The following is a 115,343-nucleotide window of genomic DNA, read 5'->3' as shown; positions in this document are numbered from 1 at the left end:
CACTGAAATATCACGAACATATTCGTTATAGTATGATTTTAATACTGAGCACTTACGCATACATCCACATTACAAGAGAGATAGATACTAGATTATATATAGCAAATAGTAATGCTCAATCAAAAACATTGTAACTAGATATTATTGACTTTCTTTTTATAAAAAAACACACACTAGTAGTGTGTGTTTTTATTAATGATAATCAAAACCTTTCTTGTAATTAGGCGTTATTTTTTTCAAACATTAGCATAAAGTCAACTAACGCTTGTACACCTTCAAGTGGCATCGCATTATAAATAGAGGCACGCATACCACCTACAACACGATGACCTTTTAATGCTTTTAACCCTGCCATTTCTGCTTGGTCTAAAAAGGCATTATCAAGTTCAGGATTTTTCAATTGGAATGGCACATTCATCACTGAGCGGTTATCGGCATGGATGTCATTAATATAGAAATCAGAATGATCGATAAAATCATACAATAATTTTGCTTTTGCTAAATTACGCTGCTCCATTGCAGCAACACCACCAACACCTTTAAGCCATTTAAACACTTCACCAGCTAAATACCATGCAAAGGTAGGTGGAGTATTAAACATCGACTCTTTATCAACTAAAACTGTATAGTCTAAAATACTCGGTACTATTGATTTTGCTTTACCTAATAAGTCATCACGCACAATAACAATCGTTAATCCCGCTGGGCCGATATTTTTTTGAGCGCCCGCATAAATCACACCATATTTAGACACATCAATCTGACGTGATAAAATAGTGGAAGACATATCAGCGACAATAGGTTTATCTGTAATAGGTAAGTCACGGATTTCAATGCCATCAATGGTTTCATTAGGACAAAAGTGCACAAAGGCTGCATCTTCTGAAAGCGTCCACTCACTGGCAGGTAAAATAGCCTTTTTACCGTCTTTAACGTACGTAATATCAACACTGTTTGGTTGGCAATATTTCGATGCTTCTTCAATAGCACTGTGTGCCCAAAAGCCACCATCCATATAATCGGCAGTTACAGCATCGCCCAATAAATTGAGAGGAACAGCAGCAAACTGACCTCGCGCACCACCATGACAAAACAGCACATGGTAATTAGCGGGTATATTTAGTAAATCACGTAAATCCTGTTCTGACTGAGCGGCAACCGCAAGAAATTCTTTACTACGATGGCTTATTTCCATAACGGAAGTGCCTAAACCCTGCCAATTGATAAATTCTTGCTGGGCTTGCGCCATCACATCAGCGGGGATCATTGCCGGTCCGGCACAAAAATTATAAACCTTATCCATAATGTTATACTTGCTCCTGCTCGAGTTACAAAATAAAAAGTGACTACTTCATAAAGCTAATAACACCATGCGTGATACTGCTTTTAGCGTTACAAAACAGACATTAACAATAAATCTCAACATTGTGATAGAGATCATTTATTTATTTTTACACCTTTATTGTGCAACTTTAAAGGTTTAATTCAAGATTCCTTAGCTTACAAATATTAATATAAAAAAACGCAGCTTAATGGCTGCGTTTTATTTAGAATAAAGCACTATAAGGCTTATTCTTGCTCGGTTGAATCACCTGATTCTGCGTCTGTTGCTGATTGTTCTGTATTTGCAACAGCTTCACCATCAACTAATTCTGCATCTTCAATTAATTCTACTTCAGCAGGCTCATCAATACGTTGTAGGCCAACAACTTTTTCGTCTTCGGCAGTACGAATAAGCGTCACACCTTGAGTATTACGACCAACACGGCTAACTTCAGCAACACGAGTACGAACCAGTGTGCCACCGTTGGTGATCATCATAAACTCATCGCCGTCTTCAGCTTGAACAGCACCAACTACGCTACCATTACGCTCAGAGACTTTAATTGATACCACACCTTGCGTTGCACGGCTTTTCGCCGGGTACTCTGCAAGCTCAGTACGCTTACCGTAACCATTTTCAGTTACTGTAAGAATATCGCCTTCATTGTGTGGAACAATTAACGAGACAACTTTATCGCCTTCAGCAAGTTTGATACCACGAACACCAGCTGCTGTACGACCCATGCCACGAACACCGCCTTTCGCGTTGCCTTCAGCATCAATCACAGGGCTTTCGTAGAAACGAACCACTTTACCAAATGCTGAGAACAGCATGATATCGCAATCGCCGTCAGTTACGTCAACACCGATCAATGAATCGCCTTCACGTAGATTAACCGCAATAATACCGGCACTACGAGGACGACTGAAGTCAGTTAATGGTGTTTTCTTAACAGTACCATCAGCTGTTGCCATGAAGACAAATTTATCTTCAGTGTATTCACGTACAGGAAGAATAGCGGTAATACGCTCATTTTCTTCAAGCGGTAGAATATTCACAATTGGCTTACCACGTGCAGTACGGCTTGCTAATGGTAATTGGTATACCTTCAGCCAGTACATACGACCGCGGCTAGAGAAACATAGAATCGTGTCATGGGTATTAGCAACCAACAAACGTTCAATGAAGTCTTCTTCCTTCATGCGCGTTGCTGCTTTACCTTTACCGCCACGACGTTGTGCTTCGTAGTCGCTCAAAACTTGGTACTTAACATAACCTTCGTGAGAAAGCGTAACAACAACGTCTTCTTTAGTGATCAGATCTTCTAAATCGATATCATTACTTGCTGCTGTGATTTCAGTACGACGTTCATCGTTGAACTGTTCTTTCACTAGCTCTAATTCTTCACGGATCACTTCCATCAAACGCTCAGAGCTTGATAGAATGAACATTAGCTCAGCGATTTCTTCAAGAAGTTGCTTATATTCTTCAAGAATTTTACCGTGCTCAAGACCAGTTAACTTATGTAAGCGCAAGTCAAGAATAGCTTGTGCTTGTTGCTCAGTTAAATAGTATTGATTGTCACGGATACCAAACTGCTCTTCTAGCCAATCAGGACGCGCAGCATCAGTACCGGCACGCTCAAGCATTGCTGCAACGTTACCTAACTGCCAACCACGAGCAACTAAAGCTGCTTTAGCTTCTGCTGGTGTATTTGTTTGACGAATTAATTCAATGATTTCATCGATATTTGCTAGTGCAAGAGCAAGACCTTCAAGAATATGAGCACGATCACGCGCTTTGCGCAATTCGTAAATAGTACGACGAGTCACCACTTCACGACGGTGATTAACGAAGCACTTAATCATTTCTTTTAGGTTAAAGATCTTAGGTTGGCCATTATCAAGCGCAACCATGTTGATACCAAATGTAGTTTGTAATTGAGTTTGAGCATAAAGATTGTTTAGAACAACTTCACCAACCGCATCACGCTTACATTCGATAACAATACGCATGCCGTCTTTATCCGACTCATCACGTAGTGCACTGATACCTTCAACTTTCTTATCTTTAACAAGCTCGGCAATTTTTTCAATTAAGCGTGCTTTGTTAACTTGGTATGGAATCTCATGAACAATAATGGTTTCGCGACCATTCTTTTCAGTTTCGATTTCAGCTTTGGCACGCATGTAAACTTTACCGCGACCAGTATGATAAGCGTCAACGATACCTTTACGGCCATTGATCATTGCAGCTGTTGGGAAGTCTGGGCCTGGAATATATTCCATTAGCTGATCAATAGTGATGCTCTCATCATTGATGTACGCTAAACAGCCGTTAATCACTTCGCCAAGGTTATGGGGTGGTATATTCGTTGCCATACCTACCGCAATACCAGAAGAACCGTTCACCAATAGGTTCGGGATCTTTGTTGGTAAAACTGCTGGTATTTGCTCAGTTCCATCATAGTTAGGAACGTAGTCAACCGTTTCTTTGTCTAAATCAGCCAATAATTCATGGGCAATTTTAGACATACGGACTTCGGTATAACGCATCGCAGCGGCAGAGTCGCCATCGATTGAACCGAAGTTACCTTGACCATCTACGAGCATGTAACGAAGTGAGAACGGCTGCGCCATACGAACAATAGTATCGTATACAGCACTATCACCGTGTGGGTGATACTTACCGATAACATCACCTACCACACGGGCAGATTTCTTATATGCTTTATTCCAGTCATTGCCTAGCACATTCATCGCGAATAAAACGCGGCGGTGCACAGGCTTAAGGCCATCACGCACATCAGGAAGAGCACGACCAACGATAACTGACATCGCATAGTCGAGATAAGAGCTTTTCAGCTCCTCTTCAATATTTATGGGCGTGATCTCTTTTGCAAGATCGCTCATGGAGCCAATATCCCTCAGGTAATTTCTGTCGTATTTTTATACGTGCAAGGTGCAATAATATAGCATATTTCAGCCTAAATAGACCACCTTTCACGACTTATGTTATGAGTAATTTAGCGGAATTTAAAGAAAACAGAAACAAACATCGTCACATCTGTGGATTAACCGCACTCCACTGTTTATTTATTGTTCATTATACTGACCACCTAAACTACTCTCTTTAACCTACAGAGTGTGTAACCATTTGTAAAAATAAGAGGTAACACAGTTTTATAGGTGAAATGGCTTAAAATTAACAAAATAAAATCAAAAAAGCGACATTTGACCATTTATCAATCATCATAATTGAACACACTATATAAACTATTTGCTATTGCGGTAACGGATATATTTTCACAATAGCGAATACATTGATGTTTAAAATAACCTCTACGTTAAATTAAACATTCCAGACTTATTAATGCATAAACTTACTGAGGACAAAGTAATGGATGCAGCTATTAACATGATTGGTCTATCAATCATTATTGGTAAATATATCTTAATGCTCATTCTTGCTATTACCACTTTGTTTGGTGGTATGTTCACGCCAGAATTTATTCCAACTACAATAAATAGTTTTAATGAGTAATACTTCATTTCGCCAAGTAGCATAATTGTACTTGGCGACCATATAATTTTGTTATTATCAATATCCTCTTCTCAATCAGCATTTATGACAGTTATCCTTTGCAACTAGCGCTTTATTTCGCATAATAGTGAGTATCAATTAAGGAAAATGGCCCCACAAACATGACCAAATCACGCAATGTTGACCTTGCAGAAATCGAAAAATTTGAACAAATAGCCTCACGCTGGTGGGATCTAGAAGGCGAATTTAAACCACTTCATCAAATTAATCCGTTACGCTTAAATTACATCATTGATAATGCTAATGGCTTATTTGGCAAAAAAGTACTTGATGTTGGTTGTGGTGGTGGCATTTTAGCCGAAAGCATGGCAATTGAAGGAGCGCATGTTACAGGCCTTGATATGGGAAAAGAGCCGCTAATGGTGGCAAAACTACATGCTTTAGAGACCGGTACGAAACTTGATTATGTTCAATCAACAGCGGAAGAACATGCAGAACATCACCATGAAACTTACGATGTTGTAACATGTATGGAAATGCTAGAGCATGTTCCAGATCCTGCATCGGTGATTGCTTCATGTGCCAAAATGGTTAAACCTGGTGGCCATGTATTCTTCTCAACATTGAATCGTAATATTAAATCGTATTTATTTGCCATCGTTGGTGCTGAATATGTCATGAAGTTAGTCCCCAAAGGAACACATGACCATCAAAAATTCATTCGTCCATCCGAATTAATTGCCATGATTGATCGCACACCACTGCAAGATCGTCACATTATTGGACTTCACTACAATCCGCTCACCAACAGCTATAGTCTGGGTAATAACGTTGATGTGAATTATATCGTTCATACCATCAAACCATTGTAGTCAACCTAAAACGAATATTGAAGGAGATGACTTTATCTCCTTTAGCAACATACTGCTAACAAACTCAAATCTATTTCACATTTTTAAATCAAAAAAAACCAGTAAGATCAAGGGCTATTAACACTTTCTTTAGTTAAAAAACCACCATTTACTTAGCTCAAATTCGCGACAAAAAAGCAATAAAAATAAATTTTATTTATCTAAAAAAATAACTCAAAAAGCATTGATTTTTACTATCTATTTGATGCTATTCGCTACATCAGTGAGTTGGTACTAACTTTTTATTGAAATCCCCATGTTATCCACAGCTGGTCAAAAAATACCATCTTGCAAAACCACGCATTCACCACTATCTTGTAAACACTTTCGCTAAAGACCCCAACATATAGTGTTTTAGCTAAATAACAGTATTTATAATAAAGATCACATTCTTTGCTAATCTAATAGATAAAGTGCAAAAAAATATCATCCGCAAGGAAAACTGGGAAAATAACAAAAAATGACTCAACAACTAACAGTTACTAAGCGCGACGGTCGTAAAGAACTTATCGATCTCGACAAGATTCACCGTGTTATAGATTGGGCTGCTGAAGGCCTAGAAAATGTATCGGTCTCTCAAGTCGAACTAAAGTCACACATCCAGTTTTATGACGGTATTCGTACTGATGATATTCACGAAACTATCATCAAAGCGGCAGCTGATCTTATTTCAGAAGAAACGCCTGATTACCAATATCTTGCAGCTCGATTGGCAATTTTCCATCTTCGTAAAAAAGCCTATGGTCAATTTGAGCCACCTACGCTATTTAGCCATGTTACAAATTTAGTAGCTAAAGGTAAGTATGATAGCCACTTACTAGACGATTACACTGAAGAAGAATTTGCAGTGATGGATACCTTTATCGATCACTGGCGCGACATGAATTTCTCTTATGCTGCGGTTAAGCAACTTGAAGGTAAATACCTTGTTCAAAACCGTGTATCAGGTGAAATCTTTGAGAGCGCACAATTTCTTTACTTATTAATTGCTGCAGCACTATTTAATAAATACCCAAAAGAAACACGTCTCGATTACATCAAACGTTTTTATGATGCATCTTCGACGTTCAAAATTTCACTACCAACGCCGATCATGTCAGGAGTACGTACACCTACACGTCAATTCAGCTCATGTGTATTGATCGAATGTGATGATAGCCTTGATTCAATCAACGCAACAGCAAGCTCAATTGTACGTTATGTTTCACAACGCGCAGGTATTGGTATCAACGCTGGTCGAATCCGTGCATTAGGTTCTGAAATTCGTGGTGGTGAAGCTTTCCATACTGGTTGTATTCCATTCTATAAATACTTCCAAACAGCGGTTAAATGTTGTTCTCAAGGCGGTGTTCGTGGTGGCGCAGCAACATTATTCTACCCTATTTGGCACCGCGAAGTTGAGTCACTACTGGTGCTTAAAAACAACCGTGGTGTAGAAGAAAACCGTGTTCGTCATATGGATTACGGTGTACAAATTAACAAATTAATGTACACCCGCTTAATCAAAGGTCAGAACATCTCATTGTTCTCTCCATCTGATGTTCCAGGGTTATATGATGCATTTTTTGCCGATCAGGTAGAATTTGAACGTCTATATAACTTGTATGAGCAAGATGAAAGCATTAAGAAACAATCGATTAAAGCGATTGAACTATTCTCATTGCTAATGCAAGAGCGAGCTTCTACTGGTCGTATCTACATTCAAAACGTTGACCACTGTAATACCCACAGTCCGTTTGATCCGGCTGTTGCACCGATTCGTCAATCAAACTTATGTCTTGAGATTGCGCTACCAACCAAGCCATTACGAAATGTTGAAGATGAAGACGGTGAAATAGCATTATGTACGTTATCTGCATTTAACTTAGGTGCAATTGATACGTTAGATGATTTAGAAGAACTTGCTGAGCTAACAGTGCGTGCACTTGATGCATTATTAGATTACCAAGATTACCCATTACCTGCTGCACGTCGTTCGACCATGAACCGTCGTACATTAGGTGTTGGTGTTATCAACTTTGCTTATTACCTTGCTAAACATGGTGTGCGTTATTCTGATGGAAGTGCAAATAACCTTACTCACGAAGCTTTTGAAGCAATTCAATACTACTTATTGAAAGCATCAGTTAATTTGGCAAAAGAACAAGGCCCATGTCCGTTATTTAACGAGACAACCTATGCTCAAGGTATTTTACCAATCGATACTTACAAAAAAGATATCGATAATATTTGCAGTGCTGAATTGCATTACGATTGGGAAACCTTACGCGAAGAAATTAAAACACACGGTCTACGTAACTCAACATTATCAGCATTGATGCCATCAGAAACATCATCGCAAATCTCAAATGCGACCAATGGTATTGAGCCACCACGTGGATACGTTTCCGTTAAGGCATCAAAAGATGGTATCCTCAAGCAAGTTGTTCCTGAGTTTGCTAAATACAAAGACAACTACGAGTTACTTTGGAATATTGGCAGCAACGATGGCTACCTACAACTTGTTGGCATTATGCAGAAATTTATTGATCAGGCTATCTCGGCAAATACTAACTACGATCCGAGCAAGCAAGTTGGTGGCAGAGTTCCAATGAAGCTGTTACTAAAAGATCTGCTTAATGCTTATAAGTTAGGTGTTAAGACACTGTACTACCATAACACTCGAGATGGCGCATCTGATAGCCAAAGCGACCTGAGTGGCGATGATTGTACGAGTTGTAAAATTTAAGCATTCAAAAGGGAGTCTTATGGCTCCCTTGTGATTTGAGGATATCATGGCCTATAGTACTTTTTGTCAAACTAGCAACGACCAACTTAAAGAACCAATGTTTTTTGGTCAATCAGTCAATGTTGCCCGTTATGACCAACAAAAATTTGAAATTTTCGAAAAATTGATTGAAAAGCAATTAAGCTTTTTTTGGCGTCCAGAAGAAGTGGATGTCTCTGGTGATCGCATTGATTACAATAACTTGCCAGATCATGAAAAGCATATTTTTATCAGTAATTTAAAATATCAAACTTTACTTGATTCAATTCAAGGCCGTAGTCCAAACGTAGCATTATTGCCTATCGTTTCACTACCAGAATTAGAAACATGGATTGAAACATGGTCGTTTTCAGAAACGATCCATTCACGCTCTTATACGCACATTATTCGTAATATCGTTAATAACCCATCACTTATTTTCGATGATATTGTCCGTAATGAACACATCATTAAGCGTGCAGGTGACATCTCTAAATACTATGATGATTTAATCACAGCAACCAATGACTATCATCGTTATGGTGAAGGACAACACTCTGCTGATGGCATTGCTTTCACTGTTGATTTACATGACATCAAAAAGAAACTGTACTTATGCCTAATGTCAGTCAATGCATTAGAAGCGATTCGTTTCTATGTTAGCTTTGCTTGTTCGTTTGCTTTTGCTGAGCGTGAGCTAATGGAAGGCAATGCTAAAATTATCAAGCTAATTGCACGTGATGAAGCATTACATTTAACGGGAACTCAACATATGTTGAATCTGTTACGTAATGGCCATGATGATCCACAAATGGCGCTTATTGCAGCAGAATGTGAAGAAGAATGTTTCAGTATCTTTAAAGCGGCGGCTGAGCAAGAAAAAGAATGGGCAGAATACCTATTTAAAGATGGTTCAATGATTGGTCTCAACAAAGAAATATTATGCCAATATGTTGAATATATTACTAACTTGCGCATGGTTGCTGTCGGCCTACGTCCTGCTTATGATGGTGCAAATCAAAACCCAATTCCATGGATCAACTCATGGTTATCATCAGATAATGTTCAAGTTGCTCCTCAAGAAGCTGAAATCAGTTCATACCTTGTTGGTCAAATCGACAATGATATTAGTGCTGATGATCTTGGTGATTTTGAATTGTGAGTCAACTAACCTTTACGGTTAATGGTATTAAGGTTTATGGCAATCGCCATGAACCTTTATTAACCCAACTAGAGAAAGCTGGCATTAAGCCAGAATATCAATGTCGCAATGGCATCTGTGGCGCTTGTCGATGTAAACTTATCTCAGGATCAGTTACTCAACAAGATGCACTCGCTTTTATTGCACCAAATGAAATATTAAGCTGTTGTTCTATTCCACAACAAAATATTAAAGTTCATTTTGATTATCAACTCAATACTGAACACCAAGCTACTAAAACTAAAATAGCTCTTTAGTGCTATCTGATTATTTCAATCAAGATCAACAATAAAGAGCTAATATGTTTGTCTGTTAGCGGTCTAACTACTTCACACACATCACGTGATAAACACCATCTTCAACTTCAGTACCTTCCGTTTCATGCTCAAAACCAGGGAATTCTTTATCCCAAACCTCTAAGCTATGTAAATACCCAATTTGAGGACTATTTGCATCACCAAAATTCTCACCAGACATCAGCATCGGAATACCTGGTGGGTAAGGAATAACAGCATTAGCTGCAATACGGCCTTGTAGTTTATTCGATGGCACCATCTCTACATTATCAGCCACAATAGCTTCAAATGCAGCACGAGGAGTAATGTCAGCCTTTGGTAGGGTTGAATAAGCAGCATTTAACATTTCAGATGGCGTATGGGTTTTCAGGTAACTAAACATCTTATCACCTAAGTCTTTCAAACCTAGATCACCATACACATGAGGATGGCTTGCCGCTAAATCAGGTAGAACCGACCTCAATGGGGTATTATTATCATAATGGGTTTTAAAACTGAGCAAGGTATTAACTAACGTTGCCCACTTACCCTTGGTTATTCCCATTGAGAATAAGAACATCACTTGGAAGTCTGTGGTACGGGTTGGAACAATACCAAAACGAGTAAGATATTGAGTCACTAATGCAGCAGGGACACCAGTATCAAGTAACTTACCGTTATCACCCATACCTGGCGCTAAAATACTGACCTTAATTGGATCGAGCATACACCAATCTTTAGGGATATCATCAAAACCATGCCATTTATCACCAGGTTTCATGACCCAAAAATCTTGATTAGTCGCTAATAACTCAGCAGGCGCATCTTCAAATGCATATTCAATCCCAGTATCAGGATCAACAATAGACTCCGCATTCCATGGTTTAAAGAACCAATCACCATCCGCAACAAACTCACGGTGTAAGCGCCCCATCGCTTGACGATAATCGACCGCTTCTTTGATTACTTCATTGGTTAATGACTCACCACGGTTACCCGCCATTTGTGACACTGCAATATCATTTGATACACTGATTGCATATAAAGGTGAGGTAGTTGCATGCATCATATACGACTGATTAAAGCGCTCAAAGTTAATATGATCTTTACCATTACGGACATGAATCCATGATGCTTGAGAAAGTGCATTTAATAATTTATGGGTTGAATGGGTGGCAAATACTGTTGGCCCATCATCAGGAGTATCTTGTGGCTCACCACGCATTGCAAAGTGATCAGTATAAATAGGATTAAAACGAGCATAGCCATACCAAGCTTCATCAAAGTGAATACGATTGCTACTTTCACTTAAAATCTCTTGAGCACGTTTAGCGTTATAACATAAGCCATCATAAGTACAGTTTGTTACCACTGCATAAGTTGCCTGCCCGCCCGCTTGAGCTTTTGTTAGTTCACTACTTTCTGCTGATTTTTTTAACCCTTCTGGCGACATTTGATCTGGATAAATCGGCCCGATAATACCGTAACGATTACGGGTTGGAACCATATAAACAGGCAATGCCCCGGTTAACATTAATCCCTGCTCTATCGATTTATGACAATTTCGGTCACAAATAGCGAGGTTGTTTTCTCTCATACAAATTTGCATGATGGTACGATTAGCCCCTGAAGTACCGGTTACTAATGAATAGGATCTATCAGCACCAAACACTTTCGCGGCATAATCTTCACTTTCACCAAAGGCGCCAGTATGATCAAGTAATGAACCTAAAGAACCACGCTCAATCCCCATATCAGAGCGAAAGAGTCCTTCACCGTAATAATTATAGAAGCGTTGACCTTCTGGTGTTTTTAGAAAGCCCACTCCACCTTGGTGTCCTGGCGCTGCCCATGAATACTCATGCACACTATCATATTTCATCATTGCATTAGCAAGTGGCGGTAATAGTTGATCTCGATAACGTTGCATCGCTGCAATTGCGCGACCAGCCATAAAATCAGAGGTATCTTCTAAAATCCATGCAAACTCACTCACTAATGACATTAACTGACGATCAACGGTTAGGGTCATTTTTTACGTTCTGCGAGTAAAAAAACAGGCACGCCTTGTTGGCGTTGATTCAATTTATCAATTAGAGAAAAGAACATATCATTCTCTTCTTGTTGTTGACCCGTCATACTGGAGGTCAACATAAAGCAGTCAATCGCCATATTAACATTGAGCATTGAGTAGCAATCATCATAAGTAGATGCTTTGACGACAATAATTGATTCATCTTCAAATTGCTCAACTAATCGGTCAATAGCATTTGCAACTACTCCCGTAGCTTGAGAGTTATCAAAAATTAATACTCTCATATGTTTACCATAATTCAACATATACAATCCTTTAATATCAGACTAATAATTAATATTTCGCTTATTACGATACAACTCACGATGACACTTTATTATTAATAGCTTCACGGCTAGCAATAAACCCATAGAAGAAATAACCGACCAATGTAATAATAGCGCCATAAAATACCGCTTCCTCACCGGTAGAATATGCACCATAAATACTATATAACACGGCAATTGAACCAATAAATATACCGTTGTTATATTCTTTCTTACTAACGTTACTTTGTCTCATAATTATTCCGAGAGCAGTTAACGCTAATACATAAGGCACCATATTAATAAATACAGCTAAGTTTACTAATACATTAAATTGTTTTAATAACGTTGGAGAAATAGTCATTACTGCAAGTAGTAATTCAAAAGCTAACATGATCATCATGCCTTTAAATGGCGCATCATATTTATTTACATCACCAAAAACTTTGGGAAATAAACGCATATCAGCGGCAACTTTTGATACCTGAGCATTGGTAAATTGCCACCCAAGTAGCGACCCCACACAAGCCATAATCGCCATTGCAGTAATAATTTCCCCTACTAATGGGCTAAACATTTGTGCAAACACCAGCCCAAATGGCGAATCAGATTTTGCTAAAATATCGTTCGGAATAATGCCTTGAATAACTGTAGTGGAAGCAATATACGTTGCAGCAGAGAAGATAGTGGCTAACATACAAGCTAAAGGAACATTTCGTTTAGGGTTTTCAACTGTACCTGAGTTAGCACCCGCCGACTCAATGCCTAAAAATGCCCATAATGTTAATGCCATTCCAGAATAAATTGCGCTGCCAACTGATATATCATGGGGATTCCATGCTTCTTCAAAAATTTTCGAATCAAACCAAAACCAACCAATAATCGATAATCCAAGTACTGGAATTATAATACCCCACACAGTAATTGTGGATATTTGTCCGGTTATTTTGGCGCCTTTCACGTTGGCGAACATAGTAATAATTAGGATAGCAATAACGCCAACAAAGGTATGAATTGGCGTTTCTTTTAACCACGGAATAAAATATTCTAAATAACCGACACATGAAACAGAAATAGCTACAGCACTAATAACAAGACACACATAATAAGTATAAGAGGCAATAAAAAAACTGGATTTACCATGTGCTTTTTCAGCATAGGCGGACATACCACCATCGTCACTACAATACATGCCACATTTAGCAAATGCATAAGCGATAGCCAATGCACCTATTGCGGTAACACCCCATGCAAGTAATGCTATTCCTCCTGTTGCAGCTAAACTGGAGGGTAATAATATTATTCCTGAACCCATCATATTAACGGTAACTATGGTCGTTAACCCCATTAGTCCCATTTTGTTACTGTTTCCACTCATAACATAAACTACCTTATTAATTATTTTAATAACGATAATATTCCGATAAAATTATTTATCACTGTCGTATATCGAAACAAGTATAATTTAAAATTTTAATGTCGGTTTATTTGTTAATGATATATTTGAATGTTTAATTTCACATATGGAAAAAATAAACTTTTTTTTGCGCATTTTAAATATATAAACTATGTCACTACTTTTTTATTTATCATTCAAAGACTAATAAGCAAAAAAGCGTAAAAAAGAAAAATCTTTATTACGCTTGTGCTTATTTGTTATTGAAAATTTATTTTATTTTAAACGTCGCAATCGTGTTAGCATTATTATCTTTGACACTTAATATATCATTATTAATACTATAACTTGCAAATTCAGGTAATGCAGCTAGGAATGCTTGTTCTAATTCCATTCCTTCCATACACATTTTACGTGTTGATGCCGCTTGCCCTACTGTCAACGTTGATGACGTTTTCGCGGTTAATGTACCATGGAAATTATTACAGCCAGAAAAACCACTCACTGTATTTGTTGTTGTATCAAACTGAATAAAAGCATTATTACCACCAGCACCAGGTTGTACAGTTTGACCAGATAATGTCACTAATTGCCATTGTGGGCCTGCAAGTGTTGGTTGATCCGCTTGCGGTGTTGTGTTTTGAGCTGGTGCAACGCGATCTAGTTTAACTTCTAATGGCTGTTTTGCATCAACGGAAAATGGATCCATTGTTGCCGTTGAAGTCATAATTAATTTATTGTCGACCTTCACTGTTGCACGCACATTATAGCGGTGATTTGCTTTTATTTTATTTGCGTCATAATTTAACGTAACAGGATAAGGTGGTGCACCGGCAATATCCATTGATTCAGTACTCAATGTGACAGAGGGTGCATCTGCAAGAGATACATCTTCAAGCGCAACATTCAGCACCGCACCAGGTGGCAACATACGGCGATCTAAATAGATAACACTGATTTCTAATGGTTTCATATTGACTTGCTCTGCTTTAACGACTGCAGCTGGTTGCTGAGGTGCCTTTACTGTTGCTTCATTATCATTACAAGCTTGTAGCATTAGCGCCGATAAAATTACTGATGTCGCTAATACTACTTTTTTTAATTTAAAAGCCATTATTTTTCCTTAAATTTACATATGCTTATTTGCAGAAATTTGGTTATTTATTGCTGAGAAACTCATCATTGGGATTAGCACATTTTCAATCGTACTAGCAATGATTAGCTATCAATTTAATTGAATACTATCATTTATTTCCGCAATAATACAGCATTCAAAATAACAAAAAAAAGCCATCGATACTGTGGCTGGAAACGTTTTTAATTATAGAGTCTCAGTTGCGATACGATCTAATGATTCATAACAACCAAAGACTTCTTTATCTTGTAAATGGCGGCGTAACATATCAAACATAACCGTTGCTATAATCCAACGTCGATTATAATTGTTGTATTGACGTTTAAAAACCAACTGCTGACACCAGCAACCATCAGGCGTTGTAAGACCCAGCATAAAGCTACCGTCAGTGGATGACGGCCCGGTTGTTAGGGTATAAGTTGCTGGCGCATGTAAATGTAATCGTTGAGCGCGTAATGCAATTAATGTTGATAATTCTTCCGCTTCAGCATGATCATCTATGTTATCGGCCATAACCTCACTAACAGCAAGTTTTGTGCTCAATGCTGGTACATCTTGAAGCCAATTAATCGCAAACCCACCAGAACTTTGTTCTGATAATGCTAACGACGCCTGTTGAGGTAATAAACTCGCAATCGTCTCGAGTAACGGACCCCCTTCACCAACGATATTGTCTCCAAGTAACGCTGTCATTTGTGATAACAGCGCAGTTACTTGTATGCCATTTTGAGGAGCAAATAACTTAATTTCAATAAAAGGCAACGATGAGCGATAGCCCAAGCTATATCCATCTGGCAATATCAATACTTGAAAAAGATCACTGATGCTAGACTCTGACAATCCATAAGTATAAAGACGATGGCAAACCTTGCTATCTACCACATTAAACATAGTCTGTAGCCGCGGTAATATCTGATCCTTTACCATGACCTTAAACTCACTTGGTACTCCTGGTGTAAAAAACAGCCATGCTCGATTTAATTGCATCATAAAACCGCAAGCTGTACCGACAGGATTATCAATTAATTTAGCACCTTCAGGTAGCATTGCCTGTTTAAGGTTCGCATCAGGCATTACTCGCCCGAGTTGCTGATATTTCGTTGTCATTTCAGCAACCCAAGCGTCGGACTGTTCAAGTCCAACATTAGCTGCCATTGCTGCAGATGCAGCTGTCAAATCGTCCGATGTTGGTCCTAAACCACCATTTACGATCACAATATCAGCACTTAAACTACACATCTCAATTTCTTTCGCCAATGCTTCATAATCATCACCCACCGTCACTCGGCGTGTCATTGCAAAACCTTGCTCGAAAAACAATGCTGATAACCATGCAGCATTTGTATCTGCAATATCACCATACAGTACTTCTTCACCAGTACTGATCATCACTATATTAAGCATGGTTGTTATTCCCTATAAAAACTTGATTATTAAATACAGTTTATGCCTAACCTGAAATCATAGATAGAATATTATGCATTGACTTTATTATCGATTATTTATCATTCAATAACCACAACCTGTAAGTAAAAGTTTACACAATAAAGATAAGTTGACAGTTATACGCTCTATGGTTAATGTAGCCGCTAACAGCAACGCTGAAACCTTGTTAATTTGTTATTTTATCTAGTCAAGAGAGATTTAAAGTGCGAAATATTCATCCTAATACTGCCTATCGATAGCCACAGTGGCTCAATCTAGGTGTAAACATTTTAAAACACTTCATCTCGATTATGCCGCTGTGGCCTGCTTTTATATATAGGGAGCGACCACAGGTGTATTTATACCCCCTCCCACGTACATTTTTTTCCTCAGGGAGTGACATAATCATGTCTTTAAATAAAACATTCGGCAGTATGCTGATCATTGCAGGCACCACCATTGGTGCAGGTATGCTAGCCCTTCCTCTTGCATCAGCAGGATTAGGCTTTGCAACTGCAACAATCATCATGATCGCTATTTGGGCATTAATGACCTACACCGCATTATTAATGCTGGAAGTTCATCAACACGCGGATCCCTCTTCAACTTTAAACACCTTGGCATATCAATTATTAGGTCGTAAGGGTCAAACTATCGCAACATTAGCGATGTTCTTCTTGTTTTACGCATTATGCGCTGCTTACATTGCAGGCGGTGGAAGCCAATTAAGTGAAAAAATCTCCACTTGGACAGGAACAACAATTGCGCCTCAAATAGGGGCTGTTATTTTTACGGTTGCTATAGCTAGTGTGGTATCAATCGGCACGCACAGTGTTGATATGGTTAATCGTATTCTTTTCACAGCAAAAGTAGTAGCGCTTGCGGTTATGCTTGGATTATTACTACCACATGTTCAGGGACAACATTTGGTTGAAATGCCGATCGAAAAAGGATTAATTCTGTCTGCATTGCCAGTAATTTTCACATCATTTGGTTTTCATGGCAGTATTCCTTCCATTGTTCGATACATAGGAATTGATATTAAGGCCTTGAGAAAAATCATGATCTTTGGTTCTGCATTACCATTAATGGTGTACATTTTATGGCAATTAGCTAGCCAAGGCATTATGGGACAACCACAATTAATAGCTAACACGACATTAGGCGCATTCATTGGTAGTTTAAGTCAATTACTGCATAATCCTATGGTCGGTCAGTCGGTCTCTATTTTTGCAGATCTTGCATTAGCGACTTCATTCCTTGGTGTGAGCTTAGGACTATTTGATTTTCTGGCTGATACCCTTAATCGTGGTAACCATCTAGCAGGTCGTGGACAAACGGCTTTAATTACATTTTTACCGCCGCTCGCTTTTGCTGTGTTTTACCCACAAGGGTTTATTATGGCACTCGGTTATGCCGCTATTTCATTAGTTATTTTAGCAATATTCTTACCAGTCGCGATGGTTAGAGCACAACGTAAGACTGTTAAGAATCAGTCAGCTTATGTAGTAAAAGGCGGCTCGCTGGCTTTAGGTATTGTCACTATTATCGGCATAATTATTATTGCTGCACAGTTATTACAAATGATTGGAATAATACCCGCTGTCGGTTAATGGTTTAATAATATCGTCATATAAAAATGCGGCTATAGATAGCCGCATTTTTATTCACAACCACGGTTAAATATCCGTCAATTAAATGTAAGAACGTGAACTAATATCACTTAGTTATCATTAATGTATGTTTAACCTGTATTATTTCCGCTATCCTCACTTAAATTAACACCTTAATAAAAAGAAAGAAGTTGGAGATGGATCCTTTCTCACCTCTACATTATCTTCAAAATCCAATTTGGGTCTTTGATGTTGATAATAAAAAAATCCTATGGGCAAATGATAAATCACTCCCTTTGTGGGAAGCTGCATCGATTGATGAGCTCTTAGAACGTGATTTAGGTCAAGATATGTCAGCTGCAGCTGGTGCAACACTATTAGAATACCAACATGCCTTTAAATCAAACAAAACCATTAAAACTTGGTGGCGTTTCAATCCCAAAAAGATCACTAAAAACATGCTGTGTTTATTTTCAGGGATCCCGCTTGATGATGGCCGTATCGCAATGTTGGTTGAGGTGATTGCAGATGAATCATCGCTACGCCGTGATCTTGCGTTTTCTGACTGTTCAAATTTAGCACTTCTTTTTAATGATGTTGGTCGTTTTATCAGCGCTAACGATGCTTTTGCAAGTCACTTCAGTAATAAATTAAGCGACCTTTCGGAGTTCATTGGCGATACTGACATTGCCAAAAAATGGCTCGAGGATGCAAAAAAAAATAATCACTTCAAGTGCAGTCGCTTATGTTGGACGGGACAACGTCATCATTGGTTTGATATTGAAGCTAAATGGCTAAGCGATAATTCACAGTTATTACTGCAACTGGTTAATGTCACTAAAGATAAAGAAAAGCTCAATCAAGAAAAATACAATGCTGATCATGATTATCTAACCGGACTAATGAATCGTCGCGGTGTATCTGCTGCACTAAAAGCGAGTCATCATCACTTATCACACTATAGCCTACTGTTTCTTGACCTTGACGGGTTTAAACTTGTTAACGATTCTTATGGCCATGCCGCAGGAGATAAATTACTGCGTGCTGTTGCAATACGACTGTTAAATATTGTCAAAGACAGAGGACTCGTGGCACGCTTTGGTGGTGATGAGTTTATTATTCAAATCGAGAAGCGTAATTATACCACTCTCGCTTATTTTGCTAATCAAATAATAGAAACATTAAATCGACCATTTCATATTAAAGATATTGGTGAACTTTCAATTAGCTGTAGTATAGGTACATCCAACTATCCTGATGACGCCAATAATTTTGATACTCTCGTCACTCAAGCAGATATGGCAATGCACCGCGCAAAACAGCGAGGCCGTAATTGTTATTATCCTTTTTTACAAGAAATGGCAGATGCGTTATATCGTAAAATGACCCTGCGTCACCATTTATCTCAAGCAATTGAAAATAATGATTTTGAGTTATATTACCAACCTATTATTGACTTAAATACACAACAACTAAAAGGTTTTGAAGCACTGATCCGTTGGTACGATGAATCATTAGGTCAAGTTTCACCGGCTGAATTTATTCCATTAGCAGAAGAAACGGGACAAATTGTGCCGCTAGGATTATGGATTTTACACAGCGCTTGCCAGCAATTAGCCTATTGGACTCAGCATTATCAGCAGCCTTTTATTATCAGTATCAATTTATCACGCGCACAATTGCAACCGACTTTAGCGCAAACTATTGAGCAGATGATCTTTCAATATAATATAAACCCATCATTACTTGCATTAGAAATCACAGAATCAGCCATGCTCCAAGATTACTGTGAAACCAAACCGTGTTTAGATGCGCTTGCAGCGATGGGAATTGAGTTATATTTAGATGATTTTGGTACTGGCTATTCATCCCTATCACAGTTACATGATCTACCAATCAGTACGGTTAAACTTGATCAAAGTTTTGTGCAAGGTGAACATACAAGCAGCAAAGTTATTATTGAAGCGACAAAAGCCATTTGCGAGAAATTGAACTTAAAAATTGTGGCTGAGGGCGTTGAAACACGTGCACAACTTGATTATATCAACCAATGTGGTTTTGATTATTGTCAGGGATATTTCTTTAGTAAACCCATGCCCGTTGATGAACTTGAGCAGAAATATTTTCACCCTAAATTAATTAATATATTGGCTTAAATTAGTCATTAAATACTTTCCCTATCACCTAGTGATAGGGAATCGTTCATGGTTAAGTTACAAATCACCACGCTCCGCATGAATTAATACATTACGCGGAGTGATTGGCTTATCACAAAAAGAGCCGATCACGACGTTATAACCTTGCTCCTCCAGAAAACATGCACGATCAAGTACTAGCCACATTTCCAATGGCCGACGAAATAATTGTCGAACAAGCTCCATTCTTTCAGTAATAGCAAACCGCTGTTCACCTTGACGCTGCCAATACTCAAAATCAATATTTAAAGGTAAATCAAGGCCTTTTTTTGCAGCAGCCCACTGACAAAACGCTTCAAAACCCTGTGTAAGTAAGGCTTTTTGTACATTTGGCACCGCTAGATAAGTATCAGTTTGGTTGAGCTCTCTTTGTAATAAATCAAACCCTAACCGAAAACTCACTTCCACAAATCGTAGTTGTCTTACGCGATTACCCGCCGTAACCGTTTCTTGTAACGGCAGCCGTAAATCATGTTTCGATAACACTAATGCACTTGTTTTTGCTGCTGTAGACATAGGTTGATAATGCGATTGCCGAATTAAATGGTAACAGCAAGGTGAAATGCTCACTGCGGCCCCTTTTTTAGCCGCTACACGTTGCAATAATGAAACATGTAAATCTCCACAAGCATGCAAGGCAACTGCATGTTGCTGTTGAACAATCGCGGTATTACTCTCAATACTAAACGCATCTGCATGAACAAAATTAATGTCTAACTGTAATTGTTTTGCAGCTTGCTCACCATCAACACATAATTGCTGTTGCCACTCAAGACTCGTAACTGGTTGCTGATGGGATGCAGCGAGCACACGTCCAAGGTAGCCTTTACCAGCACACCACTCTAGCCATGGTAAACCTAGTCGCGGTAACACTTCATTAAAAGCGGTAATTTGTTGCCACTTTCGCCCCGGAATACCACTATCAAAACCTTGTGGTACCGAACGCTCAGTTCGCACTAACGGTGATACTTCAGCTGCAATTTGGGTTAACTGTTCAGCATCTTTAATCCATGGCAGTAATGCTGTTGTTAATGCATGAATATCCTGACTTAATAATTGTAATTGGCTGTCATCAATACTCATTAGCCATTGACAAAATTGTGGGTTTTGCTGCCAAACAAATCCACGCTCAGCAAAAGGCATAAACTGCCAAAATTGGCAATTGCTCACCAACAATGCATCAAGACGATGAAAAAGCTCAACGTAGTTAGACATAAACAACCATTTACTCACCAAAAAATTGGAGGCTAGTGTATACCAAGCTCACGTATGAGGCATTAACCAAATAAAAAAACCGCTATCACTAGCGGTTTATGTTGTGTTTACAATAATATTTGCGGTTATCTAATCGGTAAATCCATTGAGGCAAACATCTCGTTTATTTCTGCGGAATTTTTTAATCCAATCGCTTGGTCAACCACATTACGCGTAAGATGCGGTGCAAAACGCTCCATAAAATCATACATATAAGAGCGTAAGAATGTACCTTTCTTAAAGCCTATCATTGTCGTACTTGATGCGAAAATATGGCTTGCATCAATCGCGACTAAATCATGATCAGCATCAGTATCGATTGCCATACTTGCAATAACACCAACCCCAATTCCTAAACGCACGTAAGTTTTAATCACATCAGCATCTGTCGCAGTAAAAACAATCCTTGGCGTTAAACCTGAACGATTAAAGGCACTATCCAACTCAGAACGTCCGGTGAAACCAAACACATAAGTGACTAATGAATATGCGGCTAAATCATGAATAGTGATCATTTCTTTCGCCGCAAGCGGGTGATCTTTGCGTACCACAATGGAACGATTCCAATAATAACAAGGCAACATAATCATATCTTGGTATAGATGTAATGCTTCAGTTGCTATTGCAAAATCAGAACTACCTTTACCGACAGCATCTGCAATTTGCGCTGGCGTTCCTTGATGCATGTGCAGTGAAACTTTAGGAAAACGATGTGTAAAACCTTGAATAACTTGCGGCAGTGCATAACGCACTTGTGTATGGGTCGTCGCAATATTCAACGTTCCCATTTCAGGGTGAGTGTGCTCACCAGCAACCGCTTTAATGCTCTCAACGCGCGATAAAATATCTCGCGAGATACGCACTATCTCTTCACCTGCAGAGGTTACTTTGGTTAAATGTTTACCACTACGTTCAAAAATTTGAATGCCGAGTTCATCTTCCAATAACCGCACTTGTTTACTAATACCAGGTTGAGAGGTATACAAACTCTCTGCCGTTGATGACACATTAAGGTTATGATTTACGACCTCAACGATATAGCGTAATTGTTGTAATTTCATGGTCTCGCCCAATCAATAATCCGTTACCTTTCACACTGTTCCATAAACTCATCCACTGATTTTTATGTCAAAGCATGATCGTGCAACCATGTAATAAATATTTTATATATTGAATTAGCCCCGTTTCATAGTTTTTATTTACTTTTAGTCATAAAAAATACCATTCAACCACCGTATAAGTATAAGAGCATGTACTAATTACGCACTAGCATTAGAGACTTAGTCATATTAAATAGAAACTAATAAAGGGAATAAATAAGAATGTCTGTAATCTACGCTGTTATCTTAGCTTTTAATTCTCTTAAAATAGCATCACATTCGTGTTGTAATTCTGCATCTTGAAGTAACACCAGAACAAAAACAAAGCATTTGATCTAAAAAGCCACATCTTTCTCTACAACGTTATTAAGTTAGCATTTTTTACTAACAAACTACCACTAAACAACGAGATAGTGTATCTTCCTTAGTTATATATTAACCATAAAAGATAGTAAAATTTTATGAGTGTCCCTCTTGTTATTGGTTTAATCAGTCTTCTACTCATTTTAATTATTGGTTACAGCGTAATCATCCAATATCGCCAGCGACTAGAAAGTGCAAAACAACAAGAACTGGCTAAACAAGTTGCTATCATTGATGCAACTGAAGAGCTCATAAGTAATGCCAGTCACTTACCTTACAGTAAAGAATTATTAGTCTGCCTTAATAAACGTATTCTTTATGCGCTAGAAAGCATTGCTGAAATAAATACTAAAGATAGAACATTAAAACAACGTATTCAGCATGTTAGCGAACAATTAACGTATTTAGAAACCCATTTTGATCAAACTAATGTGGTGCAGTTTCAAGTGCCGAACTCCGATCGACAAGCGATTGGCATGTTACAATTAGTTAAGCGCTTAAAAAGCGTTTTAAAAGGTGAGCATGGTAAAGGCCGTATCGCAACCCAAGCTTATGTGCAAGAAAATACCCGTCTCGATAATATGCAATTGCGCATCAATATTGAAAATGTGGTTAAACGTGCAAATGATGCACGCTTAAAGCGCCAATTTGGTACCGCTAAGCAACTGCTCAAAAAAGGTATTGATGTTTTATCATCGCGCAATGATAGCTACGCCACTAAAGCTCTGCAAAAACTACAATATATGTTGAATGAGATCGACAATAATATGAGCGTAAGTAGCGAACAAGAACGCCAACAGTTACTTGATAAAGATAACGATGAATTAGATGTATTATTCCAACCAAAGCGGAAATGGTGATCTGATTCGCTTTGGCTTAAAATAAGCCAACGACAAAGGTCGCAATTGCGACCTTTTTTTATGCCTTCAATAACAATAAAAAGAACATCTTATGGATAATACTCAGCAAATGATTAATACGCTGCTTAAACCGATTAATCAGTTTCTTCAATGTGAAACCCCTGATGGCTGGATTGAAGAAGCCCGTCAACCAGAAAATCTCACTGCATTATTAGTCGATCACTGTAATTGCGAGTTAAAGGCTAGCCAAACTGCGATGTTTATGGTGCGTAAATACGCCGTTGATAAAGCCAGTGGTGCAGCATTGATGGCATGGGCGAAACCTTATGAAGATTTTGTTTACGGCGGAAATGAGCGTTCAGCCACTGATTTTCACAGTAAGAAAAATGGTTTACTGGCCCCATTAACACCACGCAGTGATTTTGCTCATGGATCAGAGCTAATAGATAAAATGGTGCGGTTAATTAAAGAAGAATTCCATCATTTTGAGCAGGTACTTGAGATCATGGATAAACGTGATATTGCTTACCATAATCTTCATGCTGGACGTTATGCTAAAGGCTTAATGAAAGCGGTTCGCACCCATGAGCCTGCAACCTTAATTGATAAGCTTATTGTTGGTGCCTATATTGAAGCACGTTCTTGTGAACGATTCGCTAAACTTGCACCTTATTTAGATCCAGAGCTAAGAAAATTCTATATTTCATTATTGCGTTCAGAAGCGCGTCATTATCAAGACTATCTAACACTTGCAGAAAAGATTGCGGGTAAAAATATTGCTGATCGTATTCGTATTATTGGTGAGAAAGAAGCAGAGTTAATTCTAGCGCCCGATGATACTTTCCGTTTCCACAGTGGAGTTCCTGTTATGGCTGTTTGTAGTGCTTAAACCAAACATTAACTCACGCTACAACAGCGATTAAAAAACAAAAAACCGCCCAATTAGGCGGTTTTTTTAAATCTAACAAAAGAGGCTATTACTCTTCTTCAGTTGATTTTTCTTTTTTCGGTTTCTTACGCTTGTCGGTAATTTCCCACTTGCCGTCCACAAATAGACCAGTCCAGCCTGTTGGCTTTCCGTCTACTTCTGAGCGCACGTAATTCTCTTTGGTTTTACGAGAAAAACGAATAACTGTTGGTAACCCATCAGGGTCAGCAACTGGCGCATCGGTTAAATATAAGAACTTAGGCGATAAACGTTCTTTAAAGCGAACCAACTCCTCCACTAATGGCGCACGTGTTTCACGCGACTTAGGGAAAGTACTCGCTGCCATGAACAAGCCAGAAGCACCATCACGTAATACAAAGTACGCATTAGTGTCTTGTGTACATGGAATTTCTGGTAAATGTACTGGATCTTCTTTTGGTGGCGCAACTTCGCCATTCTTGAGGATCTTACGAGTGTTCTTACACTCTTCGTTAGTACAACCCATGTACTTACCAAAACGACCGTTTTTGAGTTCCATATCAGAACCACACTTATCGCATTCAATCAGTGGGCCTTCGTAGCCTTTAAGCTTGAACTCACCTTTTTCGACAATGTAACCATCACAACTTGGGTTATTACCACAAACATGCAGTTTACGATCTTGGTCAATTAAGTAAGCATCCATTGCTGTACTACAAATAGGACAACGTTTCTTGGCACGTAATGCTGCCGTTTCAACATCTTCCTCAAGTACATTAACAATGCCTTCTTCACTGCCTAAGTTAATCGTCGTTTTACAGCGCTCTTTTGGCGGTAAGGCATAACCTGAACAGCCTAAGAACACGCCTGTCGATGCGGTACGAATACCCATCGGACGAGAACATGTTGGACATTGAATGTCAGTCAGTACGATATTGTTAGGTTGCATACCGCCTTCTGATTCATCTAACTCAGCTTTTTTAAGCTCAGCAGTAAAATCAGAGAAGAACTCATCCAGTACCTTCTTCCAGTTTTTCTCACCTTCAGCGATTTTATCAAGATTACCTTCCATACGGGCAGTAAAATCAAAATCCATCAGGTCAGGAAAACTGTTATCTAGACGGTCAGAAACAATCTCACCCATCTTTTCAGCATAAAAACGACGCTGATCAACACGTACATAACCACGATCTTGAATGGTTGAAATAATCGACGCATACGTTGATGGACGACCAATGCCACGCTTTTCAAGTTCTTTAACCAATGCAGCTTCTGTAAAGCGTGCTGGCGGCTTAGTAAAGTGTTGTTTAGGCTCAAGCTGCTCTAACTTCAGTACGTCACCTACGTTAACTTCAGGTAATGTTGTATCTTCATTTTTACCTGATGGGCGCTGTACTAATGTCCAACCTGCAAAACGTAATGTACGGCCTTTCGCTTTCAGCAAGAAATCACCTGCCTTAACGTTGATCGTACTTGAGTCATATTTTGCTGGCATCATTTGACAAGACACAAATTGACGCCAAATTAAGTCATACAACTTAACCGCATCTTGATCCATGCCTTCTAAATTTTCAGCTTTTACTTCTACGTTTGAAGGACGAATCGCTTCGTGCGCTTCTTGGGCATTTTTCTTACTGCCATACACATTGGCATTTTCAGGTAAATACTCATTACCATACTCATTACCAATCAGCTCACGTGCCGCTTCAACCGCTTCTTTTGAAAGGTTGGTTGAGTCAGTACGCATGTAAGTAATATAACCGGCTTCATATAAGCGCTGTGCAAGGCCCATGGTGCGTTTAACACCATAACCTAGACGTGTACTTGCCGCTTGCTGTAATGTCGAGGTGATATAAGGCGCAGATGGCTTACTGCTGGTTGGGCGATCTTCTCGCTCAATCACTTCATACGCTGCTTTTTCAAGTAGCGCATGCGCTGCCATCGTATCGACTTTATTTTCAGGACGGAATGATTTACCCGCCTGTTGTGCGACCATTAACCGTAGTGCATTTTTGCCTACCGTTAGTGTGTCCGCATGAATATCCCAAAATTCTTCAGGATCAAACGCATTGATTTCATGCTCGCGCTCAACAATCAGCTTTACTGCTACTGATTGGACTCGACCCGCAGATAGCCCGCGTGCCACTTTTTTCCACAATAGTGGCGATACCATGAAGCCAACAACACGATCGAGGAATCGACGTGCTTGTTGTGCATTCACACCATCAATATTCAATTCACCAGGCTGTTCAAATGCTTGTTGAATAGCATTTTTGGTGATTTCGTTAAATACAACTCGTTTGTAGCGTGATTCATCGCCGCCGATGATCTCACGAAGGTGCCACGCAATGGCTTCTCCTTCGCGGTCCAAATCCGTTGCGAGGTAAACAAAGTCAGCATCTTCTGCTAATTTTTGAAGTTCACTAACGACTTTTTCTTTGCCAGGAAGTATTTCGTAATGCGCATTCCAATCATCATAGGGATCAACACCCATCTTGCTGATTAACGCTTTACGATCTTTCTTCTTTTTAATCGCCGCTTTCTCTTCAACACTCAACCCTTTAGTCGATGTTGCTGCCGCTTTTTTGCCGCCACTGCGGGCGCCCGTTGGCAAATCACGTACGTGACCAACGCTTGATTTTACAATGAAATCCTTACCCAAGTACTTATTGATTGTTTTCGCCTTGGCTGGGGACTCCACGATAACGAGAGATTTACCCATAATGACCCTATTACGTCCTCGTGCTCGCTAATACTAAAAATATAAATAACTGCTTAGCTAATCATTAGCGCCACAACATTCGACCAATCTCATTAAGTCACTAATCGAAAAATCTAAGAGCAGTGAATTAATATGATGAGTTCCAATTTGATAATGATACATATTTGCAATTAATTATTGCACTTCATTTACGTAAAATACTCTTTACATATTGGGCTAGAAAACAAGAAGGTCAACTGCTTTTTAATTTATTTCGTCTATTTGGTTGCAGCTTCCGCAATTGTTATTAACTTGTAAATATGTTCTAAGCTTAATTTAATCCATTTACAACGTACTGATTATCAAGGTGATAAAATCATAATTTACCTTATAGGACAATCACTTTGATGGTTTATCGCTACTGTAATAACATAAAACTACGTTATCATTACCATCTATATAGAAGCATTTTATCCGTTTTAGTAAATTTTCTTGCATCTAATCACAATATCACTTTTTTTAATGCTAATTAATGTTGGAATCTGAATAGATATTAACCAACTGACAATCCTGTTATTTGTTTTCTGACACCAACTTACTTAGACTGTTATTATTTTACTATTGATGAGTATTAATCATGGCTAATAAAGTTGAAATTTCGATCAATGAGCTATTAATGATCGCCAACCAAATCATTCAAGATCACAAAGATTATATTGAAGGTATGCGCGCAACATCTGTAACAGAAAAAGACGGCGTATTGATCTTTAAAGGTGAATATTTCCTTGATGAAGACGGCTTACCAACCGCTAAAACAACGGCTGTCTTTAATATGTTCAAATTCCTTGCTCATAAATTATCGCCAGAATTTACCCTTAGTACACTACTGGTTTAAATCAAAAAAACCCGCAATGATTGCGGGTTTTTTCTTAGTCCATTAGCGATAGTTACATAAAAGGACGCTGACCACGTGCAACCCACTTCATGAGTAATGTATCAGCAGCTTCACTTGATGCCCCTGATAACTTTTCAATCAACTTCTTGCGACGTACATATTTAACTTGCAGCACTTCACGTGCCTTACACGCTTCAGTGATCAAATCATCACTGGTGCTAATCTGATCCACTAAGCCTAATTCAAGTGCTTGTTGACCAAACCAATGCTCACCCGTTGCTACTCTATTAAGATCCAGTTCTGGACGATGAACAGCAATAAATTGTTTAAATAAGCCGTGAGTTTCTTCAATTTCTTCTTTGAATTTTTCACGGGCTTTATCGGAGTTTTCACCAAACATTGTTAAGGTACGTTTAAACTCACCTGCAGTAATTTGTTCAAACTCAATATCGTTTTTCTTCAATACCTTACTGAAATTTGGTAACTGTGCAATCACACCAATTGAGCCCACAATAGCAAACGGAGCAGAGACGATTTTATCAGCTACACACGCCATCATATAACCACCACTTGCTGCAACTTTATCAACCGCAATCGTTAGTGTAATACCCGCCGCTTTTAAGCGATCAAGTTGTGATGATGCTAAACCGTATGCATGTACCATACCGCCGCCCGTTTCTAAGCGTAATAGTACTTCATCACCTTCAATAGCAATGGCTAAGATAGCACTAATCTCTTGGCGTAACGATGACACTTCACGCGCATCAATACTGCCATGAAAATCAATCACAAATAAACGTGGCTCACGCGTTGTGGTTAAATTGCCATTTTTTACAGCTTGTTTTATTTCATTTTGACGCGCTTTATCATGTTCTTTATCTAATTTTTTATCTGCCTTATCACGTGCTTTTAGTAACGCTTTATCAAATAAATGTGATTCTAACTGCTCAACGGTCTCTTTATATTGCTCAGTTAAATCAATCACCTCAAGTTCACCTTTTTGTGAACCATGACGACCATTTAATGCTTTTGCCAACACCAACACGCCAACAATCGCAATAACGACTGTTGCAATTTTGGCGAAAAACAAACCATACTCAAACAAAAATTCCAATATTTAACCCTCTATTTGGCAACTAAAAGCGCCATAACTTATTGTAACTATGTTATTACTATCGTCGCTATGACTTCAATTTATTACGAAAATAAATCAAGCTCACCGTCACGATTTTCAAATAAATGTACGTTCTCTCAGAGTATAAATTCTGATATGTTTTAGTAGTAATCGATATTACAGCCAAGCTCAAGACTTGATGCGTTCTTCGACGAAAAAACAGTCAAATAACAACAAAAAGATATTATTTAAAAGGAAGCTACGGTGAATTATCAAATTGCTGCAAATAATTTAAAAGATCGAGTGATCTTAGTAACAGGTGCTGGTGATGGTATAGGTCGAGAAGCAGCACTTCAATATGCGGCTCATGGCGCCACAGTGATTTTATTAGGTCGAACTATCGCTAAACTTGAAGCCGTTTATGATGAAATAGAAACCAATGGCGGTAACCAGCCAGCAATTATACCGTTAGATTTAATGGGCGCGACCAAACAGCATTATCTTGATATGGCAGATACGATTAAGCAACAATTTGGCCGCTTAGACGGTGTATTACACAATGCTGGCCTGTTAGGCGCATTAAGCCCTATTGATCACATCGAAGAGTCTGTTTTTGATGATGTAATGCAAGTTAACGTAAAAGCGCAACTATTGTTAACTCAAGCTATTTTGCCGTTAATCAAGCAATCACCAGATGGTCGTATCATCTTTACCTCATCAACGGTTGGTCACAGTGGTCGTGCTTTTTGGGGAACCTATGCTATTTCTAAATTCGCCACTGAAGGCATGATGCAAGTATTAGCCGATGAGCTCAACGAGACGACTGTTAATGTCAATGCCATTAACCCAGGTGGTACGCGTACAGGCATGCGCGCGCAAGCGTTTCCTGCCGAAGACGCACGGTTACTTAAAACACCACTTGATATTATGCCACTGTATTTGTACCTCATGGGGCCTGAAAGTCGTCATGTTTCGGGGCAATGTATTGATGCTCAACCACAACGAAAACCAGGCATCAGTAGCGAAGAAGAATAATTCATTGGAGCTGTAATCTATAATAAATAACAGCGATAAAAAAGCCGACATCACTGTCGGCTTTTTAGTATTCATCATACGATGACACGGTTAGTCATATATTACTGACGTGTACGCGGCTTTGCTGGCTTATTCGCTAACGGGTTACGACGATTTGCCGCATTACCCGAAGGCTTACGCTTGCCAGATGCACTTTGTGGTTTATCTGATGCGTTATAAGGCTTCTTCGCATCATCTCTTGGCTTACCAGCAATATGTACTGGTTTACCTTGTGCGCGATCTGAACGAGGTTTCGCGTTATCACGACCTGTTGATGCAGGTTTCGCACGACCACGGCCACCACGTTGCTCTTGTTGTTGAGCGTCTGCCTCAGCATTACGGCTTGAACTTGATGGTGCACGACGATCATTGTTACGACCACGACGACCGCTAGGACCCGTTGTTTCAACACGCTCTTCGTGACGACGAACAGCACGACGAATCTGACGAATACCTTTTTTACGTTTCTGACCTTCAACCGTTAATACAGTTTCAGTTTCAGGTGGCAATTCTACTGTTGCACGTAGTTCGTTTACTTCTTTTAATTCAAGCTCGCTCCAACCACCACGAGGCATATCTTTTGTTAAGTAAACATCACCGTAACGAACACGTTTTAGACGACTTACAGTTACACCTTGTGAATCCCATAAACGACGAACCTCGCGGTTACGACCTTCTGTGATCACCACGTAGAAAGTATGATTCATACCTTCACCGCCAGAATAAACAACATCTTCAAAACGTGCGATGCCGTCTTCTAGCTCAACGCCTTTAACGACATTCTTTACCATTTGCTCGTTAACTTCACCAAATACACGTACCATGTATTCACGTTCAACAGTGCGGCTTGGGTGCATTAAACGGTTAGCTAATTCACCATCGGTAGTGAAAAGTAATAAACCCGATGTGTTAGCATCTAGACGACCAACAGAAACCCAACGACCTGTTGTAAGACGTGGTAGACGATCAAATACAGTACGACGGCCTTCTGGATCATGACGAGTACATAATTCACCTTCAGGCTTGTTGTAGGCCAAAATTCGACAGATTTCTTCATCTGACGAAATTAATGCAATGTTATGGCCATCAATACGTACGCTAACACTTAAATCTTCAAGACGATCGCCAAGTTTAGCAACTACACCATCAACGCTCACACGACCGTTTTGGATCATTAATTCGATTTCACGGCGTGAACCTTGGCCAGCACGCGCTAACACTTTTTGTAATTTTTCACTCATTATAAAAAACCTTTGTCGCCTTCACAGGCGTCGAAATTCTCATCAAAATGGCCATATAGTCATAGCTTTTTACGGCAAATTGCACGCTAAAAAAGTGATAATGGATAGTTGATGCGAATAGCAATAATTTGGATTCTAACCTGATAATGAACAATTTATCATGCTAGATATGTAGCCGATTATTATCGCAAATATATCGCTTATTTACCATAAAAATAGCGATAAAAAAACGTATCACAAACAATGTGATACGTTTATAAACCGCCTTCTTGCAACCAAGTAATTACGATATAAATTAAACGATTTTATTCAAATGGTGTAATATCACCAGCACCAACACGTACAATTTCAATCTCTCCATTACTAAAATCGATAACGGTTGTTGGTTGTTCACCAAGATATCCACCATGCATAATCAGATCGACAGCGTGCTCTAATTGATCACGAATTTCATCAGGATCTGCTTCTGTGGTGTCTTTGCCCGGTAAAATTAAACTGGTCGACATCATGGGTTCGCCTAATGCTTCTAACAATGCCAATGCAATATTGTTATCAGGTACACGAATACCGATTGTTTTCCGTTTTGCATTCATTAATCGACGCGGCACTTCTTTAGTACCTTTAAAAATAAAGGTATATGCGCCAGGGGTGTTATTTCTTAATAATCGAAATGCAATATTATCAACGCGGGTATACAGCGATAGTTCTGATAAATCACGACATAACAGAGTAAAGTTATGCTTATCATTTAAACGGCGAATCTGACATATACGCTCTAGTGCCTGTTTGTTTTCTATTTGGCAACCTAAGGCATAACCAGAATCTGTTGGATAAACAACAACGCCACCATTTTTGATGATTTCAACCGCTTGATTGATTAATCGCACTTGAGGTGTTTCTGGGTGTACATAAAAAAATTGACTCATTTATCCTCCTTCGAGGTAGATAACTCAGCAGTTATTTCTACCTCTACTCGCTTTTTCTCTACCGTCCAATCTTGCCACAGCGGTGACACATCTTTGGGTAACCACAAATTACGGCCAAGTTCAGTCCATGGTGATGGATAATGAAAATCAGACCCTTGTGAAGCGAGTAAATTATATTGAATGGCGTAATCCCCAAAGGTACGTCGTTCTTGCGGTGCTTGTTGTGGTTGAGCAACCTCTATGGCATCCCCTCCCGCTTCAATAAAGTGTTGAATTAAACGCTTTATCCATTTCGCTGTCATTTGATAACGGCCGGGATGGGCAATAACTGCTTGACCACCAGCAGCATGAATCACAGCAACAGCATCAGCAATCGAACACCAACTTGGTGGCACATAACCGGGATTACCACGGGTTAAGAATTTCTTAAACACCGCTTGCATTGTTTTGGCATAACCTTGATCAACTAACCAACGTGCAAAGTGCGCGCGTGTAATCGAAGCATCGCCTGCTAATGCCATTGCACCTTCAAAAGCACCTGGCATTTTATTTTTTCTAATCGTGCGCCAATCTCTTTTGCACGTTCAAGCCGATGAGCTGCTTGGGCGCTAATAAACGAAATTAACTCAGGATGACTGGGATCTATATTAAGCCCAACGATATGAATATCAAAGTTTTGCCACACCGTTGATATCTCAATACCGTTAATTAATGTAATCGGTAATTGATCTTGTTCGATAACCGCATGCGCTTGTGCTAACCCATCAATGGTATCGTGATCAGTAATTGCCAACACATCAACCCGCATTTCAACAGCGCGTCGAACAAGATCTTGCGGCGATAAGCGGCCGTCTGACGCTGTAGTATGACAATGTAAATCAAACAACATAACTTTACTTCTTGACTTTATTTTCATGAACTAGTTTACTAGTACGTAATTACTAAGCAAGGATTATTCATCTTATTAACCATTGCCTTTAGCTAGTTTAAACCAATTCACAGCTATCTACCTCGATAAACCTTGGCGATAGCAGCAGACAAATTGGATAGCGTTATGTTACAGCAAATTAAGCGTCAACAATCGACTTTATTCATACTAGGTCGATGATTGAGTTGTGTATTATAACTGTAAAATACCGTAACAATTTATCATTTTATATTAGCTAGCTATCACCTTGAATTTTTCATCGTAATAATAAAAACAGAAATGACTTTCTAATATATTGATTATTATAAGCTTGACTTAAAAAACAGCAAAAACATATAGTGTTAATAATTGTCGTTAAAAGTAAAAAACTAGCCTTGCTCAAAGACGAAGTTTACGCCACTATCGAACAATGAAAGCAGGATTGCTATTTTGTACAAACGGCAGGGAGAGCGCTGTGAATACTGACTTAACGAGATCGCATCCTTATATTGCGACAACATTAGCCCAACATCAGATTGAATTATTGAACCTCGATGTAGCATATATTGCAGATCCAACTGATGTTTATTTCACGCTATGTGGTGATAGTCCTTGCCATCTATTGCTGGAATCTGCAGAAGTTGAATCTAAACAAGATTTAAAAAGCTTGTTACTGATTGATGCTGCAGTACGGATTATCTGTCGAGGAAAAAAAGTTATTTTAGAGCCGCAATCAGACAATGGTCGCCAGCTATTAGAGGCATTACAACCACATCTAAAATCTGACATTGAAGCCAGCTACAGCAAAGATAGCTTACAGTTACAATTTCCAACCCATGATCAGCTTTTAGATGAAGACAGCCGTCTACGCCAAACATCGTCTTTTGATGCATTACGCCTAATTCAACACGCGTTTGATACCGACAGTCATCCTCGAGATGCGTTATTTATTGGTGGGTTATTTGCCTATGACTTAGTCGCAGAATTTGAACCTCTGGCGGCTGTAGAGGCTGATAACAACTGTCCTGATTATGTGTTTTATATTGCTGAAACATTATTAATTATCGATCACCAACGTCAGCAAGCCCATTTGCAAGCCACCATCTTTGGTCATGGAACACGCCAGATTCACGATACGCTTCAACAACGTTTAGCAACCCTAAAAACCCGTTGCCAAAGCCCACTGTCGTTACCAGCACCAGAATATGTCGCAGCCTGTGAACCTGACACGAGTATTAGTGATCACGATTTTAATCAAACCGTGGCCGCACTTAAACAATTTGTTATTCGTGGCGATGTATTTCAAGTGGTGCCTTCACGTCAGTTTACGCTGCCATGCCCTTCGCCACTTAACGCGTATAAAGCATTAAAAATCGGCAACCCAAGCCCTTACATGTTTTATCTGCATGATACTGATTTTACTTTATTTGGCGCATCACCAGAGAGCGCGTTGAAATATTGTACTGAGTCTAATCAAGTTGAAATTTATCCAATTGCTGGTACTCGTCAACGTGGAAAAAACAGTGATGGCTCGATTAACCTCGATCTCGATACTCGAATTGAATTAGAACTTCGCTCTGATACCAAAGAAAACGCCGAGCATATGATGTTAGTCGATTTAGCCCGTAATGATATTGCCCGTATTTGCCAAGCCGGCAGTCGCCATGTCGCCGACTTATTACATGTTGACCGCTATAGTCATGTGATGCATCTAGTATCACGCGTTGTCGGTCAATTGCGTGAAGATCTTGATGCGCTACATGCTTATCAGGCATGTATGAATATGGGAACGTTAACTGGCGCACCTAAAATCAGAGCGATGCAACTTATTCGTGATGTTGAACAGCGTCGACGCGGTAGTTATGGCGGTGCGGTTGGCTACATTACCGGTCATGGTGATATGGATACCTGTATTGTGATTCGCTCTGCTTATGTTGAAAACGGCATTGCCAGTGTTCAAGCGGGCGCTGGCGTGGTTTATGACTCAATACCACAAGCAGAAACTGACGAAACCAGAAGTAAAGCACAAGCGGTTATCAATGCTATTCATAGCACTCATCAAGGTTAAGGAGCACACTATGACCATTAATAATCGTCACTATCATCCGCATATTGTTCTACTCGATAACTTTGACTCGTTTACTTATAACCTTGTTGATCAATTTCGTAGCCTTGGCTTTCCAGTAACGGTTTATCGCAATAATTTATCAGCATTAGCTATCGAGCAGGCATTATTTCAGCATGATAATCCGGTGTTAGTGTTGTCACCCGGCCCAGGCACACCAGCAGATGCAGGCTGTATGCCTGCCCTTATTCAACAGGTCAAAGGTAGGATCCCGATGTTAGGTATCTGCCTCGGCCATCAAGCCATTGTTGAAGCCTATGGTGGCAAAGTTGCAGGCGCTGGCGATATTGTTCATGGTAAAGCTGCCATGATGACCCATAACCACCATGCTGTTTTTGGTGCATTGGCAAGCCCATTAGCTGTCGCCCGTTATCACTCACTGGTTGCCACCGAGGTGCCCGCAGAACTGACGACTATTGCTGACGTTGATGGTCTAGTGATGGCGGTTATCAATGAGCGCGATAAAGTCTGTGGTTTTCAATTTCACCCAGAGTCCATTCTTACCACTCAAGGTGCAGAGCTACTCACTCACACGCTGAATTGGGTGATGGCGAACCATACCGAATGCCAAAATAACCATTAAGGAAGATGATTATGAACGCAATTATTTCTAATATTGCTGACAAACTTTATGCTCAGCAACCTCTTAGCGAAGCGGAAAGCCACACTCTGTTTGATGCCATCATTAATGGTCAAGTTGAGCCGATTGTATTATCAGCACTATTAACAGCATTAAAAATAAAAGGTGAGACACCCGCAGAAATTGCAGGAGCAGCCAAGGCACTGGTTGAGAATGCTAACCCTTTCCCACGCCCAAGCTATGATTTCGCTGATATTGTTGGCACAGGCGGTGACGGTGCCAACACTATCAATATTTCAACCACTGCGGCATTTGTCGCTGCAGCGTGTGGCGTTAAAGTGGCTAAACATGGTAACCGTGGTGTTTCAAGTAAGTCTGGCTCATCGGATTTACTGGACAAATTTGGTATTAACTTAGCTATGTCCGCTCAAACCGCGCGCCAAGCATTAGATGATCTCGGTGTATGTTTCTTATTTGCACCGGAATATCACGGTGGCGTTCGTCATGCTATGCCTGTACGACAAACCTTAAAAACGCGCACTATTTTCAATGTTCTCGGGCCGTTAATTAATCCAGCCAAACCTAATATTGAATTAATGGGTGTCTACGATAATGCATTAGTCCGCCCTATCGCTGAAACCTTAGCAACAATGGGCTTAAAACGCGCAGCCGTTGTACATGGTAGTGGCCTTGATGAAGTTGCCATTCATGGTGAAACTCATGTTGCTGAAATCATCGATGGCGTCATCACCGAATATACCCTTACTCCGGCTGATTTTGGACTTGATAGCTATCCTTTAGAAGCAATTCGTGGTGGTGACCCACAAGAAAATCAAGCCATTATAAAAAATATCCTCACCGGTAATGGTACGCCAGCACAAGAAGGAGCAATCGCAGTCAATGTCGCACTGTTATTGCGCCTTTTTGGTCAACAAGATCTTAAACACAATGCGCAACAAGCAATTACTGCAATGCGTTCAGGTAAAGCTTATCAACTGGTTGAACAACTGGCAGCACGAGGTTAATAATGGAAACAGTACTTACTAAAATTATTGCTGACAAAAAGATCTGGGTTGATGCGCGTAAAGAAGCGCAACCACTGGCCAGTTTTCGTCATCAGTTAACGCTCAGTGATCGTGATTTTTATCAAGCACTCGCAACCAATAGAGATAGTGGTATTCCGCGCCCTGCTTTTATTCTTGAATGTAAAAAGGCCTCGCCATCAAAAGGGTTAATTAGAGAAGACTTTGATTTAGATTATATTGCAACAGTCTATAACCACTATGCGAGCGCTATTTCGGTACTTACTGATGAAAAATATTTCCAAGGTAATGTCGAATTTCTACCCAAAGTGCGTAGCCAAGTAAAACAACCTGTTTTATGTAAAGATTTTATAATTGATAGCTACCAAGTGTATTTGGCACGCCATTATCAAGCCGATGCGATTTTACTGATGTTATCAGTACTTGATGATGAGCAATACCAAGCTCTTGCAGCCGTTGCTGAGTCACTTCAATTAGGTATTTTAACCGAAGTCAGTAATCAAGTGGAGCTCACCCGTGCAATTAAGCTCAAAGCAAAAGTAGTCGGAATTAATAACCGCAATTTACGTGACCTTAGCATTGATTTAAATCGCACCAAACAACTTGCTCCCGACTTACCCAAAGACACTATTATCATTTCAGAGTCTGGCATTTACACTCATCAGCAAGTACGTGAATTATCACCCTATGCCAACGGTTTTTTGATTGGTAGCTCATTAATGGCAGCTGATAACCTTGATTTAGCGGTACGCAAAGTATTATTTGGCGCGCATAAAGTCTGTGGTCTCACATCAACTGAAGACGCTCACCATGCCTACCAACAAGGGGCAACCTATGGTGGTTTAATTTTTGTACCGTCATCACCTCGTTACATTAGCCTTGATCAAGCAGCAGCGGTAATGGCTGCAGCGCCATTGAGTTTTGTTGGCGTATTTCAAGATAACCCATTAAATGACGTTATCGCTACAGCAACCACGCTAGCACTTGCAGCTGTACAACTACACGGCAATGAATCACTGCAATACATTGAACAGCTACGTCAACAATTACCTCAGTATTGCCAAATATGGAAAGCACATGCCATCACCGATAGCGTGCCCGATATTAGCCACTGGCCTGTAGATAAACACCTTTTTGATAGTAAAGTTAAAGGCCAAAGTGGAGGTACTGGAGTGTGTTTTGATTGGTCATTGATTGCTGATGATGATAAAGAAAACAGCTTACTTGCAGGAGGCCTCACACCTGAAAATGTCGGTCAAGCAGCCTCATTAGGGTTTAGTGGCTTAGATATAAACTCGGGCGTTGAAAGCGAACCAGGCAAAAAAGATCCGCATAAATTAGCAGCAGCCTTTACGGCAATCAAACACATTAAGGAAGATAAATAATCATGAGTAAATTGGATGCCTACTTTGGTGAGTTTGGTGGTCAGTATGTCCCTCAAATTTTAGTACCTGCGTTAGATCAACTTGAAAATGCCTTTATTGATGCACAACAAGATCCACACTTTCAGCAGCAATTTATTAGCTTGTTAAAAGAATATGCCGGTCGACCAACCGCGTTAACCTTATGCCAAAATTTAACCGAAGGCACAAACACAAAGTTATACCTTAAACGTGAAGATTTACTTCATGGTGGCGCACATAAAACTAACCAAGTATTAGGCCAAGCACTACTGGCACAGCGCATGGGTAAAACCGAAATTATTGCTGAAACAGGTGCCGGACAACATGGCGTTGCAACCGCATTAGCTTGTGCGCTACTTGGGTTAAAATGCCGTATTTATATGGGGGCGAAAGATATTGAGCGTCAAAGCCCAAATGTATTTAGAATGAAATTAATGGGTGCCACGGTTATTCCTGTTACATCTGGATCGTCGACCTTAAAAGATGCTTGTAACGAAGCTATGCGTGATTGGTCTGCCAGTTATGATAAAGCCCATTACCTATTAGGTACTGCTGCTGGCCCCCACCCATTTCCAACCATTGTACGTGAATTTCAAAAAATTATTGGTGAAGAAACCAAAACCCAAATTACCGCTAAAGAAGGTCGCTTGCCTGACGCTGTAATTGCCTGTGTTGGTGGAGGCTCAAATGCGATTGGCATGTTTGCCGATTTTATCGAAGAAACTAATGTCCGTTTAATTGGGGTTGAGCCTGCAGGTAAAGGGTTAGATACCGATATGCATGGCGCTCCGCTTAAACATGGCAAGTTAGGGATATTCTTTGGCATGAAAGCACCGTTAATGCAAGATGAGCATGGCCAAGTGGAAGAATCATATTCTATTTCTGCAGGGTTAGATTTCCCTTCAGTTGGCCCACAGCATGCACACTTAAATGCGATTGGTCGTGCTGAATATGGCGCAGTAACTGACGATGAAGCATTAGAAGCTTTTCAATTACTCGCTCGTAAAGAAGGAATTATTCCAGCATTAGAATCAGCTCACGCACTGGCTTATGCATTAAAATTGATTGCCGATGATCCTCAAAAAGAACAGCTACTCGTGGTTAATCTTTCTGGTCGAGGCGATAAAGATATCTTTACAGTTCACGACATTTTAACGGCGAAAGGAGTTTTATAATGGATCGCTATCACAATTTATTTACTCAACTTAGCGCTCGCAATGAAGGGGCTTTTGTACCGTTTGTGACTCTTGGTGATCCAACACCACAACGTTCAATGGATATTATTGATACTCTCGTTGCCGCAGGTGCTGATGCATTAGAATTAGGTATTCCTTTTTCTGATCCTCTCGCTGATGGCCCGACAATTCAAGGGGCAAACATTCGCGCTCTTGCTGCTGATACCACTCCAACAATATGTTTTGAAATGTTAGCAGCCATTCGAGTTAAATATCCTGAACTACCGATTGGATTATTAATGTACGCCAATTTGGTATTCGCTTGTGGTATTGATAATTTTTATCGCCGCTGTGCTGAAGCTGGCGTCGATTCAGTATTAATTGCTGATGTACCTGTCAATGCTTCACATGAGTTTAGAATGGCGGCAGAAACGCATGCTATTCACCCTATTTTTATCGCGCCACCTAATGCAGATCCACAAACATTAAAAACGGTCTCTGAACTTGGTGGTGGCTATACTTATCTGCTATCACGAGCAGGCGTAACTGGCGCAGAAACAAAAGCTGAAATGCCGATCGAACCTCTTTTAGCCAGCCTAAAATCACACCATGCCCCACCCGCCTTACTTGGCTTTGGTATTTCAACGCCAGAACAAGTTAATGCTGCCATAAAGGCAGGAGCAGCAGGTGCTATTTCTGGCTCTGCGGTAGTAAGAATTATTGAACACAACCTCAGCGACCATACTGAAACATTGAATAAATTAACCACCTTTATCACTAATATGAAATCAGCAACACGCAGCTAATCATTATGCTGCTATCTATAATTATATTGATGGCAGCCTAATACCAGCAACACATAACAATTGATAAACAACAGCAAACATAACTATAACCTTTTGTCAATAGATGTTAATTATCATCACGCTTAACCCTCTATAAATCCGCAAACTCACTCCACTGATTACAATATACGCTCAATACATCTCCAGATATCGATGCAATTCGTTTTATACCGAATCAACAACTACATGAAAAAATAAGCAGTTATATATTGCTAACATATGTTCTTCAGTGTAAAAAACACATCAAACATACAAAATAATAATAACAGCAACATTTACAACAAAATAAAACAAAACAACAACATTACTAATACATCATCTCGATATCACAGGGGAATATATCGTGTTAAAAGATAAAAAAGTGCTTAATAATATCGGCGTTCAAGTCGTTATTGCTATGATCATAGGTACCATTGTCGGCATTATTATGGGTCATGATGCCGTCATGTTTGCACCACTTGGTAGCTTATTTATTCATCTTATTAAAATGCTTGTCATACCATTGGTGGCAGTTGCTATTATTTCTGGTGCGGCTAGCTTAGGTAATAGCCATGCTGCAGGAAAAATTGGCATAACAACCTTAGCTTTTTTCGGTATTACATCAGCACTTGCTGTTACATTAGCACTGATGATGGGCATAATATTCCAACCAGGTATTGGCGTTGATTTATCAGGTGTTGCCGGCATGTTTGCCAATACTTATGCTGAACAAGGTTCGTTACCAACATTTTGGGCTACTATTTTAGGCATGATCCCTACTAATATTTTCCATTCCTTAAATGAAGCCAACATTCTTCAAATTCTAGTGTTTTGTCTATTTTTTGGTATTGCACTTTCTAAACTAGAGGTTGAACGTCGTCAGCCATTAATTAACGGTATTAATGCAATTGTCGATGCCATGGTATGGATGATTAATGTTGTCATGAAGTTTGCACCTATCGGCGTATTTGGCCTAATGGCTGATGCAATCGGTAGTTTTGGCTTCAGTGCGCTAACAGTGGTACTTAAACTCTTTGTTGTGTACGTAGCTGCTATTTTGATCTATGGCTTTATTGGTTACCCAATCATGATCAAACTGTTTTCAAAAACGTCACCACGTAAGTTTTTATCCGCCATGAAAAAGCCACAAGCTGTCGCACTCTCAACAGCATCATCAATGGCAACATTACCAGTCACAATGGAAACTTGTGAAGAAGAGTTGGGTGTTAAAAATTCAACAGCTTCATTTGTATTACCTCTTGGCGCAACTATCAATATGAGTGGTAATGCAATTTACTACGGTCTCGTTGCTATTTTCTTTGCTCAAATTTTCAATATTGAATTAGGAATGAGTGCATATATCGCCATCATTGTAACATCAACTATTGGTGCAATTGGTCAAGCTGGCGTACCTGGCCCCTCGTTCTTAGTGGTTGCGGTACTGCTATCGGCAGGTATTCCTATTGAGGGCTTACCGTTATTATTTGCCCTTGATCGTATCTTTGACATGATTCGAACCGCACTTAATATCACAGGTGATGCAGCATGTGCCGTTATCATTGACAATATTTATGACAACCAAGAGCAACCTATTGCAGTTCAATCATAATTGTAATTAACGATTTTATAGCATAATCAATAGCTACTTAGGCAACTGAGTAGCTTTTTTCATTTAAGGTAAGGAACAGGTATACTCTGATCAATTATTTTTAATGAGTTGGCACTAATGAAGCAACTGATAGAGTTTATTCCATTACTGATTTTTTTCGTATTATTTAAAACCAATGGTATTTTTGTCGCAACAGGCGCATTGATTATCGCCACTGCCATTCAGCTCATTGTGTCATGGGTTATCTATAAAAAACTTGAGAAAATGCAACTGATCACTTTTGCTATGGTGGCAATTTTTGGTGGCCTAACGCTTGTTTTACATGATGAGAATTTCATCAAATGGAAAGTTACCATTATCTATGCTTTATTTGCACTGGCATTATTGGTTAGTCAATTTATGCGTAAACCATTAATTAAATCGATGTTAGGCAAAGAAATGACATTGCCAGAAAACGTTTGGTTACGTATCAATCTTGCATGGACAGTGTTTTTTGTTGTTTGTGCGGTTGTAAACATTTATATTGCATTCAATTTTCCGCTTGATATTTGGGTGGATTTCAAGGTATTTGGTTTACTTGCATTAACGTTACTATTTACCTTAGCCACGGGTGGCTATATTTATCGCCACCTACCGAAAAGCCCTGATGATAAATAAAGTTGTATAGCCTGATGACTACTGAAAACAATATCCCTCGTGGACAGCTTCTACTACGTACATTAGCGATGCCTGCCGATACCAATGCAAATGGTGATATTTTTGGTGGTTGGATCATGTCACAGCTAGATCTTGCAGGTGCGATTTTAGCCAAAGAGATCTCTCGTGGTCGTGTCGTTACTGTTTCGGTTGATAAAATAGAATTTAAAGCCCCTGTTGGCGTTGGTGATGTTGTTTGTTGCCATGGTGAATGTAAACGTATCGGTAATACATCAATGAGTGTCGGCTTAGAAGTATGGGTTAAACCTGTTGCTGTTGATGGCATCGGTGAACGTTACCGTGTCTGTGAAGCAACCTTTAATTATGTGGCGATCAATAGCGAAGGTCGCCCACGTAAAATTGAAGTGACTCAATAGCTTTTAATAAGTGCTAAAAAAAGCACCTTTCGGTGCTTTTTTATTACTTAACGCTCACTGTTGACCATACAAAACGGTGATCAGAAGAGACTTCTTTACTATCCCCATTTATACCAATACGATCGTCGTTAAATAATAATCGTCCATCTTCACCTATCGCTGGCCAGTAAACTCCTGTATCCAAAACAGTCAAACTTGCCGACGGCACCGCATAATCAGCACGAGAACCAAACACACTAGTACGAATTTCTGGATTAGGATGAACAGGGTTCCAGTCATTAGCTGGATTTTTAGATTCAAGACCACCACTGCTTTGTGGTGTAAATGGTTGCCCCACTTGAGCAACGGCTTGATTAACTTTTTCGTTAGCAAGTAACTTAATGATACCGTTATATGGCGCATTGATTTGAGTACCAATTACATTATCTGCATTCAAATCTCCCATCACAACAAAGTGTTCGCCATTAAAACCACCTTTAGTACCGTTATCGTCATATAAAGACGACTCACCATTGATGTAATAATTCCAAAATGCATTTTCATCACTATTGCGAAAACGATTGTTGTAGGTAACAGTATCAAAACCAGAAGGTGTTGGATGCGCTAACAATACGTTAATGGTTTTATTACCACTTGGAGTTGGAATAATGATCGGTGCATCAACATGGTTTTTTGAAGACAATCGTAATACTTCCCACTCATCATCACTAAACCATTCTTGACCACATACCATTCCTTCAGGAATCGGTTTTTTAGAATCTTCACATATTTCAATAATTGGATTAACGGCATTAGGTAAATCTTTACGCTTAAATTTCTGGAACGTACGTGTATTAGCCGTATCTATTTCAAACTTAGACAATAATGCAAATGCATAGTGACCATGATAGAAACCAAACCCTTGAGCATCATTAGCATCATCGATTTTACCATTATTATCTAAATCTAATCCGGTCGGTAATCCAGTATTCGTTGCATAGTTCTCTGCATAAGGATAGACAATAGGTTGTTGCATATTACCACCATCAACACTATTTAAGCTCTGACTGACTGCTAAATAGTTTTGCTGGAAACCATTTAATGAACGTATATCATCAACCGTACCGTTATTATTAAATTCATTTAGCAATAAAACATCAGGTCGGTTCTTTTGAATAATAGCAGCAATATTACGAATCTGAATAATACGCTCAGCCAGTAAATGATCAGCTTCATTGGCTGTATCATTTTTCCACGCTGTAATTAATTCATTTTGTTTTGCTACAGGAATAGTCATGTATTCAACCCAACGTTGATACGTTTCTTTTGGGTCATTATCTACCGCAAGTGCTGCGTTAAATTGAGCAAATTTCACTTCAGAAACTGGCTGTGGTTGAATTGAATTTTGGTTATCATTACAGCCAGTTACGATAAAGGATGCAGCCAATAATGTTGCTAATAATGTTTTATTCATTTTAATTTTAACGTTAAATTATTTTGATAATGACAATATTACTAATATATTTTAACGTTCTTTAAATCATATTTGTTACAAAAAAATGTGACTAATATAGAATATATTGTAGATTTAATTGACTCTTTAAATAACTACAAATAATTTATTGCTTTTGCCACATAGGCATACCGCTATCGCTATTTAGATGGTCAACCACTAATATAAAATCAATTTAGAATAGCAAATAGTGGCGATATTCCCTTAATGGCTATTCCTTTAAAAAAAAAGAAAAATTGGTAACTTCAATTTCGTGATCTTAATTCAAAATTTATATTGCAATAATCAGCACTCTAAATATTTAGCTAAAAACATTTCATTACACATTCAGCTCCTAACTATACATTCATAATATAACTTCAGTTATACACCAAAGTGCAATCTACTGCACATACATAGCTATAAATTTCAATCCAATAATAATTATCATATTTAATAATCATAAATACTTGTTAGCCATAAATATTTGGTTAGTATGGTGATATGCTAAATCAGTACGAAATATTATTCGTGCTGTAAACCATAACAAAATAGGGAATGCCGACTATGTGGTATGTGATTTTTTCTCAAGATGTTGAAAATAGCTTAGAACGTCGTATGAGTGTACGTGAGCAACATTTAGCACGATTAAAAGAACTTCAACAACAAGAGCGTTTATTAGTTGCTGGCCCAATGCCTGCTATTGATGATGAAAATCCGGGTGATGCCGGTTTTACAGGCTCAACTGTCATTGCTAAGTTTGACTCATTAGAACAAGCTCAACAATGGGCCAATGCAGATCCTTATATTGATGCTGGGGTGTATGCTAATGTGATCGTTAAGCCGTTTAAAAAAGTCTTACCTTAAATATATTCAGGATCAACTAGTGAACCTAACCAACACAAAAAAGTGGCTCGTTGCTGCAGTCGGCTTGTTTATCCTTGGTGGCTGTGCTTCACATGACCAGCAAATGGTGGCTGAATCACTCGCTCAATCAAGAGCTGCTGCTATTGATAGTAAAGCGCCCTACCCTAAAATTGATGCATACCAAATTACTCAAGCCTACGCGAGTAAGAATACCGTAAAAATCAATATTATTTATGGTGGAAATGGCCGTATAACGCCAACAACAGCCATAAAAACAGCCAGTGCTAATTACTGCCAAAATCCAGAGTTAATACCGTTATTTAAACATGGTGTGGATTATTTAATCACTATTCGTGATATCAGTGGTCGTCAGCTAGTTTCGCAATCTATTTCAGAACAATATTGTGATTCTCTGAAATAATTAACACGCTACAATATAAAAAGCCCTACCGCTGGCGTAACTTTATCGCATTACACATTTTGGTTAGGGCTTTTTATCTTTTCTTCATAGATTAATCTGCTGGTACGCTTTCAACATTGATCGCATCATTAATCTGTACTTCAAAGGCACGTAATCTTTTATAGATAGACATTAGCTCTACGATTGTGCTCCATGAATGTACCAGAAATTGAAATGATTCTTCGACTTTACCAAACGCTCTTAATATTTGTTGTAAAACACCCAGTGTTAATGCACCAGAAACAATCGCGGGGCCAAGCGCAATATAAGGCACAATCACGGTATATTGAATATACGACCATTTTGCGATATCAAAGTATAAGTAATGACGATATAAGTTAAAGTAGTTTTTTCGAACATTAAAAAACAGTTCTTTAACGGTTTCAGGCTCTGCACGTTGTGAATTATCCTCACCAAAAACTAACTCTTTTCGGTAAGCGGCCTCAACCTTTTGATTTTTAAATTCTAATCCAGGTAAACGTACACCAACAATAGCTAATAATACCGTGCCAAATAACGCCGAAATAATTGCTAAATACACCAAAGATCGATCAACTGCGCCAATCCAAGGCAACTCCGTTATATTTTCACTTAATACCCATAAAATAGGTAAAAAGGCGAATAAGGTCATTAACGAGCGCATAAAACTTACACCTAAGCTTTCAACAATACGCGCAAAACGCATAGTATCTTCTTGCACTCGTTGTGATGCCCCTTCAATATGACTAATTTTGTCCCAATGCTTCATATAATAGTTATTCATCGCGGTACGCCAGCGAAAAACATAGTGGCGAACAAAGAAATCGAGAATAACTGCAATGATGATATACACCGATACAATATTGAAAAACTCAATACAGCCAGCAAGAAATTCATCAAACGTAACTGCATTAGGTTTAGCCAATGCCTTTTGAATTAAATCATAAAAGCTGCCAAACCATTCATTCACTTCTACATCAATTTGTACTTTATACCAAGTGACATATAAGATAACGGCACTACCGACAATCGACCATAAAAACCAGCGTCGATCAAGAAAGAACGATTTAAACATAACTACACATCCTTAATGTATTTATATTGAGTGCAGCCCTTGCACTGACAACTTAATCAATTTGTTTTATTGTTAACTACTTATTTTAGTATTTGTCACTGACCATAAAAACGCAACCTCATCACCATAATAAAGTTCATATAAGCTATTATAATAAAAAGATTACTACAAATTTCAGACAAAAAAATCCCTTATCCAGTTTACTCACATGAAGCGATAAAATTGATAAGGGATGATAATATTGAATGTTTTACGCTAATTTTAAATGCTGATATTTAACACTAAAACTTAGCTACGGCGCTCAAATACTAACGCTTTCAGACCGCCTTCTGGTTCGATCTCATTAAATTCAGGTGGGTTATCTAATCGCTGGGTAAATACCATATCAGGAGCTTCACTCGCCATACCATCAATAAGAAATTGGCTGGTTAGCGAAGGATCATTTACACACGCCAATACAACCCCTTCAGCTGTGAGTAATTCAGGTAAACGGCGCAAAATCTTTTGATAATCTTTTGTCAGCGCAAAACTACCCTTTTGAAACGATGGCGGATCAATGATGATTAAATCATAAGGCCCCATCTTGCGCACTTTACCCCATGACTTAAAGAGCTCATGACCTAAAAAACTCACTTTCTTTAGATCATGGTCATTGAGATGATGATTATCACGACCACGGCTTAATGCCGCTTTTGCCATATCAAGGTTAACCACAAATTCTGCACCACCTGCAATAGCAGCAACAGAAAAACCACAGGTATAAGCAAACAGATTAAGTACTCGCTTACCTGCCGCATGCTCACGTACCCAATCACGGCCATAACGCATATCTAAAAATAAACCGTTATTTTGATTGCGGCCTAAATCAAGTTTGTAAGTTAAGCCACTTTCAATAACATCTTGATAGTCAGAGCTTTGTCCCCATACCACATCCATCGGTGAGCCTTGACGATCACGATGTTGCAATAATAAACACTGGGCACCACTCGCTTGCCAGACATCTGTTTGGGTTAACCTTGCCAGTAAATCGGTTAATGCCGCCATAAAATCAGCATCAGGTTCTTTAAATAAGGAAACCAGCACTTGCCCTTGCAACCAATCAACGGTGATTTGTTCAAGCCCAAGCCAGCAGCGACCACGGCCATGAAATAAACGACGGACTTCTGTTGGCGGTGTCGTTAAAGCCGTTAATAAATGGGCTTCTAAGGTAGGTAGAGCACTAATTTCCATAACATCATTCAAAGTAGTCAATTAAGGCGGTTATTCTATACGTTGCGCTCCAGAATACCAACCACAGCCAAAATAGAATCATTAACTAATGGTGTTTAGCGCGGAGTACATACTCAATCGAATAATCAATAAGGCAAGTTGAATGTAAGTTCAATGTCGTAGATGAGGGTGAAAAATGACGAGGGGTTGTTTCTGGTAATAATAGATGTTGTTGAGCACGATTTCGACGATGCTGTGATTGACGTTTTTGCTGAGAAACTCGCATTTTAAGCGTACGTGAATGAGCACTTCGCATAATAAACCTCTAACTAATACATTCCCTGCGCGCATTATAATTTATCGCTATAAAAAAGAAATCCACATCCACTGTCTTAGCTATCAGTTGCTGATAATATCCGCAGTTACTCCTTAACTGCAGATATTTAATCCATACTGTTATTTTTTATGGGCTAAAACAGGCCATGCTTGAGACCACGGTTGTTGCCATTGTATGAAGGCTTGTTGTGCTTCAGCCGTTGACCATAATGTTCCGACACTTGGTGGGCATAAAAATTGTTGTAACTCACCTTGGTATGGAAAACGTAATCCATAGGCATGTAAATACCCACGATCAGCAGTTTCATTACCATAAATATCATCACCTGTAATACCAGAGCCAACACTGCGTAAAGCAACACGAATTTGATGGGTTTTACCAGTATAAGGCTTACACAAAAAGATCCGCCGACCTTCTCCAGCAGCTGCTGAGAAAAATTGCGTTATTGCTGGGTTATGTTTGGTTGTTTCTAATTTCCAACTACTGCGGCGCGAGCGGGTCATATCACCAATTACGACACCTTGTTTTTTCTTAGGTTTTTTAGTACCAATAGCAACATAGAATTTTTCAACTCGACGCTCTGCAAAATTAGCGCATAATGCAGCAGCGGCGGTTTTATTGCGCCCAAGTAATAATAATCCGGATGTCATTTTGTCAAGTCGATGAATTAAATAAAGCTTTTCATCTCCTGTTTGTGCAGCAACGGCAGCAAGTAGAGGCTGTTCATTATCATCTTTATGAACGCTGATCCCGGGATGCTTATTAATCACTAAAAAATCTGAATGCTGGTAAACAAGATCAAACATAATTGAAAATAACGCCTTTACAGTACATAGATGGCGCGAGTATAACCAGCCCTTAAAAAAAAAACAGCTTTGAGAATTATATTGTTCATTATCATCAAAACAATTAATGAACTATTGTCATTAAAACTGTTGTTATAAGATCAATGATTACGTTGTTGTTACCCCTAAAAACGGTAACAAGCCCTCAAAAATAACCTTGATTATTCAACATAAGCATTAAAAGGCAGTGAATATTAGGTTTTTTTTAATTTCAATGCACTATACATACAAAGTGTATTTATATTGATGAAGTCATTCAATGGAACAGTTTTACCAAATCTTAACGTGGATTGGCATTTTCGCCTATTGGCTATTAATTGCCGCTGTCACTGTACGGGTGGTTTTCAAACGTCGAGCTGTGGGCGTTTCTCTCGCATGGATGATGATTATCTATATCGTCCCATTTGGTGGCGTTATTGCTTACCTACTCTTTGGCGAGCTTAATCTTGGTAAAAAACGCGCAGAACGTGCTCGTGAGATGTTTTTTCCGTTTGCAAGTTGGTTTCAATGTCTCACTGATTGCCCCGGCCACCAGCCTCAAAATATGAGCGATGTTGCAAAACCGATCAGTGATCTGTGTGAAAATCGTCTTGGTTTACCAGGATTAGTCGGTAATCAACTATCGTTAAAATCATCAACTGATGAAATATTACGATCTCTTATTGCTGATATTAATAACGCTCAACACTCAATTCACCTTGAATTCTATATTTGGTATCCTGGTGGTCTAGCTGACGAGGTTGGCGTCGCTCTGATTCAAGCGGCTAAGCGCGGTATTAGAATTCGTATTTTACTTGACTCTGCAGGCAGCATGCGCTTTTTCCGTTCTCATTGGCCAAAGCTAATTCGCGGCGCGGGTATTGAGTTAGTAGAGGCACTCGCAGTATCACCTTTTCGTATGTTCTTACGTCGATTAGATTTACGTCAGCACCGAAAAATAGTGGTTATTGATGACAATATTGCTTACACAGGTTCAATGAACTTGGTTGATCCTGCTTTCTTTAAGGTAGATGCTGGTGTAGGTCAATGGGTCGATGTCATGGTTAGAATCAGTGGGCCTACAGTTTCAGTGCTAAATTGTATTCAAGCATGGGACTGGGAAGTAGAAACAGGACAACGTTTTTTACCGCCCTTACCTGCTTGCAAAATGCCACAACAAGATGAACCTCACTATGACACCGTACAGGTGATCCCATCAGGCCCAGGCATGCCCGATGATATTATTCATCAAGTATTGCTATTAAGTATTTACCAAGCAAAGAAAAGTATTGTTATTACTACCCCTTACTTTGTACCAAGTGAACACTTATTACATGCAATGAAAGGCGCTGCTGAACGTAATATTGAAGTGCATATTGTATTGCCCGATAAAAACGATTCAACCATGGTTGAATGGGCCAGTCGCTCTTTCTTTAGTGATCTTCTAAAATCAGGGGTTCATATTCATCGTTTTCATGGTGGCTTATTACATACTAAATCAGTAGTGATTGATGGTAGTCACTGTCTAATTGGTACTGTTAACCTTGATATGCGCAGCTTATGGCTTAATTTTGAAGTCACAATGGCAGTCGATAACCTAGAGTTCACTCATAAGCTAAGTCAGTTACAGCAAAGTTATATCGCTAACTCCGAGCCTGTAGATAAAGAACAATGGGAAAAACGTTCTGTTCGTAATAAGTTTGGCGAACGCTTCTTCTATATGTTTAGCCCACTACTATAAATACAAAAACGCCTCAATCATGAGGCGTTTTTTATGGATTTATATAGCTAATATTATCTAGTTAATATCAACGATTACATTGCAGCCATAAAGATTTGTGAAATCTCTTCATGCGTTGCTTGTTTAGGGTTAGTGAAACCACACGCATCTTTTAGAGCATTATCCGCTAACAACGCAATATCTTCAGCTTTTACATTTAGCTCTTTTAAGCCAGCAGGAATACCAACATCTTTAGATAATGCCATGATTGCATCAATAGCTGCTGCAGCACCTTGTTGCGGTGTCATTGCATCAACATTAACCCCCATTGCCGCCGCTACATCACGTAGACGCTCAGGACATACTTGAGCGTTATAACGTTGAACATGTGGTAATAATACTGCGTTACACACACCATGAGGCAGATTATAAAAACCACCAAGTTGGTGTGCCATTGCATGCACATAACCTAATGAAGCATTATTAAATGCCATACCCGCCATAAATTGCGCATAAGCCATTTGCTCGCGAGCATGAAGATTTTGACCTTCTTTAACCGCTGTGCGTAGGTTGGCTTCAATTAATTCAATCGCTTTAATTGCAACAGCGTCAGTTATTGGCGTTGCTGCAATTGAGACATAAGCTTCAATTGCGTGAGTTAACGCATCCATACCCGTTGCCGCAGTTAATGAAGCCGGTTTTGCTAACATTAATTGAGGATCATTAACTGACATTAATGGCGTAGTGTTCTTATCTACAATCGCCATTTTAATATGACGGGTTTCATCAGTAATAATACAGAAGCGAGTCATTTCAGATGCAGTACCCGCCGTGGTATTAATCGCAACCACAGGTAACTGCGCTTTTGCAGAACGGTCAACACCTTCATAATCACCAATCTGACCACCGTTAGCCGCCAAAAGAGCAATACCTTTTGCGCAATCATGCGGAGAACCGCCACCCAATGAAATAACAAAGTCACAGCCGTTATCTTTGAGTAATGTTAGACCTTGATCAACGTTAGTAATAGTAGGGTTCGGTTGAGTACCATCATAAACAACAGAATCAATGTCACGCTCAGTTAATAACACTGCAACTTGTGTCACCACACCAATTTCGTTTAATACTTTATCAGTAACAATTAATGCTTTCTTAAAGCCATGTGCTTTAATTGCATCAGCCGCAGCAGTTAAACAACCTGCACCCATAAAGTTAACGGTTGGAATATAAAATGCACTACTCATAATAACTTACCTTATCTTTCAAATATTCATTATCAAATATGCCTTATTCTATAAAGCTAATTTAAGTAATGACACTCAGCTAAAAATACGTATTAGGTATTTTTACGCCTTTGGTTATAAGATCAATTTGATCTAAAACAAATATTGAAAAAACACTGTAACTTATCTGCAATACTATGAAGCAGATCGCAAAATACACACATACATTATGCCCATCAAGAAACAATAACATTCATTGAGGAAACATAATTGGTGCTAAAAACAGCATGAAGCAGTATCACGTTTCAATTTAATCGGTACAAAAGTCCAGTAAATGGTCGCTTTATCATCTTACGATAACCGCTATTCCGCCCTACTATGCGGCTAACGCAGCGCATTATTACTCTTGGTACTTGAAATATTCACATCTTGGCCGATGTGAATATTCCTGCGCTCTATATTTATTAGGTGGAACACTATGATGTTTAAATTGACTCCAATTGCTATTTCACTGGTATTGTCATTAGGTTTATTCGGTTGTAACAGCGATAACAATAATCAAACTCAACCTGAAGTCACCTTACCTACAACACCTATTATTGATATGAGTGTTTTAAAATATATTGACCCCATGATTGGTACTGCTGCCTCTGGACACACATTCCCAGGAGCTGTTATTCCTCGTGGTATGGTGCAATTGAGTCCAGACACCTTTAAAGGCACCAATGCAGATTCTGAAGCAGGTCAAAATCCATGGCATTCAGCCTCTGGTTATTGGGATGCGAGTGACTATGTAGCTGGCGATGTATTAGCAACAAATTTAAACATTTATGGTTTCTCCCATACTCATCTATCAGGTACCGGCGCGACTGATCTCGGCGATATTTTGGTATTACCATATTCAAATATCGCTAATAGTGAAAATAATGCCTTTGATAAAGCAACTGAAGTTGCAACACCGGGTTACTACTCTGTAGTACTTAACAATGGCAATATTAAAGCAGAATTAACCACCACAACCCGCGTCGGCGTCCATCGTTATACCTATGAGAAAGGGGCTGATCGTAAAATCAAACTCGACCTTGCTCATACACTGACCGCCAACAATGGTGAATCTCTGCAGAACCGAGTTGAATTAGTCGATGAATACACCATTCGTGGCCGCCGTGTTTCTACGGGTTGGTTCCAAGGCCAAGATATTTTCTTCTACGCGAAATTTAATCAACCGATTGCCCATGCGTTAATCGCGCGTGATGGCGGTGAAGCAATAGAAATGAAGATGGGTGCAGTTTATGGCTCAATCAATAGTCCAAATAAAGAACAAATCACTTATCTTGATTTTGGCAAAGGCGATCAACCAATTGAAATGCGAGTGGCGCTATCACCGGTAGATTGGGAAGGCGCACAAAAGAACTTAGAAGCAGAAACGCCAACTTACAATTTTGCGAATGTTCAAGCCAAGGCTGAACTTGCATGGGCGCAAGAACTTGCTAGCATTGAAGTAAAAGGTGGTTCTGAGGCAGAGAGAACTAACTTCTACACTGCGATGTATCACGCCATGATCGCGCCAGTTGAATATCAAGACGTCGATGGCCGTTACCGTGATTTGCTAGGTGGTGTTCGCCAAGCAGATGGCTATAAAAACTATTCGGTTTATTCAACTTGGGATACTTTCCGCGCTGTTCACCCGCTGCTAACCATCACTAACCCACAACATGCGACTGACTTAGCCAATGATTTAATCCGTAAATCTCAAGAGACTGGGTTACTGCCGAAATGGGAAGGCTATGGTGAAGAAACAGGTACCATGATTGGCTACCCTGCTACTGCTATTATTGGCGATGCCGTAATTAAAGGATTAGATGTTGATGCACAAGATGCCTTAGAAGCGGCAAAGAAATCAGCTTATTACCGCCCGTATGATTTCCCTCAAATTCCAGATCACACACTGCAAGCGGTGATGGCTGGTCAGTTAAGTTATTACGAACGCGACCAGTGCGTTGGTTTACCTAACTGGAACTCTGTTTCTTACGCACTAGAGTTTTCATACTATGATTGGACCATTGCACAAATGGCAAAAGTGGCAGGTGATGAGGCCGCTTATAATGAGTTTAATGATCGCGCCTATTGGTCACTAAATCATTGGGATCAAGAAGCTGGTTTCTTTGTGCCAGTGAAACTTGATAGCTGTGAGAAGGAATTTACTTCTGATGCCTTTGACCCATATAGCTCAGATGCTTATTGGTATACCGAAGGCAATGCATGGCAGTGGCAATGGACGTTCATGCAAGATCTCGACAAGCTAACCGAAGTGATGGGTGGTACTGAAGGGTTCAATACTAAGCTCAATGACTTATTTACTGCTGATGCCAATGGTGGCGAAAACCATCAAGATATGACAGGCTTTATTGGACAATATATTCATGGTAACGAGCCATCACACCACGTGATTTATCTGTATAACCGTACTAATGAACCATGGAAAACCCAAGAGTACCTCGATAAGGTTTACAAAGAATTCTATAAGCCAACCCCTGATGGCATCATCGGTAATGAAGATGTTGGTCAAATGTCAGCATGGTACATTATGTCAGCAATGGGTTTCTACCAAGTGACACCAACAGATCCAACCTACACTATTGGTCGTCCTATTTTTGATGAGGTAAAAATCAAGCTACCAACAGGCAATTTCACTATCACAGCAGAAAATAACAGCAGTGATAATAAGTATGTGAAATCGGTATTGATTAACGGTAAACCTTTAAATGTCTTTAATAGCTTTGAGCACAATGAAATCAAAGCGGGTGGAACATTACACTTTGTCATGACAGCTGATAAATCACAAGCAATGGCTGCACGACTTAACTAAGTGAGCCGCTGAAATATTATTAGTACCATAAAAAATCCCTCGCTATTGCTAACGAGGGATTTTTAGTTTATGTACTGTTCAAAAAAGTGACCAGTATAACTGGTCTATCTTATGACCAAAAATCATCAGCAGGTGCTGGTTTATTTTTACGTTTCTTTTTACCAGTTCCTTCAGGTTTTGCCATTGGCTTTGCTGCCGCTAACAAAGCTTGTGATTCATCAACTTCAAAACCTTCAACTTGTTCACGCTCAAGACGAACTTTGTTTTTCTTTTCAATAACTTTAAAGTGATGGCTATCTTCATAATCAATTAATGATAACGCTAAACCAACCTCACCCGCACGACCACTGCGACCGATACGATGCATGTAATCTGCTGGGCTACGCGGTAAATCAAAGTTAATCACTACCGGTAGTTTTTCAATATCAAGACCACGCGCAGCAATATCTGTTGCAATCAATACATCAATCTCACCAGCTTTAAACGCTTCTAATACTCGAGTACGCGCACCTTGACCACGATCGCCGTGGAACACTTCCGCAATAATGCCACGCTTTGATAGTTTATCTGCTAAGTGCTCACAACTATTTTTTGCATTAACAAAGATAAGCGCCTGACGCCATTGATGTTGTTTAATCAAATGGGCTAAAACTGCAGTTTTCTCACCTTTATTGACACTGAAAACACGTTGTACGAGTGTGCTTGCATCAACACTTTGTAATTGCAGTTCAACCGGATCGTTAAGTAATGCTTGAGTTAACATCTTAACTTGTTCAGGGAATGTCGCTGAGAACAGTAATGTTTGCTTGTTATTAGGTAATAACGCTAACAACGCAGACAATTCTTCAGTAAAGCCAAGGCTTAACATACGATCTGCTTCATCAAGTACTAAAGTTTTAACCCGATCAAGTTTAATCGCATTGCTTGAAATCAAATCCAATAAACGGCCAGGTGTTGCCACTAAAATATCAGTACCACCACGTAGCGCCAACATTTGAGTATTAACAGAAACGCCACCAAATACGGCAACGGTTTTAATCGCACCATTAAAATGGGTCGCATAAGATTTAATGCTATCTGCAACTTGCTTTGCTAACTCACGAGTTGGTACTAAAACAAGACCAGTCACATAGTTACCCTTAGCGTTTTTAGTCTCGCTAGCTTTAGCTTGGTGCAATTGTTGTAATAGCGGTAAAGCAAATGTTGCTGTTTTACCTGAACCTGTATTTGCGCCCGCAATCAGATCGCGTCCAGCGAGTACACTTGGGATAGCTTGTGCTTGAATCGGCGTTGGTTGTTGGTATTCCAACTCAGTTAATCGTGCTAACAAAGGTGAAATAAGGCCAAGTTCAGCAAAGTTGGCAGGTGTTGTTGTCGTGGTCATTAATATACAGGCTCAAAACTAAAATAATTACTATCATTTTAGCTTATTTAGCCTCTAATCAGTTAGTGATATTCGGTTATGGCGTTAATTGCTATCTTGGTAGAAAATTTATCGAGCTATAGCTAGTGAGTTATTGTCCGTCATTCCGAAACCGAAGCATGAGCTATCGGTGTTCTATTCACCACGCCATTAAGCATTAAAGATACCGATTAAAACACCAATGTAAACAGTAATGCTACAACACGCTGGTAGTAGATTCCCTATCTCGTTCGTAACCTCACTGTAGGGAATGACGGAGGTGGGTTTATTCAGATGTAAAAAAGCCGCTAACTTTCGTTAGCGGCTTTTTTGAATGTGGCGGAGAGATAGGGATTTGAACCCTAGATACGCTATAAACGTATGCCGGTTTTCAAGACCGGTGCTTTCAACCACTCAGCCATCTCTCCAATTTTATATCTCTTAAAAGAGATATGGCGGTGAGGGAGGGATTCGAACCCTCGATACGTTGCCGTATACACACTTTCCAGGCGTGCTCCTTCAGCCACTCGGACACCTCACCACATTGTTGCCAACAACGCTTTGCTTGTCGACGGCGTGTAATATATTGATTTATGAGATCTAGGTCAAGGGTTTTTATGCATCTTTTTTCTATTTGCTGACTTATAATGCAATTTGCACTGTTCTTATACCAATTTTATAGGTTTTGGTCTTTTAACCCAAAAAAAGCACCCAACGGATGCTTTTCATTACACTAAATATGCTAATGACGGTTAAATGATTGGCTGAGCCGCAGCAGTGACACGGAACATTCTACGGCATAACTCAAGAAACTGACCATAAACCACACCTAACGCCCCTGAAACTAAGATGTTACTCATTACTGCTGCAATAACTTGTTCTTTATTGGCACCAACAGCAAACAGAATGCAGGCATAAATCGGCGACTGGAACACCACGTATGCCACCATATCTGACAATCCTTTCATCCATCGCGTAGAAGATAACTTGTGACCGCAGCCAATAACATAATCGCGAAACACGCCATAAGGCCATGCGATTGCGATATTAATAGGAATAGATAATGTACGCGATGCTAATGACTGCTCAAAAGACATGCCTGAAATAAAAACCTCAATCATCATTCCAGTAATAAAGCTAAATACCACCATCGCAAATATATCTGCAGCAGCATTCCTCACTTTAAATGGCAACTTAACAACAGACATTTATCATCCTTACTCTAGCAAAATCAGCCAACAATAACATGGCAAACGTTACTTAAAACCATTTAACTAACACCATGCAGTTTATGTGCGAATTAGAACAGCTTTTTTGCAAAATAAGGCACTATTTTTTAATTCAGTTTAGATTTATTACCTACAAATTCTTACATTAATAGTTATTTTAACCATTTCACTTTTTACTAAAATAGCTTTAAATATTATCTAGTTACATATATTCTTACTACGCATGCATAATAGCTAAAGTATCAATTTTATATCGACTTTATATCTAAAAAAATAAGATATTACAGTACGTAAATACAGCCATGCTCCACATAACGCACCAATGATAGAAGCAACTACCGGCACAAGAAAATAAGGAATATTTCTACCGCCAGTAAACGTTACTCAATCCCAATCTGCAAAGAATGTAAACAGTTTAGGTCCTAAATATCTCGCTGGATTCATTGCAAATCCCGTTAATGGCCCTACAGAACCACCTATAATCGCAACAACTGACCCAATTAACAGTGGCGACATTACTCCTCTCATCTGTTATTGCCAAAATAGAAAACATTAATATCGCGGTAATAACCAACTCAATAATAAATGCCCATTGGGTTGATAATAATGGTTGAGCATAAGTTGAAAAAATAGATGCCGTATCAAGCCCAGATAAACTACCTCTTATAATATGGTGAGTTATTTCATAATTATTTAGCAAGCTACCGTAAATAACAGCCGCGGCAAAAAAAGCACCACCTAACTGTACCAATATATATGGCAGAATTTTCTTTTGCTCAAAGTTATGAAATACAGCAAGTGCAATAGTGACGGCTGGATTTAAATGTGCACCCGATACATCTGCAGGAAGACCAATCCACGGACCAAAAATAATGCTGAAATCATGGCAGTTTCAGCGGGGCATCGGTGAGTTTTCTTAACGATAGATTGAAACAATTGAGTACGCGTTAATAAAAATAAGGTCATTAGCATCAGAACTGCACGTTCAAATACGGCTAATAACATTATTAATTGTTCGCTATACATTGCTTAGCCTTAATATAAAGTAGAATTATTGTGCGCCTCTTGAACGTGTTTTTGTACTTAAAGTCATCAGTTACATCAGAATTATGTTAATGGTGGCAGAGGGATGTTTTAATTAAAATCAAAAATAAACAATTTAATCCTAACACCCCTACTTTATTAATCTTTTTTGACACTAGATGGCAAATATATCGCCCTATGACTAGGTTGTTACCGAGAGACTGTTACAATAGTGGTATAAAGTTCAGTAGTGCATGTATAGTTAATGCATCTGAACACCTAACCATAATTACGCTGAGATTGTTTTATGCCTTCACAACTAAGTACTATTTTGCAAAACTCTCAACTAGCAGATCAATTGCTACCTGAATCACAAACTCGCGGCTTTGTTACTGCTATGGCTGCAGCACCGCATCTTATTGATCCAACTGAATGGTTAGCATTTATGTGGGGTGGTGAAGAATCATCTCCTTTTGAAAACCACGATGATTTAGAAAATTATGCGAAAGCAATCATCGAGATTTGGAACGAAGCACGTGCTGCTTTATTTGAAAGTACTTGGCAATGGCCTGATGGGTGTGCTTTAGACGATAGCCAAATTGTTACTGAGGTTACCAGTAACTTCTGCGAAGGTATGCTTCAAGGTTGGCAATTAGCACGCGATGATTGGGAAACAATTATGCCACCAGACAGTGAAGATAATGCGCTACTTGGTGGAGTATTACTTTCTTTTAGCTTGTTATTTGATCCTGAAACAGCATTAGAAGCACTTAAAGAACAAAATGCTGATGCTTTGGCACAGTTTGAAGAAATCTTTAATGCAATTCCGGTTATGCTATGTGGCTTAACTCAACGTGGTGCACAACTCGTTGCTGCTCAATAATTATTGAGCAGCAATAAACATAAAAAGGCGAATCGATTCTGTTTACTACAATAAGAATCAGATCGTCTCGCCTTTTATTTTAGTTAGTGATGAGTTACTTACGCATTACCTTTAACTTTTAATTGTAATTCTGCAGCAAAATCCAACATGCGATTTAGTGGAATAAGTGATTTCACCCGCACAGCTTCATCAACAAAAATCTCATGCTGATCACCACCTTCAGCTAAAGCAGTATAAATTGCTTTTAAACCATTCATTGCCATCCACGGGCAATGCGCACAACTACGACAAGTCGCACCTGCTCCTGCCGTCGGTGCCTCAATTAATTCTTTATCTGGCACCATTTGTTGCATTTTAAAGAAAATACCTTTATCAGTGGCCACAATTAATTTTTGTTGAGGTAACGTCGTTGCCGCTTTAATTAATTGACTGGTAGAACCAACAGCATCAGCCAAAGCAACTACACTTGCAGGTGATTCTGGGTGGACTAAAATAGCAGCGTCTGGATGAAGATATTTCATTTGTTTTAATGCTTGTGCTGAAAACTCATCATGCACAATACATTCACCCTGCCACAATAGCATCTCAGCGCCAGTGTGTTTTTGAATATAGCTACCAAGATGGCGATCTGGACCCCAAATGATTTTGCAGCCTTCACTATCAAGATGGTCTATAATTTCTAGGGCAATACTTGATGTGACCACCCAATCTGCACGCGCTTTTACAGCGGCAGAGGTATTAGCATAAACAACCACGGTATGCTCAGGATGTTGATCACAAAATGCCGTAAATGCATCCTCTGGACACCCCAGATCAAGTGAACATTCTGCTTCTAATGTTGGCATTAACACCTTTTTTTCAGGTGTTAATATTTTAGCTGACTCACCCATAAAGCGTACACCACACACAATTAAGGTTGTTGCTGAGTGTTGGTTACCAAACCGTGCCATTTCAAGTGAATCACCAACAAATCCGCCAGTCGCTTCCGCGAGAGCCTGAATTTCAGGATCAGTGTAATAGTGAGCAATTAATACAGCATTGTTATCCTGTAGCAATTGCTTAATTTGATTAATATAAACTTGCTTTTCATTATCCGATAAGACAGCAGGTTTAGGTGGAAATGGGTAGATCATTTCCGATGGATCAAATGCAATATTCATTATTCATTTGCTCGTCAGCATCCCTTACATATTTCATTATTATACCCATGAATTTCAAAAATTCACCTTTAACAAACAAATCAGCACCTAATACTAACAAATCACAATACATGTCATCTAGATATAGCGTATGCCCTTACCGTCTATATAAAAATGAATTTATTTGATTTTTATTTTATAAATTCTCTGAGAATATCTCAGAAAAAATTTTATTGATTCCAATCACAGTTTTAAGGTTATTTTTATTAAATAATACTTTATCGCTTTTAAAGCATCGATTTAACTACCTGTAGAAGAGGTGAGACATTGATGGATGTCTATAACTTTCATCGAAACTAGTCTTTACGGTAAATAATTTAAGCCGAAAGCCTTTCTCATTTGAGAAAGGCTTTATTTTTAAAGATCAGACTATCTTTATTAACAGCAAAGAAAGTATTAATAATCTCTTTAGGTAAATGGGTATTACTCAATACTTTAACAATATTTATACTTTGGCCAAAAAAACGTGCGTCTCAAGCTCAGTGACTGAGATCGCTCTATCTGGGTGTTGGAATATGTATTTTATGAATCGATAGTTACCACTACCATCACGGACTGAGATAACCTTCTTACCGTCGCAAAAAAGAGTTTTCGTTTGTTCATCAAAATGAAGTTTTTGCTCTCTTTCTAACATTAGCGTTAATAGATAGATATAAGCACCAACACTCACAGCACTAAAAAAAATAGTTAAGAAAAACATCAATATATTCATATTACTACCCTACTGAATTTATTCACATATTTGCTCTAAATTTTTAGCTGCTACCCATTGTTTAAATCGTTGTCTATCATATTGGCATAATGTTGCAATAGACCCCGTTTGTGCTGTCCAACCATCATTTTTCCATTGCTGAATTTGAGTAAGAACCTCAGCTTCAGAGTGACTCTTGCTTAATGATTGTTCAATAATATTAAATGCATTCTCACCAAGCATCTTAACTACATAATTATCATTGTTTTTTGATTGATAGATAAAAATAGCACTAGTGATCCAGCCCGATAATGCTAATAAAAGCAATAATGCAGACATTAATTTATTCATATTAATAATTCCCATTGCTATATATGCAAACGACAAATGGTCACTATTGCGGAGTCTGATAATATTTGTTTGAATTTTTTGCGATCATTATTACAAATAGTAGTGACAGATCCAGTTTGAGCAGTCCAACCATTTTGAAACCAAAACTGTATTTGTTCGATAATTTCTTGATCGGATTTTTTATCTTGTAGAGATTGAGACACAATATTGTAAGCATTAACTGTGATTTTATCGTTAATAAAATCGCGATCACTATCCAAATGCATAAACATTAAATAAGTAGCAAATAACCATCCCGACACAGAAATGAACGAATACCATAATATTTTTTTTTTATTAAGCACAATAACTCCAACTATCCATAGTATTAAGGTTAAATAAAATTGTAATATTACCAACCTTAACTAACAAAAACGCATCATATCAAAAAAATAATTCACACACACAATGGTTAATTATTAATAAATGTGTCGAGTCAATCAATAAGATTCAATTAACAATGCAAAAATACATAACATAAAAAAACCTGCATAATCGCAGGTTTTTTCTTAAGCAATAATAACCTTAGTGCTTCGATAGATTAGCTAACGCAGACTGCGCTTGTTTGGCACTGGTTGAGTTAGGATAATCTTTAACAACTTCAGCATAGTAAGACATTGCTTTAACAGTATCATTACCACGCTCAGCAATAACACCTAGTTTTAATAAAGCATCAGCACGCTTACTTGAATCCTTAATGCTTGCAACAACACCAAAATTCTGTGCTGCTTGTGCTAAATCATTTTGCGCAAAATGAAGTTGTCCTAACCAATAGCTCGCATTAGGTTTATAAACCGAGTTAGGATAAGTGGTTAAGAAAGACTGGAAAGCTTTCGTTGCTCCTTGATAATCTTTCTTTTTCAAAATCAAATTAACCGCGTTTTGATAAGCATCATTCTCACTCATATTTTTAGAGTATGCTTCTGTTGGCGCTTTAGTAACTTCTTTCACAGCAGGAGCGGCTTTTACCGGCTGACGGCTTAATTGATCCACATCGTTATATAACTGACGCTGACGTTCTTTCATTTGCTTAATATCGTAGCTATTACGTTCTACTTTGCCACGAATATTATCAAGATCAGCCGACATTTGATCTAATTGACGTTGAACCTGCAATTGCGCTTGCCCTTGTGCTTCAAGCATCCGTTCTAACGTTTGTAAATTAGCTGCTGAAGCAGGAGCGGCGACCACTTGGGTCGCCGCACCAACCAGCAACACTAATGCAAATTGACGCATTATTTTGTTACTGTTCATAATTATCAACCTACATTTTAATTAGTATACAATCACTGCGCGACGATTTTTCGCGTAGTCCGCATCAGTATGTCCAAATAGAAGTGGTTTCTCTTCACCGTAACTTACGATAGACATTTGGTTAGCAGGTACACCTAATGCTTGTAAATACTGAGATACCGCAGTTGCACGACGCTCACCAAGGGCAATGTTATATTCAGGCGTACCACGCTCATCAGCATGGCCTTGAACGACAACCTTAACATTAGGATTGTTACGTAAGTATTCTGCATGTGCTTCTAGCATTTTTTGATATTCAGGTTGAATTTCAGAGTTATCAAATTTAAAGAATACTGTTTGTTGTTGTTGACGTAGCTTTTGCATTTGCTGTTCATGCAGTTGCTGCTCGGTCATTGCACCACTTTGATCAACAGGTGTAGAGATCGTTGTTTGACCAGCGCCTGCGCCACCAATACCACCATTTTGATTTTGAGATCCCGCCGAGCTACCCGTACTATCTGTTGAACTACACGCAGCCAATGTCATCATTGGTAACGCAATTGCTAAGCCTTTTAAAATTCGGTTAAGTTGCATCTATTTTTCATCCTTTATCATTCAGTAATACTCATTATTTGAGTATGTTATTGTTCTATAATTCAATTATAGGAATGGACCCCAAGCAGGTGCACGAACACGCTTACTTGTTGACGGTAAACGGGCCTGGAATCGACCATCAATAGATACCAAAGACAATTCATAGCCATTCTTTTGTACTGAACTATAAATAATCATGCTACCGTTAGGAGCAATACTTGGTGATTCAGCCAATTTTGCTTTAGTTAAAATCTGAACCGCACCGCTTTTTATATCTTGTTTAGCGATGTTATAGCCACTATCTGAACGATTGACCATCACTAAAAAACGGCCATCTGGGGTAATTTGAGCCCCCATATTTTGACTACCTTGCCATGTTACACGTTGCGTATCGCCAGTGGCTAAATCAAGATGGTATATTTGTGGACGACCACCACGATCTGAAGTGAAATACATTGATTTTCCATCAGGCGTCCAAACTTCTTCAGTATTATTAGCACGACCATGGGTCACTTGACGAAGTTCTTTAGTACGTAAATCTTTAATATAGATCTGTAAACTACCTGTTTTTGATAATACCATCGCTAGCTTAGTGCCATCCGGTGAAAATTGCGGAGAACCATTATGACGAGGGTAATTCGCTACAAGTTCACGGGTACCTTTATATATGTTCAGAATGAAAATTTCAGCCTTGCCATTTTCAAAACTAACATAAGCTAACTTGCTGCCATCAGGAGACCAAGCAGGTGACATTAGCGGTTGCTTTGATTTTAAAACAACACGTTCATTATAACCGTCATAATCAGCAACACGTAGCTGGTATGGGAATTGAGAACCTTGATTATCATCAACATAAGCAATACGGGTTAAAAATGCGCCACGCTCTCCAGTTAATTTTTGATAAATCATATCAGAGATTCTATGTGCGTATTGACGCATACGATTTGGCTTGACTACAGCACGATTATTTAACAGTAAGTAATCACTTGCAGTACCTTGCGAATCACTATTCAACTTACCTTTAACAACGTCAACCAATTGATAATCAATAATATAATTGCCATCTTTATCTTGCGTAATACTACCAGTTACAACAGCATCAACCCCTAATTTAGTCCACGCGCTATAATTAATTTGACTCTCATTATAAGGGCGTTGTGGTAACTTATTATTTGCGATTGGACTAAATTTACCGCTACGTTGTAAATCGGAAGCTATGACCGCTGAAATATCGGTAGGTAATTTATTTTGACCTTGCCACTCAAAAGGCACTATTCCTATAGGACGGGCGGAGTCAACACCATCAGTGATGACTAAATCAAGTGCAGCATGTGCAAATTGGCTAACGCTTAGTAAGGCAAAAAATACACCTATCATCCAACGTTTCATCAATCGCTCCTTATAGTTACGAAAGCCGTAACTACTGTTACGGCAAAAAATTAAATCAGTATTTTACACATTCAACCAACAATCTATGGACTAACTGTTAAGTTAATAACCCGTAATTGCTTAACCACATCAGGATTGTCTGGCATCGGAAATTCACTTACTTGCAGCACTGCTGATTTAGCTGCTCGGCAAAGCGTGTCATTTCCTGCTAGTTGCGATACATTCAACACTAGACCATTAGCAGATAAACGCAGTGTTAACTGACATTTTTGTCCTTTAAAGCTTTGATCAACTAATAAATTTTGTTGAATCATTTGCTTGTATATCGTGCCATAACGGGAAACTTCATCAGCAATATGTTTACCTTTAGCGCCACCGCGTTGTTCATTCTCAGCTTCTAACCCCGAAAACATATCATTTAGCGCTGCATCTTGTTTGGCTTGAGCTTCTGCCTTGGCCTTAGCGTCTGCTTTAGCCTTAGCTTCTGCTTTGGCCTGAGCGTCTGCTTTAGCCTTTGCGTCTGCTTTAGCCTTTGCTTCTGCTTTAGCCTTTGCTTCTGCTTTAGCCTTAGCGTCTGCTTTGGCCTTAGCGTCTGCTTTGGCCTTAGCGTCTGCTTTGGCCTGAGCGTCTGCTTTGGCCTTAGCGTCTGCTTTGGCCTGAGCTTCTGCTTTGGCCTGAGCTTCTGCTTTGGCCTGAGCGTCTGCTTTGGCCTGAGCTTCTACTTTAGCCTGAGCTTCTGCTTTGGCCTGAGCTTCTACTTTAGCCTTAGCTTCTGCTTTAGCCTGAGCTTCTGCTTTGGCCTGAGCTTGTACTTTAGCCTTAGCTTCTGCTTTTACTTTAGCTTCTGCTGCTTGTTGTTGCTGCAATTGACGTTGTTTTTCAGCTTCGCGGGCTGCTTTTTCAGCATTTAATTTATCAGCTTGTAATTGTCGTAATCGCTCTGCTTCTGCTTTACGTTGTTTTTCAAGCGCTGCAGTTTGTTGTTCAAGGCGATCTTGACGTGCTTGTTCAGCATCTTTAGCTGCTTGGCGTTGCTGACGAATTTGCTGAGCTTGTTGATTTAACATCGCGGGATCAACCATCGTTGCTTGAATGGTATTTCCAACCGATTGTTTGTGATCAAAGGTAAAATCAGCACCCCATAATAACAACCCAATAAATAACGCGTGAATCGACACCGATATAATGACAGACTTCGAATAATTACTTTTCTTCATGCCTCAATTTCCGGGCTTATCTAGCGGATCTGTCATCAAACCAACAGATCCCACCCCAGCATGACTCAGTGCATCTAAGGTTTCGACAATATTCGCGTAAGGTGTGCGTCCATCTCCACCAACCATAACCAAGGTTTTTGGATCACTCGCAAGTTCAGCTTTGACTCGACCAATAAGCTCATCAAGGCTTAACCCATGTATCATGTCAGCATTATCAATACTCACCCCTAAATTGCCATCTTTATCAACTTCGACAATGATTGGTGGAGTATCGCTATCTTTATTTAATTGTGCGACGGTTTCAGCCGTTTGAGTTTTAGGCAAATCAACATCTACCCCTTGGTTTACAAACGGAGCAGTCACCATAAAAATAATCAGTAATACCAGCATAACGTCAATGTAAGGGACGACATTAATTTCAGCCGTCATTTTGCGTTTCTTCGGTTGATAAGCCATTGCTTATTACTCCTGATTCGCTGCAAATGCCTGACGGTGTAAAATACTTGAAAATTCTTCCATAAACGTTACATAAGTATGTTCAAGTTTAGTCACTTTATTTGTAAGACGGTTATAAAACATTACCGCAGGGATCGCAGCAAAAAGACCCATTGCCGTTGCCACCAAGGCTTCTGCAATACCAGGAGCAACCATCGCTAATGTGGCTTGTTTCACTGCACCTAGAGCAATAAATGCGGTCATAATGCCCCATACTGTACCAAAAAGACCAATATAAGGACTGATTGAACCAACAGTAGCAAGGAATGGTAAATTAGTTTCTAGTTCATCAACTTCTTTTGATAAAGAAACTCGCATTGCGCGCCCAGTACCTTCCATTACCGCTTCTGGTACTCGACCATTACTATGATGTAAACGCGCAAACTCTTTAAAGCCAGAGTAAAAAATACGTTCAGAGCCAGTCAATTCATCTTTACGCTGTTGTACTTCTTGGTATAACTGAGATAAATCAATACCAGACCAAAACCGATCTTCAAATTGGGTTGCATTACGTTCTGCACTATTTAGTACTTGCGAGCGTTTAATGATCATTGCCCAAGAAGCAATCGACATTCCAAGTAAAATAAGCATAACCAGTTTTACCAACAAACTTGCTTGCAAAAAAAGGTCTAAAATGGTTAATTCTGAGTTCACTTAATATATCTCCGGCTTTAATTGTACAGGTAAAGCTATTGGTTTCATGATGGTTGGATTAATACAGGCAATTTTTACAATCGCGCGGCAAAATACCACATTGTCGTCATTAACGAGTTCTTGATTAAATTCTATTGATGCGCGGCGTACATTTTGAATAGTTGTATTAACAACAAGCTGATCATCTAACTTTGCACCACGGATAAAATCAATATTCATACTACGCACAACAAAACTCATATTATCAGCAAATAATTGTTGCTGACTTAAGCCTATATAACGCAGTAATTCTGTCCGTGCTCGCTCAAAAAACTTTAAGTAATTAGCGTGGTATACCACTCCACCGACATCAGTATCTTCATAATAAATGGTAATTGGCCATTTAAAAATATCTTGTTCTTTCATTGGATACCCATACCCGTCATACCTACACCGCGGCAATTATCGCGTTTGGTGTACTACTATACCCTAACTCACCGAATGATGGTTATCGTGAAACACGCTAGATAGTGCATTTAACAAAAAAATGAAATTTGTCAGTAGGTTCTGACAATCAAATCACAATTCTGTTCAGTTATCATGCGTAAAAAATGACATGTTAAATTTGGTTACAATTTACGCACAAAAAAAGCCTGTTCCATTACGGCAACAGGCTTTTTAGATTCTATCGATTAGCTATTATAAAAAGCGTAATCCAAGAATATATAATAATACAGGCAGTGCGATATAAGGTGTAAAGAACACCTGAAAATACCACCGACGTGGAACAAAACCCATACCAAACACCATCGCGCTACAGGTTGCCCAAATCATCAACGGTGCTAATCCTGCACTAAATCCACCAATATCTTCAGCAAATTGTCGAGGCTCCCACATTAATAACCCAGTAACAGTCAACGCCATTACTATTGCTAATAATTTAAGCGGCAGAACACTCAATGGTGCATGAATTAGCTTAACCGCACGATCTATATTACTCACTGTCTTTATCCATATTTTCAGTTGTCTCAAGCCATAATGCATTGACAATACCGAAAGAACAAGCCAGAAGAACACCTAGAATCCAAGCGAAATACCACATAGTTCATCTACTCCTTAGTACAGTGATGTTTTGTTGTCTTCGATATATTTCGTATCAAGACGACCAAACATTTTGTAGTAACACCATGCGGTGTAAGCCAAGATTACCGGAACCATTACAAATGCAACAAGAGTCATAATGTGTAATGTGTATTCAGATGACGTTGAATCCCAAAGAGTCAAACTCACATTTGGATCTAAGCTTGATGGCATAATGAATGGGAATGTTGCAAAACCAAACGTTAATACGACACCAACAACTGTTAAGCTTGAGAACAAGAATGCGAAACCACCACGATCAGCACGTGAACACAATGCTGTCAGGATTGGCATTGCCACAGCTAGAATTGGTGCAATCCACAATACTGGGTAGTTGTTATAGTTAATAAACAACGCGCCTACTTGACGAACAACTTCTTTGGTTAATGGATCTGACGCCGCATTAGCTAATACTGGTGTTGTCATCACATAGCCGTTAATGCCTTGAGCAACAAAACCCGCAATAATAAACACGACAGCCATTAATAATGACGAAATAACAGCAACATTACGCGCTCGTGCATGAATCGCATCTGTTGTTTTCAATTGTAAGAATGCTGCACCTTGGGTGATGATCATTAATAAACTCACAACACCACACAATAAAGCAAACGGATTTAGCAAGCCAAAGAATGAACCTTTGTAGCTAGTGATCATAAATTCATTTACTTCAAATGGTACGCCTTGCATCAGGTTACCAAAAGCAACACCAAAAATTACCGGTGGTATAAAGCTGCCAACAAAGATCGCTTTATCCCACAAATCACGCCATTTTGTATCCGTTAACTTAGAACGGTAATCGAAACCTAATGGACGTAACCATAGTGACGCTAACGTAATAATCATTGCTACATAAAAACCAGAGAATACTGTTGCGTAAACTAATGGCCATGCTGCAAATAATGCACCACCAGCGGTGATCAACCAAACTTGGTTACCATCCCAGTGCGGTGCAATTGAGTTAATCATTACTCGACGCTCGTTATCTGTCTTACCAATGATTGGTGACAGCATACCAACGCCCATATCAAAACCATCTGTGATTGCAAAACCGATGCACAATACACCAATTAACACCCACCAGATGACTCGCAAGCTTTCATAATCAAACATTATTCTGTTTCTCCCTGCTTACACTTCAACCTGACGTGAAACCACATCTTGTGCCGTATCTTTTTGTTCAAAGTGATAACGACCCGTCTTTAAGCTACTTGGACCTAAACGCGCAAACTTAAGCATTAGGTACACTTCGGCAATCAAAAACAGCGTGTAAAGTCCAATAATTGCAGCTAACGAGAACCATAATTGTGATGGTTCAAGGCTAGAGGCAGCCATATGTACGGGTAGAATTTCACCGACAGCCCATGGTTGACGGCCGTACTCAGCCACAAACCAACCAGCTTCAATTGCAATCCAAGGTAATGGAATACCATACAGTGCTGCTTTAAGTATCCATTTATTACCCGTAATTTTATGACGGCAAGATTGCACAAATGCAGCACCAATAATGGCAAACATTAGGAAACCAGCACCAACCATGATACGGAAGCTAAAGAATAGTGGCCATACGCGAGGAATGGAGTCATCAACAGCTTGTTGAATTTGTTCTGGTGTCGCATCAACAACTTTATCAGTGTAAGGCTTCAATAACAGCCCGTAACCTAAATCGCCTTTTACTTCATCAAATGCGGCAATATTAGCTGGTGTCTTATCACCTGCACGCAGTTTCTCAAGTAATCCATAAGCAACCATACCGTTACGAATACGCACTTCATGTTGTTTCTTCAGATCACGAATACCCGTTACTTGAGTATCAAGTGAACGTGTCGCAATAATACCCATTAGATATGGAATCTTAATCGCGTAATCTGTTTCCATTGTTTCTTGGTTAGGGAAACCAAATGCAGTAAATGCTGCTGGTGCAGGTTCAGTATGCCATTCAGCTTCAATCGCAGCTAACTTGGTCTTTTGAACATCACCTAATTCATAACCAGATTCATCACCTAGGATCATTACTGAAACAATTGATGCTAAACCAAATGCTGCTGCAATAGCGAATGAACGACGTGCGAAAGCAATATCACGTCCTTTTAGTAAGTAGTAAGAACTTACACCAAGGATAAACATCGCACCACATACATAACCTGATGCAACTGTATGAACGAATTTAACCTGAGCAACAGGGTTAAATACAACGTCTGCAAAGCTCACCATTTCCATACGCATGGTTTCAAAGTTGAAATCCGCCCCTACAGGGTTTTGCATCCAACCATTAGCAATAAGAATCCATAAGGCTGAGAAGTTAGAACCTAACGCTACTAACCATGTCACGACAAGGTGTTGGCGCTTTGATAGACGATCCCAACCAAAAAAGAACATACCGACTAAAGTGGATTCGAGGAAAAACGCCATCAGTGCTTCGATTGCTAACGGCGCACCAAAGATATCACCAACGTAGTGAGAATAATAAGCCCAGTTTGTACCAAACTGGAATTCCATGGATAGGCCAGTAGCAACACCTAACGCAAAGTTAATCGCGAAAAGCTTACCCCAGAACTTTGTCATGTCCTTGTAGATTTGCTTGCCGGTCATTACATAAACTGACTCCATAATGGCTAATAAGAAAGCCATACCTAGAGTCAATGGAACGAACAAAAAGTGATACATAGCTGTTAAAGCGAACTGTAACCGCGATAGTTCGACGACATCAGTTAACATTGATAACTCCTTTTTTCACCAGGCTGACTGGTGCAGTACTACACAGTGTACCGATTATTGGGTTTAGCCAATCGTAGATAACAAACCGCAATATTGGTGATCTTCCTGATCGCATTTATCATGATGATAATGGCGTCCATTCTATTGTTGCAGTTTTGTACCAAAAATATTGTTTTACTGTTATTCTACAGCTAATAAAGTCAACTCTAATATTACAGATATCAGCAATAATCTTCAAAGTATTTATTAATAGTTTTGCTTTGATATTTATCAAATAATATACCGCATGAAGACAGCTAAAGCGACAAACCTGATCTACATCAATAAACACTAAGTTTCAGAGTGTTCAATGCAATTTTATGTTAATTATCTTTTAAATTTACACTTAATAAATTAACACATCACCACGCAATCTATTTTCATTTGATCATAAATCACACGATTCCAACAATGTTACCACCACGTGAACAACACAAAAAAATCTTTAATAAACAATATCATGCAACATTTAGTTAACCCATACCCTTATCGCTAATTAGGACTCATATCCCTATATTTATTCTAATGTTGACACCAAGAATACCCTTAAAGAATAAAAAAACATTTGATTACACACCATTACGATAAAGCGACATTATTGACTGTGATTTTTTAATCAAAAATAAAATAGCTAATCATTTTGTATTAAATAGATTTTAATCATTAGATTATGTTTCAATTAAAGAATGATTTTATAGTAGAAAATTATTCAAATTTAAGGTCAAATTATCACCATAATCAGTCACAAACTTCACAACACTAACGCGATCCGTTGCCGACAAAATAACACTGCTGCAATTATTAAAATTTATTCAAACTTTAAGGTGTTATGGAATGGTAATAATTGTTATTTTAATTAACATTGTTATTGATAAATATATTTGTTATTCCGTTTTAATAATATCGAGATATAAAAAAACGAGATTATAATAATCTCGTTTTTGCTGGTTATTTTTTATTTAACATTATTTTGTATTGGGTATATCGAGCCCAAAATGCAAATAAGCACGCTGAGTAGCAATTCGTCCCCGTGGCGTTCGTTGTAAAAAACCTTGCTGAATTAAATAAGGTTCAAGCACATCTTCTATGGTGTCTTTTTCTTCACCAATTGCCGCAGCAAGATTATCTAAACCAACTGGCCCGCCCATAAACTTATCAATAATAGCCATTAGTAATTTACGATCCATATAATCAAAACCGCTACTATCAACGTCAAGCATATCGAGTGCTTTACTGGCAACCTCAGGACAGATATGACCATCACTTTTTACTTCTGCATAATCACGTACTCGACGCAATAATCGATTTGCAATACGTGGCGTTCCACGAGCACGCATTGCCATTTCCATCGCACCACCCTCTTCAAGTGATAAACCAAGATAACTAGCACTGCGCGATACAATATCTTTCAGATCGTCGACCTTGTAATACTCTAAACGTTGTGTGATACCGAAACGATCGCGCAATGGCGATGTTAGCGATCCCGCACGAGTTGTTGCGCCAATTAAAGTAAACGGGGGCAAATCAATTTTAATTGAGCGTGCAGCAGGCCCTTCACCAATCATGATATCTAATTGATAATCTTCCATTGCGGGATAAAGAATTTCTTCTACTTGCGGGCTTAAACGGTGTATTTCATCAATAAATAATACATCGTTCTCTTCAAGGTTAGTCAATAATGCAGCTAAATCACCCGCTTTTTCAAGTACAGGCCCGGAAGTGGTACGAATACTCACTCCCATTTCATTAGCGACAATATTCGCAAGCGTTGTTTTACCTAAACCTGGAGGACCAAAAATCAACAGATGATCGAGTGCTTCGTTACGACGTCTCGCCGCTTGAATAAAGATTTCCATTTGATCACGAACATGATCTTGACCTTGATAATCATTGAGCAATTTCGGACGAATAGCACGATCAATAATATCATCTTCGCGTGGTGTCTCGAAATTACTGGAAACCAGTCTATCGGCTTCAATCATAATAAATACCTATTACAGAATGTGTAATTACACCATTGAACGAAGTGCATCACGAATAATCGCTTCACTAGTCATGTCTGGTTGAGCGACTTGTGCTACAACTTTTGCTGCAATTTGTGGTTTATATCCTAACGCCACTAACGCGCTAACAGCTTCATCTTCAGCACGGGCTTGCGCTGCTGGATGTTGAATTTCAGCATTAGACGCTGCGGTATCGAGTGCTGCGGTAAATAAATCACCTTCACCCCAACCCTTCAGACGATCTTTCATCTCAACCACTAATCGTTCAGCGGTTTTTTTACCCACACCTGGAATTTTAACCAGTGTGGTAACATCTTCTAATTCGACACTGCGCACAAATTGACTTGCTGTCATTGCCGATAAAATAGCTAATCCTAATTTAGGTCCGACACCATTGGCTTTAATAACTTCACGGAACAATTCACGCTCACTTTTTTTATTAAACCCATACAATAATTGTGCATCTTCACGCACCACAAAGTGAGTAAAAATAATCGCTTCTTGACCAATCTCTGGTAACTCATAGAAACAACTCATTGGCATCTGTACTTCATAGCCAATGCCGCCCACTTCAAGTAGTACTTCTGGTGGCTGTTTTTCAATCACAATTCCGCGTAGTCGACCAATCACAACATCATCTCTATAATAGGAAGTAAACTGGCACTAGAATAGTAAACTACTGGATCAATATCCAGCCCTTTATGTGTGATCTTTACTAAACCTGACTTAGAAAACCCACAATCTGTGATGTCATAAAATTAAGTCGATAAAAAAGCAGCGACTGCTGCTTTTTATAACCACGATAATCAAATCAATTAACGATAACGGCCGCGACGAGCACTGGTGGCTTTACCTGCCATCGCAATTAACGTTTTATGTGTATGAGCATGACAAATAGCAATCGCTAATGCATCAGCAGCATCGGCTTGAGGTTTTCCTTCGAGCTTAAGTACTGAGCACACCATATGTTGCACTTGGGCTTTATCAGCACCACCATTACCCACAACAGCTTGCTTTATCAATCGCGCAGCATATTCACTGACAGGCAAATCGGCATTCACTGCGGCAACAATCGCACTGCCACGTGCTTGACCGAGCTTGATAGCTGAACTGGCATTTTTGCCCATAAACACTTGCTCAATCGCAAAACAATCAGGTTGAAATTGAGTAATAACCTCAGAAACCCCAGCATAAATCTGCTTTAATCGACCGGGAATATCTGGACATGATGTACGAATACACCCACTACCTAAATATTCAAGTTTGCGTCCGACTTGACGAATAACCCCATAACCCGTGATCCTTGAACCGGGGTCAATACCTAAAATAATTGACATTTATATTCCGAAGCAAACACTTACTCTAGTGCTGCAGCAACTTCATCTGACATATCACCATTATGATAAACTTCTTGAACATCATCCAGATCTTCTAACGCATCAATTAACCGTAACAGTTTAGGTGCTGTTGTTATGTCCAATTCAGCTTTGGTTGACGGAACTAATGTGACTTCTGCGTTCTCAGCAGCAAAGCCAGCGTTATCTAATGCATCTTTCACAGCGCCAAAATCAGCAGGCGTGGTATAAACATCAATCAAACCATCATCATTAGTTTCAATGTCATCAGCACCTGCTTCTAATGCCACTTCCATTACCGCATCTTCATCTAGCCCAGCCGCGTATGAAATAACCCCTTTCTTCTCAAAAAGGTAACTTACACTACCATCAGTCCCTAAATTACCACCCGCTTTTGAAAAGGCATGGCGTACACCAGATACGGTACGATTACGGTTATCTGTCATACACTCAACCATCACCGCTGTACCAGCAGGGCCATAGCCTTCATAAATAACAGTTTCTACGCCGTCATCACCTTCACCACCAGCACCACGACTAGCTGCACGGTTAATGGTATCGCGCGTCATATTATTTGATAATGCTTTATCAATCGCAGCACGTAGACGTGGATTATTCTCGGGTTCAGCACCGCCTTCTTTTGCTGCAACGGTAATTTCACGAATTAGCTTAGTAAAAATTTTACCTCGCTTGGCATCTTGAGCAGCCTTGCGGTGTTTAATATTGGCAAACTTACTGTGACCAGCCATGAGTATCTCCTGCTACGATTAATTAATATCCTCTAAAAAACATAAACTAAATACAGCATGAAAGCGAACAAAAGACTTTTACCAAAACAGTGTTAAATCTAATAGTTATAAAAAAAGCCAATCCCAGTATTAGGTGATTGGCTCATTCTAAGCTGCCATCTAGCCTGTTTAGGCTAAATGGCAGTTAACAACATAAGATTACTGTTGATCTTGTTCTTTTTTCTTAGCAATATTTACAGCAATAGAAAGCTCTTCTAGTGATGCTGGGTTTGCTAGGCTTGGCGCATCAGTCAATAGACATGCTGCTGCTGTTGTTTTAGGGAACGCAATAACATCACGAATGTTATCAGTACCACAAAGTAGCATTACCAAACGGTCAAGACCAAATGCAAGACCTGCGTGTGGTGGTGTACCAAACTGCAGTGCATCAAGTAAGAAACCAAACTTCAGACGTTGCTCTTCAGTTGAGATACCTAGAATACCAAATACTGTTGATTGCATTGCTGAATTGTGAATACGTACAGAACCACCGCCCACTTCATAACCATTGATAACCATATCGTACGCATTTGATAGCGCAGCTGCAGGGTTAGCTGCTAGCTCTTCTGGAGTTAGGTTTAGTGGTGAAGTAAATGGGTGGTGCATTGCAGACAATGAACCATCTTCATTTTCTTCAAACATTGGGAAATCAACAACCCAAAGTGGTTTCCATGCTGCCTTATCGGTTAGCTCTAGATCTTCACCCAGTTTCAGGCGAAGTGCACCCATTGCTTCTGTAACAACACGCTTACTATCAGCACCAAATAGAATGATATCGCCAGATTCTGCTTGAGTACGCTCAAGAAGATTAGCTACCACTTCTTCGTTTAGGAACTTAGCCACTGGAGATTGAACACCCTCAATACCTGCAGCGCGATCGTTAACCTTCATCCATGCTAAGCCTTTCGCACCGTAAATACCGACAAACTTAGTGTACTCATCAAGTTGCTTACGGCTTAGCGATGCACCACCAGGTACACGAATAACAGCGACGCGACCTTTAGGATCATTTGCTGGTGCTGAGAATACTTGGAACTCAACATCTTTAAGAATATCAGCAACATCTACTAACTCTAGTGGGTTACGTAGATCAGGCTTATCAGAGCCGAAACGACGTGCTGCTTCTTCAAATGTCATTACAGGGAATGTGCCAAGATCTACGTTAAGTAGCTCTTTCCACATATCAGTGATCATTTTTTCAGTTGTCGCACGCACTTGATCTGCTGACATGAAAGATGTTTCGATATCGATTTGAGTAAATTCAGGCTGACGGTCAGCACGTAAATCTTCATCACGGAAACATTTAACGATTTGGTAGTAACGATCAAAACCAGACATCATTAACAGCTGCTTAAATAGCTGTGGTGATTGTGGTAATGCGTAGAATTTACCTTTATGAACACGACTTGGTACTAGGTAGTCACGTGCACCTTCAGGTGTTGCTTTTGTTAGTACTGGTGTTTCGATATCAAGGAATGCATTATCATCAAGGAAACGACGTACAAAGCTTGATGCTTTAGCACGAAGTTTGATGCGATCGCTCATTTCTGGACGACGAAGATCTAAATAACGGTATTTAAGGCGTTGCTCTTCTGAGTTCTTTTGGTTGAAATCAAGTGGTAACGCTTCTGAACGGTTGATAATTTCAAGGCCAGTTGCATAAATTTCAACTTCACCTGTTGCCATGTCTTTATTGCATTGGCTTTCAGGACGCTCACGCACTTCACCCGTTAGACGAATACAAAACTCGTTACGTAATTGGTTAGCTAGTCCGAAGATCTCTGTCATATCAGGATCAATAACAACCTGAACCACACCTTCGCGATCACGCATATCAATAAAGATAAGACCGCCCAAATCACGGCGACGGTTAACCCAACCGCATAAATCTACTGTTTGTCCTGCAAGGGACTTATTTAGGTGTCCACAATAATGGGTGCGCATAAGAAATTCCCAATCTATATATTTAGCATGCTTGTGTTTAAGTTACAGTTTACTGTTAACCAAAGCACAACTGGTTCAATCCCGACCGCTTGCTGTCTAATTTACGCATAAAATTGGATAGCAAGCCGGCCAAGAGGCAAAAATAACGAGCTATTATACCCAAACAGCCTCCGTTTGCGAAGTTAACCGCACGTTTATTCGCACGATCTACCACCAATCAAAAATGGAATCCTCAATGATCTTTTTCTAATGACGGTAATTTAAGCTTTTCTTGAACGAATACTTTAAAATTAAACCGTATTTATCTTAACTCCATTGAGGGTATTCATGACAAAGGCTATGGCTTGCAATGCGTTACCATTGCGATTAGGGTTAACTCAATGGTCACATAATCATTGGATTCAAAGCTTATACGGTAAAGGCTGCAAAAGTGGCGATCGTCTAGCTCGTTATGCCGAAATATTTACTACCGTTGAAGGTAATACCACCTTCTATGCCACGCCTCATATGACAACGGTTAAAAAATGGCATGATGCTACCCCTGACCATTTTCGATTTACCTTTAAACTGCCGCAAACTATTACGCATCAACAACAACTCCGCCATTGTGATCAAGCTGTTGCTGATTTTCTCAATACAATGCACGTTTTAGCACCTAAAACCGCGATCTGGAAAATTCAATTGCCTGCCCAATTTGGCCCTGATGCATTACCAGTATTAGCTCAATTTCTGAATAAATTCCCATCACACCTCACCACCGGTGTTGAAGTTCGTCATCCTGATTTTTTTACCAAAGGCGCGGCCGAACAAGCGCTTAACCGCTTATTAATTGAAAAAAACAGCAATCGAATTATTATGGATAGTCGGCCGCTTTTCTCCGCCCAAGCTACCACTGCAGCAATTATTGAGGCTCAACGCAAAAAGCCTCGCTTACCCGTGCATGCGATAGCAACTGCCAATAACCCTGTGATTCGGTTTATCGGCCATCCAAATGATAGCCATAATGATCCTTTCTTTAATAACTGGTTACAGCGTATTCCTTTATGGCTGGCTGAAGGCAAACAACCGTATCTGTTTGTTCATTCGCCGGATAACAACTATGCGCCGGAATCGGCGATGCGTTTATATCGGCGTTTACAGCAACAAATTGCGCTGACAATCCCCTTAGTTGATTTAGCACAGCCTCAACACTTACAACAAAATCAACAGATCTCGCTACTATAACAACGACCAAACTCAGACCACCATTTACAATTATTAAAGACAAATGCTGCTATTTTCTCTACAATACGCGACCTTTCAAAGGTGATGGATCACCTGATGGCAGCTGTTTAACATAAACCGCCATCACAGTCCCTGTAGGATCCCTGTTCTTTATATATGATGAGGTTCGTGAGAATGGCAAGCCACGACAATATTTTTGCTACGCCAATTGCAAAGCTCGGCGACTTTACGTTTGATGAACGTGTGGCTGAAGTTTTTCCCGATATGATTCAACGCTCGGTACCGGGTTATAGCAATATTATCTCTGCTATTGGTATGCTCGCTGAACGTTTTGCCAAACCGCATTCAAAAGTGTTCGATCTTGGCTGTTCACTGGGCGCTGCCACGTTATCAATGCGCCGTCATATTGATCAGGAAGGCTGTGAAATTATCGCCATTGATAATTCAGCGGCGATGGTTGAACGGTGTCGATTATTAGTTAATGCTTACCGTTCTGAAACGCCAGTACAAGTAATTGAAGCCGATATTCGTCATGTTGATATTCAAGACGCTTCTGTTGTCGTGCTTAACTTTACTCTCCAATTTCTATCTCCCGATGATCGACTCGCATTATTAGAGAAAATCTATGCAGGCCTACGCCCTGGTGGCATTTTGATCTTATCGGAAAAATACATTTTTGATGATGAACGAGCCAATGAACTGCTGATCGATCTTCATCACGACTTTAAACGAGCCAATGGCTATAGCGAATTAGAAATCAGTCAAAAGCGCAGCGCAATTGAAAATGTGATGCGCCCAGATAGCATTGAAACTCATAAACAACGTTTTAATGATATTGGTTTCTCTAGCTCTGAAGTGTGGTTCCAATGCTTCAACTTTGGCTCAATGTTTGCGATTAAATAAGGTTTACAGTTCCAATATGTTTAGTTTTTCAGCTTTTTATCAACTTCTCGCTCAACATGAAACGTTGCGCCCATGGTTAAATACTCTACCTAAACAATTAAGTGATTGGGAACAACAAGAACACGGTGACATGGCGCGTTGGGTACGTGCGCTACAAAAGTTTCCAACCGATAAACCCGATATTATTGATCTAAAAAACGAAGTCAGTGTACATAACCAAGTTCCTATTGCCGATGGTGAAAAAAAGCGTTTAGAAAGTCTATTACGCTTATTGCACCCATGGCGTAAAGGCCCTTTCACTATCCACGATATTCATATCGATACTGAGTGGCGCTCTGATTGGAAATGGGATCGTGTATTACCTCACATTACCCCATTAAAAGGCCGCAGCGTATTAGATGTTGGCTGTGGCAATGGCTACCATATGTGGCGTATGCTCGGTGAAGGTGCCAAGCTAACTGTCGGTATTGATCCATCAAGTCTATTCTTAATTCAGTTTGAAGCCATTAAGCGTTTAATGGGCCAAGACGAGCGAGCATATTTACTGCCTTTAGGTATTGAGCAATTACCTGAGTTAAAAGCGTTTGATACTGTATTCAGTATGGGCGTTCTTTATCACCGCCGTTCACCATTAGATCATATTCTGCAATTAAAGAATCAATTACGAGCTGGCGGTGAGGTAATTTTAGAGACATTAGTTATCGATGGTGATGAGAATACCGTGTTGGTACCGACTCACCGTTATGCACAAATGCATAATGTGTATTTTTTCCCATCTGCTAAGGCTTTAAAAGTATGGATGGAAAAATGTGGCTTTGTTGATGTACGTATTGTTGATGAGAATATTACTACTACAGATGAACAAAGAACAACCAACTGGATGACAAATAATTCCCTTCCAGAATACTTAAATCAGGAAGATAACTCAAAAACGATAGAAGGTTATCCTGCTCCTCGACGTGCGATTCTTATTGGACGGAATCCTGACTAACGACTGACAAAAGGGATGCTGTTTGCATCCCTTTTTTGATGTAAACTAATGTTGTTATTATATAAAACAGACGCACATAGGAGATATGATGCTTCGTCTTAGCGTATCAGTAATTGCACTAGCGATACTTTCAGGATGCACCTCAAATGCAACGCTAGAGAAAAATCACCAACAAACTTTAGCTGCAATCAATAATGTTGAAACGCATATTGATACTAAAATCAATAATGTTTCTACACACGTTGAAAACCAACAGCAATATATAGGCCAACTTGAAAGAAAATTAGCATCTATCTCAAAAGATATAAAATTTCTTAAGCATAAGAGCCGAACTCAGCCTAAAGTCATTATTGAAAAACAAATTGTTCGTGTTCCTGTGGAGCAACCTGCCACCGACTCTAAAACCGCGAATGGTAAAGCTATTTTAGGTCAAGAAGAATGGGTATGGATAGACTCAGTTAAAAGCCACTTTAAAGCACGTGTAGATACAGGTGCGACCACATCATCGCTAAATGCAATCGATGTACAAACGTTTGAACGTGACGGTAAAGAATGGGTTCGTTTTAATTTAAGTCATGATTCTGCCGAGGATACACCAGCAGAAATTGCAGCGAATAACAAAGCAAAACCAGAAACCATTGAAGCACCTATTTTCCGCTGGGTACGTATTCGTCAGTCAACCTCTGAAGAAGCCGTTCGCCGACCTGTTATCGAAGCTTGGATCACTTTAGGTAAGCTACACGAAAAAGCACAATTTACTCTCGCAGACAGAACGAAAATGGATTTTCCTATTTTACTTGGCCGTGAATTCTTTAAAGATATTGCGCTAGTTGATGTAGGTAAACAATTTGTTCAGGGAAAGACTGAGCCCAAACCAGTCCAAGTTAACAAATAAATGATGAGGATGTCATGACGTCTAGAATACCCTTTTATATTCTTATATCGCTGTTAATCATTTCAGGTATAGGATTAAGCATGTACCGCCATGATGTTTATGGTGTGCCATGGACCCCCGGTAAAGAACGGGCAGTATGGGAAGTTGAAGCTCGAGTACAATTCGATGCTATTGGCGATCCTGTTCAAGTGAAAATGTCAGCACCAGGCACACAGCAAGGCTTTACTCTTATCGATGAAAGTACTTCATCACCCCCTGGTTACTCTGTTGTGATCCACAATACCAAAGATGGTCGTCAAGCCGATTGGGCAACACGAACCGCAATTGGTAAACAAGTGTTGTATTACAAAACCCAATTACTGGTTGATGATCATGCTAAATATAAACCTGTACCACCTAAAGGTGAGCCTGCTGAAGTTAGCTTAAGTAATCCACAACAAACAGCAGCAACCGCATTATTAACCCAAGCGCGTAATTTATCTGCTGATGATGTGACATTAGCGCGCGAGTTAATTCGTGAGCTACATGATAAGCAAAATCAAAATGCTGCGGTGCTACTTGATACAATGTCATCGGCTGATGTAGTTACTAGCCTATTATCACTTGAAGGCATCAATTCTCGTATTGTTAGTGGCTTAACACTTGAAGATGGACGTCGTCGTCAAAGTGTTTCGCCAATGGTTGAAGTGTGGGATAAGCAACAAAAAAACTGGCAACTGTTTAACCTGACTACAGGCGAGCAAGGCAAACCTGAAAATGTGATGATTTGGAATCAGCAAGGTAATGCGCTACTTGATGTAGTAGGTGGTCGAAACTCAAACATCAGTTTCTCGATTATTGCTCAAGACATCACGCCACAACGTGCAACCCAAGAAAAGATTAAAGCAGAAGATCTGCTGAACTTCTCAATCCATAGCTTACCGCTTGAAGAACAGGCGATGTTTAAAACCATCATGCTGGTTCCTATCGGTGCACTAATTGTGGTGTTCTTACGTGTGATCATTGGATTAAAAACCTCTGGTACTTTCATGCCAGTATTGATCGCGGTTGCTTTTGTACAAACACAATTACTGACTGGTATTGTTGGCTTCTTACTTATTGTAGGTACAGGTTTAATTATTCGAAGTTACCTCTCGAAACTCAACCTACTTCTGGTGGCACGAATATCCGCGGTCATAATAACGGTTATATTGATTATTTCGATATTCACCGTAGTGGCATTTAAAATTGGTCTGATTGAGGGTCTAACTATTACCTTCTTCCCAATGATTATCTTGTCATGGACCATCGAGCGGATGTCGATTTTATGGGAAGAAGAAGGCGCGAAAGAAGTGTTTATTCAAGGTGGTGGTTCACTGTTAACCTCAGTATTAATTTACCTTGCAATGACAACACCTATTATTCGTCATCTAACGTTTAACTTTATTGGTGTGCAGTTCCTTATTCTGGCAGCGATCTTAATCTTAGGTAACTACACTGGTTATCGTCTAAGTGAGTTACGTCGCTTTAAGCCACTCGCTGAGGACTAACCTATGTCATTTTTTTCACAGTTTACTTCACCACAAAAACTGCGTGATCGTGGCATCATGGGCATGAATAAACGTAACCATAGCTATATTGGACGTTACAATGACCGTAGTCGTTATCCTCTTGTGGATGACAAATTAAAAACTAAGTTAATTGCTCAACAAGCGGGAGCGACAGTTCCTGATTTGATTGGTGTTATCGATAGCCAAGCAACAGTTAAGCATATTCATCATATGGTTAAAGACTGGCCAGGATTTGTTATCAAACCTGCTCAAGGCTCTGGTGGTAAAGGCATTTTGGTTATTGTGAAGCACAAAGACGGCGTTTACGTTAAGCCCTCTGGCGCTGAGATTAATAAGCAAGATGTTGAGCGCCACATTACCAATACGCTAGCAGGATTGTTCTCGCTTGGGGGGAAAAATGATGTTGCGATGGTCGAGAACCTGATTCAATTTGATAATGTGTTTGATGGCTTTAGTTATGAAGGTGTGCCCGATGTACGTGTGATCGTATTTAAAGGCTACCCTGTTATGGCAATGATGCGCTGTTCAACATCAGCCTCTGATGGTAAAGCAAACTTACACCAAGGTGCCGTTGGTGTCGGTATCGACATTGCGTCAGGAAAAGCAATTCGAGCGGTACAATTTAACCAACCGATTGAGCGCCACCCTGATACTGACCGTCTATTGAGTGAACTTAAAGTTCCTGAATGGAATAAATTGTTAGTGCTCGCATCAAGTGCATGGGAAATGACAGGTTTAGGATATATGGGTACCGATATGGTGTTAGATAAAACCAAAGGCCCAATGGTATTAGAGCTTAATGCTCGCCCAGGGTTAGCAATTCAAATCGCTAACGGTACTGGTTTATTACCTCGCTTACGTCATATTGAAGCAATGGGTGTGACGGCACATACACCAACACCTGAAGAACGAGTTGCCTATTGCGCGCATCAATTTGGTGCTAAGCCTGAATTCTAATCTGGTTTTAACGCAATAATTTTATTAGCCCTGATATGTTCAGGGCTTTTTATTATTTAAAATAAATCATTAAAGTTATCCATACTATTGTCGATAACTTAAGTATCATATTTTATGTAGATAGTTATTCGTTACATGCAAACTCAATCACTTGATAATATACAGCTTATTAATGAAATCCAACTCGGTACTAACCTCAACCATGCGGTTGAAGGTGGTCGTCGAGCTGATTTTGCATTAATGCTGGCATTATTATCTACTGATCTGCATGAGAACATTCCTGTTGATACCACGCCAGTTGAAACACAATCATCACAGCAGCTACGGGCTTATTTTGAAATTCCAGCCTCACAGCCACTGACATCAACACCATCATGCTACTCACGCGCTGCTGAACAAGCACAAGCATTTCACCAAGCAAGTTTAACCAGTACTCGTTTACTTGAACAATTACAGCCAACAGCTCTATCTTACCCGCCACAAAAAACAAAAGGTTTACCTGAAGATTTATTTCATAATCTATCAATTCATGAGCGCCGTAAACTTCCCCCTATCGAGCCAAAGCCTCTGCAAGCGACACCACAAGATCTTTATTTAGCATTAATTAAATCTAAACGAAAAAGTGAAATGAATTTGGCTGCTTAGAATAATATTTGCAGTTGATCAAAGATAAAATATCATCTTTGTGCAGGTAGAATTAGATCAGAATTTGTTCGTGACCTCGCTCATAATTTCTTCTTTATTATTATTAGTTTGCAGCTTTATTGACTAGTATTGGTGTCAGTAACCGCCTTAGAGATAACTACAATAACATCTATACCAATAAGGCATAAACAAGACTATTAAAATATTAAGGCTAGGAATATATGCATATCGGACAATCAGTCGCTATTATTACCGATGCTGGTAATCCTATTGGTAAAGCTGTCGCCCTTCATTTCGCATCATTAGGCGCAACATTAGCCTTGGTCGATAGTAATGAACCGGAGTTACAAAAGACCTTAGAATCCTGCTGTAAGATTAATGATGCTGCAGCTGCGTTTTACATACAATACTACGATGAAGCTAGTATTCAGCAGTTATTCCAACAAGTATGCGAACGCTTTGGAGCAATAAATATTTTATTAAACACCTGGACTGGGACTGAAATACCGCAACTGTTATCACCAACTTCCATTACTGACTTTAATGATATTATGCAAAAAAGTGCAGCGAGTTTTTTTATTTTTGGCAAGATTGCCGCTGAATTTATGCAAAACCAACCCCATAAAAGTGTGATTATTAATTTAGCCTTAAGCCATGAGAACCATCATCCTCATACACCAACCACCAGTAAAACGGTTGTCAGTGGCTTGACGCAAAGTTGGGCTACTGAACTGGCAGATTTTAATATTCGAGTTGGTGGTATTGTGCCAATTAATTTACAAGACAAACACCATGATCAGCACACTATTGTTAACGTGCCAATGCAAGATGAAATAGCGCGTAACGTTGAGTATATAGTCAGAAACGATTCTTTTAACGGCCGCATGCTAGAGTCTGAAATTGGCGTCTAATTTCGCAACCTCAAACAATAACTGTAATCAATAGGCTGAGTATAACAACTCGGCCTTTTTTAGATTTCAAGGTTAAGAGGTTAAGAGGTTAAGAGGTTAAGAGGTTAAGAGGTTAATTTTAATCACTTATCGAGTCAGGTAAATCCAGCCAAACAAAAAGCCCGTCTATTACTAGACAGGCTTTTTTATATTTTAATCAGTAAAGATATTAAGCTTTTGCTTTTTTACCTTTAACAGCAACTTGTACTGGCTCTGATTTCTTGATTACTGTTGTGCCTTCAAACGCTTCACCTTCAATGAAAGGCTTACCGTAGTAAGAAGCAAGTAATACTTCTTTTAGCTCAGAGATTAGAGGGTAACGAGGGTTTGCACCAGTACACTGGTCATCAAACGCTTCTACCGCTAACTCATCAACTTTTGCAAGGAAATCTGCTTCAGCAACACCCGCTTCTTGAATTGACATTGGAATCTGAAGATTCACTTTCAATTCATCTAACCAAGTTAGTAGACGCTCAATCTTCTGTGCAGTACGGTCACCAGCGTGTGATAGACCCAAGTGGTCAGCAACTTCAGCATAACGACGACGCGCTTGTGGGCTTGCGTACTGTGAAAATGCAGTTTGCTTAGTTGGGTTATCATTTGCGTTGTAACGAACTACGTTAGAAATCAACAATGCGTTAGCAAGGCCGTGCGGTACGTGGAACTCAGCACCTAGCTTGTGCGCCATTGAGTGACAAACACCTAGGAATGCGTTAGCAAACGCGATACCCGCGATAGTTGCCGCATTGTGTACTTTCTCACGTGCGATTGGGTCATTAGCACCGTTCGCGTAGCTTGATGGTAAGTACTCTTTTAGCATTCTTAGTGCTTGAAGTGCTTGACCGTCTGAGTATTCATTAGCAAGAACAGATACATAAGCTTCTAGTGCGTGAGTTACTGCATCGTAACCACCAAACGCTGTTAGCGACTTAGGCATATTCATTACTAGGTTCGCATCAACGATAGCCATTTGAGGCGTTAACTCGTAATCCGCTAGCGGGTACTTAGCACCAGTTTTATCGTCAGTTACAACCGCAAATGGTGTTACTTCAGAACCTGTACCAGATGTAGTAGTAATACATACTAGCTCAGCTTTCTTACCCATTTTAGGGAACTTGTAGATACGCTTACGAATGTCCATAAAGCGCATTGCTAGTTCTTCGAAATGCGTTTCTGGGTGCTCGTACATAACCCACATGATCTTCGCAGCATCCATTGGTGAACCACCACCTAGTGCAATAATCACATCAGGTTGGAAGCTCTTCATTGCTTCAGCGCCTTTCTCAACAACAGACAGTGTTGGATCCGCTTCTACATCAAAGAATGTTTGAACTTCGATACCTTGTGCTTTAAGCAAAGATACGATTTCATCTGCGTAACCGTTATTGAATAGGAAACGGTCTGTTACTAAGAACGCACGCTTCTTACCTTCTAGGTCGCTAAGTGCGATTGGAAGGCTACCACGACGGAAGTAAATTGATTTAGGTAGTTTATGCCACAACATATTTTCAGCTCGCTTCGCTACTGTCTTCTTGTTGATAAGGTGCTTAGGACCTACGTTCTCAGAGATAGAGTTACCACCCCATGAACCACAACCAAGAGTTAGCGAAGGTGCAACGTTAAAGTTGTAAAGGTCACCGATACCACCATGAGTAGTTGGGATGTTTACAAGAATACGTGCAGTTTTCATCTTGTCGCCGAAGTACTTAATACGGTCAGCGTTAGTATCTTGGTTAGTGTATAGGCCAGATGTATGACCGATACCGCCAATCTCAACCATTGTTACCGCTTGGTCTACAGCATTTTCAAATGAAGACGCGCGGAACATACCTAATGTAGGAGATAGTTTCTCGTGTGCGAACTCGTCGTCGTAAGAAACTTGCTCACCTTCACCGATAAGAATCTTAGTATTAGCAGGAACTTTAACGCCTGCCATTTCAGCAATTTTAGTTGCTGGCTGACCAACGATATCTGCGTTTAGGTTGCCGTTAATCAATAAGATTTTACGAACTTTATCCGCTTCATCTTTAGAAAGAACATAACCGTTGTGAGAAGCAAAACGTGCTTTCACTTCGTCATATACTTCGTCCATAACGATAACTGCTTGCTCAGAAGCACAAACAACACCGTTATCAAATGTCTTAGACATAAGTACTGATGCTACTGCACGCTTAATGTCTGCAGTTTCATCGATAACAACAGGTACGTTACCCGCACCAACACCGATAGCAGGCTTACCTGAAGAGTAAGCAGCTTTAACCATGCCTGGACCACCAGTTGCAAGGATAAGGTTGATATCGTCGTGCTTCATTAGTGCATTTGAAAGCTCAACAGATGGTTGGTCGATCCAACCAATAATATCTTTCGGAGCACCCGCTGCAACTGCTGCATCAAGTACAAGCTTAGCTGCTGCATTCGTTGAATTTTTAGCACGTGGGTGTGGCGAGAAGATAATCGCGTTACGTGTTTTAAGAGAAATAAGTGATTTAAAGATTGCTGTAGATGTTGGGTTCGTTGTTGGAACGATACCACAAATGATACCTACAGGTTCTGCGATAGTCATAGTACCGAACTCTTCGTTCTCTTCTAAGATACCGCAAGTTTTTTCATCTTTGTATTTGTTGTAGATAAATTCTGACGCGAAGTGGTTTTTGATAACCTTATCTTCAACAATACCCATACCAGATTCAGCAACAGCTTGCTGTGCTAGAGGAATACGTGCGTTATTTGCAGCAAGAGACGCTGCACGGAAGATCGCATCTACTTTCTCTTGAGAAAAAGTAGCGAATTCTTTTTGAGCCGCTTTAACACGTGCAACCATTGCATCTAGTTCAGCCATATTTGTTACAGGCATACATAAACTCCTAGCTTTAAGATTAAAAATTATTTAGTAAGAACATGCTGGAATCCTTTCACATTTAAGTGTTAAAAACCGTTAACACTTACTGCACTACACACACTTAGTAAATTGCTTTCAAATTTGATTATAATTTTTCACACAGTAAAAGAAATTGATTTAGATCACTACACCCTAAGAATGCTGTTAAAACCACTAATTTGCCAAAAGCAGTGTGTTTTTCATACTTTTACATGCGTTTTTATGAATCTCATCGTTGATTTATCTAATATGTACTAAAACCATTTATTTCACAAGACGAAATATTACGTAATAAAAATACATTTACTAGCCCCTATCACATCCAGTTGTGACATAAATCACGATTTATTATGCTAATCGCTTAATATTTGTTGCATATTACCTAGCACGTTATTTGCCCTCTAAGCGTAATACACAAAAATTTACTTTACATAATCTATTCACTATAAAAATTATCGACTCCTTAATAAGCAAAAATCAGCTTTTATTGGTAGCTGAAATAACCCGCTTAGATTAAAATCTTGTAACAACGATATTTATACACATCTGTCTTGTATCGTTTATTGAATTTGGTAATACACTCTTACCATTGAAAAATCACCTTATGCTGTGTGATTTTTATTACCACGATAACGGGTCAAATGGCTTTTTTTTCGTTTTACTACACCATCATAAATTTTGCTAACTGACAGGTAATCTTATGCAGGCTTTTGATATAGCTATATTTTTGCATTTTTTCGTTGGGCTTATTGCGACGGTAAACCCGGTCGGTATCATGCCTGTTTTCGTTTCTTTAACCGGTTCAATGAATGCTGATGAGCGTAATAAAACCGCGCTAACAACTAATATTGCGGTTGTTATTATTTTGATTGTTGCATTAATAGCTGGGCAACATTTACTGGATCTGTTTAGTATTTCAATTGACTCATTCCGTGTTGCTGGCGGTTTGCTACTACTTAGCATCGCATTTTCAATGATGAGTGGTAAAATTGGCGAAGTTAAACAAAATAAAGAAGAAAAGTCAGAGTCAGTGAGTCGTGAGCAAGTTGGAGTTGTTCCTTTAGCTATGCCATTAATGGCGGGTCCCGGTGCAATCAGTTCTACGATTGTGTATGGATCGCGTTACCCTGGCGTAGCTTCTACAATGGGAATTGCGATTACTATTATCATATTTGCTTTTTGCTGTTGGTTATTATTCCGTTCAGCACCTTATATTGTGCGCTTTTTAGGTCAAACAGGGATCAACGTGATTACTCGTATCATGGGTTTGATACTTGCAGCACTTGGGATTGAATTTATCATTAATGGTTTGCGAGTAATGCTGCCCGGTTTGAGTTAATAGCGTCGTTTATTTTGCAATAAGCATTGAGCCTCAACATTTTGTTGGGGCTTTTTAATATTCAATAAAAACATAAGTCAATGCAGGGTTTTGATATACTTGAAACTATCGCAGCCAGTTAATGGCGTAACGTAGCTTTCAAAAGAGGATGCTGCGTTTTTCTTGTTAATAAATACTATTTGAATTATGACAAAACTAACCTTCAGACAACGTCTATATCAAATTATTTTCGGCACCTCGACTCGCTTCGGACAATGGTTTGATATTGCGTTAATTATTGCCATTATAAGCTCTGAAATAATTTTAATTATCTCATCGGTTGCCAGCATTGAATCACAATATTCACATTTACTTGTTAATGCTGAATGGGGATTTACGATTCTGTTTACCATTGAATATATTGTACGTTTATATTGCTCTCCACGTCCGTTAGCATATGCGCGCAGTTTTTATGGTGTTATTGATTTAATGGCGATTCTTCCTGCTTATATTGCATTTTTAATTCCAGGTTCGAATTATTTATTAATCATTAGGTTAATTCGTGTGTTACGTATTTTCCGAGTGCTAAAACTAGCTAGATTCCTTCGAGATTCCAATATTTTATTGCGATCTCTTCGTCACGCTCAGCGTAAAATTTTTGTTTTTTTTAGTTCGGTATTAATTCTTGTAACAGTGTTTGGATCTTTAATGTTCATTATTGAAGGTCCAAGCAATGGTTTTACCAGTATTCCTAAAAGTATCTATTGGGCTATCGTGACAATTACTACTGTCGGTTATGGAGATATTGTGCCTCATACGGTGATGGGTAAAGCACTCGCATCATTAACAATGCTATTAGGTTATTCAATACTGGCAGTGCCTACAGGTATTATTACTGCTGAGTTAAACCAAGAAATAAAAACCCATCGCGGACTTATTCGCTGCCCTAATTGTGCTACTAGCGGACACGAAATGGATGCGGAATACTGTAAGAAGTGCGGGACAAAATTGCCTGAAACGCTATAGCGCTAACAAAAGACATAAAAAAACCGAGGCATATAAACCTCGGTTTTATTTAACAATCAGCTAAATTATTTACGACGCCAAGTTGTACCTTGTGCACCATCTTCTAAGATAATGCCCATCGCCAACAACTTATCACGCGCTTCATCGGCAGCGGCCCAATCTCTAGCAGCACGAGCATCTAAACGTTGTTGGATCAAACTTTCAATTTCAGCAACATCATCTTCTTCACCAGCGCCACCTTGCAGGAAAGCCTCTGGATCTTGTGATAATAAGCCAAGAATATCAGCAAGTTCACGTAAACGAGCAGCTAATGTCGATGCTGCAGCAACATCATCAGTTTTCAGACGGTTAATTTCACGCGCCATATCAAACAATACTGAATATGCTTCAGGTGTGTTGAAATCGTCATCCATTGCATCTTTAAAGCGAGCAACAAACTCTTCACCACCAGCCGCTTCAACAGAGGTATCCAAACCACGTAGTGAAGTGTATAGACGCTCTAATGCAGAACGTGCTTGTTTTAAATTATCTTCACTGTAGTTTAACTGGCTACGGTAATGACCAGACATTAAGAAATAACGTACTGTTTCAGGATCATAATGGTTTAATACATCACGAATAGTGAAGAAGTTACCTAATGACTTCGACATTTTCTCACGATCAACCATTACCATGCCACTGTGCATCCATGTATTCACATATTGACCATCGTGAGCACAGCATGATTGCGCAATTTCATTTTCATGGTGAGGGAATTGTAGATCAGAGCCACCGCCATGAATATCAAAGTGATCGCCAAGAATAGATGAGTTCATCGCTGAACATTCAATGTGCCAACCAGGTCGACCAGGGCCCCACGGTGATTCCCATGTTGGCTCACCAGGCTTAGACATTTTCCACAACACAAAATCAAGTGGACTGCGTTTTGCCATGTCGATATCAACACGTGCACCCGCTTGTAGTTGATCAAGATCTTGCTTAGAAAGACGACCATAATCGTCATACTTGCTCACTTCAAACATCACATCGCCATTAGAAGCAACATACGCAAAACCACGCTCAATTAAACGTTCACAAAGTGCGATAATTTCTGCAATAAACTGTGTCGCACGAGGCTCAACATCAGGACGTTTCATGCCTAAAGCATCAAAGTCAGCGTGCATTTCACCAATTAAACGCTCAGTTAATGATTCACAGCTTTCGCCATTTTGAGCTGCACGTTTAATGATTTTATCGTCGATATCGGTAATATTACGTACGAAGGTAAGATCGTAACCTGAGTAACGCAAATAACGCGACACCACATCAAAAGAGACAAATGTACGACCGTGTCCAATGTGACATAAATCATAGATCGTAACGCCACAGACGTACATACCGACTTTGCCAGGATGGATGGGTGTAAATACTTCTTTTTGTCGTGTGAGCGAATTATAGATCTTTAACATGTCTCAGCATTACTCATTAATTTCGAATTTGTCGGTAATTACACCTTTTATAGCATTTGATCGCAAGGAAAATTCAAGGATGGATGCTATTTTAGCAATTAGTGCAGATTAAGCGGGTAATGTTTGTCTGACAAGGCTAAGGTAAGTTAATATTCACGCTTAGAGAAAACACTCCATTTAAGGAATAAATCATGATTACCCTTCACACAAATTTTGGTGATATCAAAATTAACCTTTTCGAAGATAAAGCACCTGTTACTTGTGCTAACTTCCTACAGTACTGCCGTGACGGTTTCTATAACGGTACTATTTTCCACCGTGTTATTGATGGTTTCATGGTTCAAGGCGGCGGCATGCTTCCTGGTATGGAAGAGAAAGAAACTCGCGCGACTATTCAAAATGAAGCAAACAATGGCCTAAGCAACAAAACAGGCACATTAGCAATGGCGCGTACTAACGCACCGCATTCTGCTAGCTCACAGTTCTTCATTAACGTAAAAGATAACAACTTCCTAGACTTCACTGGCGAGAACATGAGTGGCTGGGGCTACTGTGTATTCGCTGCTGTTGTTGAAGGCATGGACGTAGTTAATAAGATCAAAGCAGTAAAAACAGGCCGTAATGGTTACCACTCAGATGTGCCTGTTGAAGACGTTATCATCGAAAACGTAACAATCGAAGACTAATACTTCGCAAAGGGCGGTTAATTATCGCCCTTTATTAGTGACTTATGACCACATTATTTATTGCAGATTTGCACCTAAGTGCTGAACGTCCCGACATTACCGCCTGTTTCTTACGCTTTATGGCACAAGAAACCCACCATATTGATGCCTTGTATGTTTTAGGGGATTTATTTGAAATGTGGATTGGCGATGATGAAGACTCCCCTTTCTTACGCCAAATCAAACAAGCCTTCAAAACGTTAACTGATGCTGGCACACCTTGTTATTTTATCCATGGCAATCGTGACTTTTTAATTGGCAAGCGATTTAGCCGAGAAACAGGTATCACATTATTACCTGAACATACCGTGGTTGATCTCTATGGCACACCAACATTGATTTTACACGGTGATACACTGTGTATTGAAGATCAAGCCTACCAACGCTACCGTAAAAAAGTCCACAATCCAGTTATTCAATGGTTATTTGCTCGATTACCGTTATCGTACCGTATTAAAGTCGGTGATAAATTCCGCCAAAATAGCGGTAAAAATAATCAAACTAAAAGCCAATCAATTATGGATGTTACTCAGACAGAAGTGATCCGTATCATGCGTGATGCTAATGTCACTCAAATGATTCATGGCCATACTCACAGGCCGAAGATTCATAATTTTGAGATTGACGGCATTCCAGCTCAACGGATAGTGCTTGGCGATTGGTATGATAACGGCTCGGTACTAGTATATAACGTTGATGGCTATCAACTAGAAACGCGCAATTTCAATACACCAAGCTCAGATTGATAATCCATATCCCTAGCGATAAAAAGCACAAAAGGTACGACATGCGTACCTTTTTTATTTATAAATAATAGTGCCAAAATATTACGCTTATTGTAATTTCATCGCTGAAGTTGGCATAGTCTTTCTATCTGCAGCCCATGAACGGTACATAGTTACAGAAGTATAGAAAACCACTGCACACACTAACCACGCAAGTACATGCATATCTAACGATTTCACCAAATAAGCAGCAACTATCACCATTATCGGCCCAACCAAGGCAACAGTGACTGTTGCACGGCTATTAAAACGATTATGACGAATAAAGCTCGCAGACGAGAAGAAACTTAAAAATGCACATGAACACATCATTACCGGAAAAGCAGCTAATGGATTCATACCTAGTAGGTAAATCATCACCATACATGGCGCATATAAACCAATACCCACCGTCATTAAAGCGCCAAAAATAAAGTTACCGATAATACCTATCACTAACTTCCAGCCACTTAATCCCAAGCTACTCCCACCTAGTGGAAACAACTTTAGCTGACCTGCAAGCATCAATCCTGCCACAATTAATAATGCAACACTCATTACGATACGAATATGCTGTCGATCCCAACTTGAGACTAACCGTGCTCCGATCGTGGCACCAATACAAGCCGCAATAACAAGGCTTAATAAGGTTACCGAATCAACCGATACCGCCGTCATAAAGATAAATGCCTGAAATACCGTTGGCATCACTGACTGACAATTTAGAGTACCGGGTAATTGCTGATCATCAATCAACTTAAACTGCTTGTAGCCTGCCGTCATGATAGCAAAACTACCAATCCCTAATGTGTCACAAAAATGGGCAAAACCACCAACAATAGCAACAGGAATAATACGTGTATCAGCTTCCTGCTTGCGATTTTTTTTCCATGCCATAAACAGCATAAAACTAAAAATACCGCCACCAACAAGCAATCCCGCTTGTATCAAGGTAAATATCGACATAACTACTACAAATACGAGAGGGTTATTTAAGGGGCACAATTGTGCATGTCACTGCTTTTATTCCAGTGGCGGATATTATGTACCTATGTGTTATTAGTTTCCATTTTTTTAATCACTCAATCAATATATTGCGCCAAATATAAACACTGATTGCCAATAAAGATGATGAAAACGTAAACTAAGGCTAATTTCTTTACTAAGATCGACTAAAAACATGCCAAAACATCACGATGAGTGCCCTTGTGGCAGCCACAAACTACTTGCTGAGTGCTGTAAGCCTATTCATGCCAATCATGCATTAGCAACCCATCCAGAACAACTGATGCGCGCTCGATACAGTGCCCATGTCTTAGGCTTAGTGGATTTTGTGGTACAAACTTATCACGCTAGCTGTGACGCAGAGCAACATCGTGCAGCCATTGCAGAATCCATCGCCTTAACATGGCTAGGCCTTGAAGTGATCAACAGTGAAATAGCAGCTGATGGACAAGGCTATGTTGAATTTAAAGCGGGTTATAAAGAAGCTGGCGAAGAATATATATTACAAGAACGCTCGCGTTTCGTACAAGAATCCATTAACGGTCAACGCTATTGGTTTTACATTGATGGTGAGTATCCACAGCCACCACCTTGTGAGCAACCTGCACCGTCAGCGCCAGTGACCAGTAACAAAACTGTTGGTCGTAATGATCCTTGCCCTTGTGGTAGCGGTAAAAAATATAAGAAATGCTGCGGCTAAATCAATTTATGTCACAAAATAATTAATCAATGGGGATTTGATAATCCCCATTTGTTGACTCCACAATTGTTGCCACATTGATAAACCCCACCCAAACACGTTACAAACATCGTCACACCTACAGATGTACCCTGCGAAAACAAAAACAAATAATCCATTAAACTTCATGACCTTAATAAATAACCACTCTTTTTTTATTCCTTAAAGGCATCAATACAATAAATTAACATTTAATTTAACTTTTCACTCAATTTATTGTTGCAAAAAACAATTAGCTTCGTTAGTGTGAATAACAACAACGAATAGCGTTCAACCTTATTGAGTAAATATTTATGCGTATCCAAATGGTCACATTTCAGCACCATCATCATCCTGACTAGTCTTTCGGGAGGATACGCCTCACCCTGGAAGACGCATTTTTCTTCCAGTGGTCATAACGGAATATCTCATTCAGACCCTCGGAAGAAGTTTCTTTCGAGGGTTTTTTAATGCCCAATTTTCAATTCGAAAGATTGATGATGTGAATGAATTTAGACAAGGAATATAACCATGCAAACCCAACGACTACGTATTGCGATTCAGAAAAAAGGCCGTCTGAGTAAAGAATGCCAAGACTTACTTAAACGCTGTGGAGTTAAGTTTAATATGATGGGTGAACGACTTGTAGTTCACGCTGAAAATATGCCAATTGACCTGTTACTCGTTCGCGATGATGATATTCCGGGTCTGATCATGGATGGCGTGGTTGATTTAGGCGTTATCGGTGAAAACGAACTTGAAGAAGTCGGTCTTGAACGTGCCGCACGTAACGAAGCCTGTGAGTATATCAAACTGCGTCGACTTGATTTTGGTGGTTGTCGTCTCTCAATTGCAATTGATAAAGACGCTGATTACAGCGGTCCTCAAGATCTAAATGGTAAACGTATTGCCACCACTTACCCGCAATTAGTTAAGCGTTACATGGATGATATCGGGGTTAAATTTACTACCTGTATGCTTAACGGCTCGGTTGAAGTTGCTCCTCGTGCAGGTCTTGCTGATGCGATTTGTGATTTAGTGTCAACCGGCGCGACCCTAGAAGCCAATGGCCTCAAAGAAGCGGAAGTTATTCTGCGTTCTAAAGCAGTACTGATTCAGTCAACTGAAACTATTAGTGATGACAAACAAGCGTTAATAGAACGCCTTCTGACCCGTATGCAAGGTGTTATTCAAGCCAAAGAATCTAAATACATCATGCTACACGCTCCCACTGACCGCCTTGACCAAATTAAACGTTTATTACCTGGCGCGGAAGATCCAACAGTATTACCACTGGCTGGCGATCAAAGTCGAGTAGCCATTCACCTAGTGAGTTCTGAAAATCTATTTTGGGAAACCATGGAACAACTAAAAGAACTCGGTGCCAGCTCTATTCTGGTATTGCCAATTGAAAAAATGATGGAGTAAGGTATGAAAACGGTAGTATGGCAATCCCTCACTAAAGACCAACAACAGCAACTTCTTGCACGTCCTGCGGTAACTAATGGTGCTAATATCAGCGCTATTGTCAGTGATGTTATAGAGCAAGTACGCCAGCAAGGTGATGATGCCCTGCTCACGCTGACTGAAAAATTTGATGGTCAACGCCCAGAAACTCTAGCGGTTTCAGCGACTGAAGTAGATGCTGCCTGCGCACGCTTAAGTGATGATATGAAAGCGGCTTTAGAACAAGCACATCGAAATATCACCACTTTTCACCTTGCACAACAGCAACCGACATTACGTGTTGAAACTCAAGCTGGTGTCATCTGTGAACAAATCACTCGCCCAATTAACTCTGTCGGGTTATATATTCCAGGTGGTAGTGCGCCATTACCTTCTACCGTTCTCATGCTAGGCGTACCTGCACAAATTGCGGGTTGTCGCCAGATTACCTTATGTTCACCACCACCAATTGCCGATGAAATTTTATATGTCGCCAAATTGTGTGGCATTAATAATATTTACAATGTCGGTGGTTCTCAAGCCATTGCTGCGATGGCTTATGGTACAGAAACTATCACCAGTGTTGATAAGATTTTTGGCCCTGGCAATGCATTTGTTACTGAGGCTAAACGCCAAGTAAGTAATGATTTCAGAGGTGCTGCAATTGATATGCCAGCAGGACCATCTGAAGTATTAGTGATTGCCGATGACACGGCTGATCCCGATTTTATTGCTGCAGATTTATTAAGCCAAGCAGAGCACGGACCGGATTCACAAGTGATTTTGGTTACGCCAAGTCAAGCGATTGCCGATCGTACTGCAGCCGCTATTGAACAACAGTTAACCCAACTTCCACGCGCTGATATTGCAAAAAAAGCACTCGCTTCTAGTTTATTAATTGTCACCGAAACCTTGCCTCAATGTGTGGCGATTTCAAATCAATATGGCCCTGAACACTTAATTGTCCAAACCTGTGAACCGCGAGAGTTAGTATCATTACTCGATAATGCGGGTTCTATTTTCTTAGGCAAATGGTCACCGGAATCTGTCGGTGACTATGCATCAGGCACTAACCATGTTTTACCGACATATGGTTACACCCGTACTTATTCAAGCCTCGGCTTAGCTGATTTTAGTAAACGAATGACAGTACAAGAATTATCCGCTGATGGCTTACTTGGTATTGCAAAATCAGTGACCACTATTGCAGAGGCTGAAGGGCTTGATGCCCACAAACACGCTGTCACTATTCGGGTTAATAAACTAACGCAACAACAAGAGAATTAATCATGACTATTACCCAACTAGCCCGTAAAACCGTGCGTGAATTAACCCCTTACCAATCAGCGCGTCGCTTAGGGGGCAATGGTGATATTTGGCTCAATGCCAATGAATCACCGTTTGTGAATGAATACAATATTAATCTGGCAGGCCTTAATCGTTACAGTGAGTGTCAACCACCAGAGTTAATCAATGCTTATGCCGATTACGCAGGGGTTGAACCACAACAAGTATTAACTTCTCGCGGTGCAGATGAAGGCATTGAACTTATTATTAAAGCCTTCTGTGAGCCAAACTGCGATAGCATTTTATATTGCCCACCGACTTATGGAATGTATGCCATAAGTGCGGAAACTAATGGGGTGAAGGCTAAAGTGGTACCACTAACACCAGAGTGGCAACTTGATCTTAATGCTATTGCAACCAATCTTGATAACGTCAAAGTTGTTTTTGCTTGTAGCCCTAATAATCCCACAGGCAATTTACTTGCTCGAAAAGACATTATTAGCTTATTAGAGATGACGACAGATAAAGCCTTAGTTGTCATTGATGAGGCATATATTGATTTTAGTCTGCAAGATAGTGTCAAAGATTTATTAGCGACCTACCCACATCTGGTTATTTTGCGAACTCTATCCAAAGCATTTGCACTGGCTGGTCTACGCTGCGGTTTTACGTTAGCCAATAGCGATATTATCGACATCCTACTTAAAGTGATTGCGCCTTATCCAGTACCGGTTCCTGTTACTGAAATTGCAGTACAAGCGTTATCTGCTGCTGGTCGCGCGCGCACTAAATTTCAAGTATTAGATCTGTGTGCTAACCGTGCTTATCTGCAAGCGGGGTTGAGCATGTTAGCGGGGGTAACGGTATTTGATGGCTATGGTAACTACCTGTTAGTTAAATTTTCTGATGCCGATAAACTATTCAATGCACTATGGACTAGTGGCATTATTTTACGTCGCACGCCAATTGAAAATTGTATTCGTATCAGTGTCGGTAATCGTGACGAATGTGAAAAAACTCTCGCCTTTATTCGCAGCCAATTACAACAATAATTAATAAGGACATTGATTATGAGCAAAGAGAAGATCCTATTTATCGATCGTGATGGCACCTTAATCGTTGAGCCGCCTGTCGACTTTCAAGTTGATCGGTTAGATAAACTTAAATTTGAACCCAATGTTATTCCTGCCCTGTTGGCGCTGCAAAATGCCGGCTACAAACTAGTGATGGTAACCAACCAAGATGGTTTAGGTACCAATAGCTACCCTCAAGCTGACTTTGATGCTCCTCATACGATGATGATGGACATCTTTGATTCACAAGGGGTTCACTTTAGTGATGTTCTGATCTGCCCTCATTTTGACCATCAGCAATGCAGTTGCCGTAAGCCAAAACTAGGACTAGTTAAAGACTATTTACAGCAAGGTCGAGTGGATTTTGCAACATCAGCAGTGATCGGCGATCGTCAAACGGATCTTCAACTAGCAGAAAATATGGCAATTCGTGGTATTCAATATCACCCGCAAACCATGAACTGGCAACAGATCGTTACCGATCTCACCACTCAACCACGGATCGCTGAAGTGATCCGTACTACCAAAGAAACCGATATTCGCGTCAAAGTGAATCTCGATCAAACTGGTGGCAATACTATCTCGACTGGATTAGGTTTCTTTGATCATATGCTTGATCAAATCGCGACTCACGGTGGCTTTCAAATGACGCTAACCGTCGATGGTGATTTACATATTGATGATCACCACAGTGTTGAAGACGCCGCTCTAGCTTTGGGTGAAGCATTACGTCAAGCACTCGGTGATAAACGTGGTATTGGCCGCTTTGGTTTCAGCCTGCCAATGGATGAGTGTCTAGCCCAGTGTGCATTAGATCTTTCTGGTCGTCCTTACCTTAAATTTGATGCGACATTTAGTCGTGATCAAGTAGGCGATTTATCAACAGAAATGGTGCCGCACTTCTTCCGTTCATTAACTGATACCCTAGCGTGTACCCTGCACCTTTCATCAACAGGCAATAACGACCACCACATTGTTGAAAGTTTATTTAAAGCCTTTGGACGGACGCTACGCCAAGCAATCAAAGTTGAAGGTAACGAGCTGCCAAGCAGTAAAGGAGTGTTGTAATGACAGCACCATCAACGGTAAACACTGAACAACGCGTGGTTATTATTGATACCGGCTGTGCCAATGTGTCATCGGTTCGATTTGCTATTGAGCGCTTAGGTTATCAAGTCGAAGTAAGCAAAGATCCAGCTGTTGTACTTACTGCCGATAAACTGTTTCTTCCAGGAGTCGGCACAGCCAGTGAAGCGATGCAGAACCTACAACAACGTGATTTAGTCAGCTTAGTAAAACAAGTGACTAAACCGTTATTAGGTATCTGTTTAGGTATGCAGCTGCTTGGTAAAGAGTCGCAAGAGCACGGTCAAAATGGCAATGAGATTATTCCTTGTTTAGATTTGTGTGATGCATCGGTTGAGAAAATCCAAGCAGAAGGTTTACCACTGCCACATATGGGTTGGAACACCATCACACCGGAAGATAATCATCCGCTATTTAAAGATATTACTGCGGGAAGCTATTTTTATTTCGTTCATAGTTACGCCATGCCTGTTTTTGATAATACTGCGCACCAAGGTGGCAAAACTATCGCCACCGCGCAATATGGGCAAAGCTTTACTGCTGCGGTACAAAGCGGCAATTACTATGGGGTACAATTTCACCCTGAACGTTCAAGTAAAGCTGGCGCGAAGCTGATTCAAAACTTCCTCGAACTATAACGCTAACAAAAGGACTTGTTATGATCATTCCTGCATTAGATCTCATTGAAGGCCAAGTTGTTCGCCTGTTTCAAGGTGACTATGGTCAAGTAACAGAGTACAAAGTCGATCCCGCAGCGCAATTTAATCTTTACCACCAAGCTGGTGCTAATTGGCTGCACTTGGTCGATCTAACAGGCGCTAAAGATACCCAAGCGCGTCAGTTATTCCTCATTGAAAAACTCCTAAAAAGCACACCAGCTAATGTCCAGATTGGTGGTGGCGTACGCACAGAACAAGACGTTGCAGATCTACTGAGCGCGGGTGCTAAACGAGTAGTGATTGGCTCTACCGCGGTTAAACAACCAGAGATGGTAAAAGGCTGGATGGAAAAATACGGTGCTGAGCACATTGTATTAGCCCTCGATATCAATATTGATGATAACGGTAACCGCATTGTAGCGGTTTCTGGTTGGCAAGAAGATTCAGGTGTCACCATTGAAGCACTGTTAGAGGATTTCTTAAAAGTAGGCTTAAAACACGTGCTGTGTACTGATATTTCTCGTGATGGCACATTGGCAGGCTCTAACGTCGAACTATATATCGATTTATGTCGCCAATACCCACAAGTACAGTTTCAATCTTCAGGTGGCATTGGCTCACTAGAAGATATTGCAGCACTAAAAGGTTCAGGCGTTGCTGGTGTCATTGTTGGTCGCGCATTATTAGACGGTAAATTTACCGCAGAGCAGGCATTTGCTTGCTGGAATAGTTAAGGAGAGCCAATGTTAGCTAAACGTATTATTCCTTGTTTAGATGTGCGTGATGGTCAAGTGGTTAAGGGGGTTCAATTTCGTAACCATGAAATCATTGGCGATATTGTCCCTCTCGCGAAACGCTACGCTGAAGAAGGCGCAGATGAACTGGTTTTCTATGATATTACCGCATCAAGCGATGGTCGCGTGGTTGATAAAAGCTGGGTATCTCGCGTTGCAGAAGTGATTGATATTCCATTTTGTGTTGCTGGTGGTATTAAATCTGCTGCCGATGCGAGCCGTATTCTTCAATTTGGAGCCGATAAAGTTTCTATCAATTCACCAGCGCTGGCTGATCCAACCTTAATTACCACACTGGCGGATAAGTTCGGTGTGCAATGTATTGTAGTCGGCATTGATTCCTATTTTGACGCTGAAACAGGTCAATATCAGGTGTACCAATTTACTGGTGACGAAAGTCGCACCAAAGCCACTCAATGGCAAACACGTGATTGGGTGCAAGAAGTTCAACGTCGTGGTGCAGGTGAAATCGTACTGAACATGATGAACCAAGATGGCGTCCGTAATGGTTACGACTTAAAGCAACTAAACATGGTACGCAGTGTCTGTAAAGTGCCTTTAATTGCCTCTGGTGGCGCGGGGGAAATGTTCCATTTTCGAGATGCATTTCAACAAGCAAATGCTGACGGTGCTCTTGCTGCATCAGTATTTCACAAACAAATTATTAATATTGGTGAGTTAAAGCAATATCTTAAACAACAACAGGTGGAGATTCGACTATGAGTTTAACAACAACAATTGATTGGGAAAAAGTAGCCGGCCTGATCCCTGCCATTATTCAAGATAACACTAGCGGCCAAGTATTAATGCTGGGCTATATGAATGATGAAGCGCTAGCTAAAACTCTGGACACCAAGCAAGTGACTTTTTGGTCTCGCACTAAAAACCGCTTATGGACCAAAGGTGAAACATCTGGCAATGTATTGCAACTTAAAAGTATTAAGCTTGATTGCGATCAAGATACATTATTAATTCAAGTTAACCCTATTGGCCCAACCTGTCATTTAAATACCACCAGCTGTTTTGATAGCTATGATGATACTAACGCACAACCTGCTTTGGTGTTCCTTCATCAACTTGAGCAAATCTTGGCTAATCGTAAAGGTGCAGATCCCGACACCTCTTACACCGCCAGCCTCTATGCTCGTGGCACCAAGCGTATATCGCAGAAAGTGGGCGAAGAAGGGGTTGAAGTCGCGCTTGCGGCAACGTCGGGCGATAAAGCGGAATTAGTCTGTGAGTCGGCAGATCTTATTTATCATTTATTAGTATTATTACAAGATCAGAATCTCGACCTTGAAGACGTTATTAATAAACTAAAACAACGTCATCAAAAATAATGATAACTAAATATAAGATAATCATTACCAATTATTACTTTTAATTGTCACCACAAATAAAAAAGGAAGCTAAGCTTCCTTTTTTATTCAAATAAATGCGTATTATAGCCCTAGTGCTTCTTTATAATGAGCACGGCATACCGACACATAAAGATCATTTCCACCAATTTCAACTTGGTTACCACCAGCAATCGCATTACCCGCAGCATCTTGGCGAATAACCATATTGGCTTTACGACCACAATGACAAATTGTTTTGAGTTCAACTAATTTATCAGCCCATGATAATAAATAACGACTACCTTCAAATAATTCACCAAGAAAATCTGTTCGTAGGCCATAACATAAAACTGGAATATCTAATTTATCTACTACTTCAGTTAATTGGTAAACTTGCTCTTTGGTTAAAAACTGACTCTCATCAATTAATACACAATCAATTTTACCTGCAGCTGAAATCTGAATTAGCTTCTGATAAAGATCATCTGTTGAATTAAATAATTCTGCATCTTCCTGCAAACCAATTCGAGAGCTAACTTTACCTTTACCAAAACGATCATCAATTGCGGCCGTAAAAATAATGGGCGTCATACCTCGTTCACGGTAGTTAAATGACGATTGTAATAATGTGGTCGATTTCCCAGCATTCATTGCTGAGTAATAGAAATACATCTGGGCCATTAGGCTTTCCTAGTAATATTGATTGCATTAAAAAATCGCGCCGATGCTACATAAAATAACCATCAATTAAAAGTGCCTATATCAACAACTGCTATTGTTGTTATAAAAAAAGCCAGTTGAGATCATCAACTGGCTCAATTTACACCCATTGGATTATTTTAATGACGCCAAATTCTACATCAGTGCTTTCTTAGGTTGGCGTGATAGCCAAGCTAAGAAAAAACACATTAAGGTAAAGGCCGTTGCCGCCGCTAAAAATGCCAGAGCTAATGAGTCAGTTATACCTAAAACTAAAAATCCAATCGCTGAAATAACCGCCACAGATAACGCATAAGGTAGTTGTGTGGCAACGTGATCAATATGATGACAGCGTGCACCTGTCGATGACAAAATAGTTGTATCAGAGATAGGTGAACAATGATCACCAAATACTGAACCAGCAAGCACACTAGCAAGCATTGGTAACATTAAACTAATTTCAGTTGCGCCCGCAAGATCACCTGCTATTGGTAACATAATACCAAAGGTGCCCCATGAAGTTCCGGTAGAAAAAGCCATAATGCCAGATAATAAAAACAGGATCATTGGCAATAATGCAGGGTTAATATTTCCTTGAACAAGAGTTGATAAATATTGACCTGTTTTCATATCGCCGATAACACTGCCAATGCTCCATGCAAACAAGAGAATTAAAATCGCACCAAACATAGATTTAGCGCCAATCCATAAGGTGTGCCCAATATCAGAATAAGCAATACGTTGGCGTAAGACAGGAATAATAGCGGCAACTAAGCCAAATGCACCGCCTAAACACAGCGCCTCGCCAACATTGGTATTTTCAAAAGCCCCTAATAGTGCAAACGGCTTTCCTTCTGCTGCGAGTACCTGATAGCCGGTAAACACCATAAAAAAGAACGTCGCAATAATAAGGATAATAATTGGCCACACTAAATCACCGACTCGCCCATGCTGACTTTCTTTAATATCAAGCTCTTCAGTTAAATCTTTAGCTTGCTCGTCAACATCTCCACCGTCATCAGTACCACAACCACGGCTCGCAGCAAGTTCATGCTTGCGCATCGGTCCTATATCCCATTGGAACCATGCCACGACAAATACCATAGCTAAAGCGAAGATTGCATAAAAGTTCATCGGAGCTAGGGTCATAAAAGCACTCAATGGTGTATATTCTGTAACACCATGAGTCACTAAAATACCGCCAATTAATGTAATTATATATGCTCCCCAACTCGATGCTGGCATTAGAACACACATAGGTGCAGCCGTTGAATCAAGAATATAAGCTAATTTTGAACGTGAAACCTGAAAACGGTCAGTTACAGGACGAGCAATAGAGCCGACTGCGAGACTATTAAAGTAATCGTCAACAAAAATGAATACCCCTAAGAAGGCAGCCAATAATTTTGCTCCACGTTTAGTTTTAATTTTAGTTTGAGCCCACTCTGCAAAAGCGCGCGTACCGCCAGAAAGGGTTAATAATGCAGTGGTCATTCCTAACAATATTAAAAATAGTACAATACTCATATTCCAAGTATTAATACCACCATCAGCAATGAACAGCCCTTTTACTGATATTGCAAGGTAATCACCTGTATTTGTGAAAGAAAAATCGTTAAGAAATAGAGCCCCTAGTACCACACCGGTACCCAAAGACAATAATACTCTACGGGTTAAAATCGCCAAGCCAAGTGCAACTAACGGCGGAATAATGGATGTTAAAGAATGGGAATAATCTATCAAAGTTATGATCTCTACGACAACCAATTTTGGTTAGAAGATCTACTGCTTGATATGGCCGTATGGCATATTAATTTGAGTATAAGGAAAGAAGGTTAGTCTTCCCTGCCTCCACAGTAGCGCTCCATAGTGATGTATTTACTATGGCAGTGTTACACTTATTCAATGCAACCCCAGTAAGAATATTTGATCATAGTTTCTTACTTCGGCATTACTCCCTTTCACTAATAGTCATCGGTATCACCCTCGTATTAATTACTAATAAACAATGCGCCTCTACCCTTATTGTTAAGGAATAAATCATTCTACGTAAATAGCGTAATTTTGCAACACATCAAGTTAGAAAATTTAACAATAGCCCGTACAAATAGACCACTTATAACTATAACCAATCAATAACAATGAAGTAGCATAACATTTTAAAGTTAATTATCATTTATCATATAAAGTGATGTAACAATAACCAAAACTATTTCGCTTGTATTTATACTATTAACGAAGATAGATTTTATAAATATAGGCATATAACGAATATAAAAGCTTTTTAAATAAAGAAATGATTAAAATGTTTTACACAGAATGTATAAAAGTATTACTATTGCAAAAAATGTTTTAACGCTGCTATTATTATTTACAGTTAATTAAAAATAACAGGAAATATAAAATGTCTGATGCCATGAAAGCGCTTTTAAATCTACGAAGCTTACGCGCACTTTCTCGTGAATATACACTAGAACAACTTGAAGAAGCGTTAGATAAACTAACAACAGTTGTGACTGAACGTTCTGAAGCAGAAGCAGAAGAACAAGCAAAAGAAAATGAGCGTAATGAAAAACTAGCTCAATATCGTGAAATGCTTTTAGCTGATGGTATTGATCCTGAAGAATTACTCGCTAGCTTAGCTAAAGCACCAAAAACAAAACGTGCTAGCCGTCCAGCTAAATATAAATTCATTGATGAAAATGGCGATGAAAAAACATGGACTGGCCAAGGTCGTACACCTAGCGCCCTAAAGAAAGCATTAGATGATGGTCAAGCTCTTGAAGAGTTTGAAATATAATATAAAAGAATAAAGAAAAAAGCCTAATTTATTTAGGCTTTTTTTATTTCTTCTATTACCAATATGACATCTATCTTGGTTTGAAATATCCCCAATAAGAATAAACCAATATTCTAATTGTTCATTAATATAACCAAAAAAGTCAGACATTTATGCCTGACTTTTTAGTTACCATTTATATTTTTATATTACAGTTAATAATAATTACTCTATTGAATACGATCAGCTAATGCACTTACAGCTAAAGCAAAATAATGTGAACGATTCCATTTTAGTAATGTTCGATAGTTTTCATATATTAAATATGATTTACCTTCACCACCATCAGGTTGAATTAGCCACGCCTGAATATCAGCTTTAGGTAATGCGCCATGACTATTACTCATCACACCTAATTGCTGCCATTGTGCTAATGTTTTACCTTTTTCAGTTTCAGTACCTTCATAGCTATCAGCTAAAGACGTAGATAACTTAACCGAACGTCCCCAAGTATATTCACTGTTCCAACCAGATAGCTTAAGGTAATTAGCAGCAGAAGCAAAAACATCGGCCTTGGTGTTCCAAATATCAGCTTTACCATCACCATTACCATCAACAGCGTAAGTAAGGTAAGACGTCGGCATAAACTGACACTGACCCATTGCACCAGCCCAAGAACCTTTCATATCATCGATATCAATATTACCATTTTGTAATATTTCTAATGCTGCCATTACTTGCTTACGAAATAATGCTTCGCGACGACCATCATAAGCCAGTGTCGCTAATGCTTCGACAACATGGTAATTACCTTGAATTTTACCAAAATTACTTTCAATACCCCACAAAGCAACAATGAACCGTGGTTGCACGCCATATTGTTTACCAATACGTTCAAGTACAGCTTTATTTTGCTGGTAAAGACGATTGGCCTGTTTTACTTTCCAGTCAGGCACTGCACGAGTAATATATTGCTCTAGTGACAGTTTTTTCTCTGGTTGATTATTATCTGCTTTCACAGCACGAGCGGTATATTTAATGCCCGCAAATGCTGCATCAATTATCGGCTCTGAAATACCATTCCCACGCGCTTCTACTTTTAATTTATCTACGTAGGCATCGAATCCTTCTTCAGAAGCAAATGCAGAAGAGGACAGTCCCATTCCTATAGCAACAAAAATTGATATCAAGCGCTTATGCATAATAGCCTTATTATATTATTTAACGGCTTTATCAGCCTTATATTGATCTAATAAATTAGTCACTGGTGGTGGTACTTGTAAATAAAAACCGACAGTCGCTAATGCGTGTTTTACTTTTTCCACATCAGCCAATGCTAATGTTCTTCCCTCAAGTTTGATCACCATCACAAATTGAGGCTTACCAAATGTAGTCATTAATTCTGCAGGAACATCTGCAAAATCATCTTTTTTATTAATGTACAAATAAGTATTGTCTTTTTTTAAACTTTTGTAGATTGAACACAACATATAATTAGCCTATTTCATTTATGTGCCATACATTTGAGAGCACGATTACAAGCAATCATTCACTATTGACTCAGTTTTAAGTAAATAGTGTGAGAAGTTTGTCTGAAAAACCAACGTCAACGCAAGGATAGCTTGCCCCTAACGGCGAGTGAATATACCATGCTAGTACCTTTGTGATAATGAACTAAATGGTTAATTTAAAATCTTAGCCATAATAAACCTATGACCAAGATAGCTGAACTAAAAGGGAGCTCGTTCACGCTCTCTGCACTTCATTTAGTTGATAATGACATTAGTAAAGTAACTAATCAGCTAAAAGATAAAGTTGAACTTGCACCAAATTTTTTTGCTTCGGCGCCTGTTGTTATTGATATATCACAAGTTGATACTGATATTAACTTTGAAGAGCTTAAAGCGGGTATTATTGATGCAGGAATGATTCCTGTTGGTATTGGTGGCTGCAAAAATAAAACCCAGCAAACCCAAGCAAAAAACGCGGGTTTTGCTATTATGAACGCAGCCAGACCTGTTAAAGACGAGTCATCTGAATGTGTAGCTGAAACATTAGATGCCCCAGTAAGTACAGATAAAGAGCCAACATTAATTATTCGTACGCCGGTTCGCTCCGGACAACAAATTTATGCTCGCAATCGTGATCTCGTTATTCTCAGTAATGTCAGTGCAGGTGCAGAAATTCTTTCTGATGGTTGTATCCATATTTATGGCACGCTACGTGGTCGCGCTATTGCGGGTGCTAGCGGTGAACAAAGTGCGACAATTTTCTGTCAAAACTTACAATCTGAACTAATTTCTGTTGCAGGAAACTACTGGCTGAGTGATAACATTCAGGAAGAGTTTTGGGGCAAAGGTGTTGTCATATCTCTTGAAGACAATAATCTCAGTATAGAACACCTCGCTTTATAAAAAGTTTTAAGAAGGAATAGAGTAAATGGCACGAATTATCGTTGTTACCTCAGGTAAAGGCGGCGTTGGTAAAACAACCTCTAGTGCTGCTCTTGCATCTGGCCTAGCACTGAGCGGTAAAAAAACTGCAGTCATCGATTTTGATATCGGCCTGCGTAACCTCGATCTCATTATGGGTTGTGAACGCCGTGTCGTTTATGACTTTGTTAATGTTATTAATGGCGAAGCGAATCTAAGTCAAGCGCTAATTAAAGATAAGCGCGTTGATAATTTATTTGTACTTCCAGCATCCCAAACTCGCGATAAAGATGCATTGTCTCGCAATGGTGTCGAGAAAGTATTTAAAGAACTAGCGAAAATGGGTTTTGATTTTATTATCTGTGACTCACCAGCAGGTATTGAAACCGGTGCTCTTATGGCGCTGTATTTTGCAGATGAAGCGATTGTAACCACGAACCCTGAAGTTTCTTCAGTTCGTGACTCAGACCGTATTCTAGGCATTTTAGATTCAAAGTCTCGCCGCGCAGAAAAAGGTCGCGAGCCAGTTAAACAACACCTTTTACTTACACGTTACAACCCTACTCGCGTTAATCAAGGTGAAATGCTAAGTGTACAAGATGTCGAAGAGATCCTTCACATTCCACTACTTGGTGTTATTCCTGAAAGCCAAGCTGTACTGAATGCCTCTAACAAAGGTGAACCTGTTATCTTTGATAAAGGTTCTGATGCAGGACTAGCCTATGAAGACACTGTTGCGCGTCTACTTGGTGAAGAACGTCCTTTCCGCTTCTTAGAAGAAGAAAAGAAAGGCTTCCTAAAACGTCTATTTGGAGGCTAATTGACTATGGCACTGCTTGAGTTTTTTCGCCCGCGTAGAGCGAAAACTGCAAATGTAGCAAAAGAACGGTTACAAATTATTGTTGCTGAAAGACGTAGCGCAGGACAAGCATCTCCAGCCTACTTACCACAGCTAAAGCGCGATATTTTAGCGGTTATTAGTAAATATGTTCAAATTAACCCTGAACATGTTTCGGTAAACTTAGACCATAACGGTGATGAGCTATCGGTACTAGAACTTAACGTCACTTTACCTGACGAAGAAAAGTAAAAAATCCCCGCTAAGTCATACTTAGCGGGGATTTTTATTATCTATATAACGGCCATGCTTATTTTTCGTCAAGAATAGCAAGCACGCTTACTTCAAATAAAGGTCGACGCCAATTTTTAAGCATTTCTGGACGCTTTTCATCAGCTCGCTGATGTTTCCATGCCCATGATAACAACTGATGAATCTGTTTTTTGGATGCTAAAAATTCAGGTGCAAGTCCGGTTGCTAACTCGACATCACTAACGACATCCTTTAAACGTTTTACCATCTGCTTATAACCAGCAAAATCAACCAAACGCTCAATTTTTGGTGGGTACTCTGTGCTATCAATAGTCTCATTGTCATGTACCATTTTTAATAAACGGTTGCCATGGCGTTGAATTTCCATTGGCTCAAAGCCTTCTTTTTCAAGTGTTGAACGTGATTTAATTTCTAAACGTGCCAGTTTCCACAAATGTAATTCTTTAACAATAAAGTTAAGTGCGATATCGCGCTTTCTTGCTTCACGTACTCGCCAAGCTGCTGCTTGTTGTAATATTGCTAACTGTTTAGGTGTTAGCTGCCATGCATTTTTGATATCAAGATAGGCTTTATTAGGATCAAGCGTCTTGGTTCTACGCAACATAATCGCATTACATTCTTGTTGTAACGCTTCCATGTAACCAGCCGCTTCTACTTTCGCTAATAATGTTTCATATAACGGCTTGAGGTAGTGTACATCAGCTGCTGCATAATCTAGTTGTTTATCCGTTAACGGACGAGCAAGCCAATTAGTGCGCGCTTCACCTTTATCAAGCTCGACACCAACATATTCTTTCACTAACGCGCCAAAACCTGTTGAAATACCATGCCCAAGAAAAGCAGCCATAATCTGAGTATCAAGCATAGGAACAGGTAAACAGCCAGCATGATGCTGAAAAACTTCAAGATCTTCACCGCACGCATGCAATACTTTAATCACGCTTGGATCACGTAATAAATCCCATAACGGTGTCATATCTTCAACGTCAAGTGGATCAACCAATGACAGATGTTCACCATCAAACATTTGGATCAGCCCTAAACGAGGGTAAAGCGTTCGCGTACGTACAAATTCAGTATCAAGCATAACAGCTGTATGCTGACGCGCTGACTCACACCGTAGGCGAAGCTGCTCAGTTGTTGTAACAATCTCGAAATTCACAATGTACCTTTTTGATGACAGAACGACCCCGTATGAGAGCCTATTAAATATTTTATAGAACAATGCCGGCATGAAAGCCGGCATTAGATACGTGCTAGCACAATCAATTGCGATTATTTTATCAAAACAACATCAGTTAATGTCAGTAATGATATTATTTTTCAGATTGCTGTGCTTTTTGATCTGATTGTTCACGTAACACACGACGCAAAATTTTACCCACATTGGTCTTAGGTAATTCATCCATAAATTCAACGATTTTAGGAATTTTATAACCGGTTAAGTGTTGTCGACAATGGGCGATTAATTCATCGCGAGTTAAACTATCGTCACGTTTAACCACACAAAGTTTAACCACTTCACCTGACACTTCATGTGCTTGACCAATCGCAGCAACTTCTAGCACTTTATCGTGCAATGCTACTACATCTTCAATTTCATTCGGATAAACGTTAAATCCAGACACAAGAATCATATCTTTTTTACGATCAACGATATGCAAAAAGCCTTCGTCATCAAATTTAACGATATCACCCGTCGATAGCCAACCATCTTCTGTTAGCACTTCTTTAGTCGCTTCTGGATGCTGCCAATAGCCTTTCATTACTTGAGGACCACGGACTTGCAGTTCACCAATTTGGTCAATACCAACCACGTTACCTTCATCATCAACCATACGTACCTCGGTTGATGGAACAGGTAAACCAATAGAACCATTATAGTAAGTCAAATTATAAGGGTAAGCGGCAACTAATGGTGAACACTCAGTTAAGCCGTAACCTTCAAGTAAGTAATTACCTGTGATTTTTTGCCACTTTTCGGCAACAGCACGTTGTACAGCCATGCCACCACCCACAGAAAGGTGAAGCTTACTAAAATCTAAGCTCTCAAAGTCTGGATGATTTACTAACGCATTAAATAAGGTATTAACACCAGTAATGGCCGAGAACGGATAGCGTTGTAATTCTTTAATAAAGGTTGGAATATCACGAGGGTTGGTGATCAATAAGTTTTGGCCACCCATTTCCAACAATAATAAACAGTTAACAGTTAGTGCAAACACATGATACAACGGCAATGCGGTTACGATTAATTCGCGTCCTTCCGTTAATACAGGCCCATAAGCACCTTTCGCCTGCATCACGTTGGACACCATATTATGGTGAGTCAGAATCGCACCTTTCGCAACACCTGTAGTACCACCGGTATATTGTAAAAATGCCATGTCATCACCAGTAATAAATGGCTTAACATATTGCATTCGACGCCCTTTTCGCAACGCGATACGCATTGATGTTGCATGTGGCAAATGGTATGACGGCACCATTTTTTTAATATATTTCACCACGAAGTTAACCAATGTTCCCTTCGGACGTGATAATTGGTCACCAAGGCTGGTTAAAATAACATGCTTAACACAGGTGTTTTTAACCACCGCTTCTAATGTATGAGCGAAATTAGACACGATAACAATAGCTTTTGCGCCTGAATCATTAAGCTGATGCTCTAATTCTCGCGGCGTATAAAGTGGGTTAACATTGACCACCACACAACCTGCACGCAAAATACCAAACAATGCAATTGGATATTGCAGCAAGTTTGGCATCATAACAGCAACACGATCACCTTTTTGAAGTTTCAGCTCATTTTGTAAATATGCAGCAAATGCACGGCTACGCTCTTCCAACTTACGGAAGGTCATTACCTGTCCCATGTTAATAAAAGCCGTTTGATCTGCGTATTTACGTACAGATTGTTCAAACATGTCGACCAAAGATGAATATTCATCTGAGTTAATTTCTGCCGGTACATCGTCCGGATAGCGGCTAAGCCAAACCTTATCCACGTGCACTCTCCTTATAATTAGACTGCGGTGTGCGTTTATAAACTAACAAAACTGCAATTGATATAAACAATGTAAATATTTACTCTACAATTACAGCATATTTAACTTTTAATTAGTATTTAGTCATTGCATCATGGTTTCAAATTTTGATACTCAACAAAAAAACACCATTATTAATCGAATTCTGTGGGGATAAATGTTCGAATATGACGATAAACATCACTTGAACTTTGTAAATGGCAATGATGTCCCCCTGACACCATCACTTGGGTAAAATCTTGTATACCCCACTCGCTAACATCACTTTTATAAACAGAAGCATAGCCACTATCACCAATAATAGATAATACCTGTGCGTTAATACTGCTTAATAACGCCTGCGCGTGTTGTTGTGCCATACGATACAGTGAATCACAACGCAGACTAGGATCATGACGCCAATACCAGCGCCCGTCACGCTCAACAGTTGCTCTTTTTACCACCGCTTCCAATAAGGATAGTGGTAACTGGTTTGCACTCGCTCGTAAGCGTAGCGCTTCAGTAAAAGAGGCCATTGACCGTTGTTTTAAACGCTGCTGCCGGTGGCGGTAACGCTGACGGCTAACAATTCCAATACGTAATCGCTCAACAACCAAGTCAGGGGTTTCTGTTATCGGTGATAACCCTTCAATTAATACAATTTTATCAACATATTCAGGAAATACTGCCGCATAGCAACCAGCAACAATAGCCCCTAGCGAATGACCAATAATATGTACTTTCTCATGCTTTAACTGTGTAATGACTTGGTGTAAATCATCAATATAATCAACAAAGTGATAATAGTTATCGCTGCTTTTATGATCAGATTTACCGTGTCCAGGCCAATCAAATGCAATCACATTATAGTGTTGTGTTAACAACGGCCATAAAGATGCAAAAGTCGCGGCATTATCTTGCCACCCATGAAGTAACACCAATAACGGTTTTGACGTCACTATGGTGGTATTGATATCAATGTTGCTACAACCAGCAAGATTATATTCAGCTAAAGTCAGCGTAATTTCTTTCATTATAATTAAAGTACTACTCGTTCAACAATACGACCATTAATACCAAAATTAGGCATCATTAAGTCATTATCCCACGGGTCGCAATTAAAAGAATAACAAGGCTGACGTGTCCAAAATGGGTCATCTAGCTGTATCTGTTGTTGCACGCGCCACAACTGTTGACCAAATACTTGTACCACAGGGAAAGTATATGGGTATTTACCTATCTTCCCTTGCTCATCACCGCTAAATTTTCCAACCACAGTCAATAAACGTCCTTTGGCATATTCAAGCGGCTCTAAAAAACCATTAATATAAGCAATAAACCGTCCTTTAGATTGTGCATTCAATATTGGACGACCATCACTTGTTAAAGGCATAGCAACCATTTCAATGCGTGTTTGCTGCTGTTCATTACGAATAGAAGCAATAACCCCGCCTAATCGAACCTCTTTATTTTGGCTCGCTTGTGGGTGCTGTTGAATAACGCTTAAATCTGTAATTGGGTCTTTCGATTTCGTTACTAACGTTGCAGGTAAGCTCGCGCAGCCTACCATAAACACTAATATCACCCCAAGAAATAGCTTACTAAACATCTAAAACCTCGACATATTTGTTTAATAACTCACCAAAAAATACCCTCTACTGATACTTTCTTGGCTCAGCATCATTAACGATAGCTATCTTTACGACAGCACAATTGAGATATCTTATACCAAAATATCAACGCCAAACTACGCAGAGAGCGCTTGTTGTTGCTGGTAATATAGAACGTCTAAATAGCAATTTATAGCCGCTTGATGCGTCACTGATGGAGCATCATAATGAATAACAGCGGTAGGCATTGATAATAACCTTGGTGATATTTGATTGTATAGTGTCGTTTCGGTGGGCGTTTGAGAATAAGCAGAAGTAGCAATTGCA

At 39.6% G+C, this 115,343-nt stretch carries 102 protein-coding genes, 2 tRNA genes, 4 pseudogenes, 1 riboswitch and 1 other annotated feature (2 of these 110 running past the window's edge); of the genes and pseudogenes, 50 read left to right on the top strand and 58 right to left on the bottom strand.

Annotation, left to right across the window (positions count from 1 at the left end; genetic code table 11):
• The 3 genes from BTN98_RS03430 to gyrA all read right to left on the bottom strand — a co-directional run.
• Positions 1 to 60, bottom strand: partial view of an EAL domain-containing protein gene (locus tag BTN98_RS03430; RefSeq protein WP_060996607.1) — the start only. 1,980 nt of this gene lie to the left of the window's left edge; 60 of the gene's 2,040 nt are visible here — the first part of the coding sequence; it begins with the start codon at positions 58 to 60; the stop codon falls past the left edge of the window.
• A 160-nt stretch (positions 61 to 220) separates the two neighbouring features.
• Positions 221 to 1,303 carry a 3-phosphoserine/phosphohydroxythreonine transaminase gene (gene serC, locus BTN98_RS03425; RefSeq protein ID WP_060996608.1) on the bottom strand — a complete coding sequence of 361 codons (1,083 nt, stop codon included), beginning with the start codon at positions 1,301 to 1,303 and terminating at the stop codon, positions 221 to 223.
• A gap of 266 nt (positions 1,304 to 1,569) precedes the next feature.
• Entirely contained in the window at positions 1,570 to 4,236 is a 2,667-nt protein-coding gene (gene gyrA, locus BTN98_RS03420) for a DNA topoisomerase (ATP-hydrolyzing) subunit A (RefSeq protein ID WP_060996609.1), read from the bottom strand.
• A gap of 487 nt (positions 4,237 to 4,723) precedes the next feature.
• On the opposite strand from gyrA, the gene BTN98_RS20245 reads away from it, so the two are divergent.
• From BTN98_RS20245 to yfaE, 5 genes are all read left to right on the top strand, one after another.
• Entirely contained in the window at positions 4,724 to 4,867 is a 144-nt protein-coding gene (locus BTN98_RS20245) for a hypothetical protein (RefSeq protein ID WP_162840638.1), read from the top strand.
• 161 nt (positions 4,868 to 5,028) lie between these two features.
• Entirely contained in the window at positions 5,029 to 5,739 is a 711-nt protein-coding gene (gene ubiG, locus BTN98_RS03415) for a bifunctional 2-polyprenyl-6-hydroxyphenol methylase/3-demethylubiquinol 3-O-methyltransferase UbiG (RefSeq protein ID WP_060996610.1), read from the top strand.
• 499 nt (positions 5,740 to 6,238) lie between these two features.
• Positions 6,239 to 8,506 carry a class 1a ribonucleoside-diphosphate reductase subunit alpha gene (gene nrdA, locus BTN98_RS03410; protein ID WP_060996611.1) on the top strand — a complete coding sequence of 756 codons (2,268 nt, stop codon included), beginning with the start codon at positions 6,239 to 6,241 and terminating at the stop codon, positions 8,504 to 8,506.
• A 46-nt stretch (positions 8,507 to 8,552) separates the two neighbouring features.
• Positions 8,553 to 9,686, top strand: coding sequence for a class Ia ribonucleoside-diphosphate reductase subunit beta (gene nrdB / locus BTN98_RS03405; protein WP_060996612.1), 1,134 nt, complete (start codon positions 8,553 to 8,555; stop codon positions 9,684 to 9,686).
• The gene (gene yfaE, locus BTN98_RS03400; RefSeq protein WP_060996613.1) at positions 9,683 to 9,982 is read left to right on the top strand and encodes a class I ribonucleotide reductase maintenance protein YfaE; all 300 of its coding nucleotides are present in this window, start codon (positions 9,683 to 9,685) and stop codon (positions 9,980 to 9,982) included. The genes nrdB and yfaE overlap by 4 nt, the downstream gene beginning before the upstream one ends.
• Positions 9,983 to 10,049: 67 nt before the next feature.
• Here yfaE and adiA read toward each other — a convergent pair.
• From adiA to BTN98_RS03380, 4 genes and pseudogenes are all read right to left on the bottom strand, one after another.
• Positions 10,050 to 12,340, bottom strand: a pseudogene (adiA, locus tag BTN98_RS03395) (arginine decarboxylase).
• A gap of 55 nt (positions 12,341 to 12,395) precedes the next feature.
• Complete coding sequence (potE, locus tag BTN98_RS03390) at positions 12,396 to 13,718, bottom strand: putrescine-ornithine antiporter (RefSeq protein WP_060996615.1); 1,323 nt, start codon at positions 13,716 to 13,718, stop codon at positions 12,396 to 12,398.
• A gap of 289 nt (positions 13,719 to 14,007) precedes the next feature.
• The gene (locus tag BTN98_RS03385; protein ID WP_060996616.1) at positions 14,008 to 14,850 is read right to left on the bottom strand and encodes an META domain-containing protein; all 843 of its coding nucleotides are present in this window, start codon (positions 14,848 to 14,850) and stop codon (positions 14,008 to 14,010) included.
• Between the two features lie 207 nt (positions 14,851 to 15,057).
• The gene (locus BTN98_RS03380) at positions 15,058 to 16,275 is read right to left on the bottom strand and encodes a CinA family nicotinamide mononucleotide deamidase-related protein (protein WP_060996617.1); all 1,218 of its coding nucleotides are present in this window, start codon (positions 16,273 to 16,275) and stop codon (positions 15,058 to 15,060) included.
• A 428-nt stretch (positions 16,276 to 16,703) separates the two neighbouring features.
• On the opposite strand from BTN98_RS03380, the gene tyrP reads away from it, so the two are divergent.
• Together tyrP and BTN98_RS03370 are read left to right on the top strand one after the other, a co-directional pair.
• Entirely contained in the window at positions 16,704 to 17,909 is a 1,206-nt protein-coding gene (gene tyrP / locus BTN98_RS03375) for a tyrosine transporter TyrP (protein WP_060996618.1), read from the top strand.
• A 197-nt stretch (positions 17,910 to 18,106) separates the two neighbouring features.
• Entirely contained in the window at positions 18,107 to 20,065 is a 1,959-nt protein-coding gene (locus BTN98_RS03370) for a putative bifunctional diguanylate cyclase/phosphodiesterase (protein WP_060996619.1), read from the top strand.
• 57 nt (positions 20,066 to 20,122) lie between these two features.
• Here BTN98_RS03370 and BTN98_RS03365 read toward each other — a convergent pair whose 3' ends face one another.
• Both BTN98_RS03365 and cysB read right to left on the bottom strand, forming a co-directional pair.
• Entirely contained in the window at positions 20,123 to 21,319 is a 1,197-nt protein-coding gene (locus BTN98_RS03365) for a methyltransferase (RefSeq protein ID WP_060996620.1), read from the bottom strand.
• Between the two features lie 125 nt (positions 21,320 to 21,444).
• On the bottom strand, positions 21,445 to 22,419 hold the full coding sequence (gene cysB, locus BTN98_RS03360; RefSeq protein ID WP_060996621.1) for an HTH-type transcriptional regulator CysB: 975 nt from the start codon (positions 22,417 to 22,419) through the stop codon (positions 21,445 to 21,447).
• Between the two features lie 500 nt (positions 22,420 to 22,919).
• Here cysB and BTN98_RS03355 point away from each other — a divergent pair, with 500 nt between their 5' ends.
• Positions 22,920 to 23,681, top strand: coding sequence for a hypothetical protein (locus tag BTN98_RS03355; protein ID WP_060996622.1), 762 nt, complete (start codon positions 22,920 to 22,922; stop codon positions 23,679 to 23,681).
• A gap of 91 nt (positions 23,682 to 23,772) precedes the next feature.
• A complete protein-coding gene (gene miaE, locus BTN98_RS03350; RefSeq protein ID WP_060996623.1) occupies positions 23,773 to 24,570 on the top strand; it encodes a tRNA isopentenyl-2-thiomethyl-A-37 hydroxylase MiaE in 798 nt (265 codons plus the stop codon).
• A gap of 88 nt (positions 24,571 to 24,658) precedes the next feature.
• Here miaE and topA read toward each other — a convergent pair whose 3' ends face one another.
• Positions 24,659 to 27,310, bottom strand: a complete 2,652-nt coding sequence (gene topA, locus BTN98_RS03345) for a type I DNA topoisomerase (RefSeq protein ID WP_060996624.1) — start codon at positions 27,308 to 27,310, stop codon at positions 24,659 to 24,661.
• 616 nt (positions 27,311 to 27,926) lie between these two features.
• On the opposite strand from topA, the gene BTN98_RS03340 reads away from it, so the two are divergent.
• Entirely contained in the window at positions 27,927 to 28,184 is a 258-nt protein-coding gene (locus tag BTN98_RS03340; RefSeq protein ID WP_060996625.1) for a YciN family protein, read from the top strand.
• Positions 28,185 to 28,236: 52 nt separating this feature from the next.
• Here BTN98_RS03340 and sohB read toward each other — a convergent pair whose 3' ends face one another.
• A complete protein-coding gene (gene sohB, locus BTN98_RS03335; protein ID WP_060996626.1) occupies positions 28,237 to 29,298 on the bottom strand; it encodes a protease SohB in 1,062 nt (353 codons plus the stop codon).
• Between the two features lie 264 nt (positions 29,299 to 29,562).
• Between sohB and BTN98_RS03330 the strand changes: the two genes are divergently transcribed.
• Positions 29,563 to 30,333 carry a YciK family oxidoreductase gene (locus tag BTN98_RS03330; RefSeq protein WP_060996627.1) on the top strand — a complete coding sequence of 257 codons (771 nt, stop codon included), beginning with the start codon at positions 29,563 to 29,565 and terminating at the stop codon, positions 30,331 to 30,333.
• 101 nt (positions 30,334 to 30,434) lie between these two features.
• Here BTN98_RS03330 and rluB read toward each other — a convergent pair whose 3' ends face one another.
• From rluB to rnm, 3 genes and pseudogenes are all read right to left on the bottom strand, one after another.
• Positions 30,435 to 31,613, bottom strand: a complete 1,179-nt coding sequence (gene rluB / locus BTN98_RS03325; protein WP_060996628.1) for a 23S rRNA pseudouridine(2605) synthase RluB — start codon at positions 31,611 to 31,613, stop codon at positions 30,435 to 30,437.
• Between the two features lie 305 nt (positions 31,614 to 31,918).
• Positions 31,919 to 32,539, bottom strand: a complete 621-nt coding sequence (locus BTN98_RS03320) for an L-threonylcarbamoyladenylate synthase (protein WP_060996629.1) — start codon at positions 32,537 to 32,539, stop codon at positions 31,919 to 31,921.
• A pseudogene (gene rnm / locus BTN98_RS03315) lies at positions 32,536 to 33,428 on the bottom strand (RNase RNM). The gene BTN98_RS03320 and the pseudogene rnm overlap by 4 nt, the downstream one beginning before the upstream one ends.
• Positions 33,429 to 33,954: 526 nt before the next feature.
• Here rnm and BTN98_RS03310 point away from each other — a divergent pair.
• The 9 genes from BTN98_RS03310 to yciA all read left to right on the top strand — a co-directional run bounded on the left by BTN98_RS03310 (position 33,955) and on the right by yciA (position 43,278).
• Positions 33,955 to 35,514, top strand: coding sequence for an anthranilate synthase component 1 (locus BTN98_RS03310; protein WP_370738425.1), 1,560 nt, complete (start codon positions 33,955 to 33,957; stop codon positions 35,512 to 35,514).
• Positions 35,515 to 35,524: 10 nt separating this feature from the next.
• Positions 35,525 to 36,154, top strand: a complete 630-nt coding sequence (locus BTN98_RS03305) for an aminodeoxychorismate/anthranilate synthase component II (RefSeq protein WP_060996632.1) — start codon at positions 35,525 to 35,527, stop codon at positions 36,152 to 36,154.
• 11 nt (positions 36,155 to 36,165) lie between these two features.
• Positions 36,166 to 37,176, top strand: coding sequence for an anthranilate phosphoribosyltransferase (trpD, locus tag BTN98_RS03300; protein WP_060996633.1), 1,011 nt, complete (start codon positions 36,166 to 36,168; stop codon positions 37,174 to 37,176).
• Positions 37,177 to 37,178: 2 nt separating this feature from the next.
• Positions 37,179 to 38,579 (top strand): bifunctional indole-3-glycerol-phosphate synthase TrpC/phosphoribosylanthranilate isomerase TrpF, encoded by a 1,401-nt coding sequence (gene trpCF / locus BTN98_RS03295; RefSeq protein WP_060996634.1) that lies wholly within the window; start codon positions 37,179 to 37,181, stop codon positions 38,577 to 38,579.
• Positions 38,580 to 38,581: 2 nt separating this feature from the next.
• Positions 38,582 to 39,772 (top strand): tryptophan synthase subunit beta, encoded by a 1,191-nt coding sequence (gene trpB / locus BTN98_RS03290; RefSeq protein WP_060996635.1) that lies wholly within the window; start codon positions 38,582 to 38,584, stop codon positions 39,770 to 39,772.
• Positions 39,772 to 40,578, top strand: coding sequence for a tryptophan synthase subunit alpha (gene trpA / locus BTN98_RS03285; RefSeq protein WP_060996636.1), 807 nt, complete (start codon positions 39,772 to 39,774; stop codon positions 40,576 to 40,578). The genes trpB and trpA overlap by 1 nt, the downstream gene beginning before the upstream one ends.
• Positions 40,579 to 40,960: 382 nt before the next feature.
• Entirely contained in the window at positions 40,961 to 42,205 is a 1,245-nt protein-coding gene (locus BTN98_RS03280) for a dicarboxylate/amino acid:cation symporter (RefSeq protein WP_082732085.1), read from the top strand.
• A gap of 117 nt (positions 42,206 to 42,322) precedes the next feature.
• Positions 42,323 to 42,862, top strand: coding sequence for a septation protein A (locus tag BTN98_RS03275; protein WP_060996637.1), 540 nt, complete (start codon positions 42,323 to 42,325; stop codon positions 42,860 to 42,862).
• Positions 42,863 to 42,876: 14 nt separating this feature from the next.
• Entirely contained in the window at positions 42,877 to 43,278 is a 402-nt protein-coding gene (gene yciA, locus BTN98_RS03270) for an acyl-CoA thioester hydrolase YciA (protein WP_060996638.1), read from the top strand.
• A gap of 43 nt (positions 43,279 to 43,321) precedes the next feature.
• On the opposite strand, the gene BTN98_RS03265 is transcribed toward yciA, so the two are convergent.
• Entirely contained in the window at positions 43,322 to 44,737 is a 1,416-nt protein-coding gene (locus BTN98_RS03265) for an endonuclease/exonuclease/phosphatase family protein (protein ID WP_060996639.1), read from the bottom strand.
• Positions 44,738 to 45,316: 579 nt separating this feature from the next.
• Between BTN98_RS03265 and BTN98_RS03260 the strand changes: the two genes are divergently transcribed.
• Entirely contained in the window at positions 45,317 to 45,616 is a 300-nt protein-coding gene (locus BTN98_RS03260) for a YciI family protein (protein ID WP_060996640.1), read from the top strand.
• A 19-nt stretch (positions 45,617 to 45,635) separates the two neighbouring features.
• On the top strand, positions 45,636 to 46,037 hold the full coding sequence (gene gspS2, locus BTN98_RS03255; RefSeq protein ID WP_060996641.1) for a type II secretion system pilot lipoprotein GspS-beta: 402 nt from the start codon (positions 45,636 to 45,638) through the stop codon (positions 46,035 to 46,037).
• A gap of 91 nt (positions 46,038 to 46,128) precedes the next feature.
• On the opposite strand, the gene sbmA is transcribed toward gspS2, so the two are convergent.
• The 4 genes from sbmA to BTN98_RS03235 form a co-directional block, all read right to left on the bottom strand.
• The gene (gene sbmA, locus BTN98_RS03250; RefSeq protein ID WP_060996642.1) at positions 46,129 to 47,130 is read right to left on the bottom strand and encodes a peptide antibiotic transporter SbmA; all 1,002 of its coding nucleotides are present in this window, start codon (positions 47,128 to 47,130) and stop codon (positions 46,129 to 46,131) included.
• Between the two features lie 288 nt (positions 47,131 to 47,418).
• Positions 47,419 to 48,360, bottom strand: a complete 942-nt coding sequence (locus tag BTN98_RS03245) for a class I SAM-dependent methyltransferase (RefSeq protein ID WP_060996643.1) — start codon at positions 48,358 to 48,360, stop codon at positions 47,419 to 47,421.
• An 85-nt stretch (positions 48,361 to 48,445) separates the two neighbouring features.
• The gene (locus BTN98_RS03240; RefSeq protein ID WP_087819446.1) at positions 48,446 to 48,655 is read right to left on the bottom strand and encodes a hypothetical protein; all 210 of its coding nucleotides are present in this window, start codon (positions 48,653 to 48,655) and stop codon (positions 48,446 to 48,448) included.
• 140 nt (positions 48,656 to 48,795) lie between these two features.
• Entirely contained in the window at positions 48,796 to 49,482 is a 687-nt protein-coding gene (locus tag BTN98_RS03235; protein ID WP_060996644.1) for a TIGR01621 family pseudouridine synthase, read from the bottom strand.
• Between the two features lie 298 nt (positions 49,483 to 49,780).
• Between BTN98_RS03235 and cls the strand changes: the two genes are divergently transcribed.
• Complete coding sequence (gene cls / locus BTN98_RS03230) at positions 49,781 to 51,241, top strand: cardiolipin synthase (RefSeq protein WP_060996645.1); 1,461 nt, start codon at positions 49,781 to 49,783, stop codon at positions 51,239 to 51,241.
• A gap of 74 nt (positions 51,242 to 51,315) precedes the next feature.
• Here cls and yiaY read toward each other — a convergent pair whose 3' ends face one another.
• The gene (yiaY, locus tag BTN98_RS03225) at positions 51,316 to 52,464 is read right to left on the bottom strand and encodes an L-threonine dehydrogenase (RefSeq protein ID WP_060996646.1); all 1,149 of its coding nucleotides are present in this window, start codon (positions 52,462 to 52,464) and stop codon (positions 51,316 to 51,318) included.
• 460 nt (positions 52,465 to 52,924) lie between these two features.
• On the opposite strand from yiaY, the gene BTN98_RS03220 reads away from it, so the two are divergent.
• A complete protein-coding gene (locus BTN98_RS03220) occupies positions 52,925 to 55,312 on the top strand; it encodes a GH92 family glycosyl hydrolase (RefSeq protein WP_060996698.1) in 2,388 nt (795 codons plus the stop codon).
• 109 nt (positions 55,313 to 55,421) lie between these two features.
• Here BTN98_RS03220 and BTN98_RS03215 read toward each other — a convergent pair whose 3' ends face one another.
• The 6 genes and pseudogenes from BTN98_RS03215 to BTN98_RS20775 form a co-directional block, all read right to left on the bottom strand.
• Positions 55,422 to 56,696 (bottom strand): DEAD/DEAH box helicase, encoded by a 1,275-nt coding sequence (locus tag BTN98_RS03215; RefSeq protein ID WP_060996647.1) that lies wholly within the window; start codon positions 56,694 to 56,696, stop codon positions 55,422 to 55,424.
• A 355-nt stretch (positions 56,697 to 57,051) separates the two neighbouring features.
• A tRNA-Ser gene (locus BTN98_RS03210) sits at positions 57,052 to 57,142 on the bottom strand.
• Positions 57,143 to 57,167: 25 nt separating this feature from the next.
• Positions 57,168 to 57,255 (bottom strand) — tRNA-Ser (locus tag BTN98_RS03205).
• Positions 57,256 to 57,466: 211 nt separating this feature from the next.
• Entirely contained in the window at positions 57,467 to 57,922 is a 456-nt protein-coding gene (locus BTN98_RS03200; RefSeq protein WP_060996648.1) for an L-alanine exporter AlaE, read from the bottom strand.
• A gap of 405 nt (positions 57,923 to 58,327) precedes the next feature.
• Positions 58,328 to 58,748, bottom strand: a pseudogene (locus BTN98_RS03195) (MIP/aquaporin family protein).
• A 56-nt stretch (positions 58,749 to 58,804) separates the two neighbouring features.
• Positions 58,805 to 58,969: pseudogene (locus BTN98_RS20775) on the bottom strand (sensor histidine kinase); the annotation flags it as partial.
• A 304-nt stretch (positions 58,970 to 59,273) separates the two neighbouring features.
• Here BTN98_RS20775 and BTN98_RS03190 point away from each other — a divergent pair.
• A complete protein-coding gene (locus BTN98_RS03190) occupies positions 59,274 to 59,849 on the top strand; it encodes a UPF0149 family protein (protein ID WP_060996650.1) in 576 nt (191 codons plus the stop codon).
• Positions 59,850 to 59,947: 98 nt separating this feature from the next.
• On the opposite strand, the gene nadA is transcribed toward BTN98_RS03190, so the two are convergent.
• The 20 genes from nadA to aspS form a co-directional block, all read right to left on the bottom strand.
• Entirely contained in the window at positions 59,948 to 61,009 is a 1,062-nt protein-coding gene (nadA, locus tag BTN98_RS03185; RefSeq protein WP_060996651.1) for a quinolinate synthase NadA, read from the bottom strand.
• Positions 61,010 to 61,493: 484 nt separating this feature from the next.
• On the bottom strand, positions 61,494 to 61,760 hold the full coding sequence (locus BTN98_RS03180; RefSeq protein ID WP_105029945.1) for a hypothetical protein: 267 nt from the start codon (positions 61,758 to 61,760) through the stop codon (positions 61,494 to 61,496).
• A gap of 18 nt (positions 61,761 to 61,778) precedes the next feature.
• Complete coding sequence (locus BTN98_RS03175) at positions 61,779 to 62,090, bottom strand: hypothetical protein (protein ID WP_060996653.1); 312 nt, start codon at positions 62,088 to 62,090, stop codon at positions 61,779 to 61,781.
• Between the two features lie 17 nt (positions 62,091 to 62,107).
• The gene (locus BTN98_RS03170) at positions 62,108 to 62,434 is read right to left on the bottom strand and encodes a hypothetical protein (RefSeq protein WP_060996654.1); all 327 of its coding nucleotides are present in this window, start codon (positions 62,432 to 62,434) and stop codon (positions 62,108 to 62,110) included.
• Positions 62,435 to 62,654: 220 nt separating this feature from the next.
• Entirely contained in the window at positions 62,655 to 63,383 is a 729-nt protein-coding gene (gene ybgF, locus BTN98_RS03165) for a tol-pal system protein YbgF (protein WP_060996655.1), read from the bottom strand.
• 21 nt (positions 63,384 to 63,404) lie between these two features.
• Entirely contained in the window at positions 63,405 to 63,956 is a 552-nt protein-coding gene (pal, locus tag BTN98_RS03160; protein WP_060996656.1) for a peptidoglycan-associated lipoprotein Pal, read from the bottom strand.
• 66 nt (positions 63,957 to 64,022) lie between these two features.
• Positions 64,023 to 65,348 (bottom strand): Tol-Pal system beta propeller repeat protein TolB, encoded by a 1,326-nt coding sequence (tolB, locus tag BTN98_RS03155; RefSeq protein ID WP_412779384.1) that lies wholly within the window; start codon positions 65,346 to 65,348, stop codon positions 64,023 to 64,025.
• An 80-nt stretch (positions 65,349 to 65,428) separates the two neighbouring features.
• On the bottom strand, positions 65,429 to 66,562 hold the full coding sequence (gene tolA / locus BTN98_RS03150; protein WP_060996658.1) for a cell envelope integrity protein TolA: 1,134 nt from the start codon (positions 66,560 to 66,562) through the stop codon (positions 65,429 to 65,431).
• Between the two features lie 3 nt (positions 66,563 to 66,565).
• Positions 66,566 to 67,018: a protein TolR gene (gene tolR, locus BTN98_RS03145; RefSeq protein WP_060996659.1), complete on the bottom strand. Its 453-nt coding sequence runs from the start codon at positions 67,016 to 67,018 to the stop codon at positions 66,566 to 66,568.
• Positions 67,019 to 67,024: 6 nt separating this feature from the next.
• Positions 67,025 to 67,711, bottom strand: coding sequence for a protein TolQ (gene tolQ / locus BTN98_RS03140; protein WP_060996660.1), 687 nt, complete (start codon positions 67,709 to 67,711; stop codon positions 67,025 to 67,027).
• A complete protein-coding gene (gene ybgC / locus BTN98_RS03135) occupies positions 67,712 to 68,116 on the bottom strand; it encodes a tol-pal system-associated acyl-CoA thioesterase (RefSeq protein ID WP_060996661.1) in 405 nt (134 codons plus the stop codon).
• A gap of 273 nt (positions 68,117 to 68,389) precedes the next feature.
• Positions 68,390 to 68,692, bottom strand: coding sequence for a cyd operon YbgE family protein (locus tag BTN98_RS03130; RefSeq protein WP_036795408.1), 303 nt, complete (start codon positions 68,690 to 68,692; stop codon positions 68,390 to 68,392).
• On the bottom strand, positions 68,685 to 68,792 hold the full coding sequence (gene cydX / locus BTN98_RS03125) for a cytochrome bd-I oxidase subunit CydX (protein WP_036795409.1): 108 nt from the start codon (positions 68,790 to 68,792) through the stop codon (positions 68,685 to 68,687). Before cydX ends, BTN98_RS03130 begins: the two co-directional genes overlap by 8 nt.
• A 14-nt stretch (positions 68,793 to 68,806) precedes the next feature.
• Entirely contained in the window at positions 68,807 to 69,943 is a 1,137-nt protein-coding gene (gene cydB, locus BTN98_RS03120) for a cytochrome d ubiquinol oxidase subunit II (protein WP_060996662.1), read from the bottom strand.
• 18 nt (positions 69,944 to 69,961) lie between these two features.
• A complete protein-coding gene (gene cydA, locus BTN98_RS03115) occupies positions 69,962 to 71,548 on the bottom strand; it encodes a cytochrome ubiquinol oxidase subunit I (RefSeq protein WP_060996663.1) in 1,587 nt (528 codons plus the stop codon).
• A 1,004-nt stretch (positions 71,549 to 72,552) separates the two neighbouring features.
• Entirely contained in the window at positions 72,553 to 73,569 is a 1,017-nt protein-coding gene (ruvB, locus tag BTN98_RS03110; RefSeq protein WP_060996664.1) for a Holliday junction branch migration DNA helicase RuvB, read from the bottom strand.
• A 27-nt stretch (positions 73,570 to 73,596) separates the two neighbouring features.
• Positions 73,597 to 74,220: a Holliday junction branch migration protein RuvA gene (ruvA, locus tag BTN98_RS03105; RefSeq protein ID WP_060996665.1), complete on the bottom strand. Its 624-nt coding sequence runs from the start codon at positions 74,218 to 74,220 to the stop codon at positions 73,597 to 73,599.
• A 185-nt stretch (positions 74,221 to 74,405) separates the two neighbouring features.
• Positions 74,406 to 74,927 carry a crossover junction endodeoxyribonuclease RuvC gene (ruvC, locus tag BTN98_RS03100; RefSeq protein WP_060996666.1) on the bottom strand — a complete coding sequence of 174 codons (522 nt, stop codon included), beginning with the start codon at positions 74,925 to 74,927 and terminating at the stop codon, positions 74,406 to 74,408.
• 20 nt (positions 74,928 to 74,947) lie between these two features.
• Positions 74,948 to 75,694 (bottom strand): YebC/PmpR family DNA-binding transcriptional regulator, encoded by a 747-nt coding sequence (locus tag BTN98_RS03095; RefSeq protein WP_060996667.1) that lies wholly within the window; start codon positions 75,692 to 75,694, stop codon positions 74,948 to 74,950.
• Between the two features lie 198 nt (positions 75,695 to 75,892).
• Positions 75,893 to 77,677 (bottom strand): aspartate--tRNA ligase, encoded by a 1,785-nt coding sequence (gene aspS, locus BTN98_RS03090; RefSeq protein ID WP_060996668.1) that lies wholly within the window; start codon positions 77,675 to 77,677, stop codon positions 75,893 to 75,895.
• A 327-nt stretch (positions 77,678 to 78,004) separates the two neighbouring features.
• On the opposite strand from aspS, the gene BTN98_RS03085 reads away from it, so the two are divergent.
• The 8 genes from BTN98_RS03085 (at position 78,005) to BTN98_RS03050 (ending at position 85,753) form a co-directional block, all read left to right on the top strand.
• Positions 78,005 to 78,901 carry a DUF72 domain-containing protein gene (locus BTN98_RS03085; RefSeq protein ID WP_060996669.1) on the top strand — a complete coding sequence of 299 codons (897 nt, stop codon included), beginning with the start codon at positions 78,005 to 78,007 and terminating at the stop codon, positions 78,899 to 78,901.
• Between the two features lie 174 nt (positions 78,902 to 79,075).
• Positions 79,076 to 79,804, top strand: coding sequence for a carboxy-S-adenosyl-L-methionine synthase CmoA (gene cmoA, locus BTN98_RS03080; RefSeq protein WP_060996670.1), 729 nt, complete (start codon positions 79,076 to 79,078; stop codon positions 79,802 to 79,804).
• A 16-nt stretch (positions 79,805 to 79,820) separates the two neighbouring features.
• On the top strand, positions 79,821 to 80,795 hold the full coding sequence (cmoB, locus tag BTN98_RS03075) for a tRNA 5-methoxyuridine(34)/uridine 5-oxyacetic acid(34) synthase CmoB (protein ID WP_060996671.1): 975 nt from the start codon (positions 79,821 to 79,823) through the stop codon (positions 80,793 to 80,795).
• An 88-nt stretch (positions 80,796 to 80,883) separates the two neighbouring features.
• On the top strand, positions 80,884 to 81,690 hold the full coding sequence (locus BTN98_RS03070) for an ATP-dependent zinc protease family protein (protein WP_060996672.1): 807 nt from the start codon (positions 80,884 to 80,886) through the stop codon (positions 81,688 to 81,690).
• Between the two features lie 14 nt (positions 81,691 to 81,704).
• Positions 81,705 to 83,219 (top strand): inactive transglutaminase family protein, encoded by a 1,515-nt coding sequence (locus BTN98_RS03065; protein ID WP_060996673.1) that lies wholly within the window; start codon positions 81,705 to 81,707, stop codon positions 83,217 to 83,219.
• Between the two features lie 3 nt (positions 83,220 to 83,222).
• Positions 83,223 to 84,197 carry an alpha-L-glutamate ligase-like protein gene (locus BTN98_RS03060; protein WP_060996674.1) on the top strand — a complete coding sequence of 325 codons (975 nt, stop codon included), beginning with the start codon at positions 83,223 to 83,225 and terminating at the stop codon, positions 84,195 to 84,197.
• 135 nt (positions 84,198 to 84,332) lie between these two features.
• Complete coding sequence (locus tag BTN98_RS03055; RefSeq protein ID WP_060996675.1) at positions 84,333 to 84,842, top strand: VC2046/SO_2500 family protein; 510 nt, start codon at positions 84,333 to 84,335, stop codon at positions 84,840 to 84,842.
• Positions 84,843 to 85,063: 221 nt separating this feature from the next.
• The gene (locus BTN98_RS03050; protein WP_060996676.1) at positions 85,064 to 85,753 is read left to right on the top strand and encodes an SDR family oxidoreductase; all 690 of its coding nucleotides are present in this window, start codon (positions 85,064 to 85,066) and stop codon (positions 85,751 to 85,753) included.
• 208 nt (positions 85,754 to 85,961) lie between these two features.
• Here the strand turns inward: BTN98_RS03050 and adhE are convergent, their stop codons facing one another.
• Positions 85,962 to 88,646 carry a bifunctional acetaldehyde-CoA/alcohol dehydrogenase gene (gene adhE / locus BTN98_RS03045; RefSeq protein ID WP_060996677.1) on the bottom strand — a complete coding sequence of 895 codons (2,685 nt, stop codon included), beginning with the start codon at positions 88,644 to 88,646 and terminating at the stop codon, positions 85,962 to 85,964.
• Between the two features lie 724 nt (positions 88,647 to 89,370).
• Here adhE and BTN98_RS03040 point away from each other — a divergent pair.
• Together BTN98_RS03040 and BTN98_RS03035 are read left to right on the top strand one after the other, a co-directional pair.
• Positions 89,371 to 90,009 carry a YchE family NAAT transporter gene (locus tag BTN98_RS03040; protein ID WP_060996678.1) on the top strand — a complete coding sequence of 213 codons (639 nt, stop codon included), beginning with the start codon at positions 89,371 to 89,373 and terminating at the stop codon, positions 90,007 to 90,009.
• 186 nt (positions 90,010 to 90,195) lie between these two features.
• On the top strand, positions 90,196 to 91,014 hold the full coding sequence (locus BTN98_RS03035) for an ion transporter (protein WP_060996679.1): 819 nt from the start codon (positions 90,196 to 90,198) through the stop codon (positions 91,012 to 91,014).
• 65 nt (positions 91,015 to 91,079) lie between these two features.
• Here BTN98_RS03035 and cysS read toward each other — a convergent pair whose 3' ends face one another.
• Positions 91,080 to 92,462, bottom strand: coding sequence for a cysteine--tRNA ligase (gene cysS / locus BTN98_RS03030; RefSeq protein WP_060996680.1), 1,383 nt, complete (start codon positions 92,460 to 92,462; stop codon positions 91,080 to 91,082).
• Between the two features lie 191 nt (positions 92,463 to 92,653).
• On the opposite strand from cysS, the gene BTN98_RS03025 reads away from it, so the two are divergent.
• Positions 92,654 to 93,148 carry a peptidylprolyl isomerase gene (locus tag BTN98_RS03025; RefSeq protein ID WP_060996681.1) on the top strand — a complete coding sequence of 165 codons (495 nt, stop codon included), beginning with the start codon at positions 92,654 to 92,656 and terminating at the stop codon, positions 93,146 to 93,148.
• Between the two features lie 44 nt (positions 93,149 to 93,192).
• On the top strand, positions 93,193 to 93,933 hold the full coding sequence (lpxH, locus tag BTN98_RS03020; RefSeq protein ID WP_060996682.1) for a UDP-2,3-diacylglucosamine diphosphatase: 741 nt from the start codon (positions 93,193 to 93,195) through the stop codon (positions 93,931 to 93,933).
• An 87-nt stretch (positions 93,934 to 94,020) separates the two neighbouring features.
• On the opposite strand, the gene BTN98_RS03015 is transcribed toward lpxH, so the two are convergent.
• Positions 94,021 to 94,917, bottom strand: coding sequence for a sulfite exporter TauE/SafE family protein (locus BTN98_RS03015; RefSeq protein ID WP_060996683.1), 897 nt, complete (start codon positions 94,915 to 94,917; stop codon positions 94,021 to 94,023).
• 214 nt (positions 94,918 to 95,131) lie between these two features.
• Between BTN98_RS03015 and BTN98_RS03010 the strand changes: the two genes are divergently transcribed.
• The 9 genes from BTN98_RS03010 (at position 95,132) to hisIE (ending at position 103,359) form a co-directional block, all read left to right on the top strand.
• A complete protein-coding gene (locus BTN98_RS03010; protein WP_060996684.1) occupies positions 95,132 to 95,656 on the top strand; it encodes a YchJ family metal-binding protein in 525 nt (174 codons plus the stop codon).
• A gap of 355 nt (positions 95,657 to 96,011) precedes the next feature.
• Positions 96,012 to 96,146, top strand: a sequence feature (His leader region).
• Between the two features lie 59 nt (positions 96,147 to 96,205).
• Positions 96,206 to 97,102, top strand: coding sequence for an ATP phosphoribosyltransferase (gene hisG, locus BTN98_RS03005; RefSeq protein ID WP_060996685.1), 897 nt, complete (start codon positions 96,206 to 96,208; stop codon positions 97,100 to 97,102).
• 3 nt (positions 97,103 to 97,105) lie between these two features.
• Positions 97,106 to 98,407, top strand: coding sequence for a histidinol dehydrogenase (hisD, locus tag BTN98_RS03000; protein ID WP_105029944.1), 1,302 nt, complete (start codon positions 97,106 to 97,108; stop codon positions 98,405 to 98,407).
• Between the two features lie 8 nt (positions 98,408 to 98,415).
• Complete coding sequence (gene hisC, locus BTN98_RS02995; protein WP_060997140.1) at positions 98,416 to 99,459, top strand: histidinol-phosphate transaminase; 1,044 nt, start codon at positions 98,416 to 98,418, stop codon at positions 99,457 to 99,459.
• A gap of 18 nt (positions 99,460 to 99,477) precedes the next feature.
• A complete protein-coding gene (gene hisB, locus BTN98_RS02990; RefSeq protein WP_060996945.1) occupies positions 99,478 to 100,548 on the top strand; it encodes a bifunctional histidinol-phosphatase/imidazoleglycerol-phosphate dehydratase HisB in 1,071 nt (356 codons plus the stop codon).
• Positions 100,548 to 101,204, top strand: a complete 657-nt coding sequence (gene hisH / locus BTN98_RS02985; RefSeq protein WP_060996946.1) for an imidazole glycerol phosphate synthase subunit HisH — start codon at positions 100,548 to 100,550, stop codon at positions 101,202 to 101,204. The genes hisB and hisH overlap by 1 nt, the downstream gene beginning before the upstream one ends.
• A 20-nt stretch (positions 101,205 to 101,224) precedes the next feature.
• Positions 101,225 to 101,959 carry a 1-(5-phosphoribosyl)-5-[(5-phosphoribosylamino)methylideneamino]imidazole-4-carboxamide isomerase gene (hisA, locus tag BTN98_RS02980; RefSeq protein ID WP_060996947.1) on the top strand — a complete coding sequence of 245 codons (735 nt, stop codon included), beginning with the start codon at positions 101,225 to 101,227 and terminating at the stop codon, positions 101,957 to 101,959.
• A 9-nt stretch (positions 101,960 to 101,968) separates the two neighbouring features.
• Complete coding sequence (gene hisF, locus BTN98_RS02975) at positions 101,969 to 102,742, top strand: imidazole glycerol phosphate synthase subunit HisF (RefSeq protein ID WP_060996948.1); 774 nt, start codon at positions 101,969 to 101,971, stop codon at positions 102,740 to 102,742.
• Positions 102,739 to 103,359 (top strand): bifunctional phosphoribosyl-AMP cyclohydrolase/phosphoribosyl-ATP diphosphatase HisIE, encoded by a 621-nt coding sequence (gene hisIE / locus BTN98_RS02970; RefSeq protein WP_060996949.1) that lies wholly within the window; start codon positions 102,739 to 102,741, stop codon positions 103,357 to 103,359. Before hisF ends, hisIE begins: the two co-directional genes overlap by 4 nt.
• A gap of 102 nt (positions 103,360 to 103,461) precedes the next feature.
• Here the strand turns inward: hisIE and BTN98_RS02965 are convergent, their stop codons facing one another.
• Together BTN98_RS02965 and BTN98_RS02960 are read right to left on the bottom strand one after the other, a co-directional pair.
• Positions 103,462 to 104,040, bottom strand: a complete 579-nt coding sequence (locus tag BTN98_RS02965) for a thymidine kinase (protein ID WP_060996950.1) — start codon at positions 104,038 to 104,040, stop codon at positions 103,462 to 103,464.
• Between the two features lie 174 nt (positions 104,041 to 104,214).
• Positions 104,215 to 105,807 carry a Na+/H+ antiporter NhaC family protein gene (locus BTN98_RS02960; protein ID WP_060997141.1) on the bottom strand — a complete coding sequence of 531 codons (1,593 nt, stop codon included), beginning with the start codon at positions 105,805 to 105,807 and terminating at the stop codon, positions 104,215 to 104,217.
• 100 nt (positions 105,808 to 105,907) lie between these two features.
• Positions 105,908 to 106,085: riboswitch (Lysine riboswitch) on the bottom strand.
• 377 nt (positions 106,086 to 106,462) lie between these two features.
• Here BTN98_RS02960 and BTN98_RS02955 point away from each other — a divergent pair.
• Complete coding sequence (locus tag BTN98_RS02955) at positions 106,463 to 106,858, top strand: H-NS family histone-like protein (protein ID WP_060996951.1); 396 nt, start codon at positions 106,463 to 106,465, stop codon at positions 106,856 to 106,858.
• 209 nt (positions 106,859 to 107,067) lie between these two features.
• On the opposite strand, the gene BTN98_RS02950 is transcribed toward BTN98_RS02955, so the two are convergent.
• The gene (locus tag BTN98_RS02950; protein ID WP_060996952.1) at positions 107,068 to 108,039 is read right to left on the bottom strand and encodes a lytic murein transglycosylase; all 972 of its coding nucleotides are present in this window, start codon (positions 108,037 to 108,039) and stop codon (positions 107,068 to 107,070) included.
• Positions 108,040 to 108,054: 15 nt separating this feature from the next.
• Positions 108,055 to 108,327 carry a YcgL domain-containing protein gene (locus tag BTN98_RS02945; protein ID WP_060996953.1) on the bottom strand — a complete coding sequence of 91 codons (273 nt, stop codon included), beginning with the start codon at positions 108,325 to 108,327 and terminating at the stop codon, positions 108,055 to 108,057.
• A 222-nt stretch (positions 108,328 to 108,549) separates the two neighbouring features.
• On the opposite strand from BTN98_RS02945, the gene minC reads away from it, so the two are divergent.
• The 3 genes from minC to minE are packed head-to-tail and all read left to right on the top strand — an operon-like array spanning position 108,550 to position 110,359.
• Positions 108,550 to 109,251 (top strand): septum site-determining protein MinC, encoded by a 702-nt coding sequence (gene minC / locus BTN98_RS02940; protein ID WP_060996954.1) that lies wholly within the window; start codon positions 108,550 to 108,552, stop codon positions 109,249 to 109,251.
• A gap of 25 nt (positions 109,252 to 109,276) precedes the next feature.
• Complete coding sequence (minD, locus tag BTN98_RS02935; RefSeq protein ID WP_060996955.1) at positions 109,277 to 110,089, top strand: septum site-determining protein MinD; 813 nt, start codon at positions 109,277 to 109,279, stop codon at positions 110,087 to 110,089.
• A gap of 6 nt (positions 110,090 to 110,095) precedes the next feature.
• Positions 110,096 to 110,359, top strand: coding sequence for a cell division topological specificity factor MinE (gene minE / locus BTN98_RS02930; protein ID WP_036795468.1), 264 nt, complete (start codon positions 110,096 to 110,098; stop codon positions 110,357 to 110,359).
• Positions 110,360 to 110,417: 58 nt separating this feature from the next.
• Here the strand turns inward: minE and rnd are convergent, their stop codons facing one another.
• The 5 genes from rnd to BTN98_RS02905 all read right to left on the bottom strand — a co-directional run.
• The gene (gene rnd / locus BTN98_RS02925; protein ID WP_060996956.1) at positions 110,418 to 111,542 is read right to left on the bottom strand and encodes a ribonuclease D; all 1,125 of its coding nucleotides are present in this window, start codon (positions 111,540 to 111,542) and stop codon (positions 110,418 to 110,420) included.
• Positions 111,543 to 111,696: 154 nt separating this feature from the next.
• Complete coding sequence (fadD, locus tag BTN98_RS02920; RefSeq protein ID WP_060996957.1) at positions 111,697 to 113,388, bottom strand: long-chain-fatty-acid--CoA ligase FadD; 1,692 nt, start codon at positions 113,386 to 113,388, stop codon at positions 111,697 to 111,699.
• Between the two features lie 173 nt (positions 113,389 to 113,561).
• Entirely contained in the window at positions 113,562 to 114,440 is an 879-nt protein-coding gene (locus tag BTN98_RS02915; RefSeq protein ID WP_060996958.1) for an alpha/beta hydrolase, read from the bottom strand.
• Between the two features lie 5 nt (positions 114,441 to 114,445).
• Positions 114,446 to 115,015, bottom strand: coding sequence for a Slp family lipoprotein (locus BTN98_RS02910; protein WP_060996959.1), 570 nt, complete (start codon positions 115,013 to 115,015; stop codon positions 114,446 to 114,448).
• Between the two features lie 138 nt (positions 115,016 to 115,153).
• Positions 115,154 to 115,343, bottom strand: the 3' portion of a protein-coding gene (locus tag BTN98_RS02905; RefSeq protein ID WP_146107001.1) for a hypothetical protein. 71 nt of this gene lie beyond the right edge of the window; the window shows 190 of its 261 coding nt (coding positions 72–261); the start codon falls outside the window, past its right edge; the stop codon is at positions 115,154 to 115,156.

The organism is Photobacterium aquimaris, assembly GCF_002954455.1.
GTDB lineage: Bacteria > Pseudomonadota > Gammaproteobacteria > Enterobacterales > Vibrionaceae > Photobacterium > Photobacterium aquimaris.
Note: the sequence above shows the minus strand (reverse complement) of the source record. Positions and strands in the feature narration are given on the sequence as shown.

What these genes read in the sequence shown, in the direction of transcription:
- serC (WP_060996608.1), bottom strand. Translation starts at nt 1,303, where the DNA reads ATGGATAAGGTTTATAATTTTTGTGCCGGACCGGCAATGATCCCCGCT.
- gyrA (WP_060996609.1), bottom strand. Translation starts at nt 4,236, where the DNA reads ATGAGCGATCTTGCAAAAGAGATCACGCCCATAAATATTGAAGAGGAG.
- BTN98_RS20245 (WP_162840638.1), top strand. Translation starts at nt 4,724, where the DNA reads ATGGATGCAGCTATTAACATGATTGGTCTATCAATCATTATTGGTAAA.
- ubiG (WP_060996610.1), top strand. Translation starts at nt 5,029, where the DNA reads ATGACCAAATCACGCAATGTTGACCTTGCAGAAATCGAAAAATTTGAA.
- nrdA (WP_060996611.1), top strand. Translation starts at nt 6,239, where the DNA reads ATGACTCAACAACTAACAGTTACTAAGCGCGACGGTCGTAAAGAACTT.
- nrdB (WP_060996612.1), top strand. Translation starts at nt 8,553, where the DNA reads ATGGCCTATAGTACTTTTTGTCAAACTAGCAACGACCAACTTAAAGAA.
- potE (WP_060996615.1), bottom strand. Translation starts at nt 13,718, where the DNA reads ATGAGTGGAAACAGTAACAAAATGGGACTAATGGGGTTAACGACCATA.
- BTN98_RS03385 (WP_060996616.1), bottom strand. Translation starts at nt 14,850, where the DNA reads ATGGCTTTTAAATTAAAAAAAGTAGTATTAGCGACATCAGTAATTTTA.
- BTN98_RS03380 (WP_060996617.1), bottom strand. Translation starts at nt 16,275, where the DNA reads ATGCTTAATATAGTGATGATCAGTACTGGTGAAGAAGTACTGTATGGT.
- tyrP (WP_060996618.1), top strand. Translation starts at nt 16,704, where the DNA reads ATGTCTTTAAATAAAACATTCGGCAGTATGCTGATCATTGCAGGCACC.
- BTN98_RS03370 (WP_060996619.1), top strand. Translation starts at nt 18,107, where the DNA reads ATGGATCCTTTCTCACCTCTACATTATCTTCAAAATCCAATTTGGGTC.
- BTN98_RS03365 (WP_060996620.1), bottom strand. Translation starts at nt 21,319, where the DNA reads ATGTCTAACTACGTTGAGCTTTTTCATCGTCTTGATGCATTGTTGGTG.
- cysB (WP_060996621.1), bottom strand. Translation starts at nt 22,419, where the DNA reads ATGAAATTACAACAATTACGCTATATCGTTGAGGTCGTAAATCATAAC.
- BTN98_RS03355 (WP_060996622.1), top strand. Translation starts at nt 22,920, where the DNA reads ATGAGTGTCCCTCTTGTTATTGGTTTAATCAGTCTTCTACTCATTTTA.
- miaE (WP_060996623.1), top strand. Translation starts at nt 23,773, where the DNA reads ATGGATAATACTCAGCAAATGATTAATACGCTGCTTAAACCGATTAAT.
- topA (WP_060996624.1), bottom strand. Translation starts at nt 27,310, where the DNA reads ATGGGTAAATCTCTCGTTATCGTGGAGTCCCCAGCCAAGGCGAAAACA.
- BTN98_RS03340 (WP_060996625.1), top strand. Translation starts at nt 27,927, where the DNA reads ATGGCTAATAAAGTTGAAATTTCGATCAATGAGCTATTAATGATCGCC.
- rluB (WP_060996628.1), bottom strand. Translation starts at nt 31,613, where the DNA reads ATGAGTGAAAAATTACAAAAAGTGTTAGCGCGTGCTGGCCAAGGTTCA.
- BTN98_RS03320 (WP_060996629.1), bottom strand. Translation starts at nt 32,539, where the DNA reads ATGAGTCAATTTTTTTATGTACACCCAGAAACACCTCAAGTGCGATTA.
- BTN98_RS03305 (WP_060996632.1), top strand. Translation starts at nt 35,525, where the DNA reads ATGACCATTAATAATCGTCACTATCATCCGCATATTGTTCTACTCGAT.
- trpD (WP_060996633.1), top strand. Translation starts at nt 36,166, where the DNA reads ATGAACGCAATTATTTCTAATATTGCTGACAAACTTTATGCTCAGCAA.
- trpCF (WP_060996634.1), top strand. Translation starts at nt 37,179, where the DNA reads ATGGAAACAGTACTTACTAAAATTATTGCTGACAAAAAGATCTGGGTT.
- trpB (WP_060996635.1), top strand. Translation starts at nt 38,582, where the DNA reads ATGAGTAAATTGGATGCCTACTTTGGTGAGTTTGGTGGTCAGTATGTC.
- trpA (WP_060996636.1), top strand. Translation starts at nt 39,772, where the DNA reads ATGGATCGCTATCACAATTTATTTACTCAACTTAGCGCTCGCAATGAA.
- BTN98_RS03275 (WP_060996637.1), top strand. Translation starts at nt 42,323, where the DNA reads ATGAAGCAACTGATAGAGTTTATTCCATTACTGATTTTTTTCGTATTA.
- yciA (WP_060996638.1), top strand. Translation starts at nt 42,877, where the DNA reads ATGACTACTGAAAACAATATCCCTCGTGGACAGCTTCTACTACGTACA.
- BTN98_RS03260 (WP_060996640.1), top strand. Translation starts at nt 45,317, where the DNA reads ATGTGGTATGTGATTTTTTCTCAAGATGTTGAAAATAGCTTAGAACGT.
- sbmA (WP_060996642.1), bottom strand. Translation starts at nt 47,130, where the DNA reads ATGTTTAAATCGTTCTTTCTTGATCGACGCTGGTTTTTATGGTCGATT.
- BTN98_RS03245 (WP_060996643.1), bottom strand. Translation starts at nt 48,360, where the DNA reads ATGGAAATTAGTGCTCTACCTACCTTAGAAGCCCATTTATTAACGGCT.
- BTN98_RS03240 (WP_087819446.1), bottom strand. Translation starts at nt 48,655, where the DNA reads ATGCGAAGTGCTCATTCACGTACGCTTAAAATGCGAGTTTCTCAGCAA.
- BTN98_RS03235 (WP_060996644.1), bottom strand. Translation starts at nt 49,482, where the DNA reads ATGTTTGATCTTGTTTACCAGCATTCAGATTTTTTAGTGATTAATAAG.
- cls (WP_060996645.1), top strand. Translation starts at nt 49,781, where the DNA reads ATGGAACAGTTTTACCAAATCTTAACGTGGATTGGCATTTTCGCCTAT.
- yiaY (WP_060996646.1), bottom strand. Translation starts at nt 52,464, where the DNA reads ATGAGTAGTGCATTTTATATTCCAACCGTTAACTTTATGGGTGCAGGT.
- BTN98_RS03220 (WP_060996698.1), top strand. Translation starts at nt 52,925, where the DNA reads ATGTTTAAATTGACTCCAATTGCTATTTCACTGGTATTGTCATTAGGT.
- BTN98_RS03215 (WP_060996647.1), bottom strand. Translation starts at nt 56,696, where the DNA reads ATGACCACGACAACAACACCTGCCAACTTTGCTGAACTTGGCCTTATT.
- BTN98_RS03200 (WP_060996648.1), bottom strand. Translation starts at nt 57,922, where the DNA reads ATGTCTGTTGTTAAGTTGCCATTTAAAGTGAGGAATGCTGCTGCAGAT.
- BTN98_RS03190 (WP_060996650.1), top strand. Translation starts at nt 59,274, where the DNA reads ATGCCTTCACAACTAAGTACTATTTTGCAAAACTCTCAACTAGCAGAT.
- nadA (WP_060996651.1), bottom strand. Translation starts at nt 61,009, where the DNA reads ATGAATATTGCATTTGATCCATCGGAAATGATCTACCCATTTCCACCT.
- BTN98_RS03180 (WP_105029945.1), bottom strand. Translation starts at nt 61,760, where the DNA reads ATGAATATATTGATGTTTTTCTTAACTATTTTTTTTAGTGCTGTGAGT.
- BTN98_RS03175 (WP_060996653.1), bottom strand. Translation starts at nt 62,090, where the DNA reads ATGAATAAATTAATGTCTGCATTATTGCTTTTATTAGCATTATCGGGC.
- ybgF (WP_060996655.1), bottom strand. Translation starts at nt 63,383, where the DNA reads ATGAACAGTAACAAAATAATGCGTCAATTTGCATTAGTGTTGCTGGTT.
- pal (WP_060996656.1), bottom strand. Translation starts at nt 63,956, where the DNA reads ATGCAACTTAACCGAATTTTAAAAGGCTTAGCAATTGCGTTACCAATG.
- tolA (WP_060996658.1), bottom strand. Translation starts at nt 66,562, where the DNA reads ATGAAGAAAAGTAATTATTCGAAGTCTGTCATTATATCGGTGTCGATT.
- tolR (WP_060996659.1), bottom strand. Translation starts at nt 67,018, where the DNA reads ATGGCTTATCAACCGAAGAAACGCAAAATGACGGCTGAAATTAATGTC.
- ybgC (WP_060996661.1), bottom strand. Translation starts at nt 68,116, where the DNA reads ATGAAAGAACAAGATATTTTTAAATGGCCAATTACCATTTATTATGAA.
- cydX (WP_036795409.1), bottom strand. Translation starts at nt 68,792, where the DNA reads ATGTGGTATTTCGCTTGGATTCTAGGTGTTCTTCTGGCTTGTTCTTTC.
- cydB (WP_060996662.1), bottom strand. Translation starts at nt 69,943, where the DNA reads ATGTTTGATTATGAAAGCTTGCGAGTCATCTGGTGGGTGTTAATTGGT.
- cydA (WP_060996663.1), bottom strand. Translation starts at nt 71,548, where the DNA reads ATGTTAACTGATGTCGTCGAACTATCGCGGTTACAGTTCGCTTTAACA.
- ruvB (WP_060996664.1), bottom strand. Translation starts at nt 73,569, where the DNA reads ATGATTGAAGCCGATAGACTGGTTTCCAGTAATTTCGAGACACCACGC.
- ruvC (WP_060996666.1), bottom strand. Translation starts at nt 74,927, where the DNA reads ATGTCAATTATTTTAGGTATTGACCCCGGTTCAAGGATCACGGGTTAT.
- BTN98_RS03095 (WP_060996667.1), bottom strand. Translation starts at nt 75,694, where the DNA reads ATGGCTGGTCACAGTAAGTTTGCCAATATTAAACACCGCAAGGCTGCT.
- aspS (WP_060996668.1), bottom strand. Translation starts at nt 77,677, where the DNA reads ATGCGCACCCATTATTGTGGACACCTAAATAAGTCCCTTGCAGGACAA.
- BTN98_RS03085 (WP_060996669.1), top strand. Translation starts at nt 78,005, where the DNA reads ATGACAAAGGCTATGGCTTGCAATGCGTTACCATTGCGATTAGGGTTA.
- cmoA (WP_060996670.1), top strand. Translation starts at nt 79,076, where the DNA reads ATGGCAAGCCACGACAATATTTTTGCTACGCCAATTGCAAAGCTCGGC.
- cmoB (WP_060996671.1), top strand. Translation starts at nt 79,821, where the DNA reads ATGTTTAGTTTTTCAGCTTTTTATCAACTTCTCGCTCAACATGAAACG.
- BTN98_RS03070 (WP_060996672.1), top strand. Translation starts at nt 80,884, where the DNA reads ATGCTTCGTCTTAGCGTATCAGTAATTGCACTAGCGATACTTTCAGGA.
- BTN98_RS03065 (WP_060996673.1), top strand. Translation starts at nt 81,705, where the DNA reads ATGACGTCTAGAATACCCTTTTATATTCTTATATCGCTGTTAATCATT.
- BTN98_RS03060 (WP_060996674.1), top strand. Translation starts at nt 83,223, where the DNA reads ATGTCATTTTTTTCACAGTTTACTTCACCACAAAAACTGCGTGATCGT.
- BTN98_RS03055 (WP_060996675.1), top strand. Translation starts at nt 84,333, where the DNA reads ATGCAAACTCAATCACTTGATAATATACAGCTTATTAATGAAATCCAA.
- BTN98_RS03050 (WP_060996676.1), top strand. Translation starts at nt 85,064, where the DNA reads ATGCATATCGGACAATCAGTCGCTATTATTACCGATGCTGGTAATCCT.
- adhE (WP_060996677.1), bottom strand. Translation starts at nt 88,646, where the DNA reads ATGCCTGTAACAAATATGGCTGAACTAGATGCAATGGTTGCACGTGTT.
- BTN98_RS03040 (WP_060996678.1), top strand. Translation starts at nt 89,371, where the DNA reads ATGCAGGCTTTTGATATAGCTATATTTTTGCATTTTTTCGTTGGGCTT.
- BTN98_RS03035 (WP_060996679.1), top strand. Translation starts at nt 90,196, where the DNA reads ATGACAAAACTAACCTTCAGACAACGTCTATATCAAATTATTTTCGGC.
- cysS (WP_060996680.1), bottom strand. Translation starts at nt 92,462, where the DNA reads ATGTTAAAGATCTATAATTCGCTCACACGACAAAAAGAAGTATTTACA.
- BTN98_RS03025 (WP_060996681.1), top strand. Translation starts at nt 92,654, where the DNA reads ATGATTACCCTTCACACAAATTTTGGTGATATCAAAATTAACCTTTTC.
- lpxH (WP_060996682.1), top strand. Translation starts at nt 93,193, where the DNA reads ATGACCACATTATTTATTGCAGATTTGCACCTAAGTGCTGAACGTCCC.
- BTN98_RS03015 (WP_060996683.1), bottom strand. Translation starts at nt 94,917, where the DNA reads ATGTCGATATTTACCTTGATACAAGCGGGATTGCTTGTTGGTGGCGGT.
- BTN98_RS03010 (WP_060996684.1), top strand. Translation starts at nt 95,132, where the DNA reads ATGCCAAAACATCACGATGAGTGCCCTTGTGGCAGCCACAAACTACTT.
- hisG (WP_060996685.1), top strand. Translation starts at nt 96,206, where the DNA reads ATGCAAACCCAACGACTACGTATTGCGATTCAGAAAAAAGGCCGTCTG.
- hisD (WP_105029944.1), top strand. Translation starts at nt 97,106, where the DNA reads ATGAAAACGGTAGTATGGCAATCCCTCACTAAAGACCAACAACAGCAA.
- hisB (WP_060996945.1), top strand. Translation starts at nt 99,478, where the DNA reads ATGAGCAAAGAGAAGATCCTATTTATCGATCGTGATGGCACCTTAATC.
- hisH (WP_060996946.1), top strand. Translation starts at nt 100,548, where the DNA reads ATGACAGCACCATCAACGGTAAACACTGAACAACGCGTGGTTATTATT.
- hisA (WP_060996947.1), top strand. Translation starts at nt 101,225, where the DNA reads ATGATCATTCCTGCATTAGATCTCATTGAAGGCCAAGTTGTTCGCCTG.
- hisF (WP_060996948.1), top strand. Translation starts at nt 101,969, where the DNA reads ATGTTAGCTAAACGTATTATTCCTTGTTTAGATGTGCGTGATGGTCAA.
- hisIE (WP_060996949.1), top strand. Translation starts at nt 102,739, where the DNA reads ATGAGTTTAACAACAACAATTGATTGGGAAAAAGTAGCCGGCCTGATC.
- BTN98_RS02965 (WP_060996950.1), bottom strand. Translation starts at nt 104,040, where the DNA reads ATGGCCCAGATGTATTTCTATTACTCAGCAATGAATGCTGGGAAATCG.
- BTN98_RS02955 (WP_060996951.1), top strand. Translation starts at nt 106,463, where the DNA reads ATGTCTGATGCCATGAAAGCGCTTTTAAATCTACGAAGCTTACGCGCA.
- BTN98_RS02950 (WP_060996952.1), bottom strand. Translation starts at nt 108,039, where the DNA reads ATGCATAAGCGCTTGATATCAATTTTTGTTGCTATAGGAATGGGACTG.
- BTN98_RS02945 (WP_060996953.1), bottom strand. Translation starts at nt 108,327, where the DNA reads ATGTTGTGTTCAATCTACAAAAGTTTAAAAAAAGACAATACTTATTTG.
- minC (WP_060996954.1), top strand. Translation starts at nt 108,550, where the DNA reads ATGACCAAGATAGCTGAACTAAAAGGGAGCTCGTTCACGCTCTCTGCA.
- minD (WP_060996955.1), top strand. Translation starts at nt 109,277, where the DNA reads ATGGCACGAATTATCGTTGTTACCTCAGGTAAAGGCGGCGTTGGTAAA.
- minE (WP_036795468.1), top strand. Translation starts at nt 110,096, where the DNA reads ATGGCACTGCTTGAGTTTTTTCGCCCGCGTAGAGCGAAAACTGCAAAT.
- BTN98_RS02915 (WP_060996958.1), bottom strand. Translation starts at nt 114,440, where the DNA reads ATGAAAGAAATTACGCTGACTTTAGCTGAATATAATCTTGCTGGTTGT.
- BTN98_RS02910 (WP_060996959.1), bottom strand. Translation starts at nt 115,015, where the DNA reads ATGTTTAGTAAGCTATTTCTTGGGGTGATATTAGTGTTTATGGTAGGC.